Below are 115,343 nucleotides of genomic sequence, written 5' to 3' on the forward strand. Positions count from 1 at the left end.
CACGGGAGAAGCGGAGGCGTTCCTTCTCGACGGCGCGACGGGCCAGTTCCTCACGGGCGGCACGGAGTTCGCGTACGGCCTCGGAGAGGGAGAGGATCGCCGCCGTCACCATGGTGGAGATGAACGTGCCGTACGCGATGTTCACCGCGTCCCAGCCGTCCCGGACCGCGGAGACGAGACCGGCGAGCACGCTCAGGCCGATGCCGGTCCTGCCGAGCCACCGGCCCCGGACGATCGCGCCCGTGGCCAGGCCGAGGAGAGGGAAGAAGAGCAGCCAGCTGCCGCCGTAGATGATGGCGAGCGTGCAGGTCACCACGCCCAGCGAGATCAGCATCACGCGGGTGGAGCGTGCCTCGCGTGCCTCTTTCACGAAGGCCCGGAACACCACACCGATGTAGAGGGAGTTGAAGGCGAATATGCCGATGCCGCCGATCCAGGGGTTCGGGGTCTTGCCCTGGAAGAGGTTGGAAAAGGCCCCCATACCCATGAGCAGCCAGGGCAGCAGGGAGAAGCCGTTGGGCGGCGGGCCCGCTTCCTCGGGAGGTTTTCCTGTCTTCCCCACGGCCCGCGCCAACCGCCACGCGCCCAACCGGCAGCTGACGGTTCTCATCCAGGACATGTCCTGCCCCCGTTCAGACGGTCCGCGCGGTCATGCGGTACGAGGTCACAGCGTACGAGCCGAAGGCCAGCAGCCAGAAGGCAAGGACCAGTAGGGCCCCGAGGGTCGGCGCATGTCCGTCGGCGACGGCCGTGCCGAGTTGTGCGAAACGGTTCGTCGGCGTGTACGGGGAAACGGAGCGCAGCCACTCCGGGAAGAGGCTGAGCGGGAACCACAGGCCGCCGACGACGGCCATCACCAGGTTGCAGCCCAGGTTCGCGACGCCCGTGGTCTGTGCGGTCAGCCGGTAGCCGTTGCCGAGACCGAGCAGGGTGAAGGGGATCGAGCCGAGCCACAGCAGCAGCGCGATCACGAACCACTTCCAGGCGTCCATGCGTACGCCGTTGACCACACCGCCCGCGGCCAGCACCGCGAGGATCGCCGGCAGCACCGTCACCGCCCCGGTGAGCGCCCGGCCGGCCACGACCTGACGTGGGGTCATCGGCGTGACGCGCAGTTGCCGCAGCCAGCCGTTCGCCTTGTCCTCGGCGACCCCGCCGCCGGTGTTCAGGGCCGAGCCCATCGCACCGTAAGCGGCCATGCCGACCATCGAGGCGGTCTTCCAGCCGCCGTCGTCGCCACCGCCGAGGTTGGTGAACAGCAGGTACATGGCCACCGGCATGACGACACCGCCGATCACGAAGCCGGTGTCACGCAGCGTCCGGCGCACTTCGAGCCGCAGATAGCCGAGCATCACACCGCCTCCAGATTCGCGGAAGAAGCAGGAGAAGAAGGAAGAGAAGAAGGAGGAGCAGAAGGAAGGGAAGAGGGGGCGGACGCAGCGTCGGCGGGAGAGGTCAGGGCCAGGAACGCGTCGTCCAGCGACGCCGCCACGACCTCCAGACCACGAATCGCGCCGCGCTCGGCGAGCGCGATCACGGTCGCGTCCGAGTCCTCGGTCCGCAGCCGGGCCCGGTCCCCGCGCACCTCCACGGAGACCACGCCGGGCAGCAGCGTCAGCCCCTCCGTGCCGGCCCCGGCCAGGTCGAAGGAGACGAGGTTGCCGCCAGCCGCGCGCCTGAGCTGCTCGCCGCTGCCGTCGGCGACGATCCGGCCCCGGTCGATGACGACGATCCGGTCGGCGTTGGCGTCCGCCTCCTCCAGGTAGTGGGTGGAGAAGAGGACGGTATGGCCGCGCCGCGCGTACGCCCGCATCGAGTCCCAGAAGGCGTGCCGCGCCTCCACATCGAGCGCGGCGGTGGGCTCGTCGAGCACGATCAGCGCGGGATTGCCGATGAGCGCGACCGCGAACCGGACCCGCTGCTGCTGGCCCCCGGAGAGCCGGTCGACGCGCCGATCGGCGAGCTCGGCGATGCCCGCGAGCTCCAGCGCCTCGGCGACGGGTATCGGCCGCGGATACGTACGGGCCACGAACCCGACCAGCTCGCCCACCGTCACCCTCGGCACCGGCCGGCCGTCCTGCAGCATCGCGCCCACACGGCCCGCCCGTACGGATTCTTCCGGCGTGACGCCGAAAAGCCGTACGACACCCTCGTCGGGTTCGTGCAGGCCGAGGAGCAGCGAGATCGCCGTGGACTTGCCGGCGCCGTTGCGGCCGAGCAGAGCGACCGTCTCGCCCGCCGCCAGCTCCAGATCGACGCCGTCCACGGCGCGCACCGCGCCGAAAGTCTTCACCGCCCCCGTGAAGGACACGGCCTGGCGTGTCCCAGCTGTCTGCCGTGTCTGCCCTGTCGGTGCTGTCTGTGCCGTCTGTGCCGTCTGTGCCGTCTCTGTCATGGGGACGACGCTACGAATCCGGGAGCGGGGTGCGGCAGATGCGCTTGTACGGACTCGGGCAGGACAAATGTCACGGCTCACCCATCTGACGTGCCGTCAGGAGTCTTCACATGTGCGGAGGGCTGGGTTATACAGGGGGTCGCGCCGGACTGGAACGCGTTCTAGAGCGGACGCGTTCCGCGGCCCAGTGTCGACCTCGGTGCGGCCGACGGTGCGGACGGCCGCACCGAGGTCTTTTCCGCCGGTAGTCAGGAGCCCCATGCCCATCGACGTTGCCCAGGCCCTCGCCGCCGAGCCCCGGTCCGCCGGGATCGCCTGGGGTCACAAGGACGTCCAGCTCTACCACCTCGGCCTCGGCGCCGGCGTTCCCGCGACCGGCCCCGACGAACTGCGCTACACCCTGGAGTCCAGGCTGCACGTCCTGCCGAGCTTCGCGACCGTCGCGGGCGCGGGGTCGCCCGGCGTGATCAACGGCCTCTCCATGCCCGGCGTCGACGTCAACCTCGCCCACGTCCTGCACGGCGGCCAGACCATCGCACTGCACCGCCCGATCCCCGTCGAGGGCGCGGCGGTCGCCACCACGCGCATCGCCGCCGTGTACGACAAGGGCAAGGCGGCGATCCTCGTCGTACGCACCGAAGTCGCCGACGACGAGGGTCCGTTGTGGACCAACGACGCCCAGATCTTCGTACGCGGCGAGGGCGGATTCGGCGGCGACCGTGGGCCCTCCACCCGATCCGAACCGCCAACAGGCGTACCGGACAAGACAGTCGAGCGCGAGATCCGCGAGGACCAGGCGCTCCTGTACCGGCTCTCCGGCGACTGGAACCCGCTGCACGCCGATCCCGAGTTCGCCAAGCTCGCCGGTTTCGACCGGCCCATCCTGCACGGGCTGTGCACCTACGGGATGACGCTCAAGGCGGTCGTGGACACGCTCCTCGGCGGTGACGTGGCGCGGGTCCGCTCCTACAGCACGCGCTTCGCCGGGGTCGTCTTCCCCGGCGAAACCCTCCGCATCCGGATGTGGCGGAAGGACGGCAGGGCCCAGGTGACGGTGACGGCGGTCGAGCGGGAGGACGCGCCGGTGCTGGCCGACACCATCGTCGAACACACATGAGGGGAGCCGCACCATGCGCGCAGCCGTACTGCACGAGATCGGCCAGGACAAGCTCGAGGTCCTCGACGACGTCGAGGCGGCGGGCTTCGGCCCCGGCCGGGTGAGGATCCGGGTGCGGGCCACCGGCCTGTGCCACTCCGACCTCTCGGCGATGGCCGGAGTCCTGCCGCAGCCCGCGCCGTTCGTGCCGGGGCACGAGGGGGCGGGCGAGATCCTGGAGGTGGGGGAGGGCGTCACGAACCTCAAGCCCGGCGACCGGGTCGTCGTCTGCTGGCTGCCGGCCTGCGGCGCCTGTCCCGCCTGCAAGCGCGGCCAGACCGAGCTGTGCCTGGCCGGGTTCATGAACGCGGGCACGCCCAACTTCAAGCGGCCCGGCGGCGATGTGTTCGGCATGGCGGGCACCGGGACCTTCACCGAGGAGGTCGTCGTCGACGCGGGCTGCGCCGTGCCCATCCCGGACGACGTGCCCTTCGACATCGCGGCCCTCATCGGCTGCGGGGTCACCACGGGACTCGGCGCCGCCCTCAACACCGCCGATGTGGAAGCCGGTTCGTCGGTCGCCGTCATCGGCTGCGGCGGCGTCGGTATCTCCGCGATCCAGGGCGCGCGGCTCAAGGGCGCCGCGGAGATCGTCGCCGTCGACCCCGTGCTCTCGCGCCGTGAGGCCGCCCTGAAGTTCGGCGCCACCAAGGCGGTGTCACCGGACGAACTCCCCGACGCCAAACAGGCGGTGACCGGCGGCGAGGGCTTCGACTACGTCTTCGAGGTCGTCGGCAGGTCCGCCACCGCCCGCACCGCCTACGAGAACACCCGCCGCGGCGGCACGCTGGTCGTCGTCGGCGCGGGCGCCATGGACGACTTCCTCCAGCTCAACATGTTTGAGCTGTTCTTCGACGAGAAGCGGATCCTGCCGTCCATGTACGGAGGAGGGGACGTCCTGCGTTCGTACGAGCGGACCATCGCGCTCTGGCGTGCCGGGCGCATCGACCTGGAGGGCCTGATCACCCACCGGGTGCCGCTGAGCGAGATCAACGAAGCCCTCGACCAGATGCGTACGGGTGTGGCACTGCGTACGTGCATCGAGATCTGATCCCCGACTGCCAACCACCGACTGCCAACCATCGACCGCGAACCACCGAGTGTGAACCACCGACTGCCGACTACCGCTTTTCGAAGGGACCTTGATGTCACTGCCGCTTGAGGGTCGGTCCGCGATCGTCACGGGTGCGGGCCGCGGGCTCGGCCGGGCGGAGGCGCTGGAACTCGCCCGACTGGGTGCCGCCGTCGTCGTCAACGACTTCGGGCAACCCGGCAGAGACGGCTCCGGGGACGCGTCGACCGGGCCCGCCGAGGAGGTCGCGGACGAGATCAGGCTGGCGGGCGGCCGCGCGGTCGCACACACCGGCGACGTGGCCGACCACCGACAGGCCCAGGGGCTCGTCGAGTTGGCGGTCGACACGTTCGGGCAGCTGGACATCCTCGTCAACAACGCCGGCATCCTGCGCGACAGGATGGTCTTCTCGATGACGGAGGAGGAGTGGGACTCTGTCATCCGCGTCCATCTCAAGGGGCACTTCAACACGACTCACTTCGCCTCCGCGCATTGGCGGGCCCGTTCCAAGGCGGCGGGCGGCCCGGTGTACGGGCGGATCGTCAACACCTCCTCAGAGGCGTTCCTGGCGGGGTCCGCCGGGCAGCCCAACTACGCGGCGGCCAAGGGCGGAATCGTCGGACTGACGACGTCCACGGCCCTGGCGCTCGCGAAGTACGGCGTCACGGCGAACGTGATCTGCCCGCGCGCCCGCACCCGGATGACCTCGGACGTCTTCGCCGGTTTCGCGGAGCCGGACGGCGACGGTCTCGACCCGCTGGCCCCCGAGCATGTCGCCCCACTCGTCGGCTACTTGGCGTCCCCGGCAGCCGACCGGATCAACGGCCAGCTGCTCGTCGTCCACGGCGGCATGGTCGCGGTCGTCGAACGCCCGCGGGTGGCGGCCAAGTTCGACACCAAGCAGGACGCCTTCACGTACGACGAACTGGAGGCGCTGCTCACGCCGCACTACGCGGACCGCCCGGCGGGCGAGACGTTCGCGGCGGCGGAGGTGCTGGGGCTCAAGCGCGGACAGGCGTAGAAGCACGTAGAAGCACACGGCCCCGCCCGACGAGCGTCGGGCGGGGCCGTGTGGCGTAGAGCCTGTGGTGTGGTCAGGCCGCCGCGTCGGTCTGCTCCGCGGGCTTGCGGTGCCGGCCGCGAGGGGTCGACTCGTCGTCCCGCGCGGAGACGGGCCCCCGGTGCCGACCACGGCCGTCGTCGGCGGCCTGAGCCACCGCCGCCCGCGGGTCGGCGGCCGCTCCCCGCGGGTCGCTTGCCGCCACGCGGGGGTCGTTGACCGCCACACGCGGGTCGGTGGCCGTCGTCTCCCTCTGGTTTGCGTCGTTCATGTGGAAGTTCACCCCGTCGACAAGATCCTTCGTACAGCGCGGGCGAGTCTAACAACGGACTTTCGGCCGATGAGAGGTGGTGGGGGCTACTCGGCAGTCACTTCCCCGGAGGGTCTTGTGCCGGTGCCGGAGGCCTGCGCCAACCGGCGTCCCGCGAAGGCGTTCGCGACCATCCGCCCCGTGAACGGCGCCTCCCGCAAGGGCACCGGACGGGCCGATGGGCGACCCTCGTGCGCCGGTGCGGACTCCGGTGGTTCCGTGACCGTCGGCACTGGAACCACCGGGCCCGCATTTCCCCGGAGCGCCTTCGCCGGACCCGCATTCGCCGGCCCCAGATTCCCCGACTCCGCATCCACCCCCGACCCCGCATCCGCCCCTACCCCCGCAGGCGCCGCCACCCGTGCCACGCCGCACGGCATCGCCTTCGTCGCGTACGGCAGATGGAGAGCCCCGTTCTTGGTCCACAGCCCGGAGCCGGTCAACCACCCTTCGGGCGCGCGGAGTTGGTGGACGTGTCGCTCGGCGGGCCGCCACACCCCGAGCCAGGTGCCGGAGGGGCCGTCGATCCGCAGCGCCACGGCGCAGCTCTCCGGCGTCAGCACCTGACCCGGCTGGATGGCGAACGGCGTCACCGCGAGGGGGGTGCCGCCCCCGTTCCCCTGGCCGTCCGGTGACCGGGGAGCGGCCAGCCGCAGGCACTCCGGGAAGCGCACCGGAAGCGTGCTCCCCAGCACCCCCCAGCCGAGCCGGGCTTGACCAGGTGACGGCGCGTCCGAGCGGATCAGCAGCAGGCCGCTGTCGGCGTCCGCGAGCAGCAGCCGGTCGTCGCTCTCCTCCGAGATCTGCAGCAGAGGCGACACCTCGCCCCCACGCCCCAGGTCGACCACGACCGCCTTGGTCCGGCCGTCCAACTCCCGGTCCAGGGCGAGCAGTCGGTCCTCGCCGCCCAGCCATGCCCCTCCCGAGCAGCGGCCCGGCACCTCGGCGAGATGCTCGGGCCCGAAGGCGCCGCCCGCCACCTGCCATACGGCGGTCGAAATCCGGCCCACGGCAAGGGCGTACGCGCGCGAGCCGCCGGGGGCGGGCGGCAGCAGCCGCAACTCCGTTGTGCCGGCCGGGCATTCCACCGCGCCCAGCGGTACCTCGCCCGTGCCCGGGCCGGTCGGGTACAGCAGCGAGAACGCGTGCCGCCCGTCCGTCACCCGGTGGATGAGGACCCGGCCGTCCGCCATCGGCAGCACCTCCGTGCCGGGCTCCTCCGGCTGGTTGCCCGGCAGCGGAACGGCGTACGGCTCGGGGCCGTCCAGCGTCCATCGCTCGGGGAACCAGGAATCGCCGTCCCGGGCCAGGCGCGCCGCGTAGGACCCGTCAGCTGTGATCACGCATCCTGCCCGCGCAGTCCACTCGTTCCGGTTCTCGGCGGACGATGCCGTTACCCCCGGCTCGGACGCAGCCGAGAGCTCGGGATAAGCACAGAGCGTCATCGTGGGTCACCTCCAGTGACGAAGTTAGTTTCGTACGCACAGATGAGGGACCGACGGGCAGCCGCTTCACACATAAGGGTGGCCGTGTGCTGATTCCGCTGAGGGAAAGGGGGTTGGTGTGCTGTGCATGATTCGGCGGTTTAAGGTGAGGCTCACCTAAGTGCAACCTGTGTGGCGCCTGAGTCCGAACCTGTGGAGTGTGTGCTGATGTCCTTTCGACGCCGCGGCTTTGCCGCCGTCGCCCTCGCCATGGCCGCAGCGCTCTCGCTCGCGGCCTGCGGGTCCGGTGACAGTGGTTCCGGTTCCGGTTCCGGGTCCGGGAAGTCCGACAACGGCAGCGGCAGCAAGTCCGTTGCCCAGGGCGGCGAGGACTTCGCGAAGGCGGCCGAGGAGACGGCCAGGATGGGCACCACGGCGAAGGCCGGGGAGTTCCCGCGCACGATCAAGCACGCCAGGGGCGAGACGGAGCTGAAGTCCCAGCCCAAGCGCGTCATCGTCCTCGACGTCGGCGAGCTCGACAACGTCGTCTCGCTGGGCGTCAAGCCCGTCGGCTACGCGCCCACCGAGGGCTCGGTCGCCCTCCCCTCGTACCTGAAGAAGGACGCGGGCAGCCCCAAGAACGTCGGCACCATCAACTCCCTCAACCTGGAAGCGATCGCGGCCCTCAAGCCCGACCTGATCCTCGGCAGCGAGCTGCGCGCCGCCAAGCTCTACCCGCAGCTCTCCCAGATCGCCCCCACGGTGTTCTCCATCCGCCCGGGCTTCACCTGGAAGGAGAACTACCTCCTCAACGCCGCCGCGCTCGACAAGACCGCCGAGGCGAAGAACAAGCTCGCCGCGTACAAGAAGAAGGCCAAGGCCCTCGGCGACGAACTGGGCTCCGACAAGCCCACCGTCACCATGCTCCGCTACATGCCGGGCGTCATCCGCCTCTACGCGAAGGCGTCCTTCATCGGCACGATCCTCGACGACGCCGGCATCCCGCGGCCCAAGAACCAGCAGATCAACGACCTCGCCGCGGAGATCAGCCCGGAGAAGATCGACGAGGCCGACGCCGACTGGATCTTCACCGGCGTCTACGGTGACGCGAAGAAGACGGACCGCGCGAGCGCCGAGGACAACCCGCTCTGGAAGAAGCTCGGCGCGGTGAAGAACGGCCAGGCCAAGGACGTACCGGACGAGACCTGGTACCTGGGTCTCGGGGTCACGGCGGCGGACCGGGTACTGGACGATCTGCGCGGTCACCTCGTGAAGTGAACCGCGGCCGACGAGGCACGAAGGAGAGGCGGGTAGCCTTTCTTTCGTGCCCCGTCTGTCTGAAGTCATCGCCGCGCTCGACGCTCTCTGGCCTCCCGAGAGGGCGGAGTCCTGGGACGCGGTCGGCACCGTCTGCGGAGACCCGGACCAGGAGGTCACGCGCGTACTGTTCGCCGTCGACCCCGTCCAGTCGATCGTGGACGAGGCGGTGAAGCTGGACGCCGACCTGCTGGTCACCCACCACCCGCTCTACCTGCGTGGTACGACGACGGTGGCGGCCTCGACCTTCAAGGGCCGGGCGGTCCACTCCCTCATCAAGAACGACATCGCGCTGCACGTCGCCCACACGAACGCCGACCGCGCCGACCCGGGAGTCAGCGATGCCCTCGCGGGCGCGCTGGACCTGCGCGTCGTACGCCCCCTCGTGCCGGACCCCGCCGACCCCGACGGCCGCCGCGGCCTGGGCCGGGTCTGCGAGCTGGACCACCCGCTGACCGTCCGCGAGCTGGCGGCGCGCGCCGCCGAGCGGCTGCCCGCCACCGCGCAGGGCATCCGCGTCGCGGGCGACCCCGAGGCGCTCGTACGGACCGTCGTGGTCAGCGGCGGCTCCGGCGACAGCCTCTTCGACGACGTGCGCGCCGCGGGCGTCGACGCCTTCCTCACCGCGGACCTGCGCCACCACCCGGCGTCCGAGGCCCGTGAGCACAGTCCTCTCGCGTTGCTCGACGCGGCGCACTGGGCCACCGAGTGGCCCTGGTGCGAGCTGGCCGCCGCCCAGCTCGACGAGATCTCCGACCGGAACGGATGGGGACTTCGCGTCCACGTCTCGAAGACGGTCACCGACCCCTGGACAACCCACTCCCCTTCACTTGGAGCCCCCAACTGAACGCTGCGCCCGCCGACCAGATCCGACTCCTCGACGTCCAGGCCCTCGACGTACGCCTGCAGCAGCTGGCGCACAAGCGGAAGTCGCTGCCCGAGCACGCCGAGATCGAGTCGCTGAACAAGGACCTCACGCAACTGCGCGACCTGCTCGTGGCCGCGCAGACCGAGGAGAGCGACTGCGCCCGCGAGCAGACGAAGGCCGAGCAGGACGTCGACCAGGTCCGCCAGCGTGCGGCCCGCGACCAGCAGCGCCTCGACTCCGGTGCCGTCACGTCCCCCAAGGACCTCGAGAACCTCCAGCACGAGATCGCCTCCCTCGCCAAGCGGCAGGGCGACCTGGAGGACGTCGTTCTGGAGGTCATGGAGCGCCGCGAGTCCGCGCAGGAGCGGGTGAGCGAGCTGACCGAGCGGGTCTCCTCCGTCCAGTCGAAGATCGACGACGCGACGGCGCGACGGGACGCGGCGTACGAGACGCTCGACGGCGAGGCGGCGTCGGCGACGAAGGAGCGCGAGGTCATCGCGGGCTCCGTCCCCGCCGACCTGCTGAAGCTCTACGACAAGCTGCGCGAGCAGCAGGGCGGCGTCGGCGCGGCCCGGCTCTTTCAGCGGCGCTGCGAGGGCTGCCGCCTGGAGCTCAACATCACCGAGGTGAACGACGTGAAGGCGGCCGCTCCGGACGCGGTGCTGCGCTGCGAGAACTGCCGCCGCATCCTCGTTCGCACCGCCGAGTCCGGCATCTGACTGGCATCTGACTGGCATCTAAGGAGCCTGCGCCTTGCGCGAGTTCATCGTCGAGGCCGACGGCGGTTCCCGGGGCAACCCGGGGCCCGCGGGCTACGGCGCCGTCGTCATCGACGCGGCGACGGGACAGGCGCTGGCCGAGGTGGCGGAGTACATCGGGCTCGCGACGAACAACGTCGCGGAGTACCGGGGGCTGCTGGCGGGCCTGCGCGCGGCCCGGGAGCTGGACCCCTCGGCCTCGGTCCGCGTCCGTATGGACTCCAAGCTCGTTGTGGAGCAGATGTCGGGCCGCTGGCAGATCAAGCACCCCGCCCTCAGGCCGATCGCCGGCGAGGCGAGCCGGGTGTTCCCGGCGGACCGGGTCACATACGAGTGGATCCCCCGCGCACAGAACAAGCACGCGGACCGTCTCGCCAACGAGGCGATGGACGCGGGCAAGCGGGGGGAGCGGTGGTCGGCGTCGAGTTCCTCGGCGCAGTTGGCGGCGTCGTCGCAGTCGGTGGAGTCGGTGGAGCCGGTGGAGCCGGTGGAGTCGGCGGAGTCGGTGGCGAAGGCCGATGCCGATGTGCGGGCCGCGCGGAACGTGGCGGCGGTCGGTGCCGCTCCCGACCTCGGGACGCCCGCGACCTTCGTACTGCTGAGGCACGGGGAGACGCCGCTGACGCCGCAGAAGCGGTTCTCCGGGAGCGGCGGGAGCGATCCGGGGCTGTCGGAGGCGGGGCGGACGCAGGCGGAGCGGGTCGCGGGGGCGCTCGCGGCGCGCGGCACCGTACAGGACATCGTGTCGTCGCCCCTGGCGCGCTGTCGCGAGACCGCCGGAGTCATTGCCGCGCGACTCGGGCTGGACGTGCGCGTCGAGGACGGGTTGCGGGAGACGGACTTCGGGGCGTGGGAAGGCCTCACCTTCGGTGAGGTGCGGGAGCGGTACCCGGAGGACCTGACCGCGTGGCTGGGCTCGGCGGAGGCCGAACCCACCGGCGGCGGCGAGAGCTTCGAGGCCGTCGCCCGGCGCGTGGCCACGGCCCGGGACGGTCTGATCGCCACCCACACCGGCCGCACCGTGCTCGTCGTCTCGCACGTCACGCCCATCAAGACCCTCGTACGGCTGGCCCTCGGCGCACCGCCGGAGTCCCTGTTCCGTATGGAGCTGTCGGCGGCCTCGCTCTCGGTGATCGCGTACTACGCGGACGGCAACGCGAGCCTGCGGATGCTCAACGACACGTCTCACCTGCGGTGAAGCGGATGTAGACGGTGTCGGTGTCGGTGTCGGCTGGTGCGTATCGCGCGTCGGTCACCGCCGCAGGCCCGCCGCCTCCCGCGCCAGCGTCTCCACCCGTGTCCAGTCCTTCGCCGCGACCGCGTCCTCCGGCAACATCCACGTACCGCCCACACACCCCACGTTGGGCAGCGCCAGATACTCCGGCGCGTTCGCCGGGCCGATTCCCCCGGTCGGACAGAACCGGGCCTGCGGCAACGGCCCGGCCAGCGACTTGAGATAGGCCGTACCGCCCGCGGCCCCCGCCGGGAAGAACTTCATCTCCCGCACCCCGCGCTCCAGCAGCGCCACGACCTCCGAGGTCGTCGAGACGCCCGGCAGGAACGGCAGCCCGGACGCCTTCATCGCGTCGAGGAGTACGTCGGTCCAGCCCGGGCTCACCAGAAAGCGGGCCCCCGCTTCCAGCACGTCCGTCACGTTCCGCGGCGAGATCACCGTGCCCGCCCCGACCAGCGCCTCCGGCACCTCGTCCGTGATCGCCCGGATCGCCTCCAGCGCCGCCGGCGTCCGCAAGGTCACCTCGATCGCGGGCAGCCCGCCCGCGACCAGTGCCCGCGCCAACGGCACGGCGTCGGCGACGTCCTCGACGACGACCACGGGGATGACGGGTGCGAGGTCCAGCAGGGACGACTCAGGCGGCGATACGGGTGACTCGGAGGAGGGCGGTGCGGAGGGCGGCGAGGAGGGCGGCGGCGAAGTCATGTCGTCATCCTGCCCATGGGCAGCAGCATGCGCAAAGAGTGTTGCGCATGCTGCAATGCAACGCGATGGGTAATGGGTTATGCGCAATGCACGTGCAGTTCAGTGGATCTCCGTCACGATCACATCCAGCGCCCAGGCCTTCCCCGCCCGCCCCGGCGCCTCGGCCTCCACCGCGTACCCGAGGTCCCGCAACGCCTCCACCAGCTCCGCCGGATCCTTGGGCGAGGCCCCCGCCGTCAGCAGGCTCCGCACGATCCTCCCCTTCGTCGCCTTGTTGAAGTGGCTGACGACCGACCGCTTCTCGACTCCGTCGACCAGCTGCGAGTGCAGCACCCGCACGCTCGCCGTACGCCCCGCGAGCTCCCCCTTCGGCTTCCACGCCGCCGCATAGGCGGAGGAGCGCAGATCGAGCACGAGCCGGTCACCGGCCGCCTCGGGCAGCACGGACGCCATCGGCGTACGCCAGTACGCGCCCAGCGCCCCCAGCCCCGGCAGCTTCACGCCCATCGAGCAGCGGTAGGAGGGGATCCGGTCCGTCACGCGGACCGCGCCCCACAGCCCCGAGAAGACGAGCAGCGACCGTGCCGCCCGCCGCTTCGCCGCCGCGTCGAGCGAGGCCAGGTCCAGCGCGTCGTACAGCACGCCCGTGTAGATCTCCCCGGCGGGCCGCGTCCCCGCGGTCCGCAGCTCCGTGTTCTTGGCGACCTCGCCCCGCAGGCCCTCGCTCAGCCCGAGCGCCTCGCGCGCCTTCTCCTCGTCGCCGGCGCACAGCTCGACCAATTCGTCCAGGACTGCCAGGCGCGCCTCAGTGAGTCCCGGCAGCGACAACGACTCCGGCTTCAGCGGTGCGCCCCGTCCGGACGGTGCCTTTCCTTCGGACGGCGGCAGCAGCACGAGCACGGCGGTTCTCCTTCAGTACGTACGAGAGGCACGCGTCAGCGTACGGGGTGCCGCCCGCACGGGTTCGTGTACGGGGTGCCGCCCGCACCGGTTCGCGTACGGGGTGCCCGCACCAGCCGTCGTACGGAGTGCTCGCACCAGCCGCCGTACAGGGTGCCGCCCGACCGGCCCCGACCTACGCTCGATCCATGCCCCGCCGCCACATCCGCGTGACCGCCGCAGCCGAGGCTCCCCTGCGGGCCGCCCTGCGCGCACTGCGAACCGAGCTCGGTGTGCCCGAGGGCTTCCCGCCCGACGTGCTCGCCGAGGCGGAGCGAGCCGCTCACGAGCCGACGCTGCCGACGTACGACGCGACGGACATCCCCCTGTTCACCATCGACCCGCCCGCCTCCACCGACCTCGACCAGGCGATGCACCTGGGCCACAGTCCGACCGGCTACCGCGTGCGGTACGCCATCGCCGACGTCGCCACCTTCGTCGCCCCCGGCACGGCCCTCGACGCCGAGACCCACCGCCGCGTCACCACCCTCTACTTCCCGGACGGGAAGACCCCCCTGCATCCGCCCGCGCTGAGCGAGGGCGTCGCGAGTCTGCTCCCGGGCCAGACCTGCCCTGCCGTGCTGTGGACGATCGACCTGGACCGGGACGGCCGCGTGCACACCACCGACGTACGCCGGGCCCTCGTCCGCAGCCGCGCCAAGCTCGACTACGAAGGCGTACAGAAACAGCTCGACACCCGCACCGCCGAGGAACCGCTCGCCCTCCTCAAGGACATCGGGCGCCTGCGCGAACAGCTGGAGATCGAACGCGGCGGCATCTCCCTCAACGTCCCCGAGCAGGAGATCATCCAGAGCGACCACACCTACGCACTCGCCTACCGGGCCCCGCGCCCGGCCGAGGGCTGGAACGCCCAGATCTCCCTCCTCACGGGCATGGCCGCGGCCGAGATGATGCTCGCCTACGGCACGGGCGTCCTGCGTACGCTCCCGGCCGTCCCCGACGGCGCGGTGGGCCGGCTGCGCCGTACCGCGCGGGCGCTGCGCATCGACTGGCCGCACCACGTCTCGTACGCCCAGCTGATCCGCTCGCTCGACCCGAAGCGGTCCCACCACGCGGCCTTCCTCCAGGAGTGCACGACGCTGCTGCGCGGCGCGGGCTACACCGTTTTCCGCGGCGGCAGGACCCCCGTCATCACCACGCACTCCGCCGTCGCCGCGCCCTACGCCCACTGCACGGCCCCGCTCCGCCGCCTCGTCGACCGTTTCGCCGCAGAACTCTGTCTGGCGGCGGCCGCGGACACGGTTCCGCCCGAGTGGGTCCTGGCCGCCCTCGGCGACCTTCCCGGACAGATGGCCGAGGGCACCCGGCGGGCGAGCGCGGTCGAGCGCGGTTGCCTGGACATCGTCGAGGCGGCGCTGCTCAAGGACCAGGTCGGCGAAGTCTTCGACGGCACCGTGGTGGACGTACAGGAACGTGAACCCGCAGTCGGAACCGTCCAGTTGGAGTCGCCGGCCGTGGTCGCCCGCATCGAGGGCGCGGGCAGGCTGCCGCTGGGGGAGCGGCTACGGGTGCGGCTCACCCGGGCGGACCCGGGGGCGGGCGGGGGCGCGCCGAAGGTGCTATTCGCTCCCGAGTGAGCTCGCGTGTCCGGTCGGCTGCTCGCTCATCGGTCTGCCGCCGTCTCGCGTGTCTCGCGCGCCTCCTGCGCCTCCCGCGCCTCCCGCGCCTCCCGCACTTCACGTACCAGCAGATCCGGCTCCTCCGCGTGGAAACGGATCACGCGCACGTCCCTGCGGCGGCCCAGGAAGGTGAAGTGCCTTACGGTCTCCGTCAGTTCGAGGGTGATCGTGGTCTGCGCGCCGACGGCCAGGTTGAGCTCGTCCGGAAGCTTCTCGTGTGTGTTGCGCGTCTCGCGGCGGACGGACGCGACGCGCTCCAGCGGGATCCGCAGATCGACATGGGCCGCGTTGCGAAGGCGCAGGTAGGAGGCGTCCAGGACGTGCGGCCGTACGACGGAGGCCGCGTACAGCTCCACGACGATGACCACGGTGTAGACGTCCAGGAACAGCATGATGCGGTGCAGGGTCGGATGGTCGCGCAGCAGCACCGCCATGGCGATCGTCTCCACGACGCACACGAACGCGAAGCCGAACATCATCGCGCCCTGCCCGCGCGCATAGCCGAACGCCCGGCCGGCGCCCACCCCGTGGGTCCGCCGGGCCACCCACAGCACGAGGCTCACGAACAGCCGCAGCTCATGCCCGGCCAGACGTCGCGCGAGCCCGACCGCCTTCACCGCGCACCACCCCGGTGCCGCCCCACGAGCAGCCGCATCGTGCGGCGGATAGCCTCAGCCTGCGCGGGCGCGAGGTCGTCGAGGAACGCCCGCAGGAAGCTGTGGTCCTCGTCCACCTCACCTATGCCGAGCCCGTCCAGGGCGGAGTCGGGCAGGCAGGAGGCGAGCAGCTCGGCGGCCTCGTCCACGCGCGGATCGCCCGGGTCGGCGTCCACGAGTTCGTCGAGCAGCGCGTACGCCTGGTGCGCGCGGTCCACCACGCCCGGCTCGCCGGTCGAGCCGCGCAACGCGGACAGCAGACGCTCCCGGTCCTCCGGGCCCGCGGCGGTGTCCAGCAGCGCGAGGATCTCACGGTCCTTGGCGGCCATGGGGGACTCGGACCGCACTGTCGAGTCCTGCGCCAAGTCACCGAAGAGTGCGGTCAGTTCGGGAGACACAGGCCCCTCGGCGGGCAGCCGCCCCGCCTCGGCCTCGGCCAGCAGCACCCGCAGCCGCGCCCGCCGCTCCTGGATCGCCGCCTCCTGCCGCGCGAGGTCGTCGTCGAGTTCCGCGAGCACCTCGGCGAGGTCGCGACCGGCGTCGTCCGCGAGTACGTCCCGCACCTCGGCGAGGCCCAGCCCCAGCTCCGTCAGCCGCCGGATCCGGGCGAGCGCGACGGCGTGCCGCAGCCCGTACTCGCGGTACCCGTTGGGGCGCCGCTCGGGTTCGGGCAGCAGCCCGAGATGGTGGTAGTGCCGGACGGTCCGCGTCGTGACGCCGACGGCCGCGGCGAGTTCTCCGATCCGCATGCGATCAGTAGAAACGTTGACGTTGCGGCGGGGTCAAGGGAGGGCGTTCGCGGCGGCCGGCGCTTCCCGACGACGCCGGCGATCGTGTGCCACGATCGAGGGAACAGTTCCCGATCTCATGGACGGGTGATCTTCCGATGTCCCAGTCTGGCGAGCGACCGAAGGAGGGGCGTGACATGACTGCCATGGCACACGAGCCGCTCACGCAGGAAGAGGTCCTGCTGGAGGGCTTTCTCGCCCTGGACACCCCGGAGGGTTTCCGGGCGGAACTGATCGAGGGGGACATCGTCGTGACACCGCCGCCGGACGGGGAGCACGAGCGCTATATCAGCCGGACTGTGCGGCAAGTGATCAGACGGTCCCGGACAGACATGGACTTCTCCGGGAACAAGGGCCTGAAACTGAGGAGCGGAGGGGCCTGCCCGAAGAACCACGTGATCCCGGACATCACTTTCGCCCCTGTTGAGCTGGACCTTTTCGGGGCCGCCAGCTCCTGGATGCCGTGTGATGGCGTCGCCATGGTGATGGAAGTGACGTCCACGAAACCTGAGACCGACCGCGAAGCCAAACGCCGCTGCTACGCCCGTGGCGGCATCCCCCTCTACCTACTGGTCGACCGCGTGGCCTCCTCCGTGACCCTGTTCAGCGACCCGGATAAGGACGAGTACCGGCAGCACTGCACCCTCCCCCTCGGCAAGTCCCTAGCCCTCCCTGAACCGTTTGCCTTCGACCTGGACACGACGGACTTCCTCTGAGTCTCTGAGCCCGCACCGGGCATAAGTACAGCCTTCGCGGGAGTTGCACAGAGCGTGCGAGGAGAGACAGGGACCGGGCGCGAGCAGGCCACCTGGACCAGGGCGACCCTGGGCCGGACCGGCCGCCCGCTCTACCTCCTCACCGCATGCTTCGACCAGCACCGCTACGCTCCCCACGCCCACGATGAGTTCACGATCGGCGTCTGCGTCGGCGGCGAGGAGGTCATCGACTACCGCGGCGGCCGGATCCGCACCGGCCCCGGCTCGATCGTCGTCCTGGCCCCTGGCGAGACCCACACCGGAGGCCCCGCCGCCTCCGACGGCTACGCCTACCGGGCCCTCTACGCCGAGCCCGCCCTCCTCACCGAGGGCATCCTGGGCGGCATCCCGCACTTCCGTGAGCCGCTCCTCGACGACCCCGAACTGGCCGCCGCCCTGCGCCTCACGCACACCGAACTCAGCGCCTGCCCCGACCCGCTGGAGGCCGAGTCCCGGATTCCGTGGCTGCTCACCGCCCTCGCCCGCCGCCACTCCACGGCCCGCCCGGTGTGCGACACGGTCCCCGACGCGAGCCGCATCGCCCACGCCGTACGAGACCGCCTGGCGGACGAACTCGTCGCCCCGCCCTCCCTCGCCGACCTGGCCACTGACCTGGGCCTGTCGCGCTACCAGCTCCTCCGGGCCTTCCGTACGGCCATGGGGCTGCCGCCGTACGCCTGGCTCGCCCAACACCGGGTGGCGCGGGCCCGAGGGCTGCTGGAAGCGGGGTACCGCCCCGCCGAGGCCGCCGCGCTGGTCGGCTTCGCGGACCAGGCGCACCTGACGCGCTGGTTCCGGCGGGTGCTCGGGGTGACCCCGGGGGCGTATCGCAACAGCGTTCAAGACCTGCGCCGTTGACCCGGCCGAGACTGCGCGCATGACTGCACGCGGCTGGCTTCTCTTCTCCCTGATGGGAGTGCTCTGGGGCATCCCCTACCTGATGATCAAAGTGGCCGTGGACGATGGTGTGTCCCCGTCCATGGTGGTGTTCGCGCGCTGCGCGCTGGGCGCCATACTCCTGCTGCCCTTCGCGGTACGGCAGGGGAACCTCGCCCGTGTCGTGGGCACGCACTGGCGCCCGATGCTGGCCTTCGCGTGCATCGAGATCATCGGCCCCTGGTGGACACTGACGGACGCCGAGCGGCATCTGTCCAGCTCGACGGCGGGCCTGCTGATCGCGGGCGTACCGATCGTCGGCGTCGTACTGGCCCGCTTCTTCGGCGACACGGAACGGCTGGGCGCCCGCCGGATCACGGGCCTGGCGCTGGGCCTGGGCGGAGTGGCGGTCCTCACGGCCCCGCACCTGACGGGCGGCGACGCCCGCTCCCTCGCGGAGGTGGGAGTGACGGTGGTCGGCTACGCGACCGCTCCGCTGATCATGGCCCGCCACCTCAAGCAGGTCCCGACGCTCCAGCTGATCGCCCCGTGCCTGCTCCTCGCGACGCTCGTGTACGCCCCCGCCGCGGCGGCGACGTGGCCGTCCGAGACCCCCTCACCCTCCGTCCTGGCCTCGCTCGCGGGCCTGGGCGTCATCTGCACGGCCCTCGCCTTCGTCGTCTTCCTGGAGCTGATCAGGGAGGCGGGCCCGACCCGGGCGGTGGTCTTCACGTACGTCAACCCGGCCGTGGCGGTGGCGGCGGGCGTGCTGCTCCTGGACGAACAGCTGACAGCCGGGGTCGTGGCGGCCTTCACCCTGATCCTCCTGGGCTCGTTCCTGGCGACGGCCTCGGGCCCGACGCCGGGACCGAGGCGGTCCGCACGCCCGGTAGCATGGTCCACACGGCAGACGAGCCGGGCGGACGGCCGCGTGGAGGTCCCTGTGGATCTCCCCGAGGAACGTCCGGGCTCCACAGGGCAGGGTGGTGGCTAACGGCCACCCGGGGTGACCCGCGGGACAGTGCCACAGAAAGCAAACCGCCGAGAGCTCCGGCTTTCGGTAAGGGTGAAACGGTGGTGTAAGAGACCACCAGCGCCTGAGGTGACTCAGGCGGCTAGGTAAACCCCACCCGGAGCAAGGTCAAGAGGAGCCGCTTGGCGACAGGCGGCTCTGCGCGGACGTTCGAGGGCTGCCCGCCCGAGTCCGCGGGTAGACCGCACGAGGCCGGCGGCAACGCCGGCCCTAGATGGATGGCCGTCGCCGGAGGGTTCGCAAGACCCCTCCGGAACAGAACCCGGCGTACAGCCCGACTCGTCTGCCGCTGGGGCTCTGACCTGGGTTTACGACCTGGTCGGGACCCATTCGCATGGGGTGGGACCTCTCACTTCTGCCTGTGAGCTCCCAAAGTGATCCAAGGTGACCTCATCACCTTGGCGGACTTGCAGACTGCCCAGGTGCTGCTGACCTCGCCTGTCTGCCACGAAAACCTCCGCAGGTGCCCAAGCCTGCACGGCCGACCCCGCGAGGAAGTGGCATCCAGGAATCTCTTGACTTCGAGGCGTGATGCTCACTCCGTCGAGGCCCGGTACGGAGGTCACTGCTCGGAAGGAAGGAAACGACTTCCCTTTCCACTGTGGGACACATGCAGTTCCTCGCGAGCACGGGTGCAGGCGACGAAAAGAAGGCAGCGCTCGGTCAGCATGTCCGTGCGGTGCTGCATTGGGTCCACGTCGAGAGGCGTGACGGCGGGCGGGAAGGGAAAGGCTCCGGCTGTCACGCCGATCACCGCGACGCACCGGAACTCCAAGCCTTTCATGGCGTGCAAGGTTGCGAGGCGCAGACCGTCGTCTTGATGCGTGGGGCCGTCCTTGACCATGACCACGGGCAGTCCGGCGCGCTCCATACGGGCTCTGACCTTGTCGAGTGTCTGATGGAAACGGGCAGTCACGGCAATGTCCGTCGGCGCAACGCCGCCCGCCACCCATGAGCGGACCTTCTCGACGACCGCGGTCAGCTCCGCTTCCTCCCTGCTGAAGTCGGCGAGCGAGGGACGATGTCCGTGGAGCAGGGAGCGATAGCCGGCGAGCGAGTCCAAGCCATCACCCGAGAGACTCTCCACAGTCTCCTCCTGCATCAACTGCGCCGCCCAGCGCAGAATCTCCTCCGTGCTCCGGTAGTTGATGCGCAGTCGGCTCGACCGCCCGGCCACGGGTATGCCGAGCGAGCCCAGTGAGACACGGGAGTCGTAGATGCGCTGGTGCGGATCTCCGGTGATGAAGAGATCGTCGGGGCCCGGCGTTACGGCTCCGCGGAGCACACGCCACTGCACCGGATGCAGGTCCTGAGCCTCGTCGACCACCACATGTGCGTACGGAGTCTCCGCCGTACGGTTCAGCAGCCTGGCTGCCTCGGCGCAGAGCTGCAGATACGTGCACTTACCGTCTTTGCGCAGCCCCTCCTCGAACATCTTCACCGCCCGCCACACTTGGACCCGCTTGACCGGTCCCAGAGCCGACCCCCTGCCGCGGCGCACGGCCCTCAGGTACTCGTCCTCGGTGCCGATCGACTGGGCCAGCACCACATGCCGGTACTCCTGGGACAGAAACTGCTCGCTCCAGTCGAGGGCCAGACTCTGGCGTATCTTGCGCCAGCGGAAGCGTTCGTCGGCGTCGTCGCAGAGCCTGGGCACAGAGCCGCGCAGGCGCCGCACGACATCCCGGGCCAGCGCGTCGACCGTGGTGATGTCGACGTGTCGGAGAAGAGCGTCGTCCTCCAAGAGCAGCGCCAGGTTCTCCCGCAGGGACTGTGCCAGTGCCGTCGTGTACGTCGTGAGTAGGATCCTGCTGGTCCGCGGTGACCGCTGGAGCAGGTGCTTCACCCGGTGCAGGGCGACTACGGTCTTGCCGGTTCCGGGGCCGCCGCTGACCTGGGCCGGGCCCCCGAACGTCGCACGGTAGGCGACCCTTCGCTGCGCGGGATGGAGGAAGATGCGCCAGGCGGCGAACGGCTTGGTGAGGATGTCCTCCAGCTCCTCGGCCCCCGTGACGACGGTAATCCGGCTGTGTGTGTTGGCGATGGCCGACGACAGGTCGTCGGGGTCGTAGGGCCCGGCGTCCGCAGGGCGGCGCAGGGCGACGACCTCTCGCCAGACCGTGTCCTCGTCGTACCCCTCGGCGAGAAACTGCAGGACCTCGAACTGGTCCTCGGGAAAGAGCGAGGCGAAGGCCTCCAACTGAGGCTTGTCGAGGATGGTCCGGGCCGCTCGCAGCGTTCCGTCGTCGATGCCGAGTCGTGAGAGGGAGGCGTCCGAGAGGCCGTCGAAGAGCCGGGCGGATGCTTGCGCCGCCTTGTGCTCCAGGACAGGCGTGAGCTGCTCGATGACGACGGCGTTGCGCACCTCGAGGCCGCGTGTGGCGCTGTTGATCGTGTAGAGGCGCTTAGCCGCCCACTCGTACGCCTTGTCGTGCGGCACGACGTTCACCAGGAGGAACGTGTCACTTCCGTCGTCCGGAGCGAGTACGACGCCACGCCAGAAGTCCGTGATCCGGATGGTCCGCATCCGACGATCGGCGGCCTTCTCCACGGATTCCAGGTGGAGTCCCTTGTCGGCGTGGAGTTCCGCGACGCTGAGTTGCTGGAACTTCTTCATCGCCTTCCGCACGCCTGCCCGGACCGGCTTTTCCAACTGTTCGTACTTGTCCCAGAAGGTGTTGGCGAAAGCCAGCTGCGGCAACGGCCCGTCCCTCCCCATGCGGTGCGATGTGGCACACCCTATGGCCTACCCGTATTCCAACAGAATCTTGTGCAGTCGTGTGGACGCTGCCGAACCGGGCAGCCTGCCGTCGGCGATCGCACGGATGATTTGCGCGCCGTGGCGTCCTGCTAGCCGGATGAGCGCTGTCCGGCCCAGTGGGACGCCACGCGCCGTGCAGCGAGGGCCCCGAGGCGGACGGGTTCACGGCACTGGAGGGCGAGGCAGCCGACCGGGTCCGCGCGAGCGCCCTCTGGCTCGCCCTGTGCAGTGCCCCGGACGGTCCGAACGCGTCGGTGCTGCGCGACATGATCAAGCAGGAGACACGGGCCGACGACGTCCTGCTCGACGCCCTGCTGGCCGACCAGTGCTCAGCGGGTGGCGGAACACGTCACGGAGTTCGCCGAGGCACACCCCTGGGCACCGGGTCAGCGTGATCCTCCGCCATACCCACCACCAGATGGATCTGGTCGCCCTCCTGGAGCGACGGCTGCCGAGCTCACGTCTCCAGGTGTACGTCGGCGAGTCGACCGGCCGCTACCGCACCCTCGATATGACCCGCCCCGGCGTGACGGTCCTGACCCGGGCCAGCGTCAAGGGCCTCGACTTCGACGCGGTCCTCGTCCCCGACACCCACCTCGACGCTGACGACGACCCGACCGGCGCAGGTCTGCGCATGCTGTACTACGTCCTGGTCACCCGCGCCCGCACGCATCTGTTCCTGGGATACACCGGGGAGACGGAGCCACCGCTGCTGGCGGCGGTCCCGGCAACGGACCTGGTGCGGAACGAGGATCACCGCCGCTGAAGGGCGTAGTCGTCGACGACCGCCCCGTACGGCTTGAGAAGTGGCTGCAACTCGCGCTTGACGAGCGCCGTATCGGGCTCGGGAAGCCGGAGCGAGGCCCGGCGCATGCGGACACTCCAGGAGGCGGGGTCGGGGAATACCTGGAGGTCTTTCACGAGGTCGCGCAGCACCACGCCCTCCCGGAAGGGCGTCATGTCGTGGATGCGCATTTGGCACCCCTCCGTGTAGCGGCGATCCCGGATGACGACTGGCTCGGCGAGGGTGCTCACCTCGCTGATGAGGGTCGCCAGGCCGATGATCCGGCCGAGGTCCCGGGTCGGGTTTCCGAAGCAGCCGCGTGTGGTGTACAGCAGCACCTCGTCGCCCTTTCCGAGGGTGAGGGACTGGCGGGTACGGCCGGACGGGAAGGCCATGCGCTGGTTCTCCAGGACCCAGGCGAGGGGTTCACGGTCGTTGATGATCAGCAGATGGGTGACGGGTGCGTTCGACGAGGGCACGGGGTGTCTCCTTCCACGACAGGTAAGAACTGGGTACGGGAAAAGCGCTGCTCACACTGTCCTGGGCGGCCTGCGCAGGGACTTGATCTCCTCACCGCTGCGGGTGACGCGCCAGAATGACCACCCGTTCGCGTGCGGGGACGTCCGCTCGGGGTTCACGGCGTGGATCACCGCCATGGCGGCGGCGCTGGGCGAGGGGTAGGTCTGGCCCGCCGCCCCCGGTCCGTCCGTGACCTTTAGGGACCGGGTGGCCGGATCGAAGAGTCCGGTGACCCGTGTTCCTCGGTACACCGCATGGACGGGGACGTCCTTCGGCTCGTCATCGGCCTCCTCCGCGGTACTCCACAACTCCACCAGCCGCCTGATCACCTCGGACGGGGTACACCCCATGACGCGGGCGGCGAAGACGACCTTGTCGTGCGTCTGCTGATCGAGCCTAATAGCTAGCATAGCAACTATTAGTGCTCAAGATGTCGTAGCCTGTCAACCCGCGTTGGCGAAGGGGAGGGTCAGATCACTGCGCCCCGGCCACGTGCTCCGCGATCCGGGCCATCCCTGCAAGAACAACCGTCGGATCCTGATCGAGATCGAGCCCATGCCGGGTGATGACGACCCCGGCCTCGCGCACCCGGTGGGAGGCCATGGGGGCGCGGCCCTGTGCGTATACGAGGTGCCCCGATGGCAGTCCCAGCACGGTGCAGTAGGCGAGCATCTGGTAGAGATCCGCGTTCGGGTGCCCTTCCTTCTCCTTCTCCGCCTTGTACTTGGCATCCGCGACCCCCAGCGGCCGCCCGGCGTCGTCGTACCAGACCAGGTCCGGCTTGAGCAGTACCGCGGCGGCCTCGTCCAGATGGTGGTGTGCCTGGAACCGGCACCGCCCGCCGAGCGGGCGCAGTGCCTCCCGCAATGCCATGGACACGAAGTCCTCGAAGACCTTTGCGAGGTCGAGCAGGAAACCGCTGACCGCCGTGTCCGTGCCGCGCTGCTCGATGGAGGCTTCGCGAAGGATCAGCTCGGCCAGCCGAAGGGCGGGCACGTAACGTTTGTTGAGGCGGGATGGAGCCCACTCCGGCAGGGGCGCTCCGCGTCGCAGGCAGTCGACGCCGTCCAGTCGCCGCCGCAGCCGCAGAAGCCTCCCGCGGATGTCACCGGAGATACCCGGCAACCGCACCAGCCGGTCCACGGCGGCGAGCAGCAGCCGGTTCTCCGGGATGTCGACCGTGTACTCGTCGAAGCCGACCTCGACCGGCACGGGGATGCCGTACCGCCTGCGCATCTGCTCCGACTCCCTGATCCGCCCACGCAGGACGGACAGCGCGTCCTCCGTGTGCTGGTAGCCCTGCAACAATCCCCGCCGCAGGGCTCGTTCAGTCTGGCGCTCGAAGGCGTGGGCAATGGCCGGCAGGAGGTCGTCGTGGCCGCCCACCAGGACGTCCCCGTCGCCGTGGCCCCAGTGCGCGCCGGGATCGAGGGCGTATCCGAGGAGGAAGAACAGCCGGCGCACCGCCAATTTCGGGGTGATCGTCAGCTGGACACCGCCGATCCGGACGGTTCCCACCTTCGACCGCGCCCGTACCTGCCAGCGCCGCGGATCACCCGGCGTGTGCGGATCTGGCCGGGCGTCCACGAGATCGGTCGTGGCGAGCGTGCGTCCCGCCGCCGGGTCGATCATCACGTCCGTCCACGGCCCGTGCTCCCGGAGAACGACGATCCGCTCGGCATCCTCTGTCACGAGCCGCCGCCCGAGACCGCGCGCCGCAAAGCGGCCAGGCCGTACCGGGCCTCGACGTTCACCGAGTCGTCGCCGTAGTGGTGCTCCTCCAGCAGGGGCAGAATCGCGGTGCGCCACAGCCGTTTCAGCCCGCCGGCCGCGTAGACCGAGGGGCGCATCAAGTACGAGGGCCCGATGCGGAAGTCCTTGTCCTCGATCCGGCGGTTGAGCTCCTGGTGCAGGGCCGCCACGTCTTCGGCGGGCGTGATCTGGCCGTCCTTCGTCCGTTGCTCGATCCACCGGGCCAGCATGCCGTCCGTCGGCTCCTCGTCCGGGTGCAGCGCGACGAAAGCGAACCTGCGCCGCATGGCCGCGTCGACCAGGGCGATGGAGCGGTCGGCGGTGTTCATCGTGCCGATGACGAACACGTTGCGGGGGAGGTGGAACTCGCCCGAGTACTGCAGGTCCACGGGCCGGTTACGGTACTCGAGCACGAAGTACAGCTCGCCGAAGACCTTGGCGAGGTTGGCCCGGTTGATCTCGTCGATGATCAGGAAGTAAGGCGTCGAAGGGTCCTCCTCCGCCAGGTCCACCAGCTTGCGGAAGGGACCGGGGCGCAGGGCGAAGGTGAGCGTTCCGGTGCCGTCCTCCGACCTGACGGCGGGCCGGAAGCCCTCGAAGAAGTCCTCGTAGGCGTACGACGGGTGGAACTGGACCAGCTTCACCGCTCGGGGGTCGCCAGCCAGGTGCTCGGCTATGTGCTGGGCGAGGTAGGTCTTGCCGGTGCCGGGAGGGCCGTAGAAGATCACTTGCTGGCGGTCCTGAAGGAGGTCGCGTACCTCGGTGAGCCAGTCGGCGGTGACCAGCAGCTCCTCAGCCAACGTCGGGTCGGGCAGCCGCAGTTCGCGTCCACTGCGGCTCGGTCCCTCAGCCTCGGCCTGTTCCGCCCGCGAGTCGTCGTCCGGGTGCGCAATGGGGGTCAGTCCGGTAAGGACGTCCATCAGCGAGGTCATGTCGACGATGTCGTGCTGACTGGCGAGACGGCCCTGCACTTCCTCCGGGAGATCGGCCTGGGCAATCGCCACGTCCATCCAGTCCACGTCGCGCTGCAAGAGGGGAGGAGTACCGTCGTTCCCATATTCGGCGGGGCCGGTGATCGTTCCAAGGTAGAAAGCGCCCTCGTTGAGGGTGCAGACCAGGTCTCCTGGGTGCATGCGGTTCAGGAAGGTTTGGAACGTCGCAGTCAGTTCCTCTCGCTGGCTGGTGGGAAGATGCCGGTATCCCTCTTCGACCCGAAGCCGTAGTTCCTCCGCGGAGGTCGGGCCGTCCACGTACCCGAGGCGGTCGGCGGCCAGCTGACAGAACCCCTCTGCAAACCAGCCAAGCGCGTCGTTCGCGTAGACACCCCGCAGCAGCCAAGCGCTGGGTGCATGCGGCGCTTTCGTATCCTCCTGCGTCAGCAGTGTTTGCAACTCGGCCACGTCGATAGGGCGAGGTTCTTCGCCGTACCGCTCCCAATCGTCCAACTCGGCAAAAAACTCGGCCCTTTCGGTGTCGTCGGCCCAGACTTCCGGGGCAACGGTGGCCTGGGCGTCGTGCACCCACTGGGCTCCCTTGGGCCTGGCCCCCCACAACCAATGGGCGAGTGGCCTTCGGTCGAGTCGCGTCTCCGCCGCCAGTGTGTCGAGATCGAGCCAGCGCTCCGCCGGTATGGCCCCGACGAGCTTCTGCGCGTACGCGAAGCCGTGCCGGTGGGTCTGCCAGTAGTTGTACGCGGCGCGGGCCCCGTCGTAGAAGTCCGTCGCGTCCGGATGCTCCCGGAGCGCTTCGCGCCCCAGTGCTGTGATGCGCCAGAACCCGTTGTTCTTGCGCAGCCATCCCGCCATCACCAGGTCGGACGTCTGCCACTTCCAGGCGTTCTCGCCCTTGGTGTCACCGCTCTTCAGCCGCTCGGCGTCCTCGTCGGCGAGCGGCAGTTCCGCCAGGACGAGTTGCCACAGCTCGCTGAAGTGCAGGCCGTCTGGGCGCTCGGCCAGGAGTTCCATGGACCGGCGGGTGCGGGGTTTGGTGCGGGCGGTCAGGGTGGGCATGGGGTGGTCCTCGGAGCTCTCTATGATCCAGTCAGGGGAAGGGGAAACGGTGGGTGGGGGTACAAGCGTGACCGACGCGACCAAGATGACCAAGGCGTACGAGGACGACCCGGACCGAGGTCTGCGGAGCGTGGAGGAGGCCGTGCGGGCGGTACAGCGGGCCTTCGACGAGATCGAGCGCTGCAACGAGCGGATCCGACCGCGCACAGGAGTCCGGCCGGAAGGCGGCCGGCGAACTCGGCGTCCTGCTGCGCCGCCGCGATGACCTGGCCGTCCCGGCCGTGCTCGACCGGCTCGACGCGCTCGCCGCCCGAGTGGCCCGCTCGGAGGCGGACCGGGCGGTGGTGAATCGCATCCTCGAGGGGGAGACCGATGACCTGGTCGACGACGCCAAGGAGTGGTGCGTGCCCCGCCTCACCGAGGACGTCCCGCCTCGCATTCCGACCGTGCACGACGCGGAGGACCCGAAGGACAAGACTCTCGAGGACATGTGGGTGCGGGATTAGGCTCTCACCGCACGGCAGCACGACGCTCGGCAGGATCGGATCCGGATCAGCGCCGATCACCTGCGGACCGTGGTCGCCACAACAGTGGACTCGTGCGGCGCGGCGGCCGCCACCGACGCGTTTCTCGCCGAGGCCCGGCGGGCGTACGTGCTGTGGGCGTCCTGCGTCCGCTGAGCGGCGGTACTGCGAGAGCCGTGGCCCGCGCTCACTGCACTCCGTCAAGGATCCGCCAGACCCTCCGGTAGGCCGAGCCCTTCGGGCCCAGCGCCGACTGCCAGGCCGCTTCGGGCAGCGTGGTGAGTCGGGTGCGGGCCTCGGCGGGGCCTGCGAGGCCCCCCTCGCCGACGGTCGCTGTGGCCATTCGGGCCGCCGCCGACCGAGGCACCCCGGCGAGTCGCATTGCGATCGCCTCCTCGGAGTGGACTCCGTAGAAGGCGTACGACGGGATGTTGCGTAGTTCGCGTTGCGTCTCGGGGGCCATTGTCGAGAACTCCTGGCCCAGCGTGAGGGACTGGAGGGCCGACAGGCCCCAGGAGACGGTGGGCGCCATGTCTCCGAAAAGGCGTTGGCAGCACTTGGTGATCGCCTTGAGGTCGTCGGAGTCGCCGGCCTTCTTGAAGTGGTCGGCGGCCAGCTGCGTGACGGTAGCCCCGTTCACCCAGTCCTGCATGACCCGCGCGATGAAGTCCCCGCTGCGGCCGTCGTGGTCCTTGGCGATCTCGGCCAGGCCCTTGCGGAGCTCGGGCACCTCCAGCATGAGGCCGATGAGCTGGGCGAGGGGCCGCCGGTCGCCCTGGAAGAGCGGCTGGGCCCACACCTCGCGGTCGATCCGCGCGTCGCTCAGCCTGCCGAGGGTGGCCTCGACGCTCTCCCACGAGAAGCCGGTGCTGTCGACCAGGGTGAGTGCCTTGCCGGTCAGCCGCTCCGCGTACACCCGTACGCTGCGGGTCAGTTCCGCTGCCCAGCTTCGGTCCTTGCGCCGCAGGTCCTGGAACCCCAGAGTGCCGCGCAGGATCTGCTCGATCTCCTCGGCGAACTCCTCGTGGTCCCCGATCTGCCGGTACGTGTGGGCCAGGTACTGCACGAAGGCGGACCACTCCGGGATGTGGGCGAGGACGTGCAGGTCGAGGTGGCCAAGGCTGGCCAGAGCCTTCTCCACCATGTCGACGAGGGTGGAGTTGAGGTCCGCCACCTTACGGCTGACGAAGGCGCGCAACTGCCCGGCCCGTACTTCGTCCGGCGCGGCCAGGGCGATCAGGCCCACCTCGCCTTGCTCGACCCGGCCCGCGCGTCCTGCCAGGTTCCAGAAGTCGGAGGCGGGCATGTCGTTGCCGTACGGGTACTGGTGGGACGCCAGGACCACGTTCGCCACCGGGAAGTTGACGCCTGCCGCAACGGTCGTCGTGGCCACCAGATGGGTCAGGTCACCGGATTCCATCAGGAACTCCGTCACCGTACGGATGTCCTCCGGCAGCCCCCGGTGATGGATGCCGATACCCTTCGCGAGCATCCCCACCAGCGGGAAGCCCGCCCCGAACTCCTCCGCCACGACCTCCTGTACGGCTCTCAGGTCCTCGCTCACCTCCGTCAGGTCCGGTCGGCCGCCCGCGATGCTCTTGGCGATCGTCCAGGCGTAGTCGGGCCGTCCGGCGAGCGTGATGGTCTGCCCTCGCGGGGCCAGGATCGCCGCCGTGGCCGCGGCGAGCTTGGTCGGGCTGCCGGCCTGTGACCAGGACATACGGAGCGGCCGGTTCCCGTCCAGGGGTAGGAGATCGGGGACGCTGAGCGTGCCCCGGCTGGTGACCAGGGGCTCCAGCTCCACCTGGAAGCCGCCGTTGCCCGAGGCACGCCTGCGTCGCGCCAGTGCCAGGATGCGGTCGTTCGGAGTCCAGTCCACGGACAGTCCGACCGACTGCCGGCTGCTGCTGTCCAGCCACTCGGCGATGACGTCACCGTTGTCGATGAAGGGTGTGAGCAGCAGGAACCCCGCGTCCTGGGCCTCCCGGTTGACGGTCGCCAGCAGCAACTCCAGCTTGATCCCGCGCTCGTCGACCCCCAGATGGTGCGCCTCGTCGGCCACGACCAGACACAACGGACGGGCGATCTTCTCCTGCCAACCCGACCGCAGCAGCAGATCCAGTTTCTCGGGCGTGGAGACCAGTACCCGGAACTGCCGCTCACCGCGGTCGGTGAGCATGTCCTCTTCCAGGCCGTCGAACTCCAGGGCGGGACTGACCCGTTCCACCCCGATGCCGAGATCGGCGAAGTCGCGGCGCAGGCGCCGGGTCACCTGGTTGACCAGCGCCCGGTTCGGGGCGATGTACGCGACCCAGCCCCGCTGCTTGTCATACGCGTTGAGTGCCTGGAGGATCCGGAACTGGGCGATCAGTGTCTTGCCCGCGCTGGTCGGCAGGCTGACCACGACACTCCGGTGCGCCGTCCGGATCAGGCCCTGCTCGGCGAGGGCGATGCGTTGCGGCGGCAGCACCTCGAAGATCGGGCGCGGCCGGCCCCGGTCGACGAGGGAGGCCACGAAGGCGTTCACCTCCGGGCTGACCGCGCGCGCCACCGTCCACAGGCTGTTGTCGATGATCTGGTCCGCCGTGGCGGTCAGCAGCCGTACGAGCACTTCGAGATCGGGGTCGGCCGAGGCGGTGGCCGCCTCCAGGGCACGGTCGCAGTGCGACTGCACGCGCTCGCGTACGCCGTAGTGACGACTCGGGCGACTCTGGCGCAGAAGGCTCCCGGTCGCCAGGTACTCGGCGAGCAGCTCCGCCGTCTTCAGCAGGTGATAGTGGGCTGCCAGCGCCCAGGCGGCGGGCCGGGCGTCCTCACCGGCCGCCGACAGGTACGGCTCCTCCGCTCCCGTCTGCTCGCTCCGCAGCCGTGCCACGAGATGGTCCAGCGCGTCGAGATCGTCCCACCCGCGCTTGCGGAGCAGCAGCAGCCACGCGTCGGCCGCCCCGCGCCGGATGCGGGACTCCCAGTCCTCCTGCGGATCCGGTACTGAGGGCAGCTCGACGTCCGCGAGCAGCCGGGCCGCGAGCGGGGTCTCGTCGGCGATCCAGCCAAGGCAGGCCGTGCGCAGCAGTTCGAGCCGTGCCTCGGGAGAGTCCCCCTCCGGCAGCCGGGCTCGCGCCAGGGCGAACATCTGCGCGCACAACCGCCGCGTGGACTCCGCCTTCGGATCCTGCGCGATCGCGTCCCACGCGAGCAGATCCAGGGCGTCCACCGCGAAGTCGACCGCCTCGCGGCTGTTTGGGGAGCCCTCGGGAACCTCCCCGTGCACGGCCCGAAGAGCGGAACCGATGAGCACGCGCTGCGCTCGTTCACCCGCCTCCTGTACGAGCCCGGGGTCGAGCGCGCCTTCCAGCCAGCCGAGATCAGCCACTGTCACCCACCCCCGCCGCCGCATGCGTGGGCCAGGTGGCCTTGGCGATCGGCAGGTACCAGGCGGTCAGCAGGGCGTGCATGGGCTCTACGACCGTCTTGGCGAGCTCGGTGGCGGGACCGCTCAGATCTGACGCCAAGGGCGCGGTGTCCCGGACCAGACAACCGAAAAGCCGGAAGTCCTTGCCTGCGGAGCCGATGAAACGACGGGCGGCGGTCTGATACGCGCTGATGTGCTCCTCGGTCCGGCAGCGGTGGCGCAGCCACTTCAGGAGCGTCATGTGGTCGTTGATCTGAGTGAGCCGCTTGAGCTGCTCGATCATGCCGTCCGTCTTGCCGGTCACGACCTGCGGCGGGCTCTTCGCCTCCGACGACGACTTGACCTCGCCGAACAGTAGCGTGGCCGAACCGTCCGCCACGCACAGGCCGACCAGGTCGGCACCCGGCAGGCTCGCCTTGCGGGTCCGCCGGTCCCGGGCACCGTCCCACAGCCACACGGCCCCGTGCCAGTGTTCCAACAGCACCTCGGCGAGGGCCTCGCCGTACTGCCAGTCCTTCGGCTCCGGCTCGGTCGCGAGCAGAGTGCCGATGAACGCGGTCTCCATGTCGGTCGTGGCCAGGGACCGTAACTCGGTGACGATGTCGCGTGTGGCCGTGAGATCGCCGGCCCGCTCGGCCCACGGCCCCGCCTGTAACTCCCGCATCACGTCGACCGTCAACTCGACGCCGCTCCACGTCACGGCCCCGTCCTCGCCGGCGTACACCTCGAGCCCGCCCGGTAAGCGCGGCACGGCGCCGCCGAAGGCGCTGCTTTCCCCCACGTGCATGTCCCTTCCACAACGTGATCAGAATTCTCTCCACCTCCCCCTGGGGTTGTCCACGCCCCGTGTCCGCCTGTGGACGGACTGTCTCGTATTCGCGGTCAGGAGAGTGGGAGACATGCCCAGACGGTCTTGCCGGAGGGCGGGTAGGGGGCCGTACCCCAGCGGGCGGCGAGCGCGTCCACGACAAGCAGGCCGCGCCCTGATTCGGCGGTGAGGTCGAGGGCGGCGGGGGCGGTGCCGGTACGGGGCTGGGGTCGGCGGTCGCCTCGTAGGTCGGCCACCTCGACACGGAGCGTGTCCGGGGCGTCCATGGCGAGGGTGAGGCGGAAGCAGCGGCCTCTCACCCGGCCGTGGGTCACAGCGTTCGCGGCGAGCTCGCCGACGACCAGGGCGGCGGACTCGCTGGTCGTGCAGTAGGGAGGCCAGCCCCATTCGGTGAGCTGGTGAGTCGTCAGCAGACGGGCCAGGCGGGCGGCGCTGAGGAGCTGAGTGAAGTGGAGGGTGGAGATCTGTGACTTCATGTCACCGAGTGTGGTCGGGGCGCTCTACGCTGATCAGTGATTCCTCCGGTATGGAGGGTGTCTGTACCGGTACGGAACGTGTGCCGTACCGGGTGTCGGCCGTGACCTGACAGGGGGTACTGGGTGGTGTCCGAGGAGCGGGAGTCGTACGACGAGGGCGAGCTGAGCGGTGACCTGATGCGGGCGGTCGGCAAGCAGGTGAAGCTGCTGCGGGAGCGGGCGGGGTTCACGCAGAAGGAGTTGGGGGACCGGCTGGGGTACAGCGAGGATCTGGTCTCCTCGCTGGAGCGGGGGAGACGGACGCCGCAGGCTGAGTTTCTGGTGGCGGCGGATGAACTGCTCGGTGCCGGTGGGTTGTTGAAGGCCACGATCGAGGACATCGAGAAGGCCAAGGCGAAGGCGAGGGTTCGGCATCCGGCGTGGTTCAAGGATTATGCGCGGTTGGAGTCGAGTGCCGTTGAGATCAACTTTTACAGCACCCTTGCGCCGCCCGGCTTGTTGCAGACCGAGGACTTCATTCGGACCTTGCTGAACGGTCGACAGCCGCTGCTGTCCGAGGAGACCATCGAACAGAGGGTGGTCTCACGACTGGCACGGCAGGAGATCCTTACGGGGTGGCCGCCGCCCATGGTCACGGCCGTCATCGACGAGTCCGTGCTACGGCGGAAACTCGGAGGGCTCAAGGTGCGCCAAGGGCAGTTGGAGCATCTGTCGAAGCTCGGTCGGCTGCGCAACATCACCCTGCAAGTGCTGCCGCTGGACTGTGAGGAGAACTCCGGGGTGGACGGGCCATTCATCCTGCTGACGCCCAAGGGGAAGGCGCAGGTCGCATACCTGGAAGTGCAGGGAGCCGGCCAGTTGATCACTGACCCCGAGGAAGTGCGTATCCTGGCCGCGCGCTACGGAAGCATTCGTGGGCAGGCCCTTACCCCGAGTGAGTCCCTCGCCCTGATGCAGGAACTGTTGGGAGAGCGATGAGCACTGACACCATCTCGCCCGAACTCACCTGGTTCAAGAGCAGTTACAGCGGTGCCGAGGGCGGCGAATGCCTTGAGGCCGCCGCGACGCCCGGCACCGTCCACGTCCGCGACTCCAAGGCACCCGCCCGTGCTCAGCTGGCATTCGGTGCCCTGGAGTGGGACGCGTTCGTACGGTTCGCCGTCACACGCTGACGATCACGTCTGCGTGTTGTCCGGGTGCGGGCCGATGTACCCGACGTACACGAACCCGGTGCCGGGGCCGTCGTCGTGGAAGTACAGTCGCGGCGACACGGTGTTGCCTCCACCGATGCGCAGGTGTGCCTGCATGAACAGCTTGCCCTTGTGGTCGACGGTCTTCGGTACGGGGAACGTGCGCTGGCGGCGCCAGTCCGTGTTGTTCCCCACCGTCTCGGACTCCTTCATCTTGACCTTGCCGGAGGGGAAGGGGTTCTCGCAGTCGTCCGGCAGGTTGTCGCACCAGTGACGGAAGTCGCCGCCCGTGGTGCCTGCGGCGGAGGCGGCGGCGTAGTCGTTGAGGGCGCGAAGGGCGTCCCAGGCGACGGTGACCCAGTTGCCGATGCACTGGGCGTCGAGCTCCTTGGCCTTTTTGGCGTTGCCCGTGAAGCGCAGGTGCGGGAACTCGCCCATGCGGTCCAGGATTTCGGTGAAGGTGACGGGCCGGTCGGCCGGTTGCGGAGGCGAGGTGTGGACGAGCGCGTGGAGGCCGGCCTCTTCGAGCTGCTTCTGCAAGAAGCGGATCTTGTTGCGGGCGTCCTGGAGGTCGCCGTAGAGCTGGTCGTTCTCGACGATCTGTTCGAAGTCCCGGTCTTCGGCCTGCTTCAGCTGCTGACGGAAGTCACGGATCTCCTCGTCGCGGGCTTCCTCGCGCTGTTCCGCCTCCTCGAGCAGCGCCTCGGCCGACCTGAGCTCACCGCGCAGTTCCTTGAGGCTGGAGTCGTCGGCGGCCGGGCGGGGGCGGGTGCGCTGGACGGGGAGGGTGTCCAGGGGCTGTGGAAGGGGGTGTCTCAGGGCCAGCCGTTGGGGGAGCGAGGCGAGTATGCCGGCCGCGCGGTGGGGGTTCGCCTCGATGGTGGTCCGGGACATCACCGGGTGGCGCTGGGCGTCGGGTTGCCAGGCGGGGTCGACGCCGGGGCGGTACGTACGGATACCGCCGCCGAAGACGGGGTGGTATTCCAGGGTGCTGTTGAAGGCTTGCTGTGCTTCGGGTCCGAGGACATACATCACGGCGAGGCCGCTGAGGTGACGGAAGACCGGTTCGACGATCTTCTGCGTCCAGGCCTCGGCGTCCTGACCGTAGGGGACGCTCGCCACGATGACGGGGAGTCTGCGGTGCGGCTCGCAGAGTTCCTCGATGACCTCCTCGACGTCGTCCGGCTCGATGAACTTCGGGACCGTGCCGACGTCGGCGAGTCCGTCCTGCGTGGGGAGGGCGTCGAGGAGCAGCTTGGCTATGCCGGGGGTGTTGGCCCGGATGGGGCGCTGGCCTGGGGCCGGTTGGTGTTCGATGTCGACCTGGAGCCAGGTGCGGCGGTTGTCGTTGCGGTTGCCCGAGCGGACGACCAGGGTGGACTGCCATGTGCCCTGGGCGGGGTCCTTGGTCTCGCGCAGACGCCAGCGGGAGTACGAGCCGTGCCGGCCGGCTGTGACGTCGTGGTCGAGGGTGACGCCCTTGGCTATCTCGTTGCGGCCCTCGTCCAGGGCGGAGGTGTTGTAGCGCTTCATCTCGCCTAACCAGTGGTGCAGTTGGCGGTCCACTTCGGCGGAGGTGTTGACAAAGTCCTGCGTGGTCGAGACGACCATGCGGTAGTTGCGGGGTTCCATATGCGGCTGCCTGTGCGGTGTTGTGGGCGGGCGATGGAGACGCCGAGTGCGGCGCGCTGCGGGCTTGCGGCGCGCCGGTGGGGGTGCTCAGGCGGGATGGGGAGTGGGCGTGGTTCGGGTTACGCCGGGTGGCGGGGGCCCTGGCCGGGGGGTGGGTCGAGGAGGGTCTGGTAGGGGGTGCCGGTTCGCTGGGCTTCGGCTATGTGGTCGTAGATGTCGAGGATCAGGGTCTTGGTGCGGTAGGTGCCGTGGGTGGCCTCGTCATCCTGTTTGACGAGGTTGAAGGTCTCCATGACGTAGTCGACTTCGGCGCGATCAAGGCCATAGAGGTGGAACATGGCGGCGTCCAGCTCGGCACGGATGCGGGAGCGGCGCTCCTCGTCCCAGCGGAATGGTCCGCCCGGGGGTACGCCCAGTTCTTTAGCGAAATCGCTCATGTCATACGCCGTGTAAACGAGTTCGGCGATGCGAGACGTGATCCAGGTGGTGTCCGTGGTCCAGTCTTCGAAAGTCGACGGCGCAGGAACGGGGAGTTGGTACAGGTAGCCGTATGTCAGGTGCTTACCGGAGATCTTCTGCCTGGCTGCGAAGTCAACGACGAAGGAGGATAGACACGCCTGAAGCAGTGCTGCGTGAACCGCGTCTCTCGGAAAGGCGATAGGAATGGTGTGGCCAGCCGCGTGGGCCGGAAACAGTGACGGGATTACTGTGCGTTCGTTAGCGGCGTTGGTTACGTCTCGCCAGCCCATGAGCCAGCCACTGTGCCACTTCCGCTCCGCCAACCGCGAAGCCACCCCAGCCTCCAGGACCGGCTTGCCCTTCCTGTCCTTCCTTCCCGCATCCACATCGAACTCCGGCACCCAGTACCGCGGCATCGGCACGAATCCCGGATCATCGTGCTGCTCCGGCGTCACCCGAGGTAGCGTCCCCATGTTGGCCTGCGCCTCGGTCTGGCCCTCGTACGTGCCGAGCCGATGGTCGAAGTGGTAAAGCATCTTCGCCTCGTAGAGCGGGAGGTAGCGCTCGCCGCCCCGCTCGAAGACGTTGCCCTTCAGGGCCCATCCGTCGACCGTCAACTCGTCGTGCGTGCGGAACGTACCTGAGTTTGAGGACATATTGAAAAGGCCTTGGCGAAAGGTGAGATCCCAGGGGTTTCCGTCTGGGGCACCCTCCTTTATGAGAACAGGGATCCGGCGGTAGATTCCGAACGTGATCTCTGCATCATTGCGTGAACGGAACAGGGGCAACGTGCCCGAGTTGGGGTTTACGAGGAGAACTTCGTCGGGCGGCATTGCGAAGCGGCGGCCGGGTAGATCCTCCATGTAGCGGACCCTAAACGCAAATGACGTGTCAAGCACACGTTGTCCCGTTCCCGCGGCCGTCAAGAGACAGAATCGAGTGTCGTGGTGAACGGCTTGGCTAAGAAGGTAAGCCTCATTGTCGAAGTCCAGGACGGACCCGAGCCGTCCGCTGCGCACCAGATCGGAAAAGAAAGGGGCCGTCGACGCGTCGGTGGCGATTCCCGTGGGCAGTACCTGACCGAACCGCCCATGGGGTGCGATTCCCTGGGATGCTGCCTCAGCGAAGAGCGGATACGTGTTCAGCTTTCCCCGCGCCGACAACGGAAAGCGGCCCGAGTCCTTGCACAGATGGCTGAACCCGGCACCAACACGCTTGGCCGCCGCGTACTCCGCGTGCAGCTTCCGATCCGCCCGCTCCTCGCTCGTAGCCAGCGCAGCGATCAGCCGCTGTCGTGCCGCCTGATTCGCAGCCTCCGCGATCTCTGACCGCCGCGTGGCGAAGAACTCCTGCTCCTGGAACTCAAGGGTCTCCCACGGCGGATTCCCCAGCACACAACTGAACCCCCCGCCCCACCCGGTCCGCTCATCCACCCCCACGGCCGAGCCATCCGCATCCTCCGGCACCGAGAACACCTCGGGAAACTCCAGATGCCAGTGGAAGAACCGGTACTCCTCCCGCAGGTCCGCGACCTTCTTCCGCGACCCCTCCGGCAGCTTCGCCCAGCCGCCCTCCCGCAGGTCGAGCAGCCCCTGCAACGTCAGCGCCGGCGGACGCGCCTCCTCGGTCTTCTCCCACACGAACGCCGCGCACCACGCATCGGCGAGCTCCCGCTCCCGTACGTACTCCGAGTCGGGATCCTCGGTTAGCTCCAAGTACGCGTCCCTCTGCCGATGGACGTACTCCAGCTCATCATTCCGCGCGTTCGTGATCTTCGCGGCCTCCCGCGCGATCTTCACGTTGGACGCGGCCAGCGCGGTCGTCGACGAGAACAGCTCGCCCTGGTGGACGCCCTTCTTCCGCGTCTCCCAGGCCACCCGCTCAGCGAGATTCCGCTTACGAAGCTTCGTCACCCATGTCTTGTCGTCCCCCTCGATCACCTTGAACGCGTCGTCCGGGAGCCCGTCCTCCAGCAGCTTCGGCGTCGCGCCCACCAGCCCGTTGCCGTGCTTGACGTGCGAGTCGAGGAAGCTGAGCGCCTTGCCCGGCTCCAAGGACTCGATCCACAGGGAGACCTTCGCCAGCTCCACAGCCATCGGGTTCAGGTCGACGCCGTAGATGCAGCGGCTGATCACGTCCCGCAGTGCCGTCCGCGTGTCCTCGGCACTCGGCTCGGGCGAGTCCGTCCGAACCGATGCCAGGCGCTTCGCGATACGCCGGGCCGCCGCCACCAGGAAGTGGCCGGAGCCGCACGCCGGGTCGCAGACCGTCAGGCGGAGCAGTGCCGCCTCCTGCTCCTCCCGGGTCGTGCCCGACTTGACCGCGTCGTCTATGACCGGGTCCAGCGCGGAGTCCAGCAGGCAGTCGATGAGTGAGGACGGGGTGTAGTACGAGCCCGTCGTCTTGCGCTCGTTGCCCGCCAGCGTGCGCAGCTCGAAGGTGTTGGCCGCCGGGTTGAAGCGCGGGACCAGTTCAAGGAGGGACTCGTAGATCGAGCCCAGTTCCTCCGCGCCCAGGTGGCGGTAGTCCACGCGGCGCGGGCGGTTGAGCTTGGGGTCGATGACGACCGACAGGGCCTTGATCGCTGTGAAGAGCGCCTCGTTCGGCAGTTCCAGGCCTTCCAGGACCTTGTCCGACTCTGTACGCTCGAACAGGCCGCCGAGGCCCGGCAGGCCCAGCTCCGGGCGGCCGCCCTCCGTGCCCAGGCCCTTCAGGACCAGGTTCAGCGCGTGCCACTGGTCGCCGTGCGGACCGCCCGTGCGGCGGATGGCCGTGCGGCGGAGGCGGGCCGTGGAGAAGTAGTTCTCGTAGCGTTCGCGGGCCTTCGCCGGGGCGTCCTCCGGGATCAGCAGGCCCCGGTCCTCCGCCACGAACAGGAACAGCAGGCGGTAGACGAGGTGCAGCAGCGCCGGGTGCATGTCCCGGACCGTCACCTCGGACTCGTGCAGCTTCTCGCGGAGCTTCGTGTTGGCGGGGTGGGCGATGAAGCCGCTGCCGAGGGTCACCAGGGCCTTCTCCACGCCCAGCCGGAGCTGGTTCAGCGCGCGCGTGCCGCTGGCGATCGCCTCCGTGCGCCACTTCTCCAGCCAGCAGCCGGCCGGGCCCGGCTCGCTGTGCGGTTCGAGGCGGGAGCGGTGGGTCAGGCGCCACAGGAGGAGGAAGTCGGCGAAGCGGTCACCCTCGAAGATGCCCTCCAGGTCGAACTCGACGTATGCCGAGCCGACCATCGACGTCGAGTCGCGCAGCAGGCGGACCAGGCGGCCGTTGGAGACCATGCCCCACAGCGCCTGCTCGCCGCTGCGGTTGAGGTACTCCTGGACCAGCGGCTGGGGGATCGCGCCCCGGCCGTCCAACGCCACGTTCCAGCCGGTCAGGTGGACCGGCACACCCTGCCATACATGGCTGACCGCGAACCTCTTCTCGCCGTCCGCCGACGGCAGCCCCTCCGTCGGACCGTCCGGCAGGCGGCCGTAGCCCAGCTGCTCGAACAGCGGCAGCAGCCAGCGCTCGACGGTCAGGCCCACTGCCGCGATGGCCTCGTTCTTGTCCGCGCCTTCCTTGACCAGACCGTCCTGGTAGGCCGCCCACACACCCTTCAGATACGCCCACGAACGCTCGGCCGCGTCCCGGACCGTGTCGTTGGCGGCGAACAGGCCGTAGTCGGAGGGCTGGGCGCCGGGGATGTCCTTGCCGTCACGTACACGGGTCAGCGTGTCCGGCGGCAGGAGACCGCCGACGGTGAGGACGGAGTCGGTGACGATGGTCTTCGCGAGGCTCATCAGCGGGCTTCCCCGTTCGTGGTCGTCTCGTCCGTACCGTTCGTGCTGTCGAGGACGGGGACCGGCAGATAGTGGTACACGCCGAGCACGTCCGGGCTGCCCTGGACGTCCACGCGCAGGCCGCGACGGACCGGGCCCGTCATGCCGCGCACGTCGCGGAAGGCGCCGCGCACCCGGCGGTGCGAGTCCAGGAGACGGGCTGCCAGCTCCTCGCCGCGCTCCTCCAGGACCGGCATCAGCGATTCCAGCGAGCCGAGGATGCCCTCGATCCGCTGCTGTGCGAACTCACGCTGGGTGTTCTGCGCGGCCCGGGCCTCCAGCAGAGCGATGGCGTCCTCCTCCGGCAGCCACTCCGGGGCGTTCGCCCCGCCCCGGAAGGCCAGCACGCGCGCGTCCTCGGCCAGTTGCTGCCGGTTCACGCCGTCGCGGCCCGGCAGGGTGAGCTGGAAGCGGTAGCGGACCAGGAGCAGCGTGGTGCGCTTGGTGACCGCCGTCGTGCGGACCACTCCGCAGCGGCGGGCCGGGCGCTGCCACTGGGGCATCTGGTCGTCGAGCGCCGCGTCGAGGACGAAGCGGGCGACCGACGCCACCACCGGGTCGGTACGGGTGAGCGCCACCTCACCGCGTGGAGCGGTGGGCGCGTCGTGGAAGGCGACCGGACGGGGGTGGCGGGGGCCGAGGAACGTGTCGAACGCGTCGCGCAGGGCCGCCGGCAGGGCCTCCGAGTTCAGCGTGAAGCCGTCCGCGTCGCCACGCAGGGGGCCAGGAACGCCGCGCAGGGCGGCCAGGGCACGGCGGGTGAAGCGGCGCACCTCCTCGCCGGTGCCGAGTGACGCCCGTACCTCGGCGACTTCCTGCGCCACCTCGTCCTTCTTCACCGCGTTCTGCGCGTACCGCGAGCGCGAGGCCGTTTCCCGCTCGGCGGCGCTCTGCCAGGCCCGGTGCAGCTCGGCCGTCTGCTTCCCGACCGCCGACTCCACCGTGAACAGGCTCTCCTGCTCGAACTCCGGCCGCTCACCGCGCAGGATCAGGCCCTCCAGCACCGCCTGCATCACGTTCTCCGAGGAGTCCGGGACGGGCACGGAGATGCCGGTCGCCTTGCGGATGCGGGCGTGCTTGCGCAGCAGGACGTCCAGGACGATGCCGTCGATCGCGTTGTCGGCGCCGTACAGCGTGACCGCCTTGACGAGGTCCCGGCGCTGGCCGAAACGGTCGACGCGGCCCTCGCGCTGCTCGTGGCGGGTGGGGTTCCAGGCGAGGTCGTAGTGGACGACCGCGTCGAAGCTCTCCTGGAGGTTCACGCCCTCGGAGAGGCAGTCGGTGGCCACGAGGACCCGTTGCTCCAGGGGAGCCTCGCCGTCCTCGCCCTCCTCCGTCAGCTCGGCGATCCGGGCGACGCGCTGGTCGGGGGAGAGCTCGCCGGTGACGGCCTTGACGGCGTATGCCTTCGTCTTGCGGCCCTTGTTGAGGGCGCTGTCCAGGTGTTCCTTGACGTACTCGGCGGTGGAGATGAAACGGCAGAAGACGATCGGGTTGTAGCCCTCGTCCAGCAACTCCTTGACGGTGGCGATCAGCTGCTTGAGCTTGCGGTCCTTGGCGGGACCCGCGAGTGCTCCGGCCGCCTCGGCCATGGCCAGCAGCCGGGTCTTGTCCTCCTCGTCCAGACTCTCCGCGTCCGGGTCGGTGGCGCCGGGGGCGAGCAGCGTGCCGGGGACGGCGTCGGCGGACTCGGCCGACTCGTCGTCGGCGGAGTCCGTGACGGTCCGGCTGCCGATCGCGTCGGCCTCGGTCACCGAGTCGGCGTCCTGCACGCCGGCCCGGGTGCGCAAGGTCCTGCGGACGGCGGCTGGGGAGGAGCCGAGTGCGCGCAGCAGGGCGAGGGCGGACCACCAGCGGATGCGCTGCTGGAGGGCGCCGTCCGCGCTGCGGACCGTCTCCCGCGCGTAGGTGATGACCTCGTCGAGGAGCCGGCGGTAGTCGGCGTGCAGGGTGTAGTCGACCTCGGCGGAGAGGCGGTCGCTCGGGAAGTTCGCGTCGTCGCGGAAGTCGTCGCGGATGTCCGCCCGGCGGCGCTGCACGAAGTGCTGGGTGAGCAGGTCGCGGCCCGCCCCGCGGTCCAGGATCATCGTCTCCAGCCGGTTGTCCAGCAGACCCAGCAGGTTGCGGAACGGCTCCTCCTTGCCGCTGTGCGGAGTCGCCGTGACCAGCAGGAGATGGCGGGTGGGGTCGTCGGCGAGGGTGCGCAGGAGGGCGTACCGCTGCTGGCGCTGCTGCCTGCCGCGGCCCTGGGCGCTGTCCGCGGTGCAGGTGTGGGCCTCGTCGACGATCACCAGGTCGGGGCAGTTCTTGATGAAGTCGTCCCGGTGGCGCGGGGACTTGATGAAGTCGGTCGACACGACGTAGTTGCGGTCACGGCGGAACACCGAGAGCCCGTACATACGGCTGCGCTCCAGCCGCCCTATCGTCGAGGCCAGCACCAGTTCCGCGTCGATGCCGAACTTCCCGCGCAGCTCCGCCCGCCACTGCTCGGCCAGCGCGGGACTGCACAGCACCACCAGACCCTGGGCGTCGCCCTGGGCCAGCAGTTCGGCCGCGATCAGTCCGGACTCCACCGTCTTGCCGATACCGACGTCGTCCGCGATCAGCAGGCGTACGGTCTCCTGGCGCAGTGCCATCAGCAGCGGCACCAGCTGGTACGGGCGCGGCTCCACTGAGATGCCGGCGAGCGAGCGGAACGGGCCCGCGCTCGAACGGAACCCGATCCTCAGGGCGCTGCGCAGCAGTCCGGCCGCCGACTGGTCGCCCAGGTCCGACGGGCTCGGCGGGGCGAAACGGGCGTGCTCCACCGTTTCCAGCGCGGGCAGCACCCCCGCGATGTCGTCGTCCGTGCCGCCGAGCGGGCGCAACACCAGCAGCTCGGGCGTCGACTTGGGCAGGACGACCCACTCACGGCCACGGGCACGCACCAGCAGACCCACCGGAAAGTCCGGGTGGCCGTCCTGGGCAGGCGCGGCGGTGGTGGACTGGCTCGTCGACGGCATCGGCGGACCTTTCGGGAGAGACATACGTAGTGGAGTCGACGGGCCGGTCAGTCGCTGACGCCGAACACCGAACCGTACCTGCGGGTGACCTCGGACCAGTCGTCGTCGTGCCGGAAGCGGATGACCTCCCAGCCGTCGTCGTACAACCGCTCCTGAGCGTCCTCGTCACGCTGGGCTTGCAGCTCGCCGTCGTGGTGCGGGCCGTCTATGAAGACCGCGACCGGGCCCATCTTCGTCTCGTACACGAAGTCCGGACGGGACAGCGCGCTGGAGACGAAGAACTGCTGCTTGTCCGGCAGCCGCAGCCCGTTGTGGGCCAGGAAGGCCACGAACCGCTGCTCCAGCGTGCTGTCGGCGCCGTCGATGAGGGCCTGCGCGTGCTCGTCCCGGGAGACGCCCGGACCGGTGTCGGTGACCAGTGCCCCGGCGAAGCTCAGCAGGAGGTCCTTCACGAGGTGGCGGTCGATGACCTGGTGGTGGCGCTGGTTGCCGAACGACAGCAGGCAGTCGTAGCAGCCCATTTCACAGGTCGGTCCGTCCTCGCGGCCACCCTTGTCCGTGCCGTTCGAGGTGAAGTGGGCGATCTCCAGAGCGCGGGCGGCCGCCCGGCGCAGCGCCTTCGGCTCGGCCTGCAGACGCCGCAGGACGCCGGCCCCGCCCTCGCTGCTCTCGATGAACAGGATGCGGTCCCGGAGCCCGTCGAAGGGAGGCAGCTGCTCGGTGTCCAGCTCGCTGTCCTCCAGCTGGAACTCGGCCTCGATGCCCCGCTCCAGGGCGTACTGGAGCGTGACCGCCATCTCCGCGGTGATCGGTGTGGCCAGCTGGAGCACCAGGATGTTGCGGGTGTCCTGGACGTACGGGATCACCGGGACCTTGCGGTCCGCCTTCTCTGCGCTCTCCAGGCCGTCCTGCTCGTCGGTGGTGAGCTTGCCGGGCTTGTCCTGGTCCTTCTTGGCGTCCAGCCACTTGCCCTCGATGGGGTCGAGCCAGAAGCCCGAGCGCTGCTTGCTGCGCCGGTGGCCGAGGTTGGTGAGGCGGACCGTGGCACTGTCGCCGTAGGTCAGGTCGGCAAGCGGCTCGCCGTTCGCGTCGGCGGCGGCCGCGTTCAGCGAACCGTCCCGGGAGCCGTGCTTGTTGAACTTGTACGACACCTCGACGAAGTAGCCCGTGCGCTGGCGCTCCTCCTCGTCGGAGGAGATCCGGTCGCGGCGCCTGGTGAAGACCGTGCGCAGCGGCAGCAGGTTGTAGCGGGCGTCGGTCAGCTCCACGCCGCAGAAGTCACAGGTGTTCTCCAGCTCCTCCCCGACGTGCAGATAGCCGCAGTGCTCGCACACCTTGGCCTCCTCGGTCTGCAGGTCGCCGGAAGCACTGGTGGGCAGCTGGACGCGGTCCACCTGGTAGCGGCTGCCCTCGTGGTAGATGAAGGCGCCGGGGCCGAACTCGCGGATCGCGATGAAGCGCGACCGCTGGAGGTAGTCGCCGTCCGGGCCCCAGCGCGCGGCACGGCCGGTGCCCGGGATGAACGCGGCCAGGGGCAGCCGGGGGAAGGAGTAGCCCGGCAGGTAGCCCTCGGAGGCCAGATAGCGGTACGGCGTGAAGTCCGACAGGAGAGTGCTGCCGTTCGTGTCCTCGTTCTTCAGGAGCTTCAGCTGCGTCTCCGCCTGGTGGCGGCGGCGCTCGGCCTGCGCCGAGGCGTCCTTGCCCAGCGTGTTGTCGACGATGCGCCGGTGCTGGATCTCGCGTTCCTTCAGAGCCTTCCGCAGCAGCTCGCGCCAGCGGCCGAGCGCGTTGTCGAAGCCGCCCGGAGCCCTCTCGACCGTGCGCTCCAGCCACTGCTCGTCCCACCACGAGGTGTCCTTCAGGACATCCAATGAGTCCTTGAGCACCGCCGTCGCCCGGCGCAGTGCGCGCCGCTGCGCCGCGGGGTCGCGGATCTTCTCCACGTACTGCGGATAGATCCGCAGCGAGGGGGTGTCGCCGTCGGCGTCGACGAAGTGCGGGATGCGCTTGCCGAGGTCGAGGTGGGTCTCGGCCAGCCATATGGCGTGGATGTGCGAGCGCACCAGGTCCTCGTTGGCGAGGTCCAGGCGGGGCGGGGCGACCGAGCCCGCGACCATCAGGTTCGAACGGCGGAAGTAGTACTGGTCGTGGCTGTTGCCGGTGGCGCAGTATGTGGTCACCAGCGCGGGCTGTCCGGAGCGGCCCGCCCGGCCGCTGCGCTGGGCGTAGTTGGCGGGCGTGGGAGGGACGTTCCGCATTGCCACTGTGTTCAGGCTGGCGATGTCGACGCCGAGCTCCATCGTGGGGGAGCAGTAGAGCACGGGCAGGGGGATGCCTTTGCGGAAGTCCTCCTCGCGTGTCTCGCGGACCGGAGCGGGTACCTGCGCGGTGTGCTCTCGGGCCACCAGGCCGGCGAGGGTGGCGGCGACGTTCTTGTAGAGGTCCTTGAAGAACAGGTTCACACGCGGGCCCTTGCCCTTGCCGTAGGTGCGGCGTAGCCGGTCCACGGCACCGAACTCGTCGTCGCGGGCCGTCCAGATCACGGTCGTGTGGTTGATGCGGTAACCGGGGGTCTCACCACGTCCGGCCGGGACCTCGGTGAGCAGACCGGCATCCGCCAGCACCTTGGCCAGGTCGACGATCAGCTCCTGTGCCTCGGCCATGTCCAGCGGCTGTCCCAACGCGGGGAACTGGCCCGGCCTGCGCAGGAACCGGCCGAAGTCGGACCTGGCGGTCAGGTTCTGCTCACCGCGCGGCCGGCCCGGACGGCCCGGACGGGTGTACGCCGTACCGGGCGGAGGCGGGGTGCGTTCGGTCTCGGCGAGTCCCCACGCGTCGTTGAGCAGGTACGACAGCCTGCGCAACTCGTCGAACTCGGCCTGCTCGAAGTACGGGAAGTCCACGGCACGTACACGCCGCAGCTCGTCCAGGAGGATGCGGGAGAGCTCGGCACGTTTCAGAGGGTCGGCAGAGCTCAGGGGGCCGCAGGCCTGGGCCCAGCGCTCCTCGTCCTCACAGATCTCCTGCATGTCGGCGTACTCCAGACGCAGCAGACCGGTCTGTTCCAGGTTGGGCATGGTGACCCGCCAGCCGCGCTCCAGGTCCAGGTACAGCCGGTACTCGACCACCTTGGCCAGGGCGCGCAGGGTGCGCTTCGCCTGACCGGACGGCTCCTTCGGGTTCTGCGAGTAGTCCTGCGGCGTCAGGCCGAGCTTCTTCACCACGGCGGGTGCCACGTCCTCGTGCAGCAGCCCTTCCTCGCCGGCCTCCACCATCGCCTGGTAGAGACCGCCGCGGAGTTGGGTGACCAGGACGAAGTCGTTGAAGTGGCCGGCTTGGAGACTGGCGTCCTGGCGGTTGTCGACGAAGGTGAGCAACTTGCGTGCGTCCTCGTCGAGTTCGGTGGTCGGTAGTTCCTTGAGGTGGCGGACGATGCTGGAACTGATGAGGGAGGTCGCCGTGGAACGGCCCTCGCGGTCCATCGTCATCAGCTTGGCGAAGTCGTTGCCGCGCGCGGTCTCGTAGCTCACGCCGCAGTTGAGGCAGAACATGAAGGGCACGGGGATGTAGGCCGTGTACAGGCCCTGCCCGCGGTCGACCACCGATCCGTCGGGCTTCACCCACACCTGTTGCGGGGCCCGCTTGCGCCGGCTGTCGGCCAGGACGGGGACGCCCTTCTTGTCGTCAGTCACCACCCAGCTGTCCGGGAAGCGCTGCTCGTCGATCGCCTTGCCCGTGTCCTCGGGCCAGGGGTTCTCGGCGCTGACGTACAGGTAGCCGTTGTCCTCGTCGTCCTCGGTGCGCGGTCGGAAGGCGAACGAGCCGTCCTTGCGCTCCTCGCGGGCCACCGTCAGGTACTCCTGGCCGCATTCGCGGCAGAAGGACAGCGGCAGCAGGATCTTCTCCTTGGCGCCGGGCACGCGCAGTTGGTAGGTGCGGCTGATGTGCCTGTTCTCCTCGTCCTCCAGGGACACGTACACCGAGTCGCCCTTGGACAGGAACTGGTGCAGGCGGAAGGCGAACAGGGGCCTTCTCGTCTCGTCCTTGGCCTGCGAACCCGCGTGCAGGGTGTCGCGGATGGCGGCCACGCACGTCTCCTCCGACTCACCGGTGCGGGCGGCGAGCTTCTCGGACGCCGTCTTGACGGTCGTCGGCTCGGCTCGTACGAGAGCGCCCTTGTCCGGGCCGTCAGTGAGCGTGAGCAGGCCGAACTCGGTCTCGATCCAGGCGGCGAGCGGGTCGTCCTTGAGGACGTCGTAGTCGGTCGAGGGGGCGTTCGCCATCACGCGGTCGGCAAGTTCGGCGTCGCTCGGCTCACGCCCGGAGGTGGCGCGGACCAGGGTCTCGCCGACCACGCGGTCCGGGGTGACGGGGGTCGAGAAAAGGGTGGTTGCGACATCGGCGACCGCTCGCCGCCGGTCCTCCAGGGTGCCCTCGGTGGACATGGTCGCCGAGGTGCCCACGCACTGGAGGTCGTCGGCGGCCAGGGTGTCGCGTACCCGGCGGACCAGCAGGCCCACGTCCGCGCCCTGTCGGCCGCGGTAGGTGTGCAGCTCGTCCAGGACGAGGAACTTCAGTCCCTGAGCGGCCCGCATCAGCGCCTTGCGCTCGCGTGGCCGGGTGAGCATCAGCTCCAGCATCACGTAGTTGGTGAGCAGGATGTCCGGCAGGCTCTCCAGGATCCTCTCGCGCTCGTCCTCCTTCTCCTGCCCGGTGTAGCGCTCGAAGGTGACGGGCTCGCCGCCCTCGCCGTACCCGTGGCGCAGGAACTTCTCCAGCTCGAACTTCTGGCTGTTGGCCAGCGCGTTCATCGGGTAGACGATGATCGCCTTGACGCCGGAGGCCGCACCCTCCTGCTTGGCGCGCAGCACGTGGTCGACGATCGGGACGATGTAGCCGAGGCTCTTCCCGGAACCCGTGCCCGTGGTCAGGACGTAGCTGCTGCCGGAACGGGCGGCCTCGATGGCGGCCCGCTGGTGGCGGTGGAAGGCGATGGGGCGACCCTGCTGGGGCGAGCCGTCCTTTTCCTTGCCGACACGGAAGACCCGCTCGCACTCGGGGTGCAGCAGACCCTCCTGCACGAGCTGGGTCACCGAGCCGCCTGGCTGGAAGCTCGGGTTGAGGGACAGCCACGGGTGGGGCCACTGGTCGCCCTGGACGAGTGCCTCGTCGACTGTGCTCTTGATCCGGTCGTTCTTCAGGACGACCGAACTCGTGGTGAAGGCCCGGTAGTCGGCGATCAGTTGCTCGTGCACCTTGAAGACGTCCACAAAACCCTCACTCGTTCCACGCCGACCTGCGCCTTTACCGTAATGGGTGCGGTGGGGGCGGTGGGCCGCATTGTCTGAGCTCCCATTAGAACGTTGTCTGTGAACTCAGTCAACGTGTACGACTTATCTGAGTTGTGAATCAGATGCCCGAGGGTGCGATTCCTCGCCGTAGACGACAGTGGCACACTCAGTCACCTATGGACATCGGAACGCTCATCGCCAAGCGATATCGCATCAAAAGCGCCATCGGCCACGGCGGTATGGGACAAGTGTGGATGGCGGATGACGAACATCTGGGCCGAGGTGTCGCCGTCAAGACGATGACGCCGGCGAGCGGACTGACGTCCGCCCAGATCGCCCACGACGCCGCACGGTTCGAGCGCGAGGCCAAGGCCGTAGCCAAACTCGACCACACGGGACTCGCGGCGGTGTACGACCTGGGCGTTGAGACCGGTACGCACTACCTGGTCATGCAGTACGTCCAAGGGCTGGACCTGGGTGACTACATCGCGGAGCACGAGACGCTCGCCGTGGAGGAGGCCGCTGCCGTCGGCGTGCAGATCTGCTCCGTCCTCGCCGCCGCCCACGCCCGCAGCGTCGTGCACAGGGACCTCAAACCGGGCAACGTGCGCGTCCGCACCGACGGCGTGGTCAAGGTGCTCGACTTCGGCGTGGCCGCGATCCTCGACGCGGACACCAAGAAGCTCACCACCACCGGCGAACGGCTCGGCAGCTTCCAGTACATGGCGCCCGAGCAGGTGATGGGCGAGCCCGTCGACCGGCGCACCGACCTCTACGCCCTCGGCTGCCTGATCCACGAAATGCTTGCCGGGCGCCGGGTGTTCGAGCACGAGAGCCCGCTGATGGTGCCAAGCCTGCACACGGAGGCAGCGCCCGAGCCACTGCGGGCGCTGCGCCCTGACGCCCCGGAGGACGTCGAGACCCTCGTCCTGGAACTGCTGGCGAAGAAGCCGACCGACCGCCCCGCACATGCGGGAGAGGTATACCGGCGCCTCGCCGTCCACCTGCCCGTGCCCGGTACGCCGGAGGGCGCTCTGGTGCCCTGGGCGGAGGCCGATCCGCGCCGGCCCTTCCTGTACCCCATGGCGCCGGACGCGCGCCCCGTCCGCCAGTGGGCGAGGGAGGCGGACGGAGCGCGGTAGGGCTACGGAGTCGAGGTCTCCTCGGTCACCGACGTCTCCGTCGGCGCAAGCGGTTCCTCGGGGAGATCGTCGGGCTCCGGCTCGGCCGCCAGGCCGGGCGCCGCCGCCGTGTCGGGGTCGGTGTCCTGGACCGCGTCGGCAGCGGGCTTGGCGGAGTCCTCGCCGCCCTCACCCCGCGTCGGCAGGACGTACTCCTGCGCGAGGCCCGCGAGATGCAGCGGCAGGGGGAGGCTCAGCGGGTCCGGCAGGTCGGGGGCCTGCCGGAGCTGGTGGACGGCGAGTGCCAGGGCTTCCGGGGAGTCCCCGTCGTCCGGATGGCAGCCGAGGACGGCCAGTTCAACAAGGCCGGGGTTCCAGGCGGGCTTGTCGGTGTCGATGGTCAGCTTGCCCTTGGTGTTTACGCGGGGCGCGAGTTTGTCCGCGGCCACCGACAGCTTGGCCGTGCGCGCCTTCGGGGTCGTGGACCAGAACACGCGGGCATTGCCGGAGTCAAGCGTCGGGTCCGTCCATAGATGGGCGGACAGTCCGTTGGCGCCGTCCGGGTTCTGGGCCCACCACTGGGCCGTCTCGCGGTTCCGAGCCGTGCGCACTCGCACCAGCCGCAGGTCGGGATCCAGTCGTCGGGCCGGCGCATGGCCGTCCTTGAACTTGTCGGCCACGACCTTGCCGTCCTGCAGCCACGTCCAGTGCGAGCGCATGTTCTGGCCGTACGCGAGCAGCAGCGTCGGCGTGCCGCGCAGCGTGCGGCGCACCCGCTGGAGCCACTCCTCGGTCGCCTGGCGCTGCTGAGCCATGTCCGCCCACCAGGACGGGCGAGTCATCGCCGGCTCGCCGACCCGAGGTGCGGGAATCGTGCCCGCGGGGACCTCGGATCGCTTCGTGAGCCGCAGCAGCATGACGGGGTACGGCACCCAGGCGCGCGCATCGTCGTCCCATCCCTCGACCCGTGCGAGACCCTCGCCCGACGCCTCCGGCGTCACGAGCACCGCGACCGACAGGTGCCCGGCCCAGCGGGTCCTGCTGCGGCTGTTCTTGCGGACCATCCACACGGCCGCATAGCGCATGCCCTCGGGCAGCCGCTCGCCGAGGCTGTGCTCGGGGTGGACGCGCACGCCGAGCTGCCGTAGCGCGTCGTCCCAGGCCTTGGCCGCCCGGAACTCCTTGTTCTTCTCGCTGTTGTAACCCTTGGCCTTCTTCGGCACCGCCACGAACTGGGTCAGGAGACCGGCGTCCGCGCAGCCGAGCCGCAACGCGAACTTCGCGTCGTGGTCCAGGGATGTGAAGTCCGTCGCCCGGTCGATCTCGACCAGGGCGGGCGACGGCACGGGAGACGAGCCGCCCTCGGCGACAAAGGCCGCCGTCTCCCTTCGGCGGACGGCAATCGCAGCGGTCATCTCCTCGCGGGAGTGCCGGGAGCCCTCGGCCAGGGCCAGGTCTCCGCCGAGAGAACCGGTCAGCCTGCGGCAGCGCAACCGGACCGTCAGTTCCGGCGACTGCCACTCCAGCACCACCGGGCTGTCGTAGGCGGCCTCGGCGTCCGGCGCGCCACCGTCGCCCTTGAGGTCCAGGTGCGCGACCAGCGCGTCGACGGCCGTGTCCCGCATCTCGGGGGTCTGCCAGTACAGCCTGGCCTCCAGGCACGGCAGTTCACCCGGGTCTGCGTCCGGGAGCAGGCCCCGCAGCGCGAAGGCGGTGCCCTTGCGACGTGCCTCCGCGCGCTTCTGCTCCTCAACGGTCTTCGCAGGGTCCTCGGACGTTTCGCGGCGCGGGTTGGCCGGGGCGCTGCCGGACAGCCGGGTGCGCACCAGGGCCGGAGCCGTACGCAGCTGCTCCGGCAGTGCCTGCCCGGCCCACTCCACGATCCGGGAGCGCTGGTCGGGCATCAGACCGTGGCCCACCTCGTGCGACCCCATCGCCGTGCTGTACACCACGGCAGCCCGCATACCGTCCTTGAGCCACGCGGACGGCTCGGTGAGGATCGCCCCGGCGTCCGGGAACGATTCGGTGAGCGACATGCTGCGCAGCATCCCGGCGGGACCACCGCCCACCCAGTCGTGCCCACCCTTGCTCCACGCCAGCCGCGCCACCGCGAGCCGGTCACTCGCGGGCGCCCCGGGCAGCCACGGCACGCGGGGCCTGAGCAGCACCGTGGTCCGGCGGCCGTACGGCAGATACAGCCGCCCCGACGTCGAACTGACCCGGGTCGCGTACCGCCGGACGTGGCAGTGCAGATGGAAGCGGGGCAGAGGATCGAAGGGCACCGTGTGCAGTGTGATGTTGAGGACTACCGAGTACCACCCCTTGCCGCCCTCGAACTGCCGGGCCTGGGAAACGAGTTCGGCGCCCTGGTCGCGCGGGCCACGGGGCATGGCGCGGAAGTGGAGCTTGCCAGCCCCGAAGTCGTACGGGTCCAGTTCGAGGATCCGCCGCGCCAGCCAGTCCGTGGTCAGCTGGAACTGGCGCGGGTCCGGGGCAGCGGTGCCGCCGTCCGTCGGCGGACAGCGCAGCAGCTCCACCTCCACGTTCTCTCGCCACTCGGGCGGATCCTCCAGCAGCGCGGCCCGCGTCTCGGCCAGCAGCTTCCGATGCTCCGGCTCGGGGCGCAGGTCCTTCAGCCAGGAACTGATGAGCCCGTTCAACGCCGCAGGGGGCAGCGGACTGGGCAGGTCGGAGGGAGCGTAGAGCCAGAAGTCCGGGTGCTCGCCCCGGCGCGGGCGCGGACGGACCAGGACGTCCGGCGCCAGGGTCTGAACCACCTGATCCATGCGGAACGTGGGGACCGTCTCCAGGGGTTTTCGGCGTCCCTCGTTGCACAGGGCGAGCAGCGGCCCGTGCCACTGCTCCGGAAAGGTCAGGGCGCGGTACCGGCCGGTGGCGGAGACGTCCCGGGAGACGGGAAGCCAGGACGCGGTGCGGATGTCGTAGCGGCGAGCCATGATCGGGTCCTCTCGGTGAAGGTCACGAGGCGTGGTGCGTGATCTCCCGCAGCGCCTTGTACAGCGGCGCGTACAGGAGCCGGGCGACTGCGGGGTCCGCCGGGTCGGGACAGTCGGGCGGTGGGGCGCCGTCCGCGAAGTACGGGGCGAGGACGTCGCGCAGGCCGGTCAGCAGACCGTCCTCCTGCGGGAGCGGCACTGCCGCGGCGCCGGGCGAGAGCAGCTTGGCCGTGTGAGGGGCGAACCGGGCATCGACGAAGACAACACGGGCCGGTACGCCGCCACGTACCAGTCGACCGATGACCTGCCAGATGGTCACGAGCTGGTCCCAGGTGAAGGACTTCTTCTCGTGGTCGGACAGACGGGAGTAGATGTAGCGGCGGGATAGCAGCCGCCGCCACTCGCCGCGCGCCACGTGCCGGAAGGCCAGCCCAGCGGCGTCCAAGTCGTCCGCGGCCGTGGCCAGCTTGTCGAACGTGCCCTGTGGCAGCCCGGGTTCGTCCCGCGCGAACCGCGTCGCCCAGTCGTTGATCGCGAACACAGCCAGGGCCAGGTCGTCCGGGCGCGGGTGCGGTCGGGCGAGGAACAGGGCTGTGCCGAATGCCGCGTTGCGCTGGGCGTTGAGGATGTTGTGCCCGCGTTCAACGGCCATCAGCGGTGCCACGAGGATCTCCGCGGTGGGGTCCTCGGCGAACGAGGCGAGATCACCCCGGCGAAGCGCCGTCGCCCGGTCCGATCCCGACCGGGCTGGTCCCGAGCCGCGTACTGCCTGCTCCAGGTCCGCGTCGTCGGCGGCCAGGACGCGGACGCGGCCGTGCCAGCGCTCCATGTCGTGCAGCACATCAGCAGCGGTGTTCGCCTCCTTGTAGCTGCCGACCAGGAGGATCGCGCGGCGCCGGCGGTTGTCGGCGACCTTGGCCAGCCCCTGCTCCAGTGGGCTCGGGGCGCCGCCCCGGCCTGGGGAGCCGAGCCGGCTGACCATCGCCCGGCAGGCGGCCGGCCGGGCCTTCGGCTCGGTGCCTGACAGGCTCAGTGGGCGGCCTTCGTCGTCGTACAGGAAGTGTGTGGTGAAGACCGACTCACTCACGGCCTGAAGTGATCGCGTCGAGGGGGTGAGCACTGCGCCGATGGGGGCTACGACGTGAGCGCGCGTCGAAGTACCCGCCCAACTGGTGCCCGACATCAGCACCACATGAGGCCCCTTCCGCCCGCCACCCGGGTCGGATCCCACGTCGGGCAGGGTGAGCAGGAGTTCACGGCCCACGCCCGCGCACCGGAAGAAGCGCAGGGTGCCGCTGTGTCGCCCCTCGACGTCGCGCTCCCGCTCGTCGGGCAGGTATTGGAACCCGAGAACGTTGCCCATCGGGGCCTCCGGGACCAGCGGAGCGTAGTCGAGCGGGGGACGGCGGGAGAGCTCGTTGCCGGTCGAGTCGAGGTGCAGGGCGGCCTCGACCTGGGGCCAGAGGAACACCAGCCGGTCCAGGCGCTGGTTGAGGGCGCTCAGCAGCAGCATGAACTCCAACCGTCGGGCCGTCAGGTCGAGCCATGCCGCATCCTGTGCACGCTCAGCGGCAGGAGTGCCTGCCAGCAGCGGGCGCAGTACGGATAGGACGCGTTCGCGCGTGTCCGACGAGGACAGCGTGGTGAGCAGGTCCTGAGCCAGGCGCACCAGTTCGTCGGTGGTGTTGCTGTAGGGGCCGCGGCCGCCGAGTGGGTCGTCACGGAAGTCGTCGAATCTTTCCGTGAGTTCGGCGCGAAGGGCATCCGCCTCCGGCCCCGCCGACTCGGGCTCGGGTGCGTCGTCCTCGTACGCCTCGTACAGCTCCGACTCGTCGTACACGCCATCGGGAGCCCCGGGGGCGGTCTCCAGGGCGAACCAGGAACGCAGCAGCTTCTCCTGCAGCGTCCAAGGGCTGAAGTACTCGATGTCGGCCCATTCGCGCAGGTCCTCGTCGGCGATGAGCAACTTGTACAGGCGGTCCGTGGCGGCGTGGACCACAGTCAGCGAGGCGGACCAGCGCTCGACCTCCTGGTCGGTGAGCGGCAGCCGGCCCTGCCGGGAGAGCTCCTCGATGCGGTGCGTTTGCACCTGGTCCAGCCATGACTCGGGGCCGGGGGAGACCAGCGTCGCCGAGGGCGCGAAGATCTCGTCCAGCTTCATCTGCACCGAGTCGGCCTCGTCCACGACGATGATGTCGCTGCGCAGACAAGCCAGTTCAAGGTGGCGCAGCCGCTCGTCGCCCAGGTGACGCGGCACGGCGGACTGCACCAGGCTCGCCGGGTTGGCCACCCAGATCAGGGAGTCCACCAGCTCCCGAGCAGAGCGGTGACGCGGGCAGGCGTACCACAGGGGGCAGCCGTGAGGGGTTCCCTTCACCTCCGCCGGGCGGTCGTCGCCGGACGGGGACTGCCGCTGCCCCGGCTTGTAGGGCTCCGGCAGCGCGCCGGGGTCAGGGCTCTCGGCGTCTTTCGCGCGCTTCGTCTCCGGGTGGAGCGAGGTGCACGGCGCGTCCGCGAACCGCAGCGGCTGTGCGGCCTCGGTACCGCGCAGAGCGTCCACCACGCACACCGTGCTCAGATGGTCGAAGCCCGGATCGTCGTGGTCCAGGAGGTTGGTGAGGCCGCGTGAGGAGATCCGACGGTGCAACCGCTGCACGTGGGTCTCCCGTGTGGTCAGACCCAGCACGGGCGTGGCGGTCAGGCAGAGGTCGCGGAACAGTGCCGTCAGCCGCAGCTGTTCGGCAACGTCGCCCACGACGAGTGTGGTGCGCAGCTGCGGATCCCGGCGGGCTCCCCAGACCGCGAGCAGCGTCATCAGGGTCGACTTGCCCGCACCGACCATGCCCGCGAGGTGCAGCAAGCCGTCGAGGTGGAGATCGCCATCCTCCGAGAAACCGAGCCCGTCGGCGTCGCGCGGCATGATGTGCAGCTCGGTGAGGCGGTCCTCCCAGTGGCCGGGCTTGTCGACCTCCTTCTCCCGCTCGGTCGCGTCCATCCAGCGGGCGGTCGCGACGAGTTCGGCACGGCTGATGGTGAGCGGTTCACCGCCGCCGGGCCGTCCCGCCTCCGGTGCGTGGCCGGGGGCGGGGTCGGGCCCTAGTCCCTCCGGCAGGGTCACGGATGTGGGCCGCCGCCGGTCGACGAAGGTGGCGCGGCCCGCCGGCGCGAGGGGCAGGGCCTTGCGGGCGAGCGGAGGCAGGTCGGCGAGCGCCGTGTCGTAGACGGCGAACCGGTCGGAGGCGACGGCCGCTTCCCTGCGCCGGGCGGGCCGGTCCGGCTTGGGGACGTCGTAGGCGCGCAGCCGGTCCGGAAGTCCCCGGTAGGTCTCCAGCGTGCGCTCCCAGGTTCGGCCGCGGCGCAAGTGCCACAGCAGATGGCGGCCCGCGCTGAGCATGACCTCGTGCTCGGCGGAGGTCACGTAGCCCCGGGCGCGGGCGAACTCGTAACCACCGAAGAGGGCGTAGGCACCGCGAGCGGGCTCATCCGGGGCGATGCGCTCCAGGATCCGGAGCGCCAGTTCCACCTGGCACAGCAGGCTGGGCTTCACGCTGCCCAGTTCGGGCTGCACCTCGTCCCACAGCCGGGTGAGTTCCCGGCTGACGGGCTGGTGCCAGCTGTCGCGGTCACGCATCGCCGTTCTCCTCGCCTTGTGTGGTGCTCACGTCGCGCGAGAGCCGGGACTCGGCGCGGGTGAGCAGTTCGGTGTCTGTGAGCAGTGGCATGTGACGGGCGGAGGCGGGGCGATTGCGCTCGTACATGGCGATGTAGCCCGGCCGGTCGTCGACGCGGTCCTGCGGCACTACCCAGAACACCTCGTCGTACGGAGGCTCCCGCGGCACCGGGCGCGCGGCCCGCCCGAGGAACGCCGGATGGGCCCAGTCCTTCACGTCCACCGCCCACATCCATCCGTCAGGGAAGGTGACGTGCACGTCGTACGCGTCGTATGCCGGCCACATCCGCACCTTCAGCCCGAGCGCGGTGAGTCGCGCCTCCAGGTCCACCTCGGCGCGGCCGGGACCGGTGACGAACTGCCGTAAGGGACGGGCCAGTTGCAGCAGTTCTCCGGCATCCTCCTTCGTGATGCGGCGGCCCACCGGCGGTCGGCCTCGGCGGCGGCAGCGGTCCCGCTCGCACCACCAGCCGCCGTCGTGCAGCGGGGTCAGCAATGTGTGGCACCGGCCGCACACCGCGTAGGTGTCGCCGCGCAGATAGCTGTCCGGGACGGGACGGTAGATCCTGCTGAGCAGTTCCTTTACCGGGTCCAGCACATGGTCCACCGAGATGAGCCACTCCTCGGCGGAGGTGAGCACGGGCCGGGTGACGAGGAGCCGCCGGAACTCGGTGTAGGCGTCCTCCTCGCCGTACTCGCGGCACAGCCGCAGCGCGGCGCGGATGATCTCGCGGTCGTACAGGACCAGAGCGCTGTCCGAGAACTGCTCCGCCCACTCGTAGCACAGCTCGGTGGGGCGTGAGGACTCCGGGTCGAGCAGCAGGTCGTCGGGGCCCGCAGCCTCAGGAGGCAGGTCCACTGGCCAGTCGGCCACCGGCCGCTCACGGCACCACGCCAGCAGGTCGGGCAGGCTCGCCGGAGGCTCGGCCCCGCGCTCCAGGCAGGCCAGAACCGTCCGGTCCAGGGCGCGCTGGACTTCGGGAGGATAGGGAAGGGAGAAGGCATCGGGCCCGATGGCCGCGTCCAGCACCGTGAGCGCGGTGGCCAGCGTGCGCATCAGGGGGATGCCGCGGTGCGCGGACCAGTCCTCGGTGGCTTCCGGCGTCGCGCTCATCGGGCCTCCAGATATGCGCGGCCCCCAGCACAGTGCGCCCGTACGTCGCAGCCGGAGCAGTGGTCGCCGGGCGCCGGGGCGTATGTCTCGTCTACCGCCCACGGCCCGGCGAGCTCGGCGATGATGCGGTGGGCCTCGGCCTGGGTGTCCGGATCGCCGGGATCGATCTCCTCGCAGCGGGATCCGTCCTCGTACAGCACCTCCAACTCGATGAGCGATCGGCGTGGGTCCCCGCCGGGCACTCCTGCGGACATCATCAGTACAGCGAAGGCGAGTTGCGGGTAGGTCTCCATCAACTCCCGCCCTTCCCAGGGGCGTTTCGCGGCCGTCTTCGTCTCGTGCCAGATCCAGCCGCCGGAGCGGCTGTAGAGGAGGTCGGGATCAGCGATCAGGACGACGTCCAGCTCGGGGTCGTAAGCGGTCAGGCGGTGCTGTACTCGTACGAGCTCATCGGGCGGCAGGCCATCGAGAGGGCAGGCCCGCTGGTGCTCGGCCAGCATGGCCAGGGCGGTCGGCAGTTCGGCCGGTGAGAGACCTGAGAGGCTCTCGGGGAGTGGTGCCGTGCTGCAACACCCTTCTCCATGGTGGACGTTGAGCCACTCGTCGACCGCGCGCCCCCTGCGGATCGGCTCGCTCTCCGGGTCGCCGGACTTCAGGTGAAGGACGCGGGTGAGGTGGAACTGCGCCGGGCACAGCGAGTGGACCCGCAGGTCGCTCGCCGAGACGGAACGGCGTGCGCGGGGACGACGGGGCCCGGGGACCGAGAGGACGCCGGGAGCCCGGTGGGGCAGCTCGCACCCCACCAGACCTTCGCAGCGCGTGCAGGTGGAGCCCGGGTTGAGCCGGTCGTCCTCGACGACCCGCCCCAGAACGAGCCTGGCATGTTGGGTGAACTGTCGCTCGACATCCTCGATGTCCCAGTCGGCCAGCACGTCGTGATCGCCGTTGCCGCAGCCGACGCCGACTATCCGGACGCGCTGCGGCTGGACGGTGCTGCCGGGCACTGGGCGGAAGATGTCCCGGAAGGCAGAGTGGGAGGGGAGGCCCGTCGCCGTCACAGCGGCCGCCTCCGCGATCTCGGCCGGGGGCCGGTCATCCTTGACGGAGTTCACGGACAGGAGCCACAGTTCGCGTTCGGACCCGTCAGCGGACGCGTACCGCCTCCCCCATGCGGTGCGTTCGTAGCGGGTCGCTCCGCGGGCGTCCGGGACCTCACTCTGGGTGATGGCGGCCCACTGGGCGCGTACGGGCAGCGTCGCCGGGCGCCCGAGCGCGCGCCGCTGGGTTTCCCGTGCCTCGCGCGCCGCCAGGTAGGAGCGAACCGCCGATTCAGCCCAACTCAGGTGCCCTGCATGGTACTTCTGGTTTCTCCGAAGGTGTGCAATTGCCCTCTCCACGTCCACCCCGTCGTGCTCGATCACATCCAGGGCGTTCATCACTGGCCCGAGGGCGAAGTCTTCGACTGGCTTCCGCCGCGACCGTGACGAAATCTGGCCGATCAGTGGCCTGGCGCGCAGGGCGTTGCCGCGCGGGCAGTCCTGGGGGTCCTCGCGCAGCAATGGCAGCGAGGTGCGGATGAGCTGGACGTCGCCGTCCGTTCCGGGCGGAGGCAGGTGGAGCGACACGATGCACCCCTTGAGGGCGTGATGGGAGAAGAGCGCCAACACCCCAAAGGGAAGCGCATGTCTGTGAACACAGTCAAGCGATTCGTTTGATGTGGCTTGTGAACCGCTAGAGTATGGCTGACCGTCGTGTCATGGAGCGCTAGGGGTGAGGTGTGGAAGCCGGGGGAGTCCTCGACGACCGCTACCGGGTCGAGGAAGCACTCGACCAGGGTGGCATGGGCAGTATCTGGACGGCGACAGACCTGGAGAGCGGGCAGCTGGTCGTGGTCAAGGTTCTGCGTCTCGACGCGTATACACAGGGCCGGTTCAGTCCGGCCGAGCGCGCGCGACGTCGGGTCGAGCTGCTGAAACGGTTCGAACGCGAGGGTGCGATCCTTGAGGAACTGAAGCACCCGGGGATTCCGCGCCTGCTGCACCGTGGTTACCTGAGCGAGGAGCCCTACCTCGTCATAGAATACGTCGACGGGGTCAGCCTGCGCGAATTCCTGGACCTGCGCCGCCCGTTCCCCTTCGACGCCGCGATCTCCATCGCCGTCCAGGTTGCCGAAGCCCTGGGACACGCCCACGCGAACGGCGTGGTGCACCGGGACCTGAAACCGGGCAACGTGGTCACCGCCTTCAGGGACGGAGCAGTGAAGCTGCTTGACTTCGGTATCGCCTATCTCACCGACCCCGACGCGACCCGTTACACCGCACTCGGTGCCACACCGGGCAGCGCCGGGTACATGTCGCCCGAGCAGCTGCGGGGCCAACAGGACATCTCCGCCTCCGTGGACTTTTATGCGTTCGGCTGTGTTCTGTTCGAACTCCTCACGGGTGAGAAGCCGTTCGAGGACAAGCCGGACCGGAACAAGGACACCCAGCATCTTGAAGACCTGCCTCCGCGCCTGCGGACCATCAACATCGGCATCCCCGAGGAACTCGACGACCTGACCTGGGACCTGCTCGCCAAGACTCCGGCCGACCGTCCCGAGGCCATCGAGGTAGTGCTGGACGTCCTGCGCGCCTTCCTGCCGAGGTCCGGCGATCCGGCCCCGGACCCGGAGCTGAAGCCGGATCCGACCGCCCGCTACCGCTTGCGGGAGAATCCGGTGGCCCGCAACGCGGACGCGCCGCCTACCAGCCGTGCCGCGTCACGCCGCCCGGTCCGTCGCCGTGGGGGATGGCTAGGACGTAACCAGTTCGTAGGACGGATCGCTCAGGCGCGGGCGGAGCTGCTCACCGACGGCCCGGACGACCGCTGCGAGGAACTCCTAGACCTGCTGACCAAGGCCGTGTCGGACTGGGGCGCCCGCGAGCCGATCGTCCTGGAGGCGCGGTTGGTGTGTGCCGACGCCGCCCGACTGGACGGCCGTATGCGTGAGGCGAAGAGCCAGTACGAGCAAGTGGTCGAGGACGGAGACCCGTCGGATCCCCTCGTGCTGGAAGCCTGTCTCGGAGTCGCCGAGTGCCGGATGCCCGAGGGGGACTTCGCAGGGGCGTTCAGCGGCTGGCGCGCGGTGGTGCACAGACTCGTTGCCGTCACGCCGACATCGGGCCAGTTGGCGAGCCGCTGCCGCGAGGTCGCCCTTGAGCTGGCCGAATCGGGCTACGAGGCAGAGGTGAGCGGCCTCCTGGCGCGGCTGTCCGCACCGTAAGCGGTCACGCCCGAGGAAGTCGCCCCGCTACCAGCAGGTCGCCCAGCGACCGGCTCAGCTCGGCGCCCACCTTCTTCATGTCCTGCAACTCGCGCTCGAAGACGGTGATCTTACGGTAGATCTCCCCGTACCGTCGCTGGTTCTCCAAGGAGAGCCTCGGGACCTGCAGACGCCGTAGGTCGATGCGCGACGTGGTGGATGCATGGGTACCGGCTCGCTGCACGTTCGCCGGGGCGCGTAGACAGCCGGCCAGGAACCAGGGATCGAGGACCGCGGGACTGACCCTGAGTGCCGAGAGCTGGGGCCCGAGGACGGACGGGGCGTCGATGTCGACCCGTACGTCGAAGGCACGGGCCAGCACGGAGACGATCACGTCCTGCGAGGCTGTGACAGTGAGCGAACCGTCCTGTTCGCCCTTCGATACGTCCGAAGCGGAGAGCCACAGCTGCTCCTGCCCGGACAGCGGAGCGCCGGTGAGGACGCGAGCTTCGTCCTCCTGGCGCTCCCCACGGCGCACCAGAGCCTCCGGCAGCCCTTGTCCGGCGCGGATCTCCAGTGCTCCGGCTCGCTCCAGCTCATCGACGCCGATGAACGGCACCGTCTCGTCGTGGTCTACGGGTACAAGTTCGGACAAGCTGCCAGCGGTGTCCCGCAGTTCGCTCAGATGCCCGTCGAACCGCGCCCAGAAGCGCCGGAGATCGACGATGGTCGCGGCCCGCGTCCTCGGAATGTGGCGCGCCGGCGTGAGGTCGACCTGCTCGTCCAAGAGGTCGACCACGGGGACCGAGGCGCTTCCCCGCGCGCTCATGCCGCTGAGGGCATCCACAACCTGCGCTGTGACCGCGGACCAGTTGACGCCGACCTTGTCGGCGGCTGCCGGGGGGATGGCGTGTGTGGTGTCCACGAGCGTGAGCTCGGCGCGTTCCGCCCCGCCCTGCCCGGCGCTCTCCGTGCGCAGTATCCACAGATGCAGTCCGACACCGTAGGGCGGGGCGGCACCAGGTGGCAGGGCGATCACCGCCCGGAGCACGCCGGCCCGCAGGAGACCGGCGCGGATGCGACGGCCTGCACGACGCGCCGCGACTGCAGGCGGTAGGACCAGCACGGCCACGCCTCCCGGGGCCAGAGCCGCAACGGAGTGTTGGACCCAGGCAAGTTCGGATTCTGTCCGTGGAGGTTGTCCGTATACCCATCGCGGATCTGTGGCGAGTTCCGCGTGACCCCAGTCGCGTTCGTTCGAGGGCGGACTGCACAGCACCACGTCAACTGCTGTTTCAGGGTGAGCATCAGCTCGAAGTGTGTCTCCACCTGCCAGTGAGATGTTCGACAACCCACTCTCAGTGAAACCGTCGACTGTGAGTCGAGCCTTCGCCAGCTCCACCAGAACCCGGTCGCTGTCCTGCCCCAGAATGCGGAGCGTCGGCTTGCCCGCGTCGCCCCATTGCCGCCCGGCCGCGCTGAGCAGAGTTCCCGTGCCGCATGCCGGATCAAGGACGGTGCGCACTGGTTCCTGGCGGCTGAGGGAAGCGACGTTGACCATGAGATTGGCCAGCCGCCCCGGAGTCGTGGTGATCTGCCGCACGTGAGTCCGCAGCCAACGGTCCAAGAGCGAGTGGAAGGTCTTACGGGCATCGTCTCCGGCGGCCAGCTGCAGCGTGCGTTCCAGGAGGCGGGCCTGGCGTTGGTCGAGTTCGGATCCGGCCGACGACCCGGCTGCCTTCTCTGTCCCGCTCAGTCGCAGGCCCACCTGGGCCACGAGCATGCCTGTAGCGTCCCGGTCGCCCACCGCCTCGTACTCGGGCCAGAGGCGGTCCAGAGGGTTGACCGCCGTCTTGAGCTTGCTCTCCCGCCTGAGCCATTCCTCGACCTCGGACAGTGAGAACTGCGGACTCGTATCGGTTCCACCCACGGGTGACGGAAAGGTTTCATGCCGTCGCCGCCAGTTGCTCACGGCGGCGCGTCCGACTCCGGCGATGCGGGCGATCTCAGCCAGAGTGACGAAAACCGGGGGTGCCCCTGTGCTCTTGGACATGATCCTCTCCGGAAAGCGCGGCGACCCGCACCGGACTTGTGCACGAGCGGGCTCGGGCCAATATTGCTTGACTGAGTTTACATATGGAACCGCAGGGTCCGAAGTGGGGGGCGCTGCTACTTGCCATACGCAGACAAATCTCGCACTCAGTGAAACAGCTTGCGGCACTTAGGCGCGAACGCCACCTGGCAGGACCGTATCTGCACACACGCTCCGGAGCCCTTGCCTATTCGGGTCCGGTCACGCATGAAGTGCCCCCGCGCTCAGCAGCGAGTACAGCGCCCTGAGCGGGTGGACTCCCGGTGCACAAGGGCAGTCCGAGTGGGCCGCCCGTGTCCGCTGTCGGCCAGACAGGGATGGCACGCTTGCCGGTGCGCTCACCGGAGGGTCGGTCATGACCATCGCCCACATCACCTCCGGTGTCGTGGAGATCATCTGCAACCTCTGTGGACAGAACACCTAGGCGCGGCAGCCTCCCGTAGCCGCCGCGTGAGGGGGGCCATGGGGCGAGCACCAGGTCAAGGCCGCCGAAGCGCCGCCGCCGTGACCACCAGTCCCTCCGCGATCAGCCAGCGGCCGTGGAAGGTGGAGAGGCGGACGCCGTTGACGATCGGGTTTCTGCCCAGCATGCGTGCTTTGAAGGTGCCCGAGTGCGGGTGGATGGCTACCACGGAGTCGTCGAAGTCCAGGACGACCTCGGTGAGGGGGTACCACGCCTTGTAGATGCTCTCCTTCACGGCGAACAGGAGTCGGTCCCAGCGGATGTCCGGGCGGCATGCGGACAGCGCGGCGAGTTGTTTGCGTTCCTCCGGGATCGTGACCCGTTCCAGCACCGTGCTGTGCCGCAGGGGTGCGTGGGGTTCGGCGTCTATTCCCAGGGCCGCCACGTCGGCCGCGCGTGCCACTGCGGCCGCTCGGTAGCCGGCGCAGTGGGTCAGGCTGCCTACGACCCCGGACGGCCAGAGGGGGGCGCCGTGCGGGTCGCGCAGGATGGCCACCGGGGGTATGCCCAGCCTCTCCAGGGCTTGCCGTGCGCAGGCACGGCACGTGCCGAACTCCCTTCGCCGGCCGGCCGCGGCGCCGGTGATCAGCTTCTCCTCGGCCGGGAAGAGGGGAGCAGGGAGAGGTGGGTCGGTGAATGTTTCGGCGGTGATGATCGGGGTGGGCAGTAGGGAACCGACCAGGGTTGTTGCCACGGACGTACCGGCGATGACCGGCACGTCAGTCCTTGATTTCGCAGATGACGGCGCCGGAGGTGACGGAGGCGCCGATGTCGGCGGACAGGCCCTTGATGGTGCCGGCGCGGTGGGCGTTGAGGGGTTGTTCCATTTTCATGGCTTCGAGGACGACGACGAGGTCGCCTTCCTGGACCTGTTGGCCTTCTTCGACGGCGATTTTGACGATGGTGCCCTGCATGGGGGAGGCGAGGGTGTCGCCGGAGGCGGCCGGGCCGGACTTCTTGGCCGCCCGGCGTTTGGGCTTGGCGCCGGCGGCCAGGCCGGTGCGGGCCAGTGACATGCCCAGCGAGGACGGCAGGGAGACTTCCAGGCGTTTGCCGCCGACCTCGACGACGACGGTCTCGCGGCCCGGTTCGTCGTCGAGGTCTGCCTCGGCGGGGGCGGCGAAGGGGGTGATGTCGTTGACGAACTCGGTCTCGATCCAGCGGGTGTGGACCTGGAAGGGGTTGCTCGTGAACGCCGGGTCGGTGACGACGGCGCGGTGGAAGGGGATGGCGGTGGCCATGCCCTCCACCGTGAACTCCGCCAGCGCGCGGGCGGCGCGCTGCAACGCCTGCTCCCGCGTGGCGCCGGTGACGATCAGCTTGGCCAGCAGCGAGTCCCAGGCCGGGCCGATCACGCTGCCGGACTCGACACCCGCGTCCAGGCGCACGCCCGGACCGGCGGGCGGCGCGAACGTGGTGACGGTGCCGGGAGCGGGTAGGAAGTTGCGGCCCGGGTCCTCGCCGTTGATGCGGAATTCGAAGGAATGGCCGCGGATGGCGGGGTCGTCGTAGCCGAGGACTTCGCCGTCGGCGATGCGGAACATCTCGCGGACCAGGTCGATGCCGGTGACTTCCTCGGTGACGGGGTGTTCGACCTGCAGGCGGGTGTTGACTTCGAGGAAGGAGATGGTGCCGTCCGCGCCGACGAGGAATTCCACGGTGCCCGCGCCGACGTAGCCGGCCTCTTTGAGGATGGCTTTGGAGGCGTTGTAGAGCTGGGCGTTCTGCTCGTCGGACAGGAAGGGTGCGGGGGCTTCCTCGACGAGCTTCTGATGGCGGCGTTGCAGGGAGCAGTCGCGGGTGGAGACGACGACCACGTTGCCGTGGGTGTCGGCCAGGCACTGGGTCTCCACGTGGCGGGGTTTGTCGAGGTAGCGCTCGACGAAGCATTCGCCGCGGCCGAAGGCGGCGACGGCCTCGCGGACGGCGGAGTCGTACAGCTCGGGGACTTCTTCCAGGGTGCGGGCGACTTTCAGGCCGCGTCCGCCGCCGCCGAAGGCGGCCTTGATGGCGATGGGCAGACCGTGCTGCTCGGCGAACGCGACGACTTCCTCCGCGCCGCTCACCGGGTCGGGGGTGCCCGCGACGAGGGGGGCGCCGGCGCGTTGGGCGATGTGGCGGGCGGCGACTTTGTCACCCAGGTCGCGGATCGCCTGCGGCGGCGGGCCGATCCAGATCAGGCCGGCGTCGAGGACGGCCTGGGCGAATTCGGCGTTCTCCGAGAGGAAGCCGTAGCCGGGGTGGATGGCGTCGGCGCCGGAGTCGGCGGCTGCCTGGAGGACTTTGGTGATGTCCAGGTAGCTGGTGGCGGGGGTGTCACCGCCCAGCGCGAATGCCTCGTCCGCGGCCCGCACATGCAGGGCGTCCCGGTCCGGGTCGGCGTACACGGCCACGCTCGCGATCCCGGCGTCTCGGCACGCCCGGGCGACACGGACAGCGATTTCGCCACGGTTGGCGATCAACACCTTGCGCACGGACTCTCCTCGTTTCTAGTCGTTCCAGGGGGGCCAATGGTTCGGCGCGTCAGTGGGTCCAGCGGGGCGGTAGGCCGGTGGTTCTCGCGTTGCGGAGGGGCCTTCCGGGTTACCGGGTTGCTGGGTCACCCGGAAGTCCGCCAGGCCGGGAAGGTCCCGGCCGACCACGCACCGGCTGAGCGGTCCTGAGCCGGGGTGAGGGACCAAGGCGCGCCCGGCGTCGGCGGCTCGGTCTCCGCGTCTGCCGGGGAAGCGGCCCGGCAAGCGGCCAGGGTGAGCAACACCGCGGTCAGGGCCGCCACTTCCGCCGGGGTCGCCGTTCCCCGGGTGATCCGGATGTACGGCTCGGTGTCGCTCACTGGGGCTGGTTCCCGTGCTTGCGGCTGGGCAGCGCCACCTGCTTGGCCCGCAGCATCGTGAGGGCCCCGATCAGCCGGGAGCGGGTCTCGGCCGGGTCGATCACATCGTCGACCAGGCCACGCTCGGCGGCGTAGTAGGGGTGCATCAGGGAGGTCTTGTACTCCTTGACCAGGCGGGCCCGCGCCTCGTCGGGGTTGTCGGCCGCGGCGATCTCCCGCCGGAACACCACGTTGGCGGCGCCCTCCGCGCCCATCACCGCGATCTCGTTGCTGGGCCAGGCCAGCGACACATCGGTGCCGATGGAACGCGAGTCCATGACGATGTAGGCACCGCCGTACGCCTTGCGCAGGATCAACTGGATACGGGGCACGGTGGCGTTGCAGTACGCGTACAGCAGCTTCGCCCCGTGCCGGATGATGCCGCCGTGCTCCTGGTCCACACCGGGCAGGAAGCCGGGCACGTCCACCAGGGTCACGAGCGGGATGTTGAACGCGTCGCAGGTCTGCACGAAGCGCGCCGCCTTTTCCGAGGCGTGGATGTCCAGGACGCCGGCCGTGACCGCGGGCTGGTTGGCCACGATGCCCACGACCTGGCCGTCGAGCCGGGCCAGCGCGCAGATGATGTTGGCGCCCCACATCTCGTGCACCTCGAAGTACTCGCCGTTGTCGACGACTTCCTCGATGACACGGCGCATGTCGTACGAGCGGTTGGCGTCGCCCGGCACCAGGTCCAGGAGCGCTTCGGTGCGGCGGTCCGCGGGGTCGTCCGACGCCGCGGCGGGCGGCAGTTCGCGGTTGTTCGCGGGCAGGAAGGAGAGGAGGAAGCGTACGTCCTCCAGGCAGCTCTCCTCGTCGTCGTAGGCGAAGGCGGCCACGCCCGAGGTGCCGGCGTGCGCGTCCGCGCCGCCCAGCGCGTCCTGGGTGATGACCTCGCCGGTGACCGCCTGCACGACGTCGGGCCCGGTGATGAACATCTGGGAGATGCCGCGCACCATGAACACGAAGTCGGTCAGTGCGGGGGAGTAGGCCGCGCCGCCCGCGCACGGGCCCATGATCACGCTGATCTGCGGGATCACACCGGAGTTGCGGACGTTGCGCTGGAAGATGCCGCCGTAGCCGGCGAGCGCGGTGACGCCCTCCTGGATGCGGGCGCCGGCGCCGTCGCACAGGCCCACCACCGGGGCGCCCGCGGCCTCCGCCAGGTCCATCAGCTTGTGGATCTTCTCGGCGTGCGCCTCGCCGAGCGCGCCGCCGAAGATGCGGAAGTCATGGGCGTAGGCGAAGACCGTACGGCCGTGCACGAGGCCCCAGCCGATCACCACGCCGTCGGTGTGCGGACGCCGGTTCTCCAGGCCGAAACCGGTCGCCCGGTGCCGGCGCAGCGCCTCGACCTCGGTGAAGGTGCCTTCGTCGAAGAGCAGCTCGATGCGCTCACGAGCGGTCAGCTTTCCCTTCGCGTGCTGTGCCTCGGTGGCCGCCTGGCTGGGCCCCTGCACCACGGTCTCGCGCAGCTGGGCGAGTTCCGCGGTGTAGCCGCGCAGATGTGACGGTGAACCGGTCGGACGCTCCTCGACGATGCTCATGGGCTGCCCCTTCCTCGGAGTTGGCAGTGGTAAGGCGTTCAACGGTGCCCTCCGCCGTTCAAGGCCGGATCAAAGCTGCCTCGAAGTGCCCTCCCACGCGGACTCCGAGCCGACTCCGAGCCGACTCCGAGCCGACTCCGAGCGGACTCGATGCGGACTCCACGCGGACTCCGAGCCGCATCCAAGGGGACTCCAAGCGGGCCCCCTGCCTCCCCGTGCAGACCCCAAAAACGAGTCCAAAAACGGACCCCAAGCGACCTTTGCACCGGCCTTTACGAGCCGTCACCACGATGGGGTTCATCACCGACAAACACGAGGAGATCACCATGAGCTCGACTTGGAAGAACAGACTGGTGTGCGGCGCCGCGGCGCTCGTACTCGCCCTTGCCGCCGCACCCGCGACCCAGGCGGCGGCCGCCGCCCGCCAGAACCAGGAGACGCAGCCCGTCTTCCAGGACACCTTCGTGAACGGGTTCGACACATCGGACTACGGCAGGTGGCAACTGTTCGAGAACGCGGGGGTCAAGGCCGCGGACGGTATCGCCACCACCTCGTCGCAGGGCCTGAAGGTGGTGCCGACCGGCACCGATCCGAATACGGGCGAGCCCGCCTTCGCCTACACCACGGGCCAGCAGGCGGCCGGCGGCGGTGGCGACAAGGACCACATGAAGTGGCTGGCCTACCCCCGGCACAACGGCACCACCGGTTACCCCGGCTACGACACCCCGGCGACCGGGCAGTGGTCCTGCGAGGCCAACGTGTCGGTCCAGACACGGAACATGGAGAAGCACCCCTTCGGCAGCGCGGTCAGCGACCCGCAGGGTGACATCAGGCTCGGCTCGGCCGGCATGGTCGCGGCGGACCTGCAGACCGGCATGGTGCTGGACTTCCACATCACCAACAACACCGTCTACGCCTTCTACGAGCGGCTGCGCTTCCCCGGTACCAGCTACGCCGCCTTCACCTACGCCGTGCCCGTCGCCAAGATCACCAAGGGTGCCTGGGTCACCACGAAGGTCGTCGTCGACAACGGCGGCACCCGGGCCCAGTGGAAGCTGAACGGCACCACCGTGCTGACGGTGAACAAGATCGGAACCATGGAGCTGGACCGCAAGTACCTCCAGATCGACCACGGCGGCACCCAGGAAGCCGTCCGTCCCAAGCAACTCACCTGCGGTCTCGGCTCGTTCAGCATGCTCGACGGGGCCGGCACGGAGGGACGCGGCCTGGTGCGCCTCGACTCGACCGACGGCTTCTACTACAACCCGCGCCAGGGCGCCCCGGCCGCCCAGACCTTCGTGGACGAGACCAGCAAGGCCGGCAGCCGGCTCTGGGGCCAGGGCGTCGACCTGCGCGCCAACAGCCTGAAAATCAAGGTCGGTTGACCGCCCCGATGCCTCTAAGGAGGCATGCCCCCTGCACATTGGACAGGCTGGGCACGGCCGGACCGTCCGCCTAAGTTCGAAGGGCAGTGCCGTACAGGACCGCACCCGCCCGATCGCAGCCGTACAGGACCGCACCCGCCCGATCGCATCGGTGTCACCGAAAAAGCCCGCGAAGGGGCTGGACCCCCACCGGACACGGCACGCCGTACGGCCCCGCACTCTCTGCCGGGCCGCGCCGTGCGAGGCCGGCCACAAGGTACCGAAGGATCTCCACTGATGAACTCGAACAGCTCTGCCGACCTGGTCATGTTCCCGGGGCAGGGGTCTCAACGGGCCGGTATGGCCGGTCACTTGCTGGAGCGGCACCCCGCCGCCCGGCAGGTGTTCACCGCCGCGGACGCCGCACTCGGGATCCCCCTCTCCGCGCTCTGCACCACCGGCACGGCCGAGGAACTCGCCGCCACCGACATCACCCAGCCCGCGATCCTCGCGACGAGCCTCGCCACCTGGCAGGTCCTCCGTGAGGCGGGCTGCGCGCCCGACGCCGTGGCCGGGCACAGCCTGGGTGAGTACGCGGCACTCGTGGCCGCCGGGGTCCTGAAGCCCGAGTCGGCGCTGCGCCTCGTTCAGGTACGCGGCCGGCTGATGGCGGAGGTGGCCCGGCAGCGGCCCGGCGCGATGGCCGCCGTGCTCGGACTGGCCGCCGAGCAGGTGATCCAGATCTGTGACCAGGCCGGGCAGACGGGCCTGGTCGAGGTGGCCAACTTCAACGAACCGCTGCAGACCGTGCTCTCCGGGGAGGCGGAAGCCGTCGAGGCCGCGGGCCGTGCCGCGCTGGCCGCGGGAGCGGAGAAGGTGGTGGCGCTGAAGGTGGGTGCCCCCTTCCACTGCTCGCTCATGAACGCCATCGAAGGCGAGTTCGCCGCCGAACTGGACGCCCACACCTTCGCGGACCCGGTGCTCCCCGTCATCAGCTCGGTGACCGGTGACTACCTGCGCGACGGCGAGCACGCACGGGAACTGCTGCGCCGTCAGCTCAGCGGCCCGGTCCGCTGGGTGGACGTGGTGCGCAGGGCCCAGCAGCTCCCCGTCGAGACCTACACCGAAGTGGGGCCCGGCCGGGTGCTGAGCGGCCTGGTCCGCCGCACCGACCCGGACGCACGGGTACGCAGCTCCGGCGACGAGCGGCGCCTCGGCTCGCTGGTCGACGTGTTTGCGCCCGCCGCGCCCGTACCCGCCTGAACAACCCCTGAACCAGCCTGATCCGTTTTATCCGTACGAACTGTCCGTACGACATTCTCCGATCAAGAAAAGGTGAGTACCCCCATGGCGAACAACGCGAACGAACTCAGCGGCATCGTGCAGGAGGCCATCGCCGAGGCGCTCGGCCTCGACACCGAGGAGGTCGTGCCCGATGCCACGCTCCTGGGCGACCTGGACGCCGAGTCCATCGATCTGCTGGACATCCTGTTCCGGATCGAGCGCACCTCCGGTGTGAAGATCAAGATGGCCGACCTGACGGAGATCATCCAGGGCGGCATACCCGACGAGGAGTTCGCCACCGAGGACGACGTCATCACCGCCACCGGACTCGCCCAGCTCAAGCAGGTTCTGCCGCAGATCGACACCGACGCGCTCGCCGGGAAGCTCGTCGCCGACGAGGTGCTGACCCTCTTCACCGTGCAGAACCTGACGGACCTGGTCGCCGAACGTGCCTCCGTCGCCGCTGCCGCGGCGTGAGGCAGCGGTGGGGCGGCCGGCCGACGGCCGCCCCCGCCTGCCACGGATCCGTGTCGGCACGGATGTGATCGCGATCGCCCGGATCGAGGAGCTGACGCTCGCCGACCCCGGGTTCCGGGAGCAGGTGTTCACCGCGAGGGAGTGGGCCTACTGCCGGCGCAGACGTCACCCCGGCGTCCATCTGGCCGCACGCTTCGCCGCCAAGGAAGCCGTACTCAAGGCACTCGGTACCGGCATGGGGCCCCGCATGGAGTGGACCGACATCGAGGTCGTCAACGACGTCGCGGGCCGCCCCAGGGCCCGTCTGTACGGCGAGGTCGCCGCGACGGCGACCCGGCTGGGGATGCAGCAACTCGACATTTCGATGACACACAGCGCGGGTCTCGCCATGGCCCAGGCACTGCTGGTGTGCACGCCCGAAGGAGAGAACGAGTCATGACGCTCGAAGGCCGGGTCGCCCTGGTCACCGGTGGCTCCCGAGGCATCGGGCGGGCCATCGCGCTCCGCCTCGCGGCCGACGGCGCCGCGGTCGCCGTCAACTACCGCTCCCGCAAGGACGAGGCCGAGCGCGTCGTCGAGGAGATCACCACCCGGGGCGGCCGGGCCGTCGCCCTGGCGGCCGACGTGTCGGACGCCGAGGAGGCCGCGGAGCTGGTGCGCCGCACCATCGACGGCACGGACGGCCTCGGAGGCCTGCACATCCTGGTGAACAACGCCGGGGTGGCCCAGGACGGACTCCTCTACGACCAGCCCGCCGAGGACTGGTGGGAGGTGATCAAGGTCAATCTCGGCGGGGTCTACCACTGCACCCGCGCCGTGACCGAGCACTTCATGTCACAGCGCGAGGGGAACGTCATCAACATCTCCTCGGTCATGGGGGAGGGCGGGTGGATCGGACAGTCCAACTACTCGGCCTCCAAGGGCGGGGTGAATGCCTTCACCCGCGCGGCCGCCATTGAACTGGCCCGCTTCGACGTCCGGGTCAACGCGGTCCTCGCCGGCTTCACGGCCACCGACCTGATCGGCGGCCTGCTGGAGAAGGACGGCGGCAAGACCATCAAACGCCAGCTGCCCTTCCGGGAGTTCGCGACGGCCGAGCAGGTGGCCGGCGCCGTGTCCTTCCTGGCCGGTGAGGACTCCTCGTACATCACCGGTGAGCTGCTGCGGGTCGACGGCGGCTGGGCCGGTCAACTCGGCCTCGGCCGGCCGAAGTAGCCCAACCAGCCCAAGCAGCCAAAGGAGAGGGAGGGAGACGACCCATGCGATTCCATCTGATCGACCAGATCGACGACTGGGAGTCCGGGGCGCGTCTGCGGGGCCACAAGGTCACCACCGCCGACGAGCCGTACTGGAGTCCCACGCCGCACGGCCCCGTGATGCCGGGCGCGCTGGTGCTGGAGGCACTCGCCCAGGCGGGCACCTGGCTCCTGCTCCTGAGCACCGGCTACAAGCGGCGCGCCGCGCTGGCGAGTGCCGCGAACGTGCGGTGGCACGACGAAGTGCTGCCGGGCGACGTACTCGATCTCGATGTCCGGTTCGTCTCGTTCGACGAGACGGCCGTGACCCTGGACGGCACCGTGCGGGTCGGCGACCGCACGGTCCTGGAGGCCACCGGCGTGATGTGCGCCGCGCTCGCCAGCGACCAGCTCGAGGACCCCGCGGACACCGAGCTGATGGGCCGGCAACTGCTGCGCACGGAGGTGCTGCGATGAAGCGTGTAGTGATCACCGGAATGGGGGCGGTGACCCCGCTCGGCAACGACGCCCCCACGACCTGGGACGGCCTCGCCACCGGCCGCAGCGGCGTCGGGGAACTGACGACCATCGAGACCGAGGGGTTCCAGGTACGGATCGCCGGGCAGGTCAAGGACTTCCGGCTGAAGGACCTGGTGCCGCGCGAGGTCGGCCTGCGGCATCTGTCCCGGCCGGGACAGTTCGGGCTCGCGGCCGCCCAGGAGGCGCTGCGCGACGCGGGTGTCGACCGCGACACGTACGACAGCGAGGACATGGGTGTCTCCGTCGGCGCCAGCGTCGGCAGGCCGGGACTGCAGTGGCTGCTCGACGTGGGCGAACTGCGCGAGAGCACCGGCGACGAGAACGCGTTCATCCCCTACTCGCCGTCCCAGACACTGGAGTTCAGCCAGAACGTGCCGGCCGCCGCGATCGCGCGGCTGATCGACGCGACGGGTCCCCTCATGGGGGTCAGTACGGCCTGCTCCGGCTCGGGCCATGCCATCGGCGAGGCGTTCCGCGCCATCCAGGAGGGCGACGCCACCCTGATGGTGGCCGGCGGCTACGACTCGCTGACCTCCTGGATGGACGTACTCGGCTTCAGCCTGCTCGGCGCGCTCACCGACCGCTACAACGACGACCCGCAGACGGCCAGCCGGCCCTTCGACGGTGAGCGGTCGGGCTTCGTCCTCGGCGAGGGCGGCGTGCTGTTCGTCCTGGAGGAACTGGAGTCCGCGCTGGCCCGCGGCGCGCACATCCACGCCGAGATCCTCGGCTACGGATCGAGCCTCAACGCCTGGCGGATCACCGACTCACCGCCGGACGGCTCCGGCGCGATCGAGTCGATGGCCGGCGCCGTCAACGACGCGGGCGTGGGCACCGAAGCCATCGACTACGTGGTCGCGCACGGCACCAGCACCCACGGCAACGACCTGTCCGAGACCACCGCGATCAAGAAGCTGTTCGGTGACGACGCGACACGCCTGGTCATCAGCTCGCCCAAGTCCATGGCCGGGCACCTGACATCGGCCGGCGCCGCGCTCAACGTGCTCGCCGCCGTGGGCGCCATCCAGAACTCGCTGGTGCCCCCCACCATCAACCTCACCCACCCCGACCGCAAGCTCGATCTGGACTATGTGCCCAACACCGCGCGCAACCAGCCGGTCAAGCACGCCCTGATCAACGCCTTCGCGTTCGGCGGCACCAACATCAGCCTGGTCGTGGGCCGTTACGAGGCAGCGCGATGAGCGACGGCACAGCGATGAGCGGGGTCGTCACCCCCCAAGTCACCGGCCACCCCGTGCACGCCGCCCTGTCCGGCGTCCGGGTACGGCCCGGCGTGGACGCCGTGGCACTGCGGAACATCCCCAACACCCTCGAGGTCTTCGCCACCCACTTCCCGCGGTTTCCCATCCTGCCCGGCGTGCTGCTCGTCGCCACCGCCGTCGACGTGGCCGTCCTGGCCGCGCCGCCGGCCGCGTACGGCTGGCGCCTGAAGGAAGCGACCCGGGTGCGCTGGCGGCGACCGGTCAGGCCCGGTGACCAGGTGTCGATCCACGCCGAACTCACCGGCCGCGACGGCGACGACACGATCCACTTCAAGATCACGGCGGAGGTGGCGGGAACGCCGGTCGCCACCATCCGGACGCTGACCGTGGTGCGCCGGCCCTCCGCACCGGCCACAGCCACCGATTCCCTCAAGGAGCAGCGATGAGCGGCAATGGACGCCAGGTCGTGATCAGCGGCATCGGGCTGCTGACCGCGCTCGGCGAAGGGCCCGAGACCAACTGGAAGGCGCTCCTCGAAGGCCACAGCGGCATCCGCCCCATCCAGGAATACGACACCTCCCATCTGCAGACCCGGCTGGGCGCGGAGATCGACGGGTTCGACCCGGCGCGCTTCGCCTCCAGGCGCCAGCTCAACACCATGAACCGCGGCGACCAGCTCGGCCTCGCGGCGGCCACCCTGGCCCTGCGCGACGCCGGCATCGACACCAGCAACGAACTGGGCGGCCGCACCGGCCTGTTCCTCGGCGGCAACAAGTCGATGGGCCGGATGGGACAGCTCATCTCGGGGCTGCGCGCCGTGCGCCGCCCCGACGGCACCCCCGACATGAAGCTGCTCGGCGAGACCGCCGACACCATCATGCCGCCGCTCTTCTTCGTCGAAGGGCTGCAGCCCGGCGCGGTCTTCCACGTCTCGCAGACCTTCGGCATCCGCGGCGTCAACGCCTTCTTCGCCGGGACGGCCGACGCCGGCGCCACCGCGATCGCCCGCGCCGCCCGCGCCATCCGGCGCGGCGAGGCGGACCGGATCGTCGCGGGCGGCTACGACGACGCGACCAGCTGGTGGTCGATGACGCACCTGGACCGCATCGGCGTCCTCACCACCCGCAACGAGCTGGGCGCCGCCGCCTTCAGGCCCTACGACCAGAACCGCAGCGGAGCGGTGCTCGGCGAGGGCGGCGCCGTCCTCGTCCTGGAGGAGAAGGAGGCCGCGCGCGCCCGCGGCGCCCGGATCTACGCCGAGGTGAGCGGCGTCGGCAACGGCCACGACGCACGCACGCCGCCCGCCACGGACCCGCAGGGCCGGGGCCTCACCCGGGCGGTGCGGCGCGCCCTCGACGACGCCCGGCTGAACCCCGCCGACCTCGGCTACATCGCCTCGCACGGAGCCGCGACCAAGATCGGGGACCGCAGTGAGACCGCGGCGCTGCGCACCGTGCTCGGCGAGGCCTCCCGGTCGGTGCCGGTCAGCTGCGTCAAGCCGCAGACCGGACATCTGGTCGGCGGCGCGGGGGCACTGAACGTCGTGTTCTCGGCCCTCGCCCTGCACCACGGCGACATCCCGGCGACAGCCCACCTCGAATCCCCCGACGCCGCCTGCGACATGGACCTGGTGCGCGGCGATGCCCGCACCGCCGCACACCCCGCCACGGCCCTCGCCCTGGCCCGCGGCATCGAGGGCCAGGCCGTCGCCCTGGCACTGTCCCGGCCGGCCTAGACCGTGACGAGCCCCAGTCCGTACGGCGTTCCGGCGGAACCCACCCGCGAAACCAGCAGGCCCAGGTCAGGAGGAGTCAGGCACATGGACAACAACATGTCTTCCGGCGTCGTGCGGGTGGTGGTCTCCGGCGTCGGCGCGATCACCTCCCAGGGGGGCTCCGCCGAAGCGTTCTGGGACGGCGTCCGCACCGGAAAGGTCGCCATCCGCCCGGTGCGGGGCCTGCCCATGGACGGCTACCAGACCCGTATCGGCGGCGAGGTCACCGAGACCCCGCGCCCACGCCGCCACCGTTACAGCTCGGACGACGAAGTCCGTGAGCCCTCCGTCGACTTCGCGCTGGTCGCGGCCGAGGAGGCGATGGAGGCCACCGGGCTCACCCCGGGCGTCGAGATCCCGGCGGAACGCTGGGGCATCGCGTACGGCACCTGCAACGGCGGCTGGCGCAGCGCCGAACACGCCCTGCGCGCACGGGCCATGGGCGAACAGCCCGACTGGCGGCGCTACACCTTCGTACCGGCCCAGGCGGCGGCCGAGGCGCTCGGCGCCGCGTTCGGCGTCAAGGGCCCGGTCCTCTCGGTGAACACCGCCTGTGCCTCGGGCGCCCACGCCGTGGCGCACGCCCTGGAAGTGATGAGGGCGGGCCGCGCGGACGCCATGCTGGTCGGCGGCAGCGACGCCTTCACCGAGACCGCGTTCGCCGGCTTCAGCAGCCTGGAGTCGCTGGCCACCGAGCCCGCCGCGCCCTACTCCAAGGACCGCTCCGGGCTGTCGCTCGGCGAGGGCAGCGGCATGCTCGTCCTGCTCTCGGCGCGGGTCGCGGGGCAACTGGGCGCGCCCGTACTCGCCGAGGTCCTCGGCTACGGGCTGTCGGCCGACGGCTACCACCCCACCGCCCCGCACCCGGACGGCGAGGGGGCGGCCCGGGCGATCCGCGGGGCGCTCGAATCCGCGGGACTCGCACCCGAGGACGTGCGTTACGTCAACGGACACGGCACCGGCACCCCCAAGAACGACTCCGCCGAGAGCAACGCGGTCCGCCTCGCCCTCGGGGAAGCCGCCGAGAAGACCGCCCTGAGCAGTACGAAGTCCATGGTCGGCCATCTGCTCGGGGCCGCCGGAGCGGTCGAGGGCATCGCGACAGTACTCGCCCTGCGCGACCAGATCGCCCCGCCCACCGCGGGCTTCACGGAGACCGATCCGCAGTGCGGTCTCGACCCGGTCCCCGGCACCGGGCGCCCGATGGACCTCGACGTCGCCCTGTCCAACAACTTCGCCTTCGGCGGCGCCAACGCCTCGATCGCCTACGCCCGTCCCGGAGCCGTCTTCGAGGAGCCCGCCGCCCACCGCCCCGACGACGTGGTCGTCACCGGGTTCAGCGCGCTGACCGCCGCGGGCGACGGCGCCGAGGCCCTGTGGCAGGCGTTCGACGAGGGCACGCGGCCCGGCGCGGCCGAGGACGGACTGCGCGTCGCCCGGGCCGTGTTCGACCCGGACGCGGCCGGTACCCGCAAGGAGCGCCGCCGCATGGACCGGCTCTCCCAACTCGCCGTCGCCGCCTGCCGCACCGCCCTGGAACACGCCGGGGTGAGCGACGCCGGCGAACGCGCGGCGACCGGTGTGGTGCTCGGTACGGGCATCGGTCCGGTGGACAGCAACGAGCGCTTCTTCCTCCCGGTGCTCAGCGGCGGACCCGCTCTGGGCAACCCCGGCGTCTTCCCCAACACCGTCCACAACGCGGCGGCCGGCCAGGTCGCCATGGTGCTGGGCGTCAAGGGCCCCACCTCCACCCTGACTTCGGCACACGCCGCGGGCGCCGCCGCGCTCGGCGTCGCCCACGATCTGCTCCGCGCCGGGCGGGCCGACCGCATCGTGGTGGTCGCGGCCGACGCCTTCTCGCCCGGCGCCCTGGACGGCTACCGCAGCATCCCGCTGTTCGGCTCGCCGTCCGGCCGCCGCTACACCCTGGCCGAGGGCGGCATAGCCCTCGTCCTGGAGCGCGCGGAAGCGGCCCGGGAGCGTGGCGCGCACGTCCACGCGGCGGTGCTGTCCCACGCGACGGTCTCCGACGCGGCCGGCATCGGCCGCTGGGACCCCTCGGGCGACGGAGTCGAGCGGGCCATGCGAGCCGCCCTCGCGGACGCGGGCCTCACCCCCGGCGAGCTGACCGGGGTGTGGGCCAACGCCGCGGGCCTGGCCGCCGTGGACCGGCCGGAGGAAGCGGCCATCGGCCGGCTCCTGGCCGGCGCCGAGGTGCCGGTCCGTACGCCCAAGCGGTCGCTCGGCGAGCCGGTGGGCGCCGGTGCGCAGCTGGCCGCGGTCCTGGCCATCGGCTCCTGGCGGCAAGGCCCCGCGGCGGGCCCGGCCCTGATCAACAGCTCCTCGCTCGGCGGCACTCACACGTCGATCGTGCTCGCCCCCTTCCCGACCTCCCGAATGGAGTCCGCCCGATGACCGGCACCACCGTGCGCCCCGAGACGGCCGAGAACCTCAGCGTGAAGATCCTGTCCACCGGTGGCCATGTCCCCGGTGACCCGATCGACAACGCCGCACTGGAGAAGATCGTCGGCCCGCTCCCGGACGACGTCCTCGCGGGCATCGAGGTCGAGACCCGGCACTGGATGATCGACACGGTCACCGGCAGGCACCTGACCTCCAACAGCCGGATGGCGGAGGCCGCGGGGCGCCAGGCACTGGAGCGGGCGGGTGTCGGCGCCGACGAGATCGACCTCCTGGTGGTGTGCACCGCGAGCCCCGAATACCTGCTGCCGAACGTCGCCACGACCGTGCAGCACTACCTCGGTCTCGAACGGTGCGCCGCCATCGAGGTACGCGGTGCCTGCGCCGGCTGGGTCCAGGCCCTCGACATCGCGCGACGCCAGCTCGCCGACGGCACGGCGCGCACCGCCCTGGTGATCGGCAGCGAGGCGATCTCCCCGCTGATGGCCCCGATGTTCCTCGGCAAGGACCCCTTCAAGGTCCGTATGCGCGAGCGGCTGACCCTCTACACGTTCGGTGACGGGGCCGGCGCCGTACTGCTGCGGGCCGAACCGGCCGAGGCCGGTCACCGGGACGACTTCGCCTTCGTCAACGCCTGCATGGGCGGCCTGCGCAAGCCCGGCATGGAGATCATCGGCGGCGGCACCGACGTGTCCCAGCAGGAGCAGCTGCAGCGCAAGCGGCTGATCGACATGAAGGTCGACGTGCCGGGCACGACGACGTTCTCGCCCCGGGTCTTCGTCACGGCCGTGCAGGACATGACGGCCCGCTCCGGCTGGTCGCTGAGCGACCTCGACGCGCTGGTGCTGCCCGAGGGCAACGCGGACTACTTCGCCCGCGAGTACGAGGACGCGGGTCTCTCGGCCGCCGACGACGAGGCGTTGAACGGAAAGATCGTCGAGAACCTCGCCGAGGTGGGCGCCACCGGCTCCGCCGCCGTGCCGCTCGCCCTGGACGCCGCCTGGGTGTCGGGCCGTATCCGGCCCGGCCACAAGGTCGTCCTGCTCGGCATCGAGGCCAGCCGCTACGTCTACACGGGCCTCTCGCTCACCTGGCAGACCCCCGCCTACGCGGCCGCCTGACCTCGCCTCGCCTCACCACGCCACGCCCCGCACCGCTCCGCCACGCCCCCGCCGACAGATCCAGAACACGAGGGATGAGAAGCACATGCCGATGACCACCCACCCGGCCGTCGAGGACTTCCTCGCCATGGTCAACACCCGTGACGCCGACCGCGTCGACACGCACTGCACGATCGGTCACATCGACCACAACCCGGTGGTGCCCGACGGCCGCGAGGCCAACCGGACCTTCTGGAAGGGCGTCTTCGCCGCGTTCCCCGACATCACCGCCACCGCCAAGGACCTGGTGATCTCCGGGGACCGCGTCGCGGGCCGCTTCGAGTACGTGGGCACCCACCAGGGCGAGTTCCTCGGCATACCGGCGACGCACCGCACGGTGCGGATCCACTCCATCGACATCTGGCGGCTCGAGGACGGCCTGTTCGCCGAGCACTGGGACCAGACCAACCTCTTCGAGGTTCTGCAGGAGCTCAAGTCCGCGGCCGTCCCGGCCTGACCGGCCCCGCACCCGAAGAACAGGCACGCGAACAGACCGCCACGGAGGCAGAGATGGAACAACGCACACTGGGCCGGGACGGAGTCACGGTCTCCGCCGAGGGACTCGGCTGCATGGGCATGACCTTCGGCTACGGAGACTCCGACGAGGCCGAGGCGATCGCCACGGTCCACCGGGCCCTGGAAGCCGGGGTGACCCTGCTGGACACCGCCGACATGTACGGGCCGTTCACCAACGAGGCACTCGTCGGCAGAGCCGTCCGCGGCCGGCGCGACCAGGTCGTCCTGGCCTCGAAGGTCGGCAACGAGATCGGCGCCGACGGCAAGCTGACCGGCTCCCTCAACGGCCGCCCCGAGTACATCAAGCAAGCCGTCGAGGGCAGCCTCGGCCGGCTCGGCACCGACCACCTCGACCTCTACTACCTGCACCGGATCGACCCGGCCGTGCCGGTCGAGGAGAGCGTCGGCGCCATGGCCGAACTGGTCGCGGCGGGCAAGGTCCGCCACATCGGTGTCTCCGAGGCGTCCGCGGGGACCATCCGCCGGGCCCACGCGACGCACCCGCTGGCCGCCGTCCAGACCGAGTACTCGCTGTTCACCCGGGACGTCGAGACCAACGGCGTACTGGACACGGTGCGCGAACTGGGCATCGGGTTCGTGGCCTACAGCCCGCTGGGCCGCGGCTTCCTCACCGGAGGCATCCGCAGCCAGCAGGACATTCCGCAGGGCCTCGACTTCCGCCGCTTCTCCCCGCGCTTCGCCGAGGACAACCTGCGGCGCAACCTGCCCGTCGTGGACGCGCTGACGACGCTCGCCCAGCTCCTGGGTATCTCCGCCACCCAACTCGCGCTGGCCTGGGTGCTCTCCCGGGGCCAGGACGTCGTCGCCATCCCGGGCACCAAACGCCGCAAGTACCTGGAGGAGAACCTCGGCGCCGTCGACGTCTCCCTCTCCGCCGACGCGCTCGCGGAGATCGAGCGCATCGCCCCGCCCGGCGTCACGGCGGGCGACCGCTACCCCGCCGACGCCATGGCCCACCTCGACGGCTGACCGCCCGACGGACCGCCCGCCCGATCCCCGACCATCCCACCCACGTGAAGGAGAACACCGTGTCCGCACCGCGCATACGCCGGGCGCTGATCGCCGGCGGCGGCATAGGCGGCATCGCCACAGCGCTGGCCCTGCAGCAACAGGGCATCGAATCCACCGTGTTCGAGAGCGCGCCGCGGCTGCGCGACGGCGGCGCCGGCCTGCACATCTGGACCAACGGCATGCTGGCCCTGGAGTATCTGGGACTGGCCGACGAGGTCCGCAAGACCGCTCCGGCCCAGGACATCTGCTCGTTCGCCGACTGGCGGGGCAACTCCATCGGCGACTGGCCGGTCGGCGAGTTCGTCGCCAAATACGGGCAGCCGACGGTCGCCATCGGCCGCTCCGAGCTGCACGGCATCATGCGCGACGCCCTTGTCGCGCCGGTGCGCACCGGCGCCGAGGTGACCGGCTACACCCAGGACCCGGACGGGGTGACCGTACGGTTCGCCGACGGCACCGAGGAGCGCGGCGACATACTCATTGGCGCGGACGGCATCCACTCGGCGGTGCGCGGTCAGCTCCTCGGCCCCGAACCGCCGCACTACACCGGCTACATCGCCTGGCGCGGCCACGCGAAGCTGGGCCCCGAGGAGATTCCGCCCGGCAGCTTCCTCGGCCTGTTCGGCCGCGGCACCCGCTTCACGTACTACGACATCGCACCCGGCGTCGTGCACTGGATGAGCGTGGCGAACGGGCCGGCCGGCGGCCGCGACCAGGGCACCGGGGAGGACACCCTGCGGATGCTGCGGTCCCGGCACCACGGCTGGGTGGACCCGGTCGCCCGCATCCTGGAGGCGACCGACCCGGACAGCATCATCCGCAACGACGTCATCGAACGTAAACCGGACCCCGTCTGGGGCAACGGCCGGGTGACGCTGCTCGGCGACGCCGCGCACGCCGTGAGCTTCAACATCGGCCAGGGCGCGTGCCTGGCCATCGAGGACGCCCTGGTCCTCGCCGAACACCTGAGCCACCCGAGCACGGAGAACGACGTCGTCGGCGCGCTGCGCGGTTACGAGGCCGAGCGGCGCACCCGTACGGCGCCCATGCAGCTGCTCGCGGCACGCATCGGCAGGGCCGGCGCGCTGGAGAACCCGCTGGCCGTCTGGGTCCGCGACAAGCTCATGAAGGCGGCCTGGACCCGCGTCGCGTTCGCCGCGGCCGAGAAGGAGCACGTCGCCTACGGCACCCGCTGGCGCGAGCGCGCCCTGCAGGACCAGCACTGAGCCATGGCGCACACGACCGCACAGAAGGAGGGACCGTCATGGTGACCGTGTCCACGAAGCAGAGCACGGAAAAGAACAACGCGGAAACGAGCAACGCGGAAGCCAGCAGCACGGAGAAGAGCAGCACGGAGAAGAGCAATACAGAGAAGAACAAGGCGACCATCCGCCGCGTCTTCGACGAGTTCGTCAACCAGGGCGATTTCTCGGTCGTGGACGAGATCTACCGGCCGGACATCATCGACCACGAGGGACTCCCGGGCGCCCCCGAGGGCGCCGAGGGCGTCAAGTACACCATCGCGGGGCTGCGTACGGCCTTCCCCGACCTCAAGGTCGTCATCGAGGACATGAGTGCCCACGGCGACCATGTGGTCATCCACAACACCTGGCACGGAACCCACCTCGGTGAACTCCTGGGCATGGCGCCGACCGGCCGCACCATCGAGTCCACCGGAATCGTCATCTGGCGCCTGCAGGACGGGCTGATCGCGGAGCGCTGGGCGGTCGGCGTGGCGTCCAACATGTTCGCCCAGCTCGGGATGCGGATGTTCGCCCCGGCCAAGGGGCGCCGCACGGCCCGCAAGGGCGACACCCCGGTGGTGCGTCTGGTGCCGCTGCGGGCGGGCAGGGCCGACGCCTGGCACCGGCTCATCAGCGAACTGTCGGGTCCGCGGCTGCGCGAGTACGAGGCGTCCCGCCGCCGCCTCGGCATCAGCCACGAGGTCTTCACCGTCGTCCCCGGCAGCGACGGCGCGCAGGTCGCCGTCTACTTCGAGGCCAGGGACCCCGCCCGGGTCGCCCAGCTCTGGGCGGCCGCGGAGAACCCCTTCGACCAGTGGCTGCGCGAGCAGGCCGACGACATCCACGGGACCGATCCCTGGCAGCAGGTCGACGCCGCCGCCGACCGCGCGCCGGGCCACTCCTGGAGCGCCCCGCCGAAGCTCACGCGTAAGGACACCGCCCAGTGAACGTGCTCCACGAAATCCTGACCGGCGTCGCCCTGCTGGCCGTCGCGGTGATCTACGGCACCGACGTGTTCTCCGCGGTGGTCCAGCGGCCGGCCATGGCCCGCGTCGACGACCAAGTCCTCAGCAGCGCCATGGGATTCATCCATTTGTACGGCGACAAGCGGCTGCCGGTGCCGGGCGTGGCCGGTGTCGTCGCCACCGCGCTCACCACCGTCGCGGCCGTGTTCGCGGGCAGCACCACCGCCGTCGCCTCGGGGGCGGTGGCCCTCGTCCTGCTGATCGTCTGGCTGGTCATCTACGGGCGCGTCAGCGCCCCGGTGAACAAGCGGCTGACCGCCGCCGCCGTGGCCGGCACCACGGCGCAAGGGGCCCGTCAGCTGCAACTGACCTGGGACAGCGTGATCAATGTGCGCGTCGTGCTCCAAGGACTGGCGCTGTGCGCCCTGTTCAGCGGCGTGGCCTTCGGCTGACCCGAGCCGGGCCCCGTCGACTGCCGCGGGTCTCCCCACGGCAACACCCCCAATCGAGAGGGAAATCCCATGAAGGTATTTGTCACCGGAGGGTCGGGATACATCGGCCGCTCCCTGCTGCGCGTACTGGCCGACCAGGGCGACTCGGTGACCGCGCTCGTGCGGTCCGAGAAGTCGGCCGAGACGGTCGAGCAGCTCGGCGCGCGGCCGGTACTCGGCGAGCTGACCGACGCGGACACGCTGCGCGCGGCGGCCGCCGCCGCCGACGCCGTGGTGCACCTGGCGCTGACCGGCGACGAGCGTTCCGGCGAGGTGGACAGGATCGCCGCGAACGCCCTGCTCGACGGTGTCGGCGGCAACCCCTACATCCACACGGGCGGCAGCTGGACGTACGGCAACACCGACGGCGCGGTCACCGAGGACGCCCCGTTCGCGCCCCCCATGATCACCGCCTGGCGGGTGCCGCTCGAGGAGCAGTTGCTGGCCACCCGCGCGCAGGGCAAGCACCCGGTCATCGTCCGCCCCGGACTCGTCTACGGGCGGTCCGGCGGACTTCCCGGGTTCTTCCTCGGCGAGGGCGTCCAGGCCGGCGCGATCGGCTACCTGGGCGACGGCTCCACCCACTGGTCGCTCGTGCACGTCGACGACATCGCCGCGCTCTACGCCCGCGCGCTGAAGGCGCCGGCCGGCAGCCAGTACCTGGGTGTTCCGGGTGAGAGTGTGCGGACGCGTGAGGTGGCGGAGGCTCTCAGCCACGCCGCGGGCATTTCCGGCCAGATTCGCTCGGTGTCGATCGAAGAACTCGGCCAGAAGCTGGGCCCGTTGGCGGAAGCGCTGTTCCTGGACCAGCAGTTCGCGACCACCCGCGCGCAGGACGAGCTGGGCTGGATCCCGCAGCACCGGGAGCCGCTGGAGGACCTGGCCAAGGGCATCTGAGCAACTCCGGACGAAGGCCGCCGTTTCCTCGGAAGCGGCGGCCTTCCGCCGCGCGCGGAAGCGGGCCGACGTCCGCCGAACGACCGTCCTGTGCAGGGACGTTGCCGCGCTGCCCGGTTCGGTCCCGTGATCGGGCGCGAGGCTCCGCGTGCTTCCGTTCCGGTGCCCGCGGCGAGTGCCGGCGGCCGGCCGGTCCGCGGGCGCACCCTCCGCCCCGCGCCCTCCCACGCGTCCGCAACGGGACGGAGGGTCGGCTTCCGGTTCTCCGCGGCCGCGCGTCCCGTATCGACGGCCGGCCGATCCGGGACGCGGACGGATCCGCGAGGCGATTTTCCCCACACTTCGTAAGATCTTCCCTGCAGGCCTGGACCTATATATTGAGGCACCAGGCTGCTACTACAGGGGGGAATGGCAGACGGTGAGCTCGCCCCATATCAAAAGCAGGCAGACGCCCAAGACGCCTAAAAGGAACCATGACCCCGACCTGGCGTCCTTATTCGTCGCCCGTCAGTCCGAACTGATCGACGTTTACCGGCAACGACTCCTCGCGGAGCGCAGCCCGTTCGGCCTCGACTCCCAGCGCTGGCACGACAGCGGCCGCTACGCCCGCGAGATCCTCTCGGAGTGCGCGTTCTCCCTGCGCTACGGGCGGCTGCCGGCCGGTGGTGTCTCCATCCTCGACGCACAGCCGGACTACGCCACCGCGGACGAGCGGGACCACGCGGCCATCCAGTGCATCCACGCGGCCCGGATCCTCTTCCAGGTGACCACCAAGACGCTGTGCCAGCTCTTCCAGGGACGCGCGGACAGCTGGCGGCTCGCCCAGGTCCTGACCGATCTGCACACCGCCGTCCACCGCAGCCTGGAGAAGCCGGCCGTACAGCTGGAGAGCGTCCGGCAGAACCAGCGGGACATGTCGCGCCAGATCCACGACCACATCGGCAACTCCGCGAGCCTCGCCCTGCGGCAGCTCGAACTCTTCGACGTCATGCGCCGGCGCGGCGAGGACGAGCAGACGCAGGAGGAGAGGCTCGAGAACCTCAAGAACACCCTCGTCGAGACGGTCATCAGCACCCGGGAGCTCGTGACCGGGCTGCGCGTCGACACCGACACCTCCCGCGGCCTGAAAGCCTCACTCGTCGCCTTCCTCGTCGCCGCGAACGTCACGCACCCCGTCGTGCACTTCGACATCCACGACGACGTGGACTGCCTGACCGTGACCATGGGGGACTCGCTCTTCGTCATGCTGCGCGAGTGCCTGCGCAACACGATCAACCACGCGCACGCCTTCACGGTGACCGTCGGCGTGGGCGTGGAGGACGGCCAACTGGTCGCCCGGGTCAAGGACGACGGCGTCGGCTTCGACCCCCGTGAGCGCATGGGCAACGGACTGCGGTCCCTGTACGAGCGCGCCGAACTGTTCGGCGGCACCGTGACAGTCATGAGCGGACCCGATCGCGGCACGCTGGTCACCCTCAACCTTCCCCTGGCCGGAGGCGACCGTGACGCAGCCCGCCTCTGAGACGGACCCCATCCGGATCATCGCGGTCGACGACCATTCCCTGCTGCGCAACGCCCTGTGCGAGCTGCTGAACGCGGAGGGCGACCTGACGGTGGTCGCGCAGACCGACGAGCCGGCGCGTATCAAGGAACTGGCCCGTCGGCATGACGCGGAGGTGCTGCTGCTCGACGTGGAGATGCCGGACAGTCACGCGCCCACCGTGGTCGCGGAGTTGAGCCGGGCTCTGCCCGATCTGAAGATCCTGATCCTCAGCATGCACGGCGACCCGCAGCTCATCCAGGAGTTGCTGCGTCGTGGCGCCAAGAGTTATCTGCACAAGAGCACCCGCCACGAGACCCTGTTGGCGGCCATCCGCAACACCCGCAGCGCGGACGCGCACACCATCATCGCGGTGCCCCAGCAGGAGGGCCGGCAGAACGCTTTCGCGCCCGCGCCCGCCGGGCTCTCACCGCGCGAGCGCGAGGTGCTGACGCTCGTGGCGCACGCCATGAGCAACCGTCAGATCGCCAACCGGCTCGGGGTCGCGGAGGGCACGGTCAAGCGGCATCTGCGCAATATCTTCGAGAAGTTGGAGGCGGTGTCCCGGGTGGACGCGGTCAACAAGGCGATCGACGCCCATCTGATCGTCCGCCGGCCCCACCTCGCCGACGGCCGCTGACCACCCGTACCGGGGGAGGGCCGGGTCAGCCGGCGGGTCGGCCGATCCGGGGCAGCCCGGTCCGGGGCAGCCCGGTCCGGATCAGCCGATCCGAGCCAGTCCGCGGGCGGTACGCCGTCCCGCTCCCCGGGAGACGGCCAGCGGGTCCCAGTCCGTCGCCCGCGGCGGGAGCAGCTCCGGGGCGCCCAGGCGTGCGCCCCGATGGACCTCCGACAGCAGCCGACGGTCCATGATCTGCGCCGCGCAGGCCATACCGCCGACGGCGGCGCCCGTGATGCCGCTGCCGTAGCGGGTGCTGGCACCCACCATGTGCAGGCCCTCGATCGTGCTCCGAGTGTCGGGTCGGTTGCCCACGCCGCCCCAGCGGGCCAGCCCGTAGGGCGTGCCACCGGTGGCGAGCGTGTAGCGCTCATGGGTGATGGGCGTCGCCGTCTCCAGATGGACGATGTGGTCGCGGAAGGGCCCCAGCGCCTCCTCCGCGGCGCTCAGCATCGCCTCGGTCAGATAGGCCTTGCGCTCCTGGTAGGCCTGGTTGCGCCGGTAGCGCTCACCGGCCGCCGGGCCCTCGCGCACACCCCAGTACTCGTACCCGGGCGGACAGAGCGTCATCACCTGGAAGTTGCTGTGACCCGGCGGGCAGACATGCCGGGCGCCGGGCTCCTTCAGGGAGGCGAAGGAGACGAAGAGGAACGGCACCGGGTCGATGCGCTCCTCGGCCAGCCGGCGGTACGCGGCCTCGATGTCACCGTCGCGGTACCACCACAGATTGGCGTTCGGGCGGGCGGGCAGTTCCGTGTCGAGCGCGATGTAGAGCGTGGCGAAGGGCAGCGCCATCTCCGCCTGCCGGGTCCGGGCCACCAGCCGGCGGCCGAAGTGCTCCTCGCCCACGAGGTCCCGTACGGTCCTCGTGTAGTCGGCGTTGGACACCACGAGGGGCGCCTTGAGGACGGTGCCGTCGGCCAGCCCCACCCCGGTCACCCTGCCGCCCTCGACGAGGATGCGCCCGACCCGGCTCCTGGTGCGCAGTTCACCCCCGTACGCCTCCAGCGCCTCCACCAGTGAGGCGGCCAGTACCTGGCCACCGCCCCGCGGGTAGTAGGCGCCCCGCAGGTAGTGGTCGGTGACGGCGGCGTGCTGGGAGACGACGGCGTCGCGCGGGCCCATGCCGTAGTTGGGGGACTGGGCGGCCAGCACGGTCCTGGCCCGCGGCGAGAGGGAGCAGTGGTCGAACAGCTCCGTCACCGTGCTGCGTCCCCAGCGGGCCGTGACCGGGGTGCGGGCCATGAGATCGGCCACGGACAGGTCGCCGTCCGACAGCATCAGTTCCCGCGTCTCGTCCGCGACGGCGGCGCAGATGTCGGTGAACATCAGGATGCCGGCGGCGTCCCCGGGCAGCGCCTCCATCAGCCGCTTCGTGTAGCCCTGCCATCCCTGCGGGACGTCCACCGTGAGGCCGGGCAGGGCGATACGGTCGAACCCGTCCTGGTCCATCTCCCGGTAGGTGACCCGCCCTTCGAGGCCGAGCCCGGCGAAGATCGCGGGCAGTACCCCGTCGGGCCCGCAGTCCCCCAGGTAGTGGACGCCCACATCGAACTCGTAGGCCCGGCGGCGGCGGAAGACATGGCTGTTGCCGCCCGCCACGTCATGCTGCTCCAGTACGAGCACCCGGCGTCCGCCGGCCGCCAGATAGGCCGCGCACACCAGCCCGCCCATGCCGCTTCCGACGACGATGGCGTCGAACTCATCCTGTCTCACCATGCGGGTCAACCGTCCCTTCCCTAGTCCGCGTAGTCCGTGTGGTCCGCGCAGCCGGTGTGGTGCGCGCTCAGTTCGGACCGCGCACGACCAGCGCGCCCGCGTTGCCGTCATGGCCCACCGAGGTGACCAGGCCGATCCGGGGTGTCCCGCCGGGCGCGCCCTGCCAGCGGGCGAGCAGGGCCGCGAGTTGCATGGCCCCGCCGGCGCTGTAGGTCTCGCCGAGCACCTCGGTGACCCGGACGCGTTCCGGTTCCCGGCCCAGGGCGAGCCGGACGGCGCGCTCCTCGATCCGTTCGAGACCGGTGTGGTGGGTGGCGCCCAGGGACACGGTGTCCACGTCCTCGGGCCGTACGCCGCTGCGGTCGAGGGCCCGTGTGATGGCCGCGGCCAGGCCGTTGGTCAGCCCGCCGTGGCCCGGGGCCCGGCCGGCGCTCCCGGCGCGGTTGTGGTAGCCGACCTCGCAGGCGAGCAGCTCCGCGAGCGCCGACTCCCGGTCCTCGGCGGACGGGTTCGCCGCGACGACGAAGACGGCACAGCCCTCACCGACCGCTGCCTGCTCGCGCAGTGTCCCGGCGTGGTGCCAGGCCCAGGCCACGGGAGCGCTCAACTCCTCGCTGCCGCCCACGAGGAGCCGGTCGGCAGACCCCACCGCCATCGTCATCCGGGCGTGCCGGAAGGCGTAGAGGCTGGCGCTGCGGCCGCCGGCGACCGTGGCGTTCAGGCCCCTCAGCCCGTGCCGGATGGCCATCTGACCGGCGCTGCAGTTCATCACGCTGTTGGAGAACTTGCCCGGGTGGATGAGATACGGCTTGTCCAGGGTGAGCGTCTCGTACAGCAGGTCGGTGTAGCCGGCGATGCTGCCGGTGTTGGTGGCCAGCACCACACCGGTCCTGCTCAGCTCTGGGCCGCCGAGGCCGGGTCCGGCCGCCTCCAGTGCCTGCTTGCAGGCGACCAGGCTGAGGCCGGTGAGCCGGTCCAGGTACTTGATGCCCTTGCGGCCCAGATGGTCGGCGAGCCGGAAACCGGGGACCGGGCGGACCGGCCGAGGCGGGTAGTCCGCCGTGTCCAGGCCCGCGGTGTCCGGGCCTGCGGTGTCCGGGCCAGCGGTGTCCAGGCCCGCCGCGGCGTCGGACCCCCTCTCCTCGCCGGGCGCTCCGGCCCGGTCCGGCACGGTGTTCCCGTCCAGCAGCCGGGCCAGCGGGGCCAGCCCGTAGCCGGCGCCGGAGACCACTCCGGCGCTGACGACGGTCAGCGGCTTGACGGGTGCGGCCGTGGTCACGTGTACCTCCCGAGGATGGTGATGACGTTGTTGCCGCCGAAGGCGAAGCCGTGGTTCTGCACGATCCGGGGCTGCGCGTCCCGTCCTCGGCCGGGGACGCAGTCCACGCCGGGGCCCAGTTCGGGGTCGGTCTCGACGAGGTTCGCCGTGGGCGGCAGGAAGCCGAGCTCCAGCGCCTTGCAGCAGGCGATCGCGCCGAACCCGCTGGCCGCGCCCATGGTGTGGCCGAGCATGGACTTGATGGAGCTGATGGGCGGCAGCCGGTCGCCGAACACCTGGCGGACCGCCTGCACCTCGGTCGAGTCGTTGGTCGGTGTGCCGGTGCCGTGCGCGCAGATGTAGTCGATCTGCTCCGGAGCGACCCCGGCGTTGCGGTGGGCCGCCTCGATGCACTCCGCGATGCTCGTGGCGTCCGGGTGGACCATGTGCGAGGCGTCGCAGTTGGCGGCGTACCCGAGCACCTCGGCGTAGATCCGGGCGCCGCGGGCCAGCGCGTGGTCCAGCGGTTCGAGGAGCAGCGCGGCGCCGCCCTCACCGGTGATGATGCCCGAGCGGTTGGCGTCGAAGGGCTGCGGCAGGTCCTTGGCCATGGCGCCCAGGGCGTAGAACCCGGCGTGGGTCAGCCGGTTCACCGCGTCGGCGCCGCCGGCCAGCATGAAGTCGGCCTCGCCCGAGCGCACCATGTCGAAGGCGTACCCCAGCGCGTAGTTGCTGGCCGAGCAGGCGGTGGGGATGGTCTGGGCGTCGCCGGACAGGCCGAGTTCGGCGTTGACCGCGCCCGCGATCTGTCCGGCCGGCATCTGCCCGACGAGGCGGGGATCGAGGCCCTTGAGCCCCTGGGCGACCCACTGGCCGCCCAGGCTCTGGCCCACGGCGGACTCCCCGCTGGTGGTGCCCATGATCGAGCCGGACCGCGCCGCGGCGAGCGCGTCGGGATCGAGGCCGGAGTCCTGGACGGCCAGTCGGGAGGCGGCGGCCGCGAGCAGTGCGCTGCGCCCCCACTGGTCCGGGGCGAGGTGGCGCAGGATGTCCGTCGGCTCGAAGTCGTCGATCTCGGCGGCCTTGCGGCTGGGGAACGGGGTCGCGTCGAAGCTGCGGACCGGCGCGATGCCGACCCGGCCCGCCCGGACGGCGTCGGCGAAGACTTCCACGCCGATGCCGACCGGGCTGACCGCTCCGAGTCCCGTGATGACGACCCGGCGCAGGGGCGACTCAGACATTCCGCGCCGCGCACGTCTCGACGGCCGTGAGGAGTGCGCGCAGCGTGACCAGGGACTCCAGATCCTCCTTGGGTATGACGAAGCCGAGTTCCTTCTCTATGCGGGAGACCACCGTGATGAGGGTGAGGGAGTCGCTCTCGTAGTCGTCGATGAAGTGTTCGTCCTCGGTCAGCTCACCGTCCTCCAGCTCCAGTTCCTCGTTGACGATGTCGACGACCTGTGCCCGCAGGTCGGTGCTCAGCTCGACGGTCTGTGCGGTCATGACGTGTCCTCTCGTGGGTGTTCTGCGACGCGGGTTCGCGACATGGGTTTGCGATGGGGCTGCTGATCGGATCGGCGAAGGGAGTTACGCGGGCCGGGCCGGCGGCTTGAGGGCGATGACGCCGAGCTGCGACAGCATCAGCAGGTCCTGTCGGTAGCCCCAGTGCTCGACGACCAGGCCGTTCTCGATGCGGTAGATGTGCGTCTGCTCGACGTCCACGTCGCGCTGGGTGGCCTCGATGCCGAGGAAGTCACCGACGTGCTTGCCGGTGAAGCGCAGCCGCAGCACGGCGCGGTCTCCCTCGGCGAAGCTGTCCAGGTGCTCCCACGTGGCGCCCTCGAAGGCGCTGTGCACCCAGCGGGCGGTACCGAGGTAGCCGAGCGGGCCGCCCGGGGTGCCGGGGGGCGCCTCGTGGTCGACGAACTCGGCGCCGATGTACTTGCGCGCGGCCTCTTCGTCGAGGTCGTTGAAGACCTTGCCCATCTCCATGGCGAGGTCGAGTGCTTCCTTGCTCATCTCATATCTCCTGGTGGTGACGAGTGGACAGCGGCGGGTTGCCGGCTCTCCGGGTTCAGTGGGGTCCGGACGGCTGTTGGGTCCGGATGGTCGTGAGGTCTGGATGGTCGTGAGGTCTGGACGGTTGTGGCGTCCGGTGCCGGGCTCAGTGCCCGGCGCCCAGGCCTCCGGTGACCGGGATGACTCCCGCGGTCACGTACGAGGAGTCTTCGCCGGCCAGGAACCGGACGGCCGCGGCGACCTCCTCGGCGGTGCCGGGGCGGGCCAGCGCGGTTCGCGCCAGTGCCTGCTCCCGGCGAGCGTCGGTGATGTCCTGGACCATGTCGGTCTCGATCAGGCCGGGGGAGACGACGTTGACGGTGATGTTGCGCCGGCCCACCTCGATGGCGAGCGAGCGGGCGAACCCGATCAACGCCGCCTTGGACGAGGCGTAGTTGGTCTGGCCGGGGGCGCCGGCCATGCCGCTCATCGACGACATGTAGATCAGCCGGCCCCAACGCGCCTTGATCATCGCGGGGATGACCTCCCGGGTCACGGTGACGGCGGCCTGGAAGTTGGTCTCCATCACAGCCCGGAAGTCGTCCTCGGGCATGCCGATCAGCAACTGGTCGCGGGTGATGCCCGCGTTGGAGACCAGCACCTCGACGGGGCCCTGCTGGATGGTGACTTCCTCGACCGCCGCCCTGATGTCGTCGGCGCTGGTCACGTCGCACCGTACGGCGAAGAAACCGGGGGGCGGCTCCCCGTTGCGGTAGGTGATGGCGACCTTGTTGCCCTCGTCGGCCAGGGCTCGCGCCGTGGCCAGTCCGATGCCCCGGTTTCCTCCGGTGACCAGTACGGAGCGAGTCATGTGCCTCTCCTCTTGCTCATGCGGCGCTGTCCCACAGGGATTCGAGCCGGGCGCCGGCGGTCTCGGCGTCGGTGAAGAGCACCGAGCGCCATCCGGCGGCCTCGGCGCCCGCGCAGTTGTGCGGGAGGTCGTCCACGAGGACACAGCGCTCGGCGGGTACGCCCGCGCGCCGTGCGGCGAGTTCGAACATGCCGGGGGACGGCTTGCGGTGACCCACCTCGAAGGAGAGCAGGACATCGTCGAAGAGCCCGGCGGGCTCGATCATGCGCCGCCAGTGCCCGTCCCAGGCGGGCACCATGTTGGAGAGCATCCCGACGAACGCTCCTCGGTCGCGCGCCTTGCGCAGCTGCGCCACCCAGTCGTGGTTGGTCTCCCGGCCGTCGAACCAGGCGTCCGCCATCGTGGTGAGGCGGAGTGTGACGCCGTGTTCCGCCTCCAGGACGTCCCCGATCTCGCGGAGCCACTCCTCCTCGGTGACCAGCGGGGTGTCGATCGGCTCCATGATGTCCTCGGTGCCGTACCGGGCGGTGACCGTGGCCAGGGCCCGCCCCAGGACGGCCTGGTCGACGCCCATGGCAGCGCAGAACCTCTGCATGGTGTGGCTCAGCGGAGGGGTCAGTACGCCTCCGAAGTCCGACCAGATCGCCAGTCGGGAGCGTGCGGTGTCGGTCATGGTGATTCCTCACGGTCCGGCATGCGGGATGTGTCGACGACGGTGACCGTCAGCGCGGCGATCTCCTCCGGGCCCTGGCGGAACCGCAGGCGTATCGTGTGGCGCGCCGCGCCCGGCGCCACCCGGTCGGCGGTCACGGTCAGCGGAACGTCCAGCTCGGCGAAGCGGTAGAACTCCGCCTCGTACCCGGCGGCGTACATCGGCAGGGGTGGTCGGCCGGCCGGACGGCCCGCGGCGCCGGCGGAGAACACCGCCGCCTGGCGGGCCGCCTCGACCAGCGTCATGGCCGGCAGATGGTCGTAGGCGTGGTCGAACAGCGCGGGGTTGTCGAACCGCGGTACGACCAGCGCCGTGACCGACTCGTCGGTGACCACCGGCTCGGCGAGCACCACGTTCAACGGGTTGTCCCGGCCCACCAGTTCGGGGTCGACCCGGCCGGTGGCGGGCAGCCCGGCGTGCTCGCCGAACTCGGAGCTGAGCGGCGCGGGCGTACCGCGCTGGGCGTGGCGCAGGATCTCGTTCTCGTGCTTCTTGAGGAACAGCACATCCATGGAGTGGTCGCCGACGTGCACGTCCCCCATGAAGATCCGCTGGACGAGCCGGCCCTTGCGGAATCTGCGGCTGTGCCGGGCCGGTGCGCCGAAGAAATCGGTGTCGATGCGCGGCGGACCGAAGTCCGCGCCGATCTCCAGGGCGTGCAGATTCCGCATCGCGAACTGGAAGGTGTTCACGATGGCGACGGTTTCGATCGGGATTCCTACGTGGACGTGGGAACCCACGATCGAGACCTGCCGTCCCGCCTCCAGGAAAAGCAGCGGGTCGTGCAGTTTCGGCCGCTGCGTGTGGTCGCTGTAGTAGAGGTGGGTCAGCGGAAGATGAATTCCGGCCGTCACCGCCATGGGCCTCAGCGTCCGCACATCGGTCACGAAGACCTCGGAAATCGCGGAACGGTGAGCGAGGGAACGCTCGACCGTGCGCCCGTAGTCGATGTCCCGGATCTCCGGGACGGCGGATTTCTCGGCCGTTTGCGTGGTCATAGTTTTCTCCGAACCACTTTTCCGAAGTGACCTGTTGATTTCCTGACGGCGGGCAGCGGTCAGCCGGCCGTGACCGACATCCGCTGGGTCCGCTCGGTGGCGAGGGACTCGTCCTGGGCGGCGGCGGAGCGCTTGATGAAGAGGGCGCTCAGCGCGCCGAGCACCACCACGGCCGTGCCGATCCACAGGGCCGAACGCAGACTGTCGGTGAAGGTCTCCGCCACGTCGCCGGGGGAGTGACCCGCGAACTGCCGGCTGAACACGGCGGTGAGCGCGGCGACACCCAGCGCACCGCCGAACTCGCGGCTGGTGTTGTTCGCGCCGGACGCCTTGTTGTGCTCGCTCTCCCGTACGGCGGAGATCACCGTGGCGGGGTTGGCCGCGAAGACGAGTCCCATGCCGATACCGGCCAGGGCGAGCGCGGGCACCAGGGCGCCGTACCCGACGTCGGGCGTGACGACGAAGGCGATCCAGCCGAGCCCGGCTGCCTGCAGGGCGCAGCCCGCGGCCTGCAGCACGCCACCGCCGATGCGGTCCACGAGCTGGCTGGCGATGGGCACCACGATCATCGGGGCGACGGTCCACGGGAGGGTGCGCAGTCCGGCCTCGAACGGCGAGTAACCCATGGGGCCTTGCAGGAACTGGGTCAGGAAGAAGATCGACCCGAAGACTCCGAAGTACATCGTGATCGACACCACGTTGCTCAGCACGAAGGCCGGCACGCGGTACATGTGCAGCGGGATGAGCGGGCTCGTGCTGCTGCGCTCGGAGACGATGAACGCCACCGCGAGGACGGCCGCGACGGCCAGGCCGGTCAGTGTCCTCGGCTGGCCCCAGCCGTGGTCGGCGGCCTCGACGATGCCCCAGACGGCCGTCACGACCGATCCGGTCACGAGGAGCATGCTGACCACGTTCAGGCTCCGGTTGTCGCCCCTGCTCTCCCTGACCGCCCACAGCGCGAGCGGCAGCGCGAGCACGCCGACCGGGACGTTGATCCAGAAGATCCAGTTCCAGTCGATCTGCTCGGTCACCAGACCGCCGGCGAGCGGTCCGACCGCGATACCGAGGCCGTTGACGCCTCCCCACACGCCGACGGCCGCGTTGCGCTGCTCCCGGGAGACGGCGGCGACGGCCAGGGTGAGGGAGACGGGCAGGATCGCGGCGGCGCCCGCGCCCTGGAACACCCGGGCGACGACCAGCGTGGTGACCGAATCGGCCATCGCACAGGCGATGGAGGAGACGGTGAAGAGCGTGACGCCGGTGAGGAACACCCGAAGGCGGCCGAAGCGGTCACCCAGCGCCGCACCGGCCAGCAGCAGACCGGCGAAGGCCAGCACGTAGCCGTTCATCACCCACTGCAGTTCGGACTGCCGGACGTTGAACTCCTGGGCGATCTCGGGCAGCGCGTTGGTGACGATCAGGTTGTCGAGCGACACCATGAACATCGGTAACGAGGTCGCGATCAGCGCCCATACGGGCGCGGGTTTCTTGGTTGCCATCATCGGTCGTTCTCCTCGCTTGTGGGACTTGTGGGGGTGGAGGGGGAGTTGGTGGGTGAGCCGGAGGGTGCGGCCGCGGTGGGGATACGGCGCAGGGTGATCAGGTCGGAGACACGGCCGGCCAGGAGTTCGCCGACCTGACCGCTGAGCGCGTAGTCGCCGAACGGGGTCACCGCGACGGTGGTGGGGCCGTTGGTGGGCCAGGGGTCGACCCGGGTGGTGAACTCGGCGCTGCGCCAGCCGTCGTCGGAGTCCAGGGCCGTCACTGCGTCCACGCCGCCCGGCACGCCGACGGCGGCGCCGATCGAGTTGGTGACGACGATGAGGGAGCCGTCGGCGCGCAGGCCGAGACCGTCCGTGCCGACCAGCGGCTTGGGCAGCCGCACCTCCCGCACCCGGCGGTCGGCCGGTGCGCCCGGGGTGATGCGGAACATGGCGCCGGTGTCGTAGCGGACGGCGAGCAGATAGCCGTCCGGGTGCCAGACGATGCCGTTCAGACCGACGATGTCGGCGGCGAAGCGGGGGTCGGTGGCCACCGGCGAGACCTTGCCGTCGAGCCCGATGCGCTGCACCGTGTCGTACACCGAGTCCGTGACGTAGATGTTCCCGCGCCGGTCGACGGTCAGGTCGTTGGCGAAGGTGCGCTCCCGTCCGCCGGCGACGTCGATGCGGCGTTGCAACTCTCCGGTGTCCAGGGCGAAGACGGCGACGCCCGAGGTCGGCGGCTGATCGCCGACGTCCAGGCGCTGGCGGACCCAGAAGTCGCTGTAGGCGACCAGGATGCGGTTGCGCGCGACGTCCACCCGGATGCCGAGGGTGGACACCTTGCCGATGCTCGGGGCCAGCTCCTTGACGCTGCCGTCCTGGCCGATCACGGAGAGGTTGCCCTGGGAGGCCGAGCCGACCAGGAACGCGCGGCGGGTCGGGTCCCAGGCGACGCCCTCCGGGTACAGCTCGGTGGCATGGCCGGTGATGACGTCCGCGGCCCGGTGGGCCGCGGTGTGCCCGGCGACCGGGTGGGCCGGTTCGGCCGCGGCGGAGGACTGCTGGAGGCTGACCGGTGCGAGCGTCGCGAGGACGGCAGCGCAGGTGGCGGCCGCGAATGACAGAGCGCGGGACACGATGTTCCTTCGGTCGGAGGGAAGACGACGGAGGGGCGAAGCCGGGGGAGAAGGGCGGTCGGTCGGCCCGCTGCTCAGCCCTTTCGGGCATGCCGAGGAGAGCTACGGGCGTACGGAACAGGGAACTTGGGCGATCGGTCAGGGCGACCACACGGGACTGCGGACGGGACCGTGGACGGGACTGCGGACAGGGTCGCGGACAGAACCGCGGCGGGTCAGGACGCCCGGCTGCCCACCAGCACGCACTGCTGCACTCGCCTGAGGTCTTCCGACGGCTCCAGTCCGAGCTCGTGCGCCAGGACGGTGCGTACGTCCTGGAACGCGCGCAGGGCGTCGCCCCGCCGGCCGGACTGGTGCAGGGCGTCGATCAACCGGGCGTGCAGCCACTCGTTGTACGGGTGGATGGCCACCAGATTCCGCAGCTGGGGCAGGACTTCGCGGTGGTAGCCCAGCAGGATGGCCGCCTCTATCCGCTTCTCCTGCGCGTGGAGCTGGAGTTCCTCGATCTCCCGGGAGTACGCGGCGAGCACCTGGCCTTGGCGTACATCGGCCAGCGCGGGGCCGCGCCACAGCCGAAGGGCGGCGCCGAAGCTCTCGTAGGCCGCCTCGGGCTGTCCGGCGCGCAGTTCCTGACTTCCCCGCGCACAGATCCGCTGGAAGGCGGCGACGTCGGTCTGCCCCTCGCCCACACTGAGCGAGTAGCCGGCCGGTCCCGTGATCAGCAGGTTCTGTGCCGCCTGCGGACCCAGCCACTGCGCGAGCTCCTGGCGCAGGTGGTAGACGTGCGTGCGCACCGTGTTCATGGCGGTGGCGGGCGGGTCGCCCTCCCACAGCTCGTCGATGAGCTGCTCCATGGGCACGACGTCGTTGGCACGCACGATGAGGAGTGCCAGCATCTTGCGCACTTTCGGGCCACGAGGCCGGTGTACGGCGGCGCCGTGGTGCACCTCTAGAGAACCGAGAATACGGAATTCCGGAACGTCCTCCGGTCGGGCGGAGGCGGTGGCGATCGAGGAGTCGGATATTTCTGGCCGGTGCCTGCTGATGGAAGTGATCGCGTTCGGCATGGGAATGAATCTAGGAGAGTCGCGGGGGAAGACGTAGACGTCCTACGGTGCACCGGGACTGTTTCCTTGGAGGCAATCGGCGGGTCCACCACGTGCCCGGGCCTGGTGGCGGGAGCGCCGCGGCTATGCTGCCCACGGCCAGGTGTCATCTCCCCCCGAGGCCCTTCTCGGCCGACCGTACGGCCGCGCGCATTCCGACAGCGCCCGGCGCGGAATTCCTGGCCCTGTGACACTCCCATTGCCCCGTGGGCCATTGATCCTTGCTCTCGGAAAGGAGCGTGCACGGTGCGCTTCAGCCTTCTCGGACCCTTCGAAATCGTTACGGACGACGGCTTCTCCCACGAACCGGGGCCGCCCAAGGCAGCCCAGACGCTCGCTCTGTTCGCGACGCAGCCCGGCTCGGTCGTCGGTTCCGACACGCTGATCCGGGAGCTGTGGCAGCGGGACCCGCCGCGCAGCGCGCTCGCGACGGCCCAGACCTATGTGCACCATGTCCGCAGGCAGTTGCGCGCGTTGCCGGCCGACGGCCTCGAACGGCCCGTGCTCACCACCCAGGCGTCCGGTTACGTCCTGCGAATCGACGAGCGGGCCATCGACGTGAGCGGCATGGAGAGCCTGGTCAGGCAGGCGGACGCGGAGTTGAGGCAGGGCCGCGTCGAGCGCGCCGGGGGTCTTCTGAAGCAGGCCCTGACGATGCGGCGCGGACCGCTGGTGTCCAACCTCAAGGTGGGCCCCGTGCTCGCGGGCCTCAGGATGCGTCTGGAGGAGCTGTACCTCCAGGCACAGGAGATGAACGTCGAGGTCATGATCCGCTCGGGCCGTCACCGCGCGGCCGTCGTGGAGTTGCGGGCCCTGGTCCACCAACACCCCCTGCACGAAAGCTTCCACGGCCGGCTCATCACCGCGCTGTTCCACTGCGGCCGTCGCACCGAGGCGCTCACGGCCTACCGGACGCTGAAACGGACGCTCATGGATGAGCTGGGCCTTGACCCGTTGCCCTCGATCCAGCGGCTGATACGTGCCGCGGCGGAGGACATGGACTGACTCGGCTGACGCACAAGTCGACACCAAGTCAGTGCATACAAAACCAGGACCCTGGTTTGTTGTCGAGGGTTAGGCAGGGTGGATGAGGGATCCACGCGGCGTCGACGCAGGCGAGCGCCGGTAGGTGGACGTCATCAGAGTCTGCGCGACGCGGTCTATACCCTTTGACAAACCGGCTTGCCGGTTTCTAAAGTTGCCCCGCAATGCGGAGCCCCGTTGTCGAGGCTCTGGGAGCGGTCCGCATGAGTGGGGGAATGATGAGTCGGCACCTGCCCAATGTTGTGGAACCTTCTGATCCGGATTCATTCACTACGGTGGATCCACGGATAATCCCGGTCGCCGAGGGGATGCGGAGACCGAACACCCCGGCGGCCTGGTCCGTTCTGATCGCCGACAGCGATCGCGCCGAGGCGCAGTCCCTGGCCCTGGGGCTTCGGCGGCACGGGCACACCGTGGACGTCGTACAGACCGGAGCGGCCGCGCTCCAGGCGTACGGCAGTGCCGACCTGGTGATCCTCGACCTCGAACTGCCCGACATGGACGGGCTGGAGGTCTGCCGGAAGATCCGGTCGGCCTGTGCCGTCCCGATCATCGCCGTTACCGCGAGGAGTTCCGAACTCGACTGTGTGCTCGGCCTCCAGGCGGGCGCCGACCACTACCTGCCCAAGCCGTACGGCTTCCGCGAACTCGTGGCGCGCACCGAAGCCGTCATGCGCCGGGCACGGCCCAAGCCGCCCGCGCCGCGCGCCATCTCGCGCGGACCGCTGCGCATCGACGCGGCGCGGCGCGAAGTCAGCCTGGAGGGGCGGCGCATCGAGGTGACGCCCAAGGAGTTCGACCTCCTGTATCTGCTGGCGAGCAACCCGGACGCCATCGTCCCGCGCCACCAGCTCATCCAGCAGGTCTGGGGCAACTCCTGGTCCCGCAGGACCGTCGACACCCATGTGAGCAGCCTGCGCGGCAAGCTCGGGGCCGGCGACTGGATCATCACCATCCGTGGTGTCGGCTTCCGGCTCGGCCGTGCCTGAGCCGGCCCGGAGGAGCCCCGGGAGGGCCATGTTCACGGAGGAACGGATGAACGGGACAGTGCCCTCCGCTCTGTGCGAGGGAGCAGGCTGCCGGTCGAGTGTCACCTCCGGCGGTGCCCGGCGCCCCGTCGGCGGAGCGGGGCTCAGGCTCTGCGCCCCGTGCCACGAACGCCTGGTCGCCGGCCTCGCGATGCTCCCGCGACTGTACGAGGAGTGCGAGCGGGTGCTCGGCGGCGCGGCGCTGCCGGGCATGCGCGAGAGGATCAGCGGCAGCCGTGCCGCCCCGGGGATTCCGCTGAACCTGGCCGCCGCCGACGTACGCGCGGACATCGTCGCGATCCTCGGGTCCTGGAGCGGTCTCGTGGCCGGCGAGCGCGGCCTGCCCGCGCCCCGGCGTGCGGTGGAGCCCCTGGCCGCGTTCCTGGTACGCAACGCCGGCTGGCTCGCGGCCCATCCGGCGATCGGCGACGTGACACGGGAAGTGGCTTGTCTGGTGCGCTCCGCCCGCGCGGCGGCCGGCGGCGAGCCCGTGTCACGCATGGCTCTCGGTGCCTGCGCGGAACCCGGCTGCGAAGGCGAACTCGGCGCGGTGATCGCACCACGCGGATCACTGTCGGAAGCGACCGTCCAGTGCACCGCGCAGCCCGGCCACAGCTGGTCCGGCCGTGACTGGCTGCTGCGCCGCGCCAAGACCGGTGCGGCGTCCGGTGCGGCGAACGGCCCGGCGGTCGGCGCCGGGCTGACCGCGGCGGACGTCTCGCGGTTGTGGGGCACGCCGATCGGCAGTGTCTACCGGCTCGCCAAGGAGCAGCAGTGGCGCCGGTACCGGCGCCAGGGGCGCACCTACTACTCGGCCGACGACGTGCAGGTCTGCTTCAGCCGCCGGCTCGCCCGGCAGGTCTGACACCCCGCGCGAACGGGGCGGACGCTCACACGGCGTCCGCCCCGTTCGCGTATCCGGGGTGCCCGCACACTGCACACGCTGCACACACTGCACACGCTGCATATCTAAGACGGATCTGTGATTCAGCTGCCGATTCATGACGAAAAGCTGAAATATCTGGTCTTGAACGGCCGACCGCCACCGAAGAACATTGCATGCAAGGTCCGGTGCTCTGTCCCCAGGCAGGCCCGGTTGAGGCCTCCCGGACCTCCACTCGTACGTCCCTCGCCCGCGCCCGGTCCTTGAACGGCGGGCGCCATCTCGCTGACCGCGCACGACCTCCGTATCCGCGTATGAGAAGAGAAGGCATCGCACATGACCACAGCCGTCGCCACGCGAACCATCACGGACCTGCTGCTGAGGGCCGCCCGCAACCATCCGGAGTCCGGACTGCGCTTCCCCCTCGGCGCCGCTGACGAGGAGCCGCTGTTCCAGAGCTATGCGGACCTGGAGGAGATGGCGCGCACCGTACTCGGAGGGCTCGTCGAGCGTGGCCTCCGACCGCGGGACAAGGTCGTCCTGCTTCTTGAGAAACCGCACGAATTCCTTGCCACGTTCTGGGCCTGCCAGCTCGGCGGATTCGTCCCGTGCCCGATGGCGGCCCTCGGGGGCGACCCGGAGCGCTGGGCGGCCCAACTCGACCATGTCAACAAGCTGCTCGACGGTCCGCTGGTGATCACCAGCGACACCCTGGCCGCGGAACTGCCGCGGGTGGAAGGCCTGGCCGTCGCCTCGCTGGACACGCTGTTCGGCCGGTACCCGGCCGACGTGGTGCACGAGGCGGAGCCGCAGGACACCGCCGTCCTCGTGCTGACCTCCGGGTCCACCGGCAACTCCAAGGCGGTGATGCTCACCCACGCCAACCTCCTGGCCTCCATGGCGGGCAAGAATGGCTACCACCGGCTCACCGCCGACGACACCACCCTCAACTGGGTGTCCTTCGACCATGTGGCCGCCCTGCTCGAATGCCATCTGCTGCCGCTGTACGCGGGCAGCGACCAGGTGCACGTCGAGGCGTCCACGGTGCTCCAGGAGCCGCTGGACTTCCTGCGGCTGATCTCCCGTCACGGCGTCACCATGACGTTCACCCCCAACTTCCTTCTGGGGCTGATCAATCCGCAGGCCGACCGCCTCGACGAGCAGGACGGCGAGCACCTCGACCTGTCCCGGCTGCGGCAGATCATCAGCGGCGGCGAGGCCGTGGTCCGCACCACGGGCGAGACCTTCCTGCGCAGTTTCGCCCCCTACGGCCTGCGCCCGGACGCGCTGTGGCCCGCGTTCGGCATGTCGGAGACCTGCGCCGGCAGCATCTACTCCCGCGACTTCCCCGTGTTCGACCAGGGACAGGAGTTCGCCAACCTGGGGCTTCCCGTGGAGGGCCTGCGCATCCGGGTGGCCGACGACCGCAATGTGCCGCTGTCCGAGGGCGAGGTGGGCGAGCTCCAGCTGAACGGCCCCATGATCACGGCTGGTTACTACAACAACGAAGCGGCCACCCGGGACGCCTTCACCATCGACGGCTGGTTCCGCAGCGGCGACCTGGGGCGTATGGACGGCGGTCGCCTCACTCTCGTGGGCCGCAGCAAGGACAGCGTCATCGTCAACGGGGTCAACTACTTCAGCCACGACATCGAGACGGTGCTCGAGGGCCTCGACGACGTGGCCCCCTCCTATGTCGCGGCCTTTCCCACCCGGGCCCCGGGCAGCGACACCGAGCAACTGGTCATCGCCTTCCACCCGGAGACCGACGAGGGCGACGAACTGGCGCTGTACCGGGTGCTGACCGCGGTCCGCAGCAGCGTGGTGATGCACTGGGGGTTCCGGCCCTCCCTCGTGCTGCCGCTGCCGAAGGACGCCTTCCCGAAGACGAGCCTGGGCAAGATCCAGCGCTCGCTGATGCGGGGGCGCCTGGAGGTGGGAGCGTACGACACGGTGAAGGAGTCCGTGGAGGACCTCGTCCTGCGCCGGCTGGGCGGCTACACCGAGCCCGAGGGTCTGACGGAGAAGGTCCTCGCGGGCATCTACGCCGAGATGTTCGACGCCGACCCGGACAAGCTCAGCGCCACCGCCAACTTCTTCGACCTGGGCGGCACTTCGCTGGACATCCTGCGGTTGCGCTCCCTGGTGGCTCAGCGGCTGGGCGCCGACGATCTGCAGATCATCACCGTGCTCACGGCCCCGACCGTCCGGGCCCTGGCGGCACACCTCACCGCCGGCTCCACCGGTGTCCGCGCCTACGACCCGATCGTTCCCATGCAGGTCGTCGGCGACAAGACGCCGCTGTTCTGCGTCCACCCGGGCGTCGGCGAGGTGCTCGTCTTCGTCAACCTCGCCAAGTACTTCGTCGGCGACCGGCCGTTCTACGCGCTGCGGGCCCGCGGGTTCAACCCCGGCGAGACACCGTTCGAGAGCATGGCCGAGATGGTCGACACCTATGTCCAGGCCATCAGGGCCAAGCAGCCGCACGGTCCGTACGCCCTCGCCGGGTACTCCTACGGCGGCGCGGTGGCCTTCGAGATGGCCAAGGTCCTCCAGGCGCAGGGCGAGCGTGTCGACTTCGTCGGCAGCTTCAACCTGCCGCCGCACATCAAGTACCGCATGGACGAACTGGACTTCGTCGAGACCGCCACCAACCTGGCGTTCTTCCTGGCGCTCATCGACAAGAAGCAGTCGCTCGAACTGCCCGCCCAGTTGCGCCCGCTGCCCAAGGACGAGCAGCTGGCGTACTTCATCGACCACGCACCACAGGCGCGCCTCGCCGAACTCGACCTGACCTTCGAGAAGTTCAAGGCATGGGCGGAACTCGCCGACGGCCTGACGAACCTGGGCCGCAGCTACACGCCGAGCGGAGCGGTGAAGTCCATGACGGTCTTCTACGCGGTTCCGCTGCGCGGCACCAAGGAGGACTGGCTCAACAACGAACTGCGCAGGTGGGACGAGTACTCCACCGGCGAGAACCGCTACATCGACGTCCCCGGCGAGCACTACACCCTGATGGGGCCGCAGCACGTGGCCACCTTCCAGTCGATCCTCCGCAAGGAGCTCGACCGCGCGCTCGGCGACGCCGGCTGAACCCCCGAGGAGACACTGTGAACGGCAAGAAGATCCTGGTCACCGGTGGTACCGGACAGGTGGCGGGCCCGGTGGCCAAAGCCCTGGCCGCCGACAACGAGGTATGGGCGCTCGGCAGGTTCGGCAGCCCCGGTTCCGAGCGGGAGCTGACCCGGCACGGCATCCACACGTTCCGCTGGGACATGAACGACACGAGCGCGGACTCCCTCAAAGGGCTCCCCGAGGACTTCACCCATGTCATCCACTCCGCCGTACGGCGGGGCGAGGACGGTGACGTCACCACGGCCGTCGAGGTCAACTCGGTCGCCGCCGGGCGCCTGATGACCCACTGCCGTACCGCGGAGGCGTTCCTCTACGTCTCCACGGGCGCCCTCTACGCCCGCCAGACCCTCGACCACCAGTACACCGAGTCCGACCCGCTGGACGGCAAGGCGGACTGGCTGCCCGCCTACCCCGTGGTGAAGATCGCGGCGGAGGGCACCGTCCGCGCCTACGCGCAGACGCTGGGCCTGCCGACCACCATCGCCCGGATGAACATCGCGTACGGGCCCGGCGGTTACGGCGGGGTTCCCATGCTCTACTTCCGGCGGATGCTGGCCGGCGAGCCGATTCCGGTCCCGCTGGAGGGCCAGAACTGGTGCTCGCTGCTGCACACCGACGACATCGTCGAGCAGGTCCCGCATCTGTGGAAGGCGGCGGGTGTCCCTGTGACGCTCACCAACTGGGGCGGCGACGAGTCGGTCGGCATGACCGACTGCGTGCGCTACCTGGAGGAACTCACCGGAGTACGGGCCAACCTGGTGCCCAGCGAAGTCACCCGCGAGACCTACCGGTTCGACCCGACGCTGCGCCGCGAGCTGACCGGCCCGTGCAAGGTCACCTGGCGCGAGGGCGTGCGCAGCACCCTCGAAGCGCTGTATCCCGAATATGCCGACCGCTGAGGAGAGAGGGTCCGTCATGACCCGCGACACCGACCCCCTGGCCCCGATCCGTGCCGCCTACGCGGCCTTCCGCGCACGGGACGTGGACGCCCTCCTGGCGACCCTGGACCCGGACATCGAGTGGGTGCACCCCGCCGGCATGAACCTCTACGGCCTGGGCGGCACCAAGCACGGACATGCCGGGGTCAAGGAGTTCCTCGCCCATGTGCCGACCGTCCTCGGCGGCATGCGGCTGCACCCCGTCGAGTGTGTCCAGGAGGGGGACCGGGTGGTGGTCTTCGGCCACCGGGACGTCATCGCCCTGAGCGGCCACACCGAGACCCTGCCGTTCGTCCACTCCTGGACCGTGCGCGACGGCAAGGCCGTACGCATGGAGGACATCTTCGACACCGTCCTGTTCCACCGTGTGATCGAAAGCTGACGGCGGGAGATGACGTACGCCTATCTCGGCCCGGAGGGGACCTTCACGCAGGCGGCCGTGCGCCGCCTGCTGCCGAGGACCCGGAAGGTGCCGCACCAGCCGTTTCCCACCGTGCCCGCCGCCCTTGACGCGACCCGCAGGGGTGACTGCGAGGCGGCGGTGGTGCCGCTGGAGAACTCCGTGCGGGGCGTGGTGGCCGTCACCATGGACCAACTGGTCAGCGCGGGCATGCACATCAACGCCGAGGTCGAGGTGCCCGTGACCTTCGCGTTGATGGCCCCCGAGGGGGTGAGGCCGCAGGACATCACCCGGGTGTTCAGCCATCCGCACGCCCTCGCGCAGTGCGAGCGTTGGCTCGCCGAGCGGCTGCCGGGCGCACGCGCCCAGACGGCCGCCTCCACCGCGGCGGCCGCACAGGAGGTCGCCGCGGCCGGCGCGGCCGGTGGTGCGGCGATCGCCGCACCACCGGCGGCCGACTTGTACGGACTGCGGATCCTGGCGACCGGTCTCGGCCGGGACGCGCGGGCCGTCACCCGGTTCGTGTCGGTGGCCCCCGACTGGAGCAGACCCACCAGGACCCGCCAGGACCGCACTTCGCTCATGCTGTCGCTCGGCACATCGGGGCCCGCGAGGGTCGTCGACATCCTCACCGAGTTCGACACACGGGGCGTGGAACTGGCCTGGATCCAGTCCTGGCCCACCGGTGAACGGCTCGGCAGCTACCACCTGTTCATCGATGTCGAGGCGCATATCGAGGACCCGCCGGTGAAAGACGCCCTGGCCGCCCTCACCGCCCTCGGTCTCGGTGTGCGGTTCCTGGGCAGCTACCCGAGGTGGGGCGCCGTGACCGCCTGAGCCAGTTCATCCGCGGCCTCCCGCACCACGGGCAGCAGGGCCGCCACCGGAGGACTCGCGAGGGCTCCCTTGCGTACCACCAGGGTGATCCGGCGTGTCAGTTCGGTTCCCTCCAGGGGGATACGGGTGACGGGATGCCCGGGGCGGTCGGGAGCCAGGTCGGGGACGAGGGCGACGCCCCAGCCCATGGAGACCAGGCTGAGCACGGCCTGCATGTCCCCGATGTCGGAGACGACGTCGGGGACGAAGCCGGTGTCCGCGCAGGCGTGCAGGGCCAGCTTCCCGAGGCCCGAGGACGGGTCCAGCAGCCAGGGCAGATCCGCGAAGTCCGCCAGAGGCCGGGGAGCGTCCCCGGCGAGCGGGTGACCGGGGGCGATCGCCAGGCGGATCCGGTCGCCGGCCACGGGAGCCTCGTGCAGCCCGGGCACCCGTGGTTCAGGCACCTGGGGGTAATGGGTGGCGAGGACGGCGTCCAGCCGGCCGAGGCGCACGCTGCCGCGGCTCTCGGCGGGCAGAACGCCGTGCAGGGTGACGCGCAGCTCCGGATGGAGTTCCCGCAGCCTGTTCAGCGCGGGCACCAGAAGGGCGGGGCCCTCATGCAGGGGGACTCCCACGCGCAGTTCGCCCGTCACCCTGCCGTCCCTGGCGTGCAGTTCCGACTCGGCACTCTCCAACTGGCTCATGATCCGCTCGGTGTGCTCCACCAGCAGCCGGCCCGCGGCCGTGAGCCCGGCCGACTTGCTGCCGCGGTCGAGCAGGGCCGTGCCGGTCTCCGCCTCCAGCGCCGAGAGCTGCTGGGAAACCGCGGAACGGGTGTAGTTGAGGGCCTGCGCGGCCGCGGCGATGGAGCCGCGGGCCTCGACTTCCCGCAGCAGCACCAGCTTTCGTACGTCCAACACCGTCAACCTCGCTAACGCAAGCTGTCAGTAAGCGTCACGTCAGACTACGGGACGGGACGCCTCGACAACCGCTTGAATGATTCCAGCCCCGCCAAACCTCCGATGACACAAGTGAGTTCGTCATGCCTTCGCTGCTTCACATCGATTCCAGTCCCCGCCGCTCCTCCGTCTCCCGTCAGGTCTCCGCTGAGTTCGCGGAAGCCTGGCGCGAGGCCCACCCGGAGGGCACCTACGTCTACCGCGATCTCGCCGCCGACCCCGTGCCCCACATCGACGACGCCCAGATCGAGATCATGCACCGCCTGGAGAAGACCGGGCTGCGCGACCTCGACGCGGTGCGTGAGGCGGCCGTCACGCCCGAGGAGAAGGCCAGTTGGGCGGTGGCCTGGCCGCTGATCGAGGAACTGCTCGCGGCCGACACCATTCTCTTCGGCCTCCCGATGTACAACTTCTCGGTGCCCTCGACGTTCAAGGCATGGTTCGACCGCGTGCTGATCGCACCCCTGGTCACCGACCCGGCCACCGGGAAGGGCCCCCTGTCCGGCAAGAAGGTCGTGGTGACGACCGCCCGCGGCGGTGCCTACGGCCCCGGCACCCCCCGCCAGGACTTCGACTACCAGGAGCCCTACCTGAAGGCGGCCCTGAGCATGGTGGCCCTCACCGAGGACCTCACGTTCCTGCACTCCGAGATGACCAAGTCGGCGCACGTGCCCCGGCTCCTCCAGTTCCAGGAGCTGGCGGCCACCTCCTACAAGGAGGCCGTCGACGGCGCCCGCGCGGCGGCCACGCGCTGACCGCCCCCGGCGCCCGACGCACTACGACACGAACTCCGGGCCTGGTCCGCACTTCCCCCGCCGGACCGGGCCCGGTCCCCCTCCGGGCCTGACCCGCACTTCCCCCGCCGGGCCGGGCCCGGTCCCCCACGGGCCCGGCCCGGCGTCCTCCTGCCGGACCGGGCCCGGCTCCTGCCCTTCAGCCGAGGAGACTGCCCCAGCCCCGCGGACACCCACCCGACGCCCACACACGCATGCCCCGGACCGGCCGTGAGCCGACCCGGGGCTTCCGCGTTCCCGCACCCCTCCACCACGCGACAGAATCACGAGGCCGAGACATGAACACTCTGAAGTCCGAGCTCCCCGGCGTCCGTCTCGCGGACACCTGGAGCGCGCGGCCCGCCGCCCAGCAGCCCGACTGGCCCGACCCGACCGCCCTGCACAACGTCACCGAACAACTGGCCGCCCACCCGCCGCTGGTCTTCTCCGGCGAGTGCGACGCGCTCAAGGAGCGCCTCGCCGCCGTGGCGCGCGGCGAGGCGTTCCTGCTCCAGGGCGGCGACTGCGCCGAGACCTTCGACCGGAACTCCGCCGACACCGTCCGCAGGAAGCTCAACACCCTGCTGCAGATGTCGGCCGTTCTCACCTACGCCGCGTCGATGCCCGTCGTGAAGGTCGGCCGGCTCGCCGGTCAGTACGCCAAGCCCCGCTCGTCCCCCACGGAGACCCTGGGCGGTGTCACCCTGCCCACCTACCGGGGCGACGCCGTCAACGGCTTCCCCTTCACCGCCGAGGCACGCGTCCCCGACCCCGAGCGCCTGCTGCGCATGTACCAGGCGTCCTCCGACACCCTCGACCTGGTGCGGGCGTTCACCAAGGGCGGCCACGCAAGCCTCGACCAGGTCCACGAGTGGAACCGGGACTTCATCGCGGGCTCGCCCCTGCGGGAGAAGTACGAACTCATCGCCGACGCCATCGACCGCGCCCTGCACTTCATGCGGGCGACCGGCGGCCGACCCGAGCACTTCGACGACACGGAGTTCTTCGTCTCCCACGAGGGCCTCCTGCTGGACTACGAGACCCCGCTGACCCGCCGGGAGCTGCGCAGCGGACGTCAGTACGCCACCTCGGGGCACATGCTGTGGATCGGTGAGCGCACCCGGCAACTCGACGGCGCCCACGTCGAGTACTTCTCCCGCGTCGACAACCCCATCGGCGTCAAGCTCGGCCCCACCACCACGCCCGAGACCGCCCTGCGCCTCATCGACCGCCTCGACCCCGACCGGCAGCCCGGCCGGCTCACCTTCGTCATCCGCATGGGCGTGGACAAGATCCGTGACCTCCTGCCCCCGCTCGTCGAACGCGTCGTGGCGGAGGGCGCCCCGGTCGCCTGGGTCACCGACCCGATGCACGGCAACACCATGGGCGCCCCGTCGGGCCACAAGACACGCCGCTTCGACGACATCCTCGGCGAGGTCAGCGGCTTCTTCGAGGTGCACCGCGCCCTCGGCACCCACCCCGGGGGCATCCATGTCGAGCTGACCGGCGACGACGTCACCGAATGCGTCGGCGGCGGGCACGACCTCGACTTCCCCGACCTGCCGGAACGTTACGAGTCCACATGCGACCCGCGGCTGAACCGCAGCCAGTCCCTCGACCTCGCCTTCATGGTGGCCGAGTTCTTCGGCACCGAGCGCCGGGCGGTCGACCCGGCCGCCGCGCTAGGGCCTGTCCGGCGGATCATGGCCGGGTCCGCGACGCCTGGCACGGCACCTCGCCGCGTTGCCGAAACATCCGAATAGCTCCGCTATTAGGACGCTCCGGCGCCTTGCGATGCACCGCACCAGACGCCGCGGCCTATCCGACCCTGATCCGCCGGACAGGCCCTAGCCCTCGACGGCCTGCCGGTCTGAGAAACGACTACGGGAACACGAGGAAAACGAAAGGCTCCGGCCCATGCCGACCGCGAACACCGACCAGTCCGTACGCGACGAACTGGTCCAACTGCGCCAGAGCATCGACAACATCGACGCGGCAGTGGTGCACATGCTCGCCGAGCGCTTCAAACGGACCCGGCAGGTGGGCCGTCTCAAAGCGGCCCACCGGCTGCCCCCGGCGGATCCGTCCAGGGAAGCGGTGCAGCTCGCGCGGCTGCGCGGCCTCGCGGAATCCGCCCAACTGGCCCCGGGTTTCGTGGAGAAGCTCCTCACCTTCGTCATCGCCGAGGTGATCAAGGAGCACGAGGCGCTCGCGCTGCGTCCTCAGGACGAGGAGAGCACGGCCGCCGGGCGAGTGCCGCGCCGTGGCCCGGCGGCCGCCGCCCTCACCGGAGCGCGAAGTTCTGGTTGAACACGTTCTGGGGGTCGTAGCGGTCCTTCAGCGTGCGCAGCCGGGACAGCGTGGGCTCGGGGAATGCCTCCGCGAGCACCTCGGGGGTCCTGCGGGTGTCGAAGCTGAGGTACATCCCGTTGAGGTGGGGCGCGAGCCGGGACCAGTGGCTGTCCAGGGCCTGTTCCATCGCCGGGACCGTCGCGGAGAGCAGCGAGAAGTTCTGTGAGCGGTGGGCGTAGGCGGTGGCCTCGGGGGCCGTGTCGTTGACCGCGCCGCCCACAGAACGGAACTGCTCCATCAGGATCTGCCCCGAGTTGACGGCGTCCTCGACCGCCCGGGCGGCGGCGGGGGTCAGATGGTCGAGCAGTCCGGACCGGGTCGCCCCGAGCCCCTGCCCGTGATGCGTGGCGCCGCTGACCGGCACGAGAGCCGGGTAGGGGGCGAGCACCGCCCGCTGCTGGAGAAGCGGGCCGATCCCGCCGAGCGGGTTGAGCGCCCGCCCGGCGGCGCGCTGCTCGTCACCCGCGTACACCGCGCTGACGTGAGCCAGGGGCGGGCCGCCCGCCTGCGCGGGCATGAGCGTGAGGAAGCTCGTCAGTTCCCTGGGAGCCTCTTCGAGTACGGCTCCCCAGCGTTCGAGGAGCCCCGCGGTGTCCCGGGCGTCGTAGACGAGGTTGGCGAAGACGACGTCACCGCTCTCGTACGCCTCCAGTTCGACCGCGGTGACGATGCCGAAGTTCCCTCCGGCGCCGCGGACCGCCCAGAACAGATCGGGGTGGTGCTCGGCGTCGGCTCGCACGAACTCGCCGTCGGCCAGCACGATCTCGACCGCCACCACATGGTCGATCGTCAGGCCGTGCCCGCGCGCGAACCAGCCCACTCCGCCGGCGGTCACCAGACCGCCGACGCCCACGTCCCCGGTGTCCCCGGAGCTGATGGCGAGCCCGTAGGGGGCGAGGGTCTGTGCCACGTCGCCCCACCGGGCGCCGGCTTCGGCCCGGACCCGGCGGGTCGCGGGGTCGAGGACTTCGACCCGGTCGAGCCCGGACAGGTCGATGACCACGCCCGCGTCGTTGGTGGACCGGCCGCTGATGCCGTGCCCGCCGCTGCGCACGGACAGCGGCACGTCGAGGGAGCGGGCGTACGCGAGTGCCGCGGCGACGTCCGCGGGATCGCCGGGGAAGATCACCAGGGCCGGGGCGCCCCGGTGCACATAGCCGTGGCGTACGCGCTCGTACGCCGGGTCCGAGGGCCGGACCGTCCGGCCGGTGAGGCGCTGCGGTAACGCGGCCGCGGTCACGGCCGCGGTCACGCCCGCGGCCGTGTCGATCGGCCGTCTCTCGTCGGCGACCTGTTCAGTCATGTCCGGGGGTTCCTTCCGGGTCCTGGGGATCGAGGATGCAGCGCAGTGTGCGGGTCAGATGCCGGACGAGCCGTTCGGGCGGCATGTGTGCGACCGGGCCGCTCCTGAGGACGTAGCGGCTGAAGGTGACACCGATGAGGTGGGAGGCCAGCAGGTCGATGCGCTCCTCCGCGTCGGGCCCGGTCAGGACGGTCCGGTAGGCGTCCGTGCTGCTGCGCCACATGGCGGCGTACAGGTCGGTCGCGGCCTGTTCGTCGGAGGCGGCGCTGCGGATCAGCGCGATGAACGGGTCGTTTCCGTCGGCCCGTTCCATACGTTCGACGAAGGCGTGGGCGATGCGGTCGGGGAGGGTGTCCGCCGAGCCGGGCATCAGCTCCCGCAGGTCCCGGGTGCCGGGGACCGCGGCGAGGAACAGCTGTTCCTTCGAGCCGAAGTGCCGCATGACCAGGCCATGGGTGACCCCGGCCCGGCCGGCGATCTCCCGGATGGTGGCCCGGGTGTAGCCGCGCTCCGCGAACGCGGCGCGGGCCGCCTCCAGGATGGCCTCGCGGTGCGCCTCGGGAGCGCGTCGGCGCTTCTTCGCGGGGAGCGCGGTGGCCTCCGGCGCGGGGGTGATGTCCTTACGCATGAGCTTAATGTACATGTGGTCATTAGCGGTGACGGGCTTTTCCCGGTACTAATGACCAACCGTTCATTACCATCGACCGAGAGAGCAGGTCAGCCATGAACAGCACGCAGGAGCCGCCCCCTCTGGAGGGCCGCACCGTCCTGGTCGCCGGAGCCAGCGGCGGCATCGGGGAAGGGATGACGCTCGGACTCCTCCAGCAGGGCGCCGTGGTGGTCGCGGCGGGCCGCGACGCCGCCCGACTGCGCCGCGTCAGTGACTACGCGGACGGCTGTGGCCCGGGCACCCTGCACACCCAGGTCATCGATGTCGCCGACAGCGACAGCGCGGCCGTACGCCGGGAACTCACCGAGCGATACGGCCTGTTCGACGGCGCGGTCATCAGCATCGGCAACTGGGGACCGCCCCGGCGCGCGGGCATTCTGGACACGACCGACGAGGTCTGGGACGAGATGATCGCCGACAATCTCACCAGCCACTTCCGCGCCCTGCGCGCCGTGACCCCGCTCATCGCACCGAACGGCGCCCTCGTCCATCTGTCCGGCTTCAGCGCGGAGATCCCCTACCCGGGCGCCGCACTGGTGGGCGCGACCAACGCCGCGAAGAAGTCCCTGCTGCGCTCGCTCACCGCGGAACTCGACGGGCAGGGGCCACGGACGTACGAACTGGTCATCGGGCCCATCCGCACCCGGCCGCGCGCGGCCCTCGGCGCGGACAGCCCGGCCTGGCTGACCGCCCTGGAACTCGGTCATCACGCGGGCCGGCTCGTCGCCGGACTCGGACCGTGGGCCGACGAGCCGCTGCAGTATCTGCTCGACCGGGCCTCGGGCGTGCACACCACCGTCCCGCTCTGATCCGGCCTTTCAGCAGATCGGCTCGGACGGCTGCCTGCCCCCTGTCTGTTGCCCGCGCGGTTGCCCGCGCTGCCGAAGCCGGCCCACATGAACGTCGTCCGAGCGCGCGGTGCGCCCGCGACCTGATGCGCCGGGACGCCCACCCGCACGGACGCACCAGCGCATCGGTGCCGGCGGGCGGGCCTTCAGGATGCCGGCCGCCCGATCACTGCGCGTCGCGCCCCGCGCGCCCGCGGCGGCGTAGCAGGAGCAGGCCGCCCGCGAGGGCGGTGATGCCGGTGGCGGCGGTCCAGGCGGGGAGGTCCGAGGAGCCGGTGGCGGCCAGGTCGCCGTTCCTGCCGCCCTGCGGGGTGGGGGAGGGGGACTGCTGGGCGGGCGCCGCGCCGGAGTCGGAGCCGGACGCGGTGTCCGCGTCGGAGCCGGATGCCGCAGAGGCCGCGGGAGAGGCCGCGTCCTCCGGCTTCGCGGACCGGTCGCGGGTGTAGGCCAGCGTGCCGAAGCCGAGTTGGTCGTAGCCGCCGCTGTTGGGGCCGTAGTCGCCGCCGCCACCCTCGGGAGCGGCCTTGGCCGCTATCCGGGTCAGGTACGACGCGGACAGGCCCTTCCGCTTGGTGTAGTGGTTGGCGATCATGGCCCAGATGGGCCGGACCATGTTCGGGTCCACGCCGGCCGCGTCACTCGCGGTCTCCGTGCCCGACCAGCCGTTGATCGCGCCCTTCTTGCGGGTGTTGGCCGTGTACGGCACGTCCCCGCCCAGGCTCCACTTCGCCACGTACTGGGCGCCCTTGAAGAAGCGGCTGTCGTCGTAGCCGTACAGGTCGATGCCCTGGTTCCAGGCCATCTCGCAGAACGTGCCCATCAGGCCGACGCCCAGCAGGGCGTGGCCCTGGTCGCGGCCGGCCTCCACCCACTCGGCGAGCCCGTCGGAGAGCACGACGGGGATGGCGTTCTTGATCGAGCCCATGCCGTCGCCGTGCTTGAAGTACGAGACCGCGGTGTCGACCTTGGCACGGTCGTCGCACAGGATGCCGACGGCGAGGACGCAGGCCATGGCCGTCAGGTCCCAGTTGGTCCAGTAGTTGGAGACGACGGCGCCGTTGTGGTTCTTGAGGAAGTCCTCGCTGAGCGGAGCGAAGACGTCTCGCATCATCTTCTGGAACCGGGCCAGGTCGAAGTCGTCGTGGTCGCGGACGAGTTCGGCCGCGTTGGCGAACTGGTAGCCGTAGAGGCCCGCCGCGAGGAACCGGTCGGCGGAGCCTTGGAGGCTGGTCAGCTTCGCCGACCAGGCGTTGCAGATGGCCACGGCGGTGTCCGCGTGCGCGCTGTCACCCGTGACATGCCAGCGCAGCGCGTTCTGATAGGCGGCGTGGATGTCGTTGTAGAGGGTGGCGTAGTTCTGGGGCGAGCCCGCACCCCGGTAGACCGTCGCCTGCGGATTGGCCGTCCAGTTGCTCTGGGAGTGCCGGTTGGCGGTCAGTCGGGCGAAGCCCGCCTTGTACGGGGCCGCGCCCGCCTTCACCTTGGCCGCCATGCGGTCCAGGTCGGCCTTGGTGTGCAGCAGTCCGGGGTGCGCGAAGGCCGAGCCCGCCGCTGATGCGGGGGCAGCGGTGACGGTGGCGCCGACGGCGGCCGCGCCCGCGGCCGTACCGGCGATCTTCATCATGCTCCGGCGGCTGATCTGTGCTCTCACGTGCTCGGTCCTCAGGTCTGGGGGGGCGTTCCGATGCGTACGAGTACGCACAGGAGACGCGACGGCCCACGGGCGATAACAGAAAAGTGAGCCGGAGCGCCGGTCACGGTCGGCGCCCGACCCGGTCGGGCGGGGATCCAGGGGCGGAGTGCCCGTCACCCGCCGGAAAACTGGCCGCAACCAAATACCGCACGTCCATTGACGCCCCTCACACCTCACCTCTACCTTTCGGTCGAAGTTACGCACAGTGTTCGTCATTTCGAACATGGTCGAACATGCTGCCGCCGGAAGGGACTTTCCGTGTTCCGCACACGCCATTGGTTCGCCCTGGGGGCAGCACTGCTGGCCCTGCTCGCGTCACTCGTGACCACGCAGCCCGCTGCCGCGGCCGACGGGCGGCCGTATACCAACCCGGTCAAGTCGCAGAAGGGCGCCGATCCCTGGCTGGAGTACTACAACGGCAACTACTACCTGATCACCACGACCTTCACCGGCGTGCTGACGATGCGTAAGTCGCCGACGCTGGCCGGGCTGTCCACGGCCGCCAGCGTCCAGGTCTGGAGCGACACGACCCCCACCCGGAACACCAACATCTGGGCGCCCGAGCTGCACTTCTTCGACGGCAAGTGGTACCTGTACTACTCCGCCGGGCAGTCCGGGGTCGCCTGCTGCGACTCCCAGCGCACCCACGTCCTGGAGAGCGCCGGCTCGGACCCCATGGGCCCGTACACCTACAAGAACCAGCTCAGCGGCTCCAACCTCAGCCCCGGCGGCTGGCTCATCGACGCCAGCGTGCTCAAGCACGACAACAAGCTGTATCTGCTGGGCAGCGGCTTCATCAACGGCAGCAAACAGAGCCTGGTCATCGCGCCGTTGAGCAACCCGTACACGCTGGCGAGCACGACCTTCAACATCATCTCCAGCCCCACCGCGAGCTGGGAGACCTCGGGCGGCGCGGTCAACGAAGGCCCCGAACCGCTGTACCACAACGGCAGGACGTTCCTCACCTTCTCCGCCAGCTCCTGTCAGACGCCTGACTACAAGCTGGGGCAGCTGGAGTTGACCGGAAGCGATCCGCTGCAGGCGTCGTCTTGGACGAAGAAGTCCACCCCCGTCTTCCAGCGCAACGACGCGGCAGGTGTCTACGGTCCTGGCCACAACGGGTTCTTCACCTCGCCGGACGGCACCGAGAACTGGATCGTCTACCACGCCAACAACAGCACGAACGGCGGCTGCGGCAACGGCCGCACCACCCGCGCCCAGAAGTTCACCTGGAACGCCGACGGTACGCCGAACTTCGGCACCCCGGTCGCGCTCGGCACCTCGCTGCCCGGCCCGGACGGTGAGACGGCGGCCACGCCCACGGCGTACACGCTGGTGAACCGCAACAGCGGCAAGTGCCTGGACGTGGAGGGCGGCAACACGGCCGACGGCACGAACATCTTCCAGTGGAGCTGCACAGGCGGCGCCAACCAGAAGTGGCGGATCGAGGACCAGGGCAGCGACACGAGCCGGCTGGTGAACGTGGCCACCGGCAAGGTCATGGACGTCTCGAACTGCTCCTCGGCCGACGGCACCGACATCCAGCAGTGGTCCTGGCTGAACAACAACTGCCAGAAGTACCGCCTGGTCTACACCGCCACCGGTGACTACGTGCGGATCGTCAACGAGTCCACCGGCAAGGTCGCCGACGTCGCCAACTGCGGCACCGCCAACGGCACCGACGTACGCCAGTGGACCTGGCTGAACAACAACTGCCAGCAGTGGCGCCTGCAGCCCACCACCTGATCCCACCCCCACCAGGAGAACCCGACACCATGAGACGTCTCATCAGCCGCGTGCTGACGGCGGTCCTCGCCGCGCTGGCACTGCTGACGACCGGCACCCCCGCCCACGCCGCC

General features: G+C 70.2%; 95 protein-coding genes, 1 other RNA gene and 1 pseudogene (2 of these 97 only partly in view). 52 read left to right on the top strand and 45 right to left on the bottom strand.

The genetic code is table 11. From position 1 onward, the window contains the following. The 3 genes in view from FE633_RS04490 to FE633_RS04500 are tightly spaced (at most 13 nt apart) and all read right to left on the bottom strand, a layout consistent with a single transcriptional unit that may run on beyond the window. On the bottom strand, window positions 1-619 hold the 5' end (the start) of the coding sequence (locus FE633_RS04490; RefSeq protein ID WP_138043748.1) for a sensor histidine kinase. The gene continues 689 nt to the left of window position 1, outside the view; 619 of the gene's 1,308 nt are visible here — the first part of the coding sequence; its start codon is at window positions 617-619; its stop codon lies beyond the left edge, outside the window. A gap of 13 nt (window positions 620-632) precedes the next feature. Further along, on the bottom strand, window positions 633-1,352 hold the full coding sequence (locus tag FE633_RS04495) for an ABC transporter permease (RefSeq protein WP_138043749.1): 720 nt from the start codon (window positions 1,350-1,352) through the stop codon (window positions 633-635). Further along, entirely contained in the window at window positions 1,352-2,311 is a 960-nt protein-coding gene (locus tag FE633_RS04500; protein WP_246113424.1) for an ABC transporter ATP-binding protein, read from the bottom strand. The genes FE633_RS04495 and FE633_RS04500 overlap by 1 nt, the downstream gene beginning before the upstream one ends. Window positions 2,312-2,654: 343 nt before the next feature. Between FE633_RS04500 and FE633_RS04505 the strand changes: the two genes are divergently transcribed. The 3 genes from FE633_RS04505 (at window position 2,655) to FE633_RS04515 (ending at window position 5,644) form a co-directional block, all read left to right on the top strand. Continuing rightward, complete coding sequence (locus FE633_RS04505) at window positions 2,655-3,512, top strand: MaoC/PaaZ C-terminal domain-containing protein (RefSeq protein ID WP_138043751.1); 858 nt, start codon at window positions 2,655-2,657, stop codon at window positions 3,510-3,512. A 13-nt stretch (window positions 3,513-3,525) separates the two neighbouring features. After that, on the top strand, window positions 3,526-4,602 hold the full coding sequence (locus FE633_RS04510) for a Zn-dependent alcohol dehydrogenase (protein WP_138043752.1): 1,077 nt from the start codon (window positions 3,526-3,528) through the stop codon (window positions 4,600-4,602). 94 nt (window positions 4,603-4,696) lie between these two features. After that, a complete protein-coding gene (locus tag FE633_RS04515; protein WP_138043753.1) occupies window positions 4,697-5,644 on the top strand; it encodes a 3-oxoacyl-ACP reductase in 948 nt (315 codons plus the stop codon). Between the two features lie 73 nt (window positions 5,645-5,717). Here the strand turns inward: FE633_RS04515 and FE633_RS04520 are convergent, their stop codons facing one another. Then, window positions 5,718-5,954: a hypothetical protein gene (locus FE633_RS04520; protein WP_138043754.1), complete on the bottom strand. Its 237-nt coding sequence runs from the start codon at window positions 5,952-5,954 to the stop codon at window positions 5,718-5,720. 86 nt (window positions 5,955-6,040) lie between these two features. Beyond that, the gene (locus tag FE633_RS04525) at window positions 6,041-7,438 is read right to left on the bottom strand and encodes a hypothetical protein (protein ID WP_246113404.1); all 1,398 of its coding nucleotides are present in this window, start codon (window positions 7,436-7,438) and stop codon (window positions 6,041-6,043) included. A 207-nt stretch (window positions 7,439-7,645) separates the two neighbouring features. Here FE633_RS04525 and FE633_RS04530 point away from each other — a divergent pair, with 207 nt between their 5' ends. Genes FE633_RS04530 through FE633_RS04545 form a run of 4 tightly spaced genes read left to right on the top strand, consistent with a single transcriptional unit; the run spans window position 7,646 to window position 11,558 of the window. Further along, on the top strand, window positions 7,646-8,695 hold the full coding sequence (locus FE633_RS04530; RefSeq protein WP_138043755.1) for an ABC transporter substrate-binding protein: 1,050 nt from the start codon (window positions 7,646-7,648) through the stop codon (window positions 8,693-8,695). 46 nt (window positions 8,696-8,741) lie between these two features. Beyond that, a complete protein-coding gene (locus FE633_RS04535; RefSeq protein ID WP_138043756.1) occupies window positions 8,742-9,581 on the top strand; it encodes a Nif3-like dinuclear metal center hexameric protein in 840 nt (279 codons plus the stop codon). Next, window positions 9,578-10,321 carry a zinc ribbon domain-containing protein gene (locus FE633_RS04540; protein ID WP_212747158.1) on the top strand — a complete coding sequence of 248 codons (744 nt, stop codon included), beginning with the start codon at window positions 9,578-9,580 and terminating at the stop codon, window positions 10,319-10,321. The genes FE633_RS04535 and FE633_RS04540 overlap by 4 nt, the downstream gene beginning before the upstream one ends. Before the next feature lie 34 nt (window positions 10,322-10,355). Further along, entirely contained in the window at window positions 10,356-11,558 is a 1,203-nt protein-coding gene (locus FE633_RS04545) for a bifunctional RNase H/acid phosphatase (RefSeq protein WP_138043758.1), read from the top strand. A 54-nt stretch (window positions 11,559-11,612) separates the two neighbouring features. On the opposite strand, the gene eda is transcribed toward FE633_RS04545, so the two are convergent. Next, the gene (gene eda / locus FE633_RS04550) at window positions 11,613-12,299 is read right to left on the bottom strand and encodes a bifunctional 4-hydroxy-2-oxoglutarate aldolase/2-dehydro-3-deoxy-phosphogluconate aldolase (RefSeq protein ID WP_138043759.1); all 687 of its coding nucleotides are present in this window, start codon (window positions 12,297-12,299) and stop codon (window positions 11,613-11,615) included. A 99-nt stretch (window positions 12,300-12,398) separates the two neighbouring features. Then, window positions 12,399-13,199: a peroxide stress protein YaaA gene (gene yaaA, locus FE633_RS04555; protein ID WP_138043760.1), complete on the bottom strand. Its 801-nt coding sequence runs from the start codon at window positions 13,197-13,199 to the stop codon at window positions 12,399-12,401. 188 nt (window positions 13,200-13,387) lie between these two features. Here yaaA and FE633_RS04560 point away from each other — a divergent pair, with 188 nt between their 5' ends. Continuing rightward, window positions 13,388-14,836 (top strand): RNB domain-containing ribonuclease, encoded by a 1,449-nt coding sequence (locus FE633_RS04560; protein ID WP_138043761.1) that lies wholly within the window; start codon window positions 13,388-13,390, stop codon window positions 14,834-14,836. A gap of 26 nt (window positions 14,837-14,862) precedes the next feature. Here the strand turns inward: FE633_RS04560 and FE633_RS04565 are convergent, their stop codons facing one another. Beyond that, window positions 14,863-15,495, bottom strand: coding sequence for a hypothetical protein (locus FE633_RS04565; RefSeq protein ID WP_138043762.1), 633 nt, complete (start codon window positions 15,493-15,495; stop codon window positions 14,863-14,865). Continuing rightward, complete coding sequence (locus tag FE633_RS04570; protein WP_138043763.1) at window positions 15,492-16,283, bottom strand: MerR family transcriptional regulator; 792 nt, start codon at window positions 16,281-16,283, stop codon at window positions 15,492-15,494. Before FE633_RS04570 ends, FE633_RS04565 begins: the two co-directional genes overlap by 4 nt. Window positions 16,284-16,459: 176 nt before the next feature. Between FE633_RS04570 and FE633_RS04575 the strand changes: the two genes are divergently transcribed. From FE633_RS04575 to rnpB, 4 genes and pseudogenes are all read left to right on the top strand, one after another. Then, complete coding sequence (locus tag FE633_RS04575; protein WP_171059796.1) at window positions 16,460-17,038, top strand: Uma2 family endonuclease; 579 nt, start codon at window positions 16,460-16,462, stop codon at window positions 17,036-17,038. 54 nt (window positions 17,039-17,092) lie between these two features. Continuing rightward, a complete protein-coding gene (locus FE633_RS04580; protein WP_138043765.1) occupies window positions 17,093-17,935 on the top strand; it encodes an AraC family transcriptional regulator in 843 nt (280 codons plus the stop codon). 19 nt (window positions 17,936-17,954) lie between these two features. Then, a pseudogene (locus FE633_RS49690) lies at window positions 17,955-18,737 on the top strand (DMT family transporter); the annotation flags it as partial. A gap of 127 nt (window positions 18,738-18,864) precedes the next feature. Further along, window positions 18,865-19,272: RNase P RNA component class A (gene rnpB / locus FE633_RS04595), an RNA gene on the top strand. Window positions 19,273-19,548: 276 nt separating this feature from the next. Here the strand turns inward: rnpB and FE633_RS04600 are convergent. Continuing rightward, window positions 19,549-21,687, bottom strand: coding sequence for a UvrD-helicase domain-containing protein (locus FE633_RS04600; protein WP_138043766.1), 2,139 nt, complete (start codon window positions 21,685-21,687; stop codon window positions 19,549-19,551). A gap of 176 nt (window positions 21,688-21,863) precedes the next feature. On the opposite strand from FE633_RS04600, the gene FE633_RS04605 reads away from it, so the two are divergent. Both FE633_RS04605 and FE633_RS04610 read left to right on the top strand, forming a co-directional pair. Beyond that, window positions 21,864-22,142 (top strand): hypothetical protein, encoded by a 279-nt coding sequence (locus FE633_RS04605; protein ID WP_138043767.1) that lies wholly within the window; start codon window positions 21,864-21,866, stop codon window positions 22,140-22,142. 23 nt (window positions 22,143-22,165) lie between these two features. After that, window positions 22,166-22,513: an ATP-binding domain-containing protein gene (locus FE633_RS04610; protein WP_138043768.1), complete on the top strand. Its 348-nt coding sequence runs from the start codon at window positions 22,166-22,168 to the stop codon at window positions 22,511-22,513. Here the strand turns inward: FE633_RS04610 and FE633_RS04615 are convergent. The 4 genes from FE633_RS04615 to FE633_RS04630 form a co-directional block, all read right to left on the bottom strand. Further along, entirely contained in the window at window positions 22,501-23,010 is a 510-nt protein-coding gene (locus FE633_RS04615) for a hypothetical protein (protein ID WP_138043769.1), read from the bottom strand. The genes FE633_RS04610 and FE633_RS04615 overlap by 13 nt on opposite strands. A 51-nt stretch (window positions 23,011-23,061) precedes the next feature. After that, window positions 23,062-23,460 carry a hypothetical protein gene (locus tag FE633_RS04620; protein ID WP_138043770.1) on the bottom strand — a complete coding sequence of 133 codons (399 nt, stop codon included), beginning with the start codon at window positions 23,458-23,460 and terminating at the stop codon, window positions 23,062-23,064. A gap of 64 nt (window positions 23,461-23,524) precedes the next feature. After that, window positions 23,525-24,742: an McrC family protein gene (locus tag FE633_RS04625; protein ID WP_246113406.1), complete on the bottom strand. Its 1,218-nt coding sequence runs from the start codon at window positions 24,740-24,742 to the stop codon at window positions 23,525-23,527. Further along, window positions 24,739-26,811 carry an AAA family ATPase gene (locus FE633_RS04630; RefSeq protein ID WP_246113407.1) on the bottom strand — a complete coding sequence of 691 codons (2,073 nt, stop codon included), beginning with the start codon at window positions 26,809-26,811 and terminating at the stop codon, window positions 24,739-24,741. The genes FE633_RS04625 and FE633_RS04630 overlap by 4 nt, the downstream gene beginning before the upstream one ends. Window positions 26,812-26,878: 67 nt before the next feature. On the opposite strand from FE633_RS04630, the gene FE633_RS04635 reads away from it, so the two are divergent. Then, complete coding sequence (locus FE633_RS04635) at window positions 26,879-27,076, top strand: hypothetical protein (protein WP_138043771.1); 198 nt, start codon at window positions 26,879-26,881, stop codon at window positions 27,074-27,076. A gap of 16 nt (window positions 27,077-27,092) precedes the next feature. Then, complete coding sequence (locus tag FE633_RS04640) at window positions 27,093-27,317, top strand: hypothetical protein (RefSeq protein WP_138043772.1); 225 nt, start codon at window positions 27,093-27,095, stop codon at window positions 27,315-27,317. 205 nt (window positions 27,318-27,522) lie between these two features. Here FE633_RS04640 and FE633_RS49150 read toward each other — a convergent pair whose 3' ends face one another. The 3 genes from FE633_RS49150 to FE633_RS04655 form a co-directional block, all read right to left on the bottom strand. Continuing rightward, window positions 27,523-30,708: a DEAD/DEAH box helicase gene (locus FE633_RS49150; RefSeq protein ID WP_171059797.1), complete on the bottom strand. Its 3,186-nt coding sequence runs from the start codon at window positions 30,706-30,708 to the stop codon at window positions 27,523-27,525. After that, window positions 30,701-31,528 (bottom strand): hypothetical protein, encoded by an 828-nt coding sequence (locus FE633_RS04650; RefSeq protein ID WP_138043774.1) that lies wholly within the window; start codon window positions 31,526-31,528, stop codon window positions 30,701-30,703. Before FE633_RS04650 ends, FE633_RS49150 begins: the two co-directional genes overlap by 8 nt. A 101-nt stretch (window positions 31,529-31,629) precedes the next feature. Then, complete coding sequence (locus tag FE633_RS04655; RefSeq protein WP_138043775.1) at window positions 31,630-32,052, bottom strand: ATP-binding protein; 423 nt, start codon at window positions 32,050-32,052, stop codon at window positions 31,630-31,632. A 177-nt stretch (window positions 32,053-32,229) separates the two neighbouring features. Here FE633_RS04655 and FE633_RS04660 point away from each other — a divergent pair, with 177 nt between their 5' ends. Both FE633_RS04660 and FE633_RS04665 read left to right on the top strand, forming a co-directional pair. Continuing rightward, window positions 32,230-33,030: a helix-turn-helix domain-containing protein gene (locus tag FE633_RS04660; protein WP_138043776.1), complete on the top strand. Its 801-nt coding sequence runs from the start codon at window positions 32,230-32,232 to the stop codon at window positions 33,028-33,030. Then, complete coding sequence (locus FE633_RS04665) at window positions 33,027-33,224, top strand: DUF397 domain-containing protein (RefSeq protein WP_138043777.1); 198 nt, start codon at window positions 33,027-33,029, stop codon at window positions 33,222-33,224. Before FE633_RS04660 ends, FE633_RS04665 begins: the two co-directional genes overlap by 4 nt. Before the next feature lie 3 nt (window positions 33,225-33,227). Here FE633_RS04665 and FE633_RS04670 read toward each other — a convergent pair whose 3' ends face one another. The 4 genes from FE633_RS04670 to FE633_RS04685 all read right to left on the bottom strand — a co-directional run bounded on the left by FE633_RS04670 (window position 33,228) and on the right by FE633_RS04685 (window position 47,423). Continuing rightward, entirely contained in the window at window positions 33,228-34,874 is a 1,647-nt protein-coding gene (locus tag FE633_RS04670; protein WP_246113408.1) for a hypothetical protein, read from the bottom strand. A 119-nt stretch (window positions 34,875-34,993) separates the two neighbouring features. Beyond that, entirely contained in the window at window positions 34,994-39,112 is a 4,119-nt protein-coding gene (locus tag FE633_RS04675; protein ID WP_138043778.1) for an Eco57I restriction-modification methylase domain-containing protein, read from the bottom strand. Next, window positions 39,112-42,153, bottom strand: a complete 3,042-nt coding sequence (locus tag FE633_RS04680; protein WP_138043779.1) for a helicase-related protein — start codon at window positions 42,151-42,153, stop codon at window positions 39,112-39,114. The genes FE633_RS04675 and FE633_RS04680 overlap by 1 nt, the downstream gene beginning before the upstream one ends. 47 nt (window positions 42,154-42,200) lie before the next feature. Continuing rightward, window positions 42,201-47,423 carry a DEAD/DEAH box helicase gene (locus FE633_RS04685; RefSeq protein ID WP_138043780.1) on the bottom strand — a complete coding sequence of 1,741 codons (5,223 nt, stop codon included), beginning with the start codon at window positions 47,421-47,423 and terminating at the stop codon, window positions 42,201-42,203. A gap of 197 nt (window positions 47,424-47,620) precedes the next feature. On the opposite strand from FE633_RS04685, the gene FE633_RS04690 reads away from it, so the two are divergent. After that, window positions 47,621-48,586, top strand: coding sequence for a serine/threonine-protein kinase (locus FE633_RS04690; RefSeq protein ID WP_138043781.1), 966 nt, complete (start codon window positions 47,621-47,623; stop codon window positions 48,584-48,586). 2 nt (window positions 48,587-48,588) lie between these two features. Here FE633_RS04690 and FE633_RS04695 read toward each other — a convergent pair whose 3' ends face one another. From FE633_RS04695 to FE633_RS04710, 4 genes are read right to left on the bottom strand one after another with little or no spacing between them, the layout of a single operon-like run. Next, on the bottom strand, window positions 48,589-51,522 hold the full coding sequence (locus tag FE633_RS04695; RefSeq protein ID WP_138043782.1) for a pPIWI_RE module domain-containing protein: 2,934 nt from the start codon (window positions 51,520-51,522) through the stop codon (window positions 48,589-48,591). 22 nt (window positions 51,523-51,544) lie between these two features. After that, window positions 51,545-55,153 carry a pPIWI_RE_Z domain-containing protein gene (locus tag FE633_RS04700; protein ID WP_138043783.1) on the bottom strand — a complete coding sequence of 1,203 codons (3,609 nt, stop codon included), beginning with the start codon at window positions 55,151-55,153 and terminating at the stop codon, window positions 51,545-51,547. After that, window positions 55,146-56,306 carry a pPIWI_RE_Y domain-containing protein gene (locus FE633_RS04705; RefSeq protein ID WP_138043784.1) on the bottom strand — a complete coding sequence of 387 codons (1,161 nt, stop codon included), beginning with the start codon at window positions 56,304-56,306 and terminating at the stop codon, window positions 55,146-55,148. Before FE633_RS04705 ends, FE633_RS04700 begins: the two co-directional genes overlap by 8 nt. Then, window positions 56,303-57,931, bottom strand: a complete 1,629-nt coding sequence (locus tag FE633_RS04710; RefSeq protein ID WP_138043785.1) for a PD-(D/E)XK nuclease family protein — start codon at window positions 57,929-57,931, stop codon at window positions 56,303-56,305. Before FE633_RS04710 ends, FE633_RS04705 begins: the two co-directional genes overlap by 4 nt. Window positions 57,932-58,083: 152 nt before the next feature. Between FE633_RS04710 and FE633_RS04715 the strand changes: the two genes are divergently transcribed. Then, complete coding sequence (locus tag FE633_RS04715) at window positions 58,084-59,568, top strand: serine/threonine protein kinase (protein ID WP_138043786.1); 1,485 nt, start codon at window positions 58,084-58,086, stop codon at window positions 59,566-59,568. 4 nt (window positions 59,569-59,572) lie between these two features. Here the strand turns inward: FE633_RS04715 and FE633_RS04720 are convergent, their stop codons facing one another. The 5 genes from FE633_RS04720 to FE633_RS04740 form a co-directional block, all read right to left on the bottom strand. After that, entirely contained in the window at window positions 59,573-61,600 is a 2,028-nt protein-coding gene (locus FE633_RS04720; protein WP_138043787.1) for an N-6 DNA methylase, read from the bottom strand. 518 nt (window positions 61,601-62,118) lie between these two features. Next, window positions 62,119-62,820, bottom strand: a complete 702-nt coding sequence (locus FE633_RS04725; RefSeq protein ID WP_246113409.1) for a 4'-phosphopantetheinyl transferase family protein — start codon at window positions 62,818-62,820, stop codon at window positions 62,119-62,121. 1 nt (window position 62,821) lies between these two features. After that, window positions 62,822-64,576, bottom strand: a complete 1,755-nt coding sequence (locus FE633_RS04730) for an acetyl/propionyl/methylcrotonyl-CoA carboxylase subunit alpha (protein ID WP_138043788.1) — start codon at window positions 64,574-64,576, stop codon at window positions 62,822-62,824. Between the two features lie 125 nt (window positions 64,577-64,701). Then, entirely contained in the window at window positions 64,702-64,935 is a 234-nt protein-coding gene (locus FE633_RS04735; protein WP_138043789.1) for an acyl-CoA carboxylase subunit epsilon, read from the bottom strand. Further along, a complete protein-coding gene (locus FE633_RS04740; RefSeq protein ID WP_138043790.1) occupies window positions 64,932-66,518 on the bottom strand; it encodes an acyl-CoA carboxylase subunit beta in 1,587 nt (528 codons plus the stop codon). The genes FE633_RS04735 and FE633_RS04740 overlap by 4 nt, the downstream gene beginning before the upstream one ends. 326 nt (window positions 66,519-66,844) lie before the next feature. Between FE633_RS04740 and FE633_RS04745 the strand changes: the two genes are divergently transcribed. From FE633_RS04745 to FE633_RS04835, 19 genes are all read left to right on the top strand, one after another. Then, window positions 66,845-67,903 carry a DUF6081 family protein gene (locus FE633_RS04745; protein ID WP_246113410.1) on the top strand — a complete coding sequence of 353 codons (1,059 nt, stop codon included), beginning with the start codon at window positions 66,845-66,847 and terminating at the stop codon, window positions 67,901-67,903. A 276-nt stretch (window positions 67,904-68,179) separates the two neighbouring features. Continuing rightward, window positions 68,180-69,145 carry an ACP S-malonyltransferase gene (fabD, locus tag FE633_RS04750; protein WP_138043791.1) on the top strand — a complete coding sequence of 322 codons (966 nt, stop codon included), beginning with the start codon at window positions 68,180-68,182 and terminating at the stop codon, window positions 69,143-69,145. Between the two features lie 84 nt (window positions 69,146-69,229). Further along, window positions 69,230-69,643, top strand: coding sequence for an acyl carrier protein (locus tag FE633_RS04755; RefSeq protein WP_138043792.1), 414 nt, complete (start codon window positions 69,230-69,232; stop codon window positions 69,641-69,643). Further along, window positions 69,615-70,082 (top strand): holo-ACP synthase, encoded by a 468-nt coding sequence (acpS, locus tag FE633_RS04760; protein ID WP_138043793.1) that lies wholly within the window; start codon window positions 69,615-69,617, stop codon window positions 70,080-70,082. Before FE633_RS04755 ends, acpS begins: the two co-directional genes overlap by 29 nt. Beyond that, the gene (locus FE633_RS04765) at window positions 70,079-70,858 is read left to right on the top strand and encodes an SDR family NAD(P)-dependent oxidoreductase (protein ID WP_138043794.1); all 780 of its coding nucleotides are present in this window, start codon (window positions 70,079-70,081) and stop codon (window positions 70,856-70,858) included. The genes acpS and FE633_RS04765 overlap by 4 nt, the downstream gene beginning before the upstream one ends. A 44-nt stretch (window positions 70,859-70,902) precedes the next feature. Further along, on the top strand, window positions 70,903-71,355 hold the full coding sequence (locus FE633_RS04770; RefSeq protein WP_138043795.1) for a hotdog family protein: 453 nt from the start codon (window positions 70,903-70,905) through the stop codon (window positions 71,353-71,355). Continuing rightward, window positions 71,352-72,620, top strand: coding sequence for a beta-ketoacyl-[acyl-carrier-protein] synthase family protein (locus FE633_RS04775; RefSeq protein ID WP_138043796.1), 1,269 nt, complete (start codon window positions 71,352-71,354; stop codon window positions 72,618-72,620). The genes FE633_RS04770 and FE633_RS04775 overlap by 4 nt, the downstream gene beginning before the upstream one ends. Further along, window positions 72,617-73,087, top strand: a complete 471-nt coding sequence (locus FE633_RS04780; protein ID WP_246113411.1) for an ApeI family dehydratase — start codon at window positions 72,617-72,619, stop codon at window positions 73,085-73,087. The genes FE633_RS04775 and FE633_RS04780 overlap by 4 nt, the downstream gene beginning before the upstream one ends. Then, window positions 73,084-74,376: a beta-ketoacyl-[acyl-carrier-protein] synthase family protein gene (locus FE633_RS04785; protein WP_138043797.1), complete on the top strand. Its 1,293-nt coding sequence runs from the start codon at window positions 73,084-73,086 to the stop codon at window positions 74,374-74,376. The genes FE633_RS04780 and FE633_RS04785 overlap by 4 nt, the downstream gene beginning before the upstream one ends. Before the next feature lie 84 nt (window positions 74,377-74,460). After that, entirely contained in the window at window positions 74,461-76,830 is a 2,370-nt protein-coding gene (locus FE633_RS04790) for a beta-ketoacyl-[acyl-carrier-protein] synthase family protein (RefSeq protein WP_138043798.1), read from the top strand. After that, on the top strand, window positions 76,827-77,957 hold the full coding sequence (locus FE633_RS04795) for a 3-oxoacyl-ACP synthase III family protein (RefSeq protein WP_171059798.1): 1,131 nt from the start codon (window positions 76,827-76,829) through the stop codon (window positions 77,955-77,957). The genes FE633_RS04790 and FE633_RS04795 overlap by 4 nt, the downstream gene beginning before the upstream one ends. An 85-nt stretch (window positions 77,958-78,042) precedes the next feature. Then, window positions 78,043-78,453 carry an ester cyclase gene (locus tag FE633_RS04800; RefSeq protein ID WP_246113412.1) on the top strand — a complete coding sequence of 137 codons (411 nt, stop codon included), beginning with the start codon at window positions 78,043-78,045 and terminating at the stop codon, window positions 78,451-78,453. 53 nt (window positions 78,454-78,506) lie between these two features. Next, window positions 78,507-79,502, top strand: coding sequence for an aldo/keto reductase (locus FE633_RS04805; RefSeq protein WP_138043799.1), 996 nt, complete (start codon window positions 78,507-78,509; stop codon window positions 79,500-79,502). A 59-nt stretch (window positions 79,503-79,561) separates the two neighbouring features. Next, window positions 79,562-80,770 carry an FAD-dependent oxidoreductase gene (locus FE633_RS04810; protein WP_138043800.1) on the top strand — a complete coding sequence of 403 codons (1,209 nt, stop codon included), beginning with the start codon at window positions 79,562-79,564 and terminating at the stop codon, window positions 80,768-80,770. A gap of 38 nt (window positions 80,771-80,808) precedes the next feature. Continuing rightward, window positions 80,809-81,735 (top strand): ester cyclase, encoded by a 927-nt coding sequence (locus FE633_RS04815; RefSeq protein WP_138043801.1) that lies wholly within the window; start codon window positions 80,809-80,811, stop codon window positions 81,733-81,735. Further along, window positions 81,732-82,205: a DUF1772 domain-containing protein gene (locus tag FE633_RS04820; RefSeq protein WP_246113413.1), complete on the top strand. Its 474-nt coding sequence runs from the start codon at window positions 81,732-81,734 to the stop codon at window positions 82,203-82,205. Before FE633_RS04815 ends, FE633_RS04820 begins: the two co-directional genes overlap by 4 nt. Before the next feature lie 69 nt (window positions 82,206-82,274). Then, window positions 82,275-83,141 (top strand): NAD-dependent epimerase/dehydratase family protein, encoded by an 867-nt coding sequence (locus FE633_RS04825; protein WP_138043802.1) that lies wholly within the window; start codon window positions 82,275-82,277, stop codon window positions 83,139-83,141. 418 nt (window positions 83,142-83,559) lie between these two features. Beyond that, window positions 83,560-84,663 carry a sensor histidine kinase gene (locus tag FE633_RS04830; RefSeq protein ID WP_138043803.1) on the top strand — a complete coding sequence of 368 codons (1,104 nt, stop codon included), beginning with the start codon at window positions 83,560-83,562 and terminating at the stop codon, window positions 84,661-84,663. Next, entirely contained in the window at window positions 84,644-85,321 is a 678-nt protein-coding gene (locus tag FE633_RS04835; RefSeq protein ID WP_138043804.1) for a response regulator, read from the top strand. Before FE633_RS04830 ends, FE633_RS04835 begins: the two co-directional genes overlap by 20 nt. Before the next feature lie 81 nt (window positions 85,322-85,402). Here FE633_RS04835 and FE633_RS04840 read toward each other — a convergent pair whose 3' ends face one another. The 11 genes from FE633_RS04840 to FE633_RS04890 form a co-directional block, all read right to left on the bottom strand. Continuing rightward, a complete protein-coding gene (locus tag FE633_RS04840) occupies window positions 85,403-87,079 on the bottom strand; it encodes a phytoene desaturase family protein (RefSeq protein WP_171059799.1) in 1,677 nt (558 codons plus the stop codon). 67 nt (window positions 87,080-87,146) lie between these two features. Beyond that, window positions 87,147-88,358 carry a beta-ketoacyl synthase N-terminal-like domain-containing protein gene (locus tag FE633_RS04845; protein ID WP_171059800.1) on the bottom strand — a complete coding sequence of 404 codons (1,212 nt, stop codon included), beginning with the start codon at window positions 88,356-88,358 and terminating at the stop codon, window positions 87,147-87,149. Next, entirely contained in the window at window positions 88,355-89,578 is a 1,224-nt protein-coding gene (locus tag FE633_RS04850) for a beta-ketoacyl-[acyl-carrier-protein] synthase family protein (RefSeq protein ID WP_171059801.1), read from the bottom strand. The genes FE633_RS04845 and FE633_RS04850 overlap by 4 nt, the downstream gene beginning before the upstream one ends. After that, window positions 89,571-89,840 carry an acyl carrier protein gene (locus FE633_RS04855; protein WP_138043806.1) on the bottom strand — a complete coding sequence of 90 codons (270 nt, stop codon included), beginning with the start codon at window positions 89,838-89,840 and terminating at the stop codon, window positions 89,571-89,573. The genes FE633_RS04850 and FE633_RS04855 overlap by 8 nt, the downstream gene beginning before the upstream one ends. Window positions 89,841-89,924: 84 nt before the next feature. Further along, window positions 89,925-90,356 carry an ester cyclase gene (locus FE633_RS04860; protein ID WP_138043807.1) on the bottom strand — a complete coding sequence of 144 codons (432 nt, stop codon included), beginning with the start codon at window positions 90,354-90,356 and terminating at the stop codon, window positions 89,925-89,927. 145 nt (window positions 90,357-90,501) lie between these two features. After that, window positions 90,502-91,206, bottom strand: coding sequence for an SDR family oxidoreductase (locus FE633_RS04865; protein WP_138043808.1), 705 nt, complete (start codon window positions 91,204-91,206; stop codon window positions 90,502-90,504). Window positions 91,207-91,222: 16 nt separating this feature from the next. After that, on the bottom strand, window positions 91,223-91,879 hold the full coding sequence (locus FE633_RS04870) for an HAD family hydrolase (RefSeq protein ID WP_138043809.1): 657 nt from the start codon (window positions 91,877-91,879) through the stop codon (window positions 91,223-91,225). Beyond that, window positions 91,876-92,916, bottom strand: a complete 1,041-nt coding sequence (locus FE633_RS04875) for an AfsA-related hotdog domain-containing protein (RefSeq protein WP_138043810.1) — start codon at window positions 92,914-92,916, stop codon at window positions 91,876-91,878. The genes FE633_RS04870 and FE633_RS04875 overlap by 4 nt, the downstream gene beginning before the upstream one ends. A 59-nt stretch (window positions 92,917-92,975) precedes the next feature. Next, window positions 92,976-94,418: an MFS transporter gene (locus FE633_RS04880; protein ID WP_138043811.1), complete on the bottom strand. Its 1,443-nt coding sequence runs from the start codon at window positions 94,416-94,418 to the stop codon at window positions 92,976-92,978. Next, window positions 94,415-95,536: an SMP-30/gluconolactonase/LRE family protein gene (locus FE633_RS04885; protein ID WP_246113414.1), complete on the bottom strand. Its 1,122-nt coding sequence runs from the start codon at window positions 95,534-95,536 to the stop codon at window positions 94,415-94,417. The genes FE633_RS04880 and FE633_RS04885 overlap by 4 nt, the downstream gene beginning before the upstream one ends. A gap of 215 nt (window positions 95,537-95,751) precedes the next feature. Beyond that, the gene (locus FE633_RS04890) at window positions 95,752-96,603 is read right to left on the bottom strand and encodes an AfsR/SARP family transcriptional regulator (RefSeq protein ID WP_138043812.1); all 852 of its coding nucleotides are present in this window, start codon (window positions 96,601-96,603) and stop codon (window positions 95,752-95,754) included. A gap of 285 nt (window positions 96,604-96,888) precedes the next feature. Here FE633_RS04890 and FE633_RS04895 point away from each other — a divergent pair, with 285 nt between their 5' ends. The 7 genes from FE633_RS04895 to pheA all read left to right on the top strand — a co-directional run bounded on the left by FE633_RS04895 (window position 96,889) and on the right by pheA (window position 104,907). After that, the gene (locus FE633_RS04895) at window positions 96,889-97,647 is read left to right on the top strand and encodes an AfsR/SARP family transcriptional regulator (protein WP_138043813.1); all 759 of its coding nucleotides are present in this window, start codon (window positions 96,889-96,891) and stop codon (window positions 97,645-97,647) included. A 347-nt stretch (window positions 97,648-97,994) separates the two neighbouring features. Then, window positions 97,995-98,675 (top strand): response regulator transcription factor, encoded by a 681-nt coding sequence (locus FE633_RS04900; protein WP_246113425.1) that lies wholly within the window; start codon window positions 97,995-97,997, stop codon window positions 98,673-98,675. Between the two features lie 46 nt (window positions 98,676-98,721). Then, the gene (locus FE633_RS48080; protein WP_246113415.1) at window positions 98,722-99,579 is read left to right on the top strand and encodes a hypothetical protein; all 858 of its coding nucleotides are present in this window, start codon (window positions 98,722-98,724) and stop codon (window positions 99,577-99,579) included. A 354-nt stretch (window positions 99,580-99,933) separates the two neighbouring features. Next, window positions 99,934-102,690, top strand: coding sequence for a non-ribosomal peptide synthetase (locus tag FE633_RS04910; protein ID WP_138043814.1), 2,757 nt, complete (start codon window positions 99,934-99,936; stop codon window positions 102,688-102,690). A 17-nt stretch (window positions 102,691-102,707) separates the two neighbouring features. Beyond that, window positions 102,708-103,631 carry an NAD-dependent epimerase/dehydratase family protein gene (locus tag FE633_RS04915; RefSeq protein ID WP_171059787.1) on the top strand — a complete coding sequence of 308 codons (924 nt, stop codon included), beginning with the start codon at window positions 102,708-102,710 and terminating at the stop codon, window positions 103,629-103,631. A gap of 16 nt (window positions 103,632-103,647) precedes the next feature. Further along, entirely contained in the window at window positions 103,648-104,052 is a 405-nt protein-coding gene (locus FE633_RS04920) for a nuclear transport factor 2 family protein (protein ID WP_138043816.1), read from the top strand. A gap of 9 nt (window positions 104,053-104,061) precedes the next feature. Further along, entirely contained in the window at window positions 104,062-104,907 is an 846-nt protein-coding gene (gene pheA / locus FE633_RS04925) for a prephenate dehydratase (RefSeq protein ID WP_138043817.1), read from the top strand. On the opposite strand, the gene FE633_RS04930 is transcribed toward pheA, so the two are convergent. After that, complete coding sequence (locus tag FE633_RS04930; protein ID WP_138043818.1) at window positions 104,877-105,806, bottom strand: LysR family transcriptional regulator; 930 nt, start codon at window positions 105,804-105,806, stop codon at window positions 104,877-104,879. The genes pheA and FE633_RS04930 overlap by 31 nt on opposite strands. 122 nt (window positions 105,807-105,928) lie before the next feature. Here FE633_RS04930 and FE633_RS04935 point away from each other — a divergent pair, with 122 nt between their 5' ends. The 3 genes from FE633_RS04935 to FE633_RS04950 all read left to right on the top strand — a co-directional run bounded on the left by FE633_RS04935 (window position 105,929) and on the right by FE633_RS04950 (window position 108,928). Next, the gene (locus FE633_RS04935; protein WP_138043819.1) at window positions 105,929-106,600 is read left to right on the top strand and encodes an FMN-dependent NADH-azoreductase; all 672 of its coding nucleotides are present in this window, start codon (window positions 105,929-105,931) and stop codon (window positions 106,598-106,600) included. A gap of 317 nt (window positions 106,601-106,917) precedes the next feature. Further along, window positions 106,918-108,381: a class II 3-deoxy-7-phosphoheptulonate synthase gene (locus FE633_RS04940; protein WP_138043820.1), complete on the top strand. Its 1,464-nt coding sequence runs from the start codon at window positions 106,918-106,920 to the stop codon at window positions 108,379-108,381. A 154-nt stretch (window positions 108,382-108,535) separates the two neighbouring features. Beyond that, complete coding sequence (locus FE633_RS04950; protein WP_138043821.1) at window positions 108,536-108,928, top strand: chorismate mutase; 393 nt, start codon at window positions 108,536-108,538, stop codon at window positions 108,926-108,928. Here the strand turns inward: FE633_RS04950 and FE633_RS04955 are convergent. Beyond that, the gene (locus FE633_RS04955) at window positions 108,903-110,273 is read right to left on the bottom strand and encodes an FAD-binding oxidoreductase (RefSeq protein WP_138043822.1); all 1,371 of its coding nucleotides are present in this window, start codon (window positions 110,271-110,273) and stop codon (window positions 108,903-108,905) included. The genes FE633_RS04950 and FE633_RS04955 overlap by 26 nt on opposite strands. Further along, window positions 110,266-110,901 carry a TetR/AcrR family transcriptional regulator gene (locus FE633_RS04960; protein WP_138043823.1) on the bottom strand — a complete coding sequence of 212 codons (636 nt, stop codon included), beginning with the start codon at window positions 110,899-110,901 and terminating at the stop codon, window positions 110,266-110,268. The genes FE633_RS04955 and FE633_RS04960 overlap by 8 nt, the downstream gene beginning before the upstream one ends. Before the next feature lie 95 nt (window positions 110,902-110,996). Between FE633_RS04960 and FE633_RS04965 the strand changes: the two genes are divergently transcribed. Further along, complete coding sequence (locus tag FE633_RS04965) at window positions 110,997-111,752, top strand: SDR family NAD(P)-dependent oxidoreductase (protein WP_138043824.1); 756 nt, start codon at window positions 110,997-110,999, stop codon at window positions 111,750-111,752. A 205-nt stretch (window positions 111,753-111,957) separates the two neighbouring features. On the opposite strand, the gene FE633_RS04970 is transcribed toward FE633_RS04965, so the two are convergent. After that, the gene (locus tag FE633_RS04970) at window positions 111,958-113,415 is read right to left on the bottom strand and encodes an alginate lyase family protein (protein ID WP_138043891.1); all 1,458 of its coding nucleotides are present in this window, start codon (window positions 113,413-113,415) and stop codon (window positions 111,958-111,960) included. 327 nt (window positions 113,416-113,742) lie between these two features. Here FE633_RS04970 and FE633_RS04975 point away from each other — a divergent pair, with 327 nt between their 5' ends. Then, window positions 113,743-115,230: a family 43 glycosylhydrolase gene (locus FE633_RS04975; protein ID WP_138043825.1), complete on the top strand. Its 1,488-nt coding sequence runs from the start codon at window positions 113,743-113,745 to the stop codon at window positions 115,228-115,230. Between the two features lie 29 nt (window positions 115,231-115,259). After that, window positions 115,260-115,343, top strand: partial view of a family 43 glycosylhydrolase gene (locus tag FE633_RS04980; RefSeq protein ID WP_138043826.1) — the start only. Its footprint extends 1,362 nt past the window's final position; 84 of the gene's 1,446 nt are visible here — the first part of the coding sequence; its start codon is at window positions 115,260-115,262; its stop codon lies off the right edge, out of view.

It is taken from the genome of Streptomyces montanus (genome assembly GCF_005786655.1).
Taxonomy (GTDB): Bacteria; Actinomycetota; Actinomycetes; order Streptomycetales; family Streptomycetaceae; genus Streptomyces; species Streptomyces sporangiiformans.

Coding starts and splice junctions, on each gene's coding strand:
- FE633_RS04560 (WP_138043761.1), top strand. CDS start 13,388: ATGCCCCGCCGCCACATCCGCGTGACCGCCGCAGCCGAGGCTCCCCTG.
- FE633_RS04855 (WP_138043806.1), bottom strand. CDS start 89,840: ATGACCGCACAGACCGTCGAGCTGAGCACCGACCTGCGGGCACAGGTC.
- FE633_RS04510 (WP_138043752.1), top strand. CDS start 3,526: ATGCGCGCAGCCGTACTGCACGAGATCGGCCAGGACAAGCTCGAGGTC.
- FE633_RS04610 (WP_138043768.1), top strand. CDS start 22,166: ATGGATCTGGTCGCCCTCCTGGAGCGACGGCTGCCGAGCTCACGTCTC.
- FE633_RS04620 (WP_138043770.1), bottom strand. CDS start 23,460: ATGCTAGCTATTAGGCTCGATCAGCAGACGCACGACAAGGTCGTCTTC.
- FE633_RS04755 (WP_138043792.1), top strand. CDS start 69,230: ATGGCGAACAACGCGAACGAACTCAGCGGCATCGTGCAGGAGGCCATC.
- FE633_RS04520 (WP_138043754.1), bottom strand. CDS start 5,954: ATGAACGACGCAAACCAGAGGGAGACGACGGCCACCGACCCGCGTGTG.
- FE633_RS04960 (WP_138043823.1), bottom strand. CDS start 110,901: ATGCGTAAGGACATCACCCCCGCGCCGGAGGCCACCGCGCTCCCCGCG.
- FE633_RS04805 (WP_138043799.1), top strand. CDS start 78,507: ATGGAACAACGCACACTGGGCCGGGACGGAGTCACGGTCTCCGCCGAG.
- FE633_RS04785 (WP_138043797.1), top strand. CDS start 73,084: ATGAGCGGCAATGGACGCCAGGTCGTGATCAGCGGCATCGGGCTGCTG.
- FE633_RS48080 (WP_246113415.1), top strand. CDS start 98,722: ATGAACGGGACAGTGCCCTCCGCTCTGTGCGAGGGAGCAGGCTGCCGG.
- FE633_RS04660 (WP_138043776.1), top strand. CDS start 32,230: ATGCGGGCGGTCGGCAAGCAGGTGAAGCTGCTGCGGGAGCGGGCGGGG.
- FE633_RS04570 (WP_138043763.1), bottom strand. CDS start 16,283: ATGCGGATCGGAGAACTCGCCGCGGCCGTCGGCGTCACGACGCGGACC.
- FE633_RS04950 (WP_138043821.1), top strand. CDS start 108,536: ATGCCGACCGCGAACACCGACCAGTCCGTACGCGACGAACTGGTCCAA.
- FE633_RS04815 (WP_138043801.1), top strand. CDS start 80,809: ATGGTGACCGTGTCCACGAAGCAGAGCACGGAAAAGAACAACGCGGAA.
- FE633_RS04495 (WP_138043749.1), bottom strand. CDS start 1,352: ATGCTCGGCTATCTGCGGCTCGAAGTGCGCCGGACGCTGCGTGACACC.
- FE633_RS04795 (WP_171059798.1), top strand. CDS start 76,827: ATGACCGGCACCACCGTGCGCCCCGAGACGGCCGAGAACCTCAGCGTG.
- FE633_RS04790 (WP_138043798.1), top strand. CDS start 74,461: ATGGACAACAACATGTCTTCCGGCGTCGTGCGGGTGGTGGTCTCCGGC.
- FE633_RS04775 (WP_138043796.1), top strand. CDS start 71,352: ATGAAGCGTGTAGTGATCACCGGAATGGGGGCGGTGACCCCGCTCGGC.
- FE633_RS04840 (WP_171059799.1), bottom strand. CDS start 87,079: ATGGTGAGACAGGATGAGTTCGACGCCATCGTCGTCGGAAGCGGCATG.
- FE633_RS04825 (WP_138043802.1), top strand. CDS start 82,275: ATGAAGGTATTTGTCACCGGAGGGTCGGGATACATCGGCCGCTCCCTG.
- FE633_RS04705 (WP_138043784.1), bottom strand. CDS start 56,306: ATGAGCGCGACGCCGGAAGCCACCGAGGACTGGTCCGCGCACCGCGGC.
- FE633_RS04920 (WP_138043816.1), top strand. CDS start 103,648: ATGACCCGCGACACCGACCCCCTGGCCCCGATCCGTGCCGCCTACGCG.
- FE633_RS04675 (WP_138043778.1), bottom strand. CDS start 39,112: ATGAGCCTCGCGAAGACCATCGTCACCGACTCCGTCCTCACCGTCGGC.
- FE633_RS04670 (WP_246113408.1), bottom strand. CDS start 34,874: ATGGAACCCCGCAACTACCGCATGGTCGTCTCGACCACGCAGGACTTT.
- FE633_RS04630 (WP_246113407.1), bottom strand. CDS start 26,811: ATGCCCACCCTGACCGCCCGCACCAAACCCCGCACCCGCCGGTCCATG.
- FE633_RS04765 (WP_138043794.1), top strand. CDS start 70,079: ATGACGCTCGAAGGCCGGGTCGCCCTGGTCACCGGTGGCTCCCGAGGC.
- FE633_RS04970 (WP_138043891.1), bottom strand. CDS start 113,415: ATGATGAAGATCGCCGGTACGGCCGCGGGCGCGGCCGCCGTCGGCGCC.
- pheA (WP_138043817.1), top strand. CDS start 104,062: ATGACGTACGCCTATCTCGGCCCGGAGGGGACCTTCACGCAGGCGGCC.
- FE633_RS04875 (WP_138043810.1), bottom strand. CDS start 92,916: ATGACCACGCAAACGGCCGAGAAATCCGCCGTCCCGGAGATCCGGGAC.
- FE633_RS04575 (WP_171059796.1), top strand. CDS start 16,460: ATGACTGCCATGGCACACGAGCCGCTCACGCAGGAAGAGGTCCTGCTG.
- FE633_RS04530 (WP_138043755.1), top strand. CDS start 7,646: ATGTCCTTTCGACGCCGCGGCTTTGCCGCCGTCGCCCTCGCCATGGCC.
- FE633_RS04720 (WP_138043787.1), bottom strand. CDS start 61,600: ATGTCCAAGAGCACAGGGGCACCCCCGGTTTTCGTCACTCTGGCTGAG.
- FE633_RS04695 (WP_138043782.1), bottom strand. CDS start 51,522: ATGGCTCGCCGCTACGACATCCGCACCGCGTCCTGGCTTCCCGTCTCC.
- FE633_RS04505 (WP_138043751.1), top strand. CDS start 2,655: ATGCCCATCGACGTTGCCCAGGCCCTCGCCGCCGAGCCCCGGTCCGCC.
- FE633_RS04700 (WP_138043783.1), bottom strand. CDS start 55,153: ATGCGTGACCGCGACAGCTGGCACCAGCCCGTCAGCCGGGAACTCACC.
- FE633_RS04910 (WP_138043814.1), top strand. CDS start 99,934: ATGACCACAGCCGTCGCCACGCGAACCATCACGGACCTGCTGCTGAGG.
- FE633_RS04870 (WP_138043809.1), bottom strand. CDS start 91,879: ATGACCGACACCGCACGCTCCCGACTGGCGATCTGGTCGGACTTCGGA.
- FE633_RS04740 (WP_138043790.1), bottom strand. CDS start 66,518: ATGAGCATCGTCGAGGAGCGTCCGACCGGTTCACCGTCACATCTGCGC.
- FE633_RS04940 (WP_138043820.1), top strand. CDS start 106,918: ATGAACACTCTGAAGTCCGAGCTCCCCGGCGTCCGTCTCGCGGACACC.
- FE633_RS04680 (WP_138043779.1), bottom strand. CDS start 42,153: ATGCCGTCGACGAGCCAGTCCACCACCGCCGCGCCTGCCCAGGACGGC.
- FE633_RS04850 (WP_171059801.1), bottom strand. CDS start 89,578: ATGTCTGAGTCGCCCCTGCGCCGGGTCGTCATCACGGGACTCGGAGCG.
- FE633_RS04780 (WP_246113411.1), top strand. CDS start 72,617: ATGAGCGACGGCACAGCGATGAGCGGGGTCGTCACCCCCCAAGTCACC.
- fabD (WP_138043791.1), top strand. CDS start 68,180: ATGAACTCGAACAGCTCTGCCGACCTGGTCATGTTCCCGGGGCAGGGG.
- FE633_RS04900 (WP_246113425.1), top strand. CDS start 97,995: ATGCGGAGACCGAACACCCCGGCGGCCTGGTCCGTTCTGATCGCCGAC.
- FE633_RS04800 (WP_246113412.1), top strand. CDS start 78,043: ATGCCGATGACCACCCACCCGGCCGTCGAGGACTTCCTCGCCATGGTC.
- FE633_RS04880 (WP_138043811.1), bottom strand. CDS start 94,418: ATGATGGCAACCAAGAAACCCGCGCCCGTATGGGCGCTGATCGCGACC.
- FE633_RS04860 (WP_138043807.1), bottom strand. CDS start 90,356: ATGAGCAAGGAAGCACTCGACCTCGCCATGGAGATGGGCAAGGTCTTC.
- FE633_RS04515 (WP_138043753.1), top strand. CDS start 4,697: ATGTCACTGCCGCTTGAGGGTCGGTCCGCGATCGTCACGGGTGCGGGC.
- FE633_RS04935 (WP_138043819.1), top strand. CDS start 105,929: ATGCCTTCGCTGCTTCACATCGATTCCAGTCCCCGCCGCTCCTCCGTC.
- FE633_RS04955 (WP_138043822.1), bottom strand. CDS start 110,273: ATGACTGAACAGGTCGCCGACGAGAGACGGCCGATCGACACGGCCGCG.
- FE633_RS04770 (WP_138043795.1), top strand. CDS start 70,903: ATGCGATTCCATCTGATCGACCAGATCGACGACTGGGAGTCCGGGGCG.
- eda (WP_138043759.1), bottom strand. CDS start 12,299: ATGACTTCGCCGCCGCCCTCCTCGCCGCCCTCCGCACCGCCCTCCTCC.
- FE633_RS04965 (WP_138043824.1), top strand. CDS start 110,997: ATGAACAGCACGCAGGAGCCGCCCCCTCTGGAGGGCCGCACCGTCCTG.
- FE633_RS04690 (WP_138043781.1), top strand. CDS start 47,621: ATGGACATCGGAACGCTCATCGCCAAGCGATATCGCATCAAAAGCGCC.
- FE633_RS04655 (WP_138043775.1), bottom strand. CDS start 32,052: ATGAAGTCACAGATCTCCACCCTCCACTTCACTCAGCTCCTCAGCGCC.
- FE633_RS04890 (WP_138043812.1), bottom strand. CDS start 96,603: ATGCCGAACGCGATCACTTCCATCAGCAGGCACCGGCCAGAAATATCC.
- FE633_RS04525 (WP_246113404.1), bottom strand. CDS start 7,438: ATGACGCTCTGTGCTTATCCCGAGCTCTCGGCTGCGTCCGAGCCGGGG.
- FE633_RS04865 (WP_138043808.1), bottom strand. CDS start 91,206: ATGACTCGCTCCGTACTGGTCACCGGAGGAAACCGGGGCATCGGACTG.
- FE633_RS04745 (WP_246113410.1), top strand. CDS start 66,845: ATGAGCTCGACTTGGAAGAACAGACTGGTGTGCGGCGCCGCGGCGCTC.
- FE633_RS04665 (WP_138043777.1), top strand. CDS start 33,027: ATGAGCACTGACACCATCTCGCCCGAACTCACCTGGTTCAAGAGCAGT.